The sequence below is a fragment of the Stenotrophomonas sp. 8(2023) genome (assembly GCF_030345295.1).
Taxonomy (GTDB): Bacteria; Pseudomonadota; Gammaproteobacteria; order Xanthomonadales; family Xanthomonadaceae; genus Stenotrophomonas; species Stenotrophomonas muris.
The window spans coordinates 3,431,762-3,546,401 of the sequence record NZ_CP128404.1 but is presented as its reverse complement, the minus strand read 5'-3'; the positions used below and the strand labels follow the sequence as shown (position 1 = coordinate 3,546,401).

101 protein-coding genes and 1 tRNA gene (2 of these 102 cut by a window edge) are annotated in these 114,640 nt (G+C 66.8%); 67 read left to right on the top strand and 35 right to left on the bottom strand.

Translation table 11 applies throughout. The features are described from left to right. From QP609_RS16525 to QP609_RS16475, 11 genes are all read left to right on the top strand, one after another. Positions 1-51: the final stretch of a hypothetical protein gene (locus QP609_RS16525; RefSeq protein ID WP_032957205.1), read on the top strand. Its footprint begins 168 nt before the window's first position; only the last 51 of its 219 coding nucleotides appear in the window; its start codon lies off the left edge, out of view; the stop codon is at positions 49-51. A gap of 177 nt (positions 52-228) precedes the next feature. Continuing rightward, positions 229-1,107 (top strand): 30S ribosomal protein S6--L-glutamate ligase, encoded by an 879-nt coding sequence (gene rimK, locus QP609_RS16520; protein ID WP_197621384.1) that lies wholly within the window; start codon positions 229-231, stop codon positions 1,105-1,107. 258 nt (positions 1,108-1,365) lie between these two features. Further along, positions 1,366-1,845, top strand: coding sequence for a hypothetical protein (locus QP609_RS16515; protein ID WP_049440385.1), 480 nt, complete (start codon positions 1,366-1,368; stop codon positions 1,843-1,845). Between the two features lie 95 nt (positions 1,846-1,940). Next, positions 1,941-2,411 (top strand): hypothetical protein, encoded by a 471-nt coding sequence (locus tag QP609_RS16510; protein WP_197621383.1) that lies wholly within the window; start codon positions 1,941-1,943, stop codon positions 2,409-2,411. A 115-nt stretch (positions 2,412-2,526) separates the two neighbouring features. Further along, a complete protein-coding gene (locus QP609_RS16505) occupies positions 2,527-2,988 on the top strand; it encodes a hypothetical protein (protein ID WP_014648206.1) in 462 nt (153 codons plus the stop codon). Between the two features lie 162 nt (positions 2,989-3,150). Next, positions 3,151-3,828: a response regulator transcription factor gene (locus QP609_RS16500; protein ID WP_005410804.1), complete on the top strand. Its 678-nt coding sequence runs from the start codon at positions 3,151-3,153 to the stop codon at positions 3,826-3,828. After that, positions 3,791-5,161: a HAMP domain-containing sensor histidine kinase gene (locus QP609_RS16495; RefSeq protein ID WP_032957212.1), complete on the top strand. Its 1,371-nt coding sequence runs from the start codon at positions 3,791-3,793 to the stop codon at positions 5,159-5,161. Before QP609_RS16500 ends, QP609_RS16495 begins: the two co-directional genes overlap by 38 nt. A gap of 531 nt (positions 5,162-5,692) precedes the next feature. Then, positions 5,693-6,079: a hypothetical protein gene (locus tag QP609_RS16490; protein WP_197621382.1), complete on the top strand. Its 387-nt coding sequence runs from the start codon at positions 5,693-5,695 to the stop codon at positions 6,077-6,079. A 711-nt stretch (positions 6,080-6,790) separates the two neighbouring features. Further along, positions 6,791-7,180 carry a hypothetical protein gene (locus tag QP609_RS16485; protein WP_180835123.1) on the top strand — a complete coding sequence of 130 codons (390 nt, stop codon included), beginning with the start codon at positions 6,791-6,793 and terminating at the stop codon, positions 7,178-7,180. Positions 7,181-8,200: 1,020 nt separating this feature from the next. Further along, positions 8,201-8,845 carry a hypothetical protein gene (locus QP609_RS16480; RefSeq protein ID WP_134967364.1) on the top strand — a complete coding sequence of 215 codons (645 nt, stop codon included), beginning with the start codon at positions 8,201-8,203 and terminating at the stop codon, positions 8,843-8,845. A gap of 564 nt (positions 8,846-9,409) precedes the next feature. Continuing rightward, on the top strand, positions 9,410-9,724 hold the full coding sequence (locus tag QP609_RS16475) for a hypothetical protein (RefSeq protein ID WP_258014725.1): 315 nt from the start codon (positions 9,410-9,412) through the stop codon (positions 9,722-9,724). Between the two features lie 975 nt (positions 9,725-10,699). Here the strand turns inward: QP609_RS16475 and coaE are convergent. The 3 genes from coaE to QP609_RS16460 are packed head-to-tail and all read right to left on the bottom strand — an operon-like array spanning position 10,700 to position 13,454. Then, complete coding sequence (gene coaE / locus QP609_RS16470) at positions 10,700-11,311, bottom strand: dephospho-CoA kinase (RefSeq protein WP_053495120.1); 612 nt, start codon at positions 11,309-11,311, stop codon at positions 10,700-10,702. Between the two features lie 11 nt (positions 11,312-11,322). Further along, a complete protein-coding gene (locus QP609_RS16465; protein WP_005418626.1) occupies positions 11,323-12,186 on the bottom strand; it encodes an A24 family peptidase in 864 nt (287 codons plus the stop codon). An 8-nt stretch (positions 12,187-12,194) separates the two neighbouring features. Continuing rightward, complete coding sequence (locus QP609_RS16460; protein ID WP_053495121.1) at positions 12,195-13,454, bottom strand: type II secretion system F family protein; 1,260 nt, start codon at positions 13,452-13,454, stop codon at positions 12,195-12,197. Positions 13,455-13,808: 354 nt separating this feature from the next. Between QP609_RS16460 and QP609_RS16455 the strand changes: the two genes are divergently transcribed. The 3 genes from QP609_RS16455 to pilB all read left to right on the top strand — a co-directional run bounded on the left by QP609_RS16455 (position 13,809) and on the right by pilB (position 16,692). Continuing rightward, complete coding sequence (locus QP609_RS16455) at positions 13,809-14,237, top strand: pilin (RefSeq protein ID WP_053495122.1); 429 nt, start codon at positions 13,809-13,811, stop codon at positions 14,235-14,237. 128 nt (positions 14,238-14,365) lie between these two features. Beyond that, on the top strand, positions 14,366-14,737 hold the full coding sequence (locus tag QP609_RS16450; protein WP_229767364.1) for a pilin: 372 nt from the start codon (positions 14,366-14,368) through the stop codon (positions 14,735-14,737). Between the two features lie 224 nt (positions 14,738-14,961). Further along, entirely contained in the window at positions 14,962-16,692 is a 1,731-nt protein-coding gene (gene pilB / locus QP609_RS16445) for a type IV-A pilus assembly ATPase PilB (RefSeq protein ID WP_014648200.1), read from the top strand. Positions 16,693-16,804: 112 nt separating this feature from the next. On the opposite strand, the gene QP609_RS16440 is transcribed toward pilB, so the two are convergent. Continuing rightward, the gene (locus QP609_RS16440; protein WP_014648199.1) at positions 16,805-18,178 is read right to left on the bottom strand and encodes a sigma-54 dependent transcriptional regulator; all 1,374 of its coding nucleotides are present in this window, start codon (positions 18,176-18,178) and stop codon (positions 16,805-16,807) included. A 60-nt stretch (positions 18,179-18,238) separates the two neighbouring features. After that, entirely contained in the window at positions 18,239-19,852 is a 1,614-nt protein-coding gene (locus QP609_RS16435; RefSeq protein ID WP_014648198.1) for an ATP-binding protein, read from the bottom strand. A 405-nt stretch (positions 19,853-20,257) separates the two neighbouring features. On the opposite strand from QP609_RS16435, the gene sucC reads away from it, so the two are divergent. The 3 genes from sucC (at position 20,258) to QP609_RS16420 (ending at position 24,139) form a co-directional block, all read left to right on the top strand. Continuing rightward, positions 20,258-21,427: an ADP-forming succinate--CoA ligase subunit beta gene (gene sucC, locus QP609_RS16430; RefSeq protein ID WP_004154430.1), complete on the top strand. Its 1,170-nt coding sequence runs from the start codon at positions 20,258-20,260 to the stop codon at positions 21,425-21,427. Positions 21,428-21,447: 20 nt separating this feature from the next. Then, positions 21,448-22,323: a succinate--CoA ligase subunit alpha gene (sucD, locus tag QP609_RS16425; protein WP_005410793.1), complete on the top strand. Its 876-nt coding sequence runs from the start codon at positions 21,448-21,450 to the stop codon at positions 22,321-22,323. A 181-nt stretch (positions 22,324-22,504) separates the two neighbouring features. Next, the gene (locus QP609_RS16420) at positions 22,505-24,139 is read left to right on the top strand and encodes an NAD+ synthase (protein WP_289213813.1); all 1,635 of its coding nucleotides are present in this window, start codon (positions 22,505-22,507) and stop codon (positions 24,137-24,139) included. Positions 24,140-24,280: 141 nt separating this feature from the next. Here QP609_RS16420 and QP609_RS16415 read toward each other — a convergent pair whose 3' ends face one another. Both QP609_RS16415 and QP609_RS16410 read right to left on the bottom strand, forming a co-directional pair. After that, positions 24,281-25,483, bottom strand: a complete 1,203-nt coding sequence (locus tag QP609_RS16415; RefSeq protein WP_197621381.1) for a lipase family protein — start codon at positions 25,481-25,483, stop codon at positions 24,281-24,283. A gap of 211 nt (positions 25,484-25,694) precedes the next feature. Further along, positions 25,695-26,582, bottom strand: coding sequence for an outer membrane protein assembly factor BamD (locus QP609_RS16410; RefSeq protein ID WP_032960726.1), 888 nt, complete (start codon positions 26,580-26,582; stop codon positions 25,695-25,697). A 113-nt stretch (positions 26,583-26,695) separates the two neighbouring features. Between QP609_RS16410 and rluD the strand changes: the two genes are divergently transcribed. From rluD to QP609_RS16390, 4 genes are read left to right on the top strand one after another with little or no spacing between them, the layout of a single operon-like run. Beyond that, complete coding sequence (rluD, locus tag QP609_RS16405; protein ID WP_180835127.1) at positions 26,696-27,685, top strand: 23S rRNA pseudouridine(1911/1915/1917) synthase RluD; 990 nt, start codon at positions 26,696-26,698, stop codon at positions 27,683-27,685. Continuing rightward, positions 27,685-28,455 (top strand): peptidoglycan editing factor PgeF, encoded by a 771-nt coding sequence (gene pgeF, locus QP609_RS16400; RefSeq protein WP_197621380.1) that lies wholly within the window; start codon positions 27,685-27,687, stop codon positions 28,453-28,455. The genes rluD and pgeF overlap by 1 nt, the downstream gene beginning before the upstream one ends. Before the next feature lie 20 nt (positions 28,456-28,475). Beyond that, positions 28,476-28,982: a DUF4166 domain-containing protein gene (locus QP609_RS16395; RefSeq protein ID WP_014648193.1), complete on the top strand. Its 507-nt coding sequence runs from the start codon at positions 28,476-28,478 to the stop codon at positions 28,980-28,982. Continuing rightward, positions 28,957-29,394: a thiol-disulfide oxidoreductase DCC family protein gene (locus tag QP609_RS16390; protein ID WP_041863755.1), complete on the top strand. Its 438-nt coding sequence runs from the start codon at positions 28,957-28,959 to the stop codon at positions 29,392-29,394. Before QP609_RS16395 ends, QP609_RS16390 begins: the two co-directional genes overlap by 26 nt. Positions 29,395-29,464: 70 nt before the next feature. Here the strand turns inward: QP609_RS16390 and otsA are convergent, their stop codons facing one another. The 4 genes from otsA to QP609_RS16370 form a co-directional block, all read right to left on the bottom strand. Continuing rightward, complete coding sequence (otsA, locus tag QP609_RS16385; RefSeq protein ID WP_014648191.1) at positions 29,465-30,829, bottom strand: alpha,alpha-trehalose-phosphate synthase (UDP-forming); 1,365 nt, start codon at positions 30,827-30,829, stop codon at positions 29,465-29,467. Then, positions 30,826-32,607: a glycoside hydrolase family 15 protein gene (locus QP609_RS16380; protein ID WP_032960733.1), complete on the bottom strand. Its 1,782-nt coding sequence runs from the start codon at positions 32,605-32,607 to the stop codon at positions 30,826-30,828. The genes otsA and QP609_RS16380 overlap by 4 nt, the downstream gene beginning before the upstream one ends. Positions 32,608-32,648: 41 nt before the next feature. Next, positions 32,649-33,407 carry a trehalose-phosphatase gene (gene otsB / locus QP609_RS16375; protein ID WP_014648189.1) on the bottom strand — a complete coding sequence of 253 codons (759 nt, stop codon included), beginning with the start codon at positions 33,405-33,407 and terminating at the stop codon, positions 32,649-32,651. Between the two features lie 236 nt (positions 33,408-33,643). Continuing rightward, a complete protein-coding gene (locus QP609_RS16370; protein WP_197621708.1) occupies positions 33,644-36,079 on the bottom strand; it encodes a TonB-dependent receptor in 2,436 nt (811 codons plus the stop codon). Between the two features lie 216 nt (positions 36,080-36,295). On the opposite strand from QP609_RS16370, the gene QP609_RS16365 reads away from it, so the two are divergent. The 4 genes from QP609_RS16365 to QP609_RS16350 all read left to right on the top strand — a co-directional run bounded on the left by QP609_RS16365 (position 36,296) and on the right by QP609_RS16350 (position 41,744). After that, positions 36,296-36,778 carry a DUF3574 domain-containing protein gene (locus QP609_RS16365; RefSeq protein WP_005410781.1) on the top strand — a complete coding sequence of 161 codons (483 nt, stop codon included), beginning with the start codon at positions 36,296-36,298 and terminating at the stop codon, positions 36,776-36,778. 36 nt (positions 36,779-36,814) lie between these two features. Next, a complete protein-coding gene (locus QP609_RS16360) occupies positions 36,815-37,672 on the top strand; it encodes an SH3 domain-containing protein (protein WP_197621707.1) in 858 nt (285 codons plus the stop codon). A gap of 108 nt (positions 37,673-37,780) precedes the next feature. Beyond that, the gene (locus QP609_RS16355; protein WP_014648186.1) at positions 37,781-39,499 is read left to right on the top strand and encodes a thiamine pyrophosphate-dependent enzyme; all 1,719 of its coding nucleotides are present in this window, start codon (positions 37,781-37,783) and stop codon (positions 39,497-39,499) included. A gap of 634 nt (positions 39,500-40,133) precedes the next feature. Then, positions 40,134-41,744 (top strand): hypothetical protein, encoded by a 1,611-nt coding sequence (locus QP609_RS16350; RefSeq protein ID WP_197621706.1) that lies wholly within the window; start codon positions 40,134-40,136, stop codon positions 41,742-41,744. 165 nt (positions 41,745-41,909) lie between these two features. Here the strand turns inward: QP609_RS16350 and QP609_RS16345 are convergent, their stop codons facing one another. Then, positions 41,910-42,620, bottom strand: coding sequence for a glutathione S-transferase (locus QP609_RS16345; RefSeq protein WP_014648184.1), 711 nt, complete (start codon positions 42,618-42,620; stop codon positions 41,910-41,912). Positions 42,621-42,791: 171 nt separating this feature from the next. On the opposite strand from QP609_RS16345, the gene QP609_RS16340 reads away from it, so the two are divergent. From QP609_RS16340 to QP609_RS16330, 3 genes are all read left to right on the top strand, one after another. Next, complete coding sequence (locus tag QP609_RS16340; protein ID WP_014648183.1) at positions 42,792-43,613, top strand: DUF3014 domain-containing protein; 822 nt, start codon at positions 42,792-42,794, stop codon at positions 43,611-43,613. Between the two features lie 181 nt (positions 43,614-43,794). Continuing rightward, positions 43,795-46,380 carry an ATP-dependent chaperone ClpB gene (gene clpB / locus QP609_RS16335; protein ID WP_014648182.1) on the top strand — a complete coding sequence of 862 codons (2,586 nt, stop codon included), beginning with the start codon at positions 43,795-43,797 and terminating at the stop codon, positions 46,378-46,380. 93 nt (positions 46,381-46,473) lie between these two features. Then, entirely contained in the window at positions 46,474-47,019 is a 546-nt protein-coding gene (locus QP609_RS16330) for a hypothetical protein (RefSeq protein WP_289213812.1), read from the top strand. 39 nt (positions 47,020-47,058) lie between these two features. On the opposite strand, the gene QP609_RS16325 is transcribed toward QP609_RS16330, so the two are convergent. The 3 genes from QP609_RS16325 to QP609_RS16315 form a co-directional block, all read right to left on the bottom strand. Then, positions 47,059-47,859: a MipA/OmpV family protein gene (locus tag QP609_RS16325; protein ID WP_046432175.1), complete on the bottom strand. Its 801-nt coding sequence runs from the start codon at positions 47,857-47,859 to the stop codon at positions 47,059-47,061. Between the two features lie 140 nt (positions 47,860-47,999). Next, positions 48,000-49,289, bottom strand: a complete 1,290-nt coding sequence (locus QP609_RS16320) for an ATP-binding protein (protein ID WP_289213811.1) — start codon at positions 49,287-49,289, stop codon at positions 48,000-48,002. After that, a complete protein-coding gene (locus QP609_RS16315) occupies positions 49,286-50,023 on the bottom strand; it encodes a response regulator transcription factor (protein WP_014648178.1) in 738 nt (245 codons plus the stop codon). Before QP609_RS16315 ends, QP609_RS16320 begins: the two co-directional genes overlap by 4 nt. Before the next feature lie 179 nt (positions 50,024-50,202). Between QP609_RS16315 and QP609_RS16310 the strand changes: the two genes are divergently transcribed. Continuing rightward, positions 50,203-51,489 carry an aminotransferase class V-fold PLP-dependent enzyme gene (locus tag QP609_RS16310; protein ID WP_164111335.1) on the top strand — a complete coding sequence of 429 codons (1,287 nt, stop codon included), beginning with the start codon at positions 50,203-50,205 and terminating at the stop codon, positions 51,487-51,489. Between the two features lie 423 nt (positions 51,490-51,912). On the opposite strand, the gene ybaL is transcribed toward QP609_RS16310, so the two are convergent. The 4 genes from ybaL to QP609_RS16290 form a co-directional block, all read right to left on the bottom strand. Next, positions 51,913-53,610 (bottom strand): YbaL family putative K(+) efflux transporter, encoded by a 1,698-nt coding sequence (gene ybaL / locus QP609_RS16305; protein WP_041863753.1) that lies wholly within the window; start codon positions 53,608-53,610, stop codon positions 51,913-51,915. Positions 53,611-53,803: 193 nt separating this feature from the next. Beyond that, positions 53,804-54,685 (bottom strand): XVIPCD domain-containing protein, encoded by an 882-nt coding sequence (locus QP609_RS16300; RefSeq protein ID WP_053496367.1) that lies wholly within the window; start codon positions 54,683-54,685, stop codon positions 53,804-53,806. A 9-nt stretch (positions 54,686-54,694) separates the two neighbouring features. Continuing rightward, entirely contained in the window at positions 54,695-55,003 is a 309-nt protein-coding gene (locus QP609_RS16295; protein WP_005418535.1) for a hypothetical protein, read from the bottom strand. 279 nt (positions 55,004-55,282) lie between these two features. Next, the gene (locus QP609_RS16290) at positions 55,283-57,670 is read right to left on the bottom strand and encodes a TonB-dependent receptor (protein ID WP_197621344.1); all 2,388 of its coding nucleotides are present in this window, start codon (positions 57,668-57,670) and stop codon (positions 55,283-55,285) included. Between the two features lie 334 nt (positions 57,671-58,004). Here QP609_RS16290 and QP609_RS16285 point away from each other — a divergent pair, with 334 nt between their 5' ends. After that, entirely contained in the window at positions 58,005-59,870 is a 1,866-nt protein-coding gene (locus QP609_RS16285; RefSeq protein WP_014648175.1) for an ABC-F family ATP-binding cassette domain-containing protein, read from the top strand. 79 nt (positions 59,871-59,949) lie between these two features. Here QP609_RS16285 and ampR read toward each other — a convergent pair whose 3' ends face one another. Beyond that, positions 59,950-60,816, bottom strand: a complete 867-nt coding sequence (ampR, locus tag QP609_RS16280; protein ID WP_197621345.1) for a LysR family transcriptional regulator AmpR — start codon at positions 60,814-60,816, stop codon at positions 59,950-59,952. Positions 60,817-60,991: 175 nt separating this feature from the next. Here ampR and blaL2 point away from each other — a divergent pair, with 175 nt between their 5' ends. From blaL2 to QP609_RS16265, 3 genes are all read left to right on the top strand, one after another. Further along, positions 60,992-61,906 (top strand): L2 family extended-spectrum class A beta-lactamase, encoded by a 915-nt coding sequence (blaL2, locus tag QP609_RS16275; protein ID WP_197621346.1) that lies wholly within the window; start codon positions 60,992-60,994, stop codon positions 61,904-61,906. Positions 61,907-61,991: 85 nt separating this feature from the next. Then, positions 61,992-63,206 carry a cation:proton antiporter gene (locus tag QP609_RS16270; protein ID WP_014648172.1) on the top strand — a complete coding sequence of 405 codons (1,215 nt, stop codon included), beginning with the start codon at positions 61,992-61,994 and terminating at the stop codon, positions 63,204-63,206. Positions 63,207-63,259: 53 nt separating this feature from the next. Then, positions 63,260-63,901 carry a hypothetical protein gene (locus tag QP609_RS16265; protein ID WP_289213810.1) on the top strand — a complete coding sequence of 214 codons (642 nt, stop codon included), beginning with the start codon at positions 63,260-63,262 and terminating at the stop codon, positions 63,899-63,901. Between the two features lie 99 nt (positions 63,902-64,000). On the opposite strand, the gene QP609_RS16260 is transcribed toward QP609_RS16265, so the two are convergent. After that, positions 64,001-64,735 carry a DUF3011 domain-containing protein gene (locus tag QP609_RS16260; protein ID WP_014648170.1) on the bottom strand — a complete coding sequence of 245 codons (735 nt, stop codon included), beginning with the start codon at positions 64,733-64,735 and terminating at the stop codon, positions 64,001-64,003. Between the two features lie 158 nt (positions 64,736-64,893). Here QP609_RS16260 and aspS point away from each other — a divergent pair, with 158 nt between their 5' ends. The 18 genes from aspS (at position 64,894) to queC (ending at position 80,905) form a co-directional block, all read left to right on the top strand. Continuing rightward, positions 64,894-66,645 (top strand): aspartate--tRNA ligase, encoded by a 1,752-nt coding sequence (gene aspS / locus QP609_RS16255; protein WP_014648169.1) that lies wholly within the window; start codon positions 64,894-64,896, stop codon positions 66,643-66,645. 16 nt (positions 66,646-66,661) lie between these two features. Beyond that, complete coding sequence (locus QP609_RS16250; protein WP_014648168.1) at positions 66,662-66,985, top strand: hypothetical protein; 324 nt, start codon at positions 66,662-66,664, stop codon at positions 66,983-66,985. Between the two features lie 31 nt (positions 66,986-67,016). After that, a complete protein-coding gene (locus tag QP609_RS16245) occupies positions 67,017-67,538 on the top strand; it encodes a GNAT family N-acetyltransferase (protein WP_014648167.1) in 522 nt (173 codons plus the stop codon). 75 nt (positions 67,539-67,613) lie between these two features. Then, on the top strand, positions 67,614-68,246 hold the full coding sequence (locus QP609_RS16240) for an alpha/beta fold hydrolase (protein WP_032958946.1): 633 nt from the start codon (positions 67,614-67,616) through the stop codon (positions 68,244-68,246). 176 nt (positions 68,247-68,422) lie between these two features. Then, positions 68,423-69,154: a YebC/PmpR family DNA-binding transcriptional regulator gene (locus QP609_RS16235; RefSeq protein ID WP_014648165.1), complete on the top strand. Its 732-nt coding sequence runs from the start codon at positions 68,423-68,425 to the stop codon at positions 69,152-69,154. Positions 69,155-69,259: 105 nt separating this feature from the next. After that, a complete protein-coding gene (gene ruvC / locus QP609_RS16230; RefSeq protein ID WP_014648164.1) occupies positions 69,260-69,781 on the top strand; it encodes a crossover junction endodeoxyribonuclease RuvC in 522 nt (173 codons plus the stop codon). Positions 69,782-69,794: 13 nt separating this feature from the next. Next, positions 69,795-70,388, top strand: coding sequence for a Holliday junction branch migration protein RuvA (gene ruvA, locus QP609_RS16225; protein ID WP_014648163.1), 594 nt, complete (start codon positions 69,795-69,797; stop codon positions 70,386-70,388). 49 nt (positions 70,389-70,437) lie between these two features. After that, complete coding sequence (locus QP609_RS16220; protein ID WP_014648162.1) at positions 70,438-72,357, top strand: potassium transporter Kup; 1,920 nt, start codon at positions 70,438-70,440, stop codon at positions 72,355-72,357. A gap of 136 nt (positions 72,358-72,493) precedes the next feature. Next, positions 72,494-73,534 (top strand): Holliday junction branch migration DNA helicase RuvB, encoded by a 1,041-nt coding sequence (gene ruvB / locus QP609_RS16215; protein ID WP_014648161.1) that lies wholly within the window; start codon positions 72,494-72,496, stop codon positions 73,532-73,534. After that, positions 73,524-73,955: a tol-pal system-associated acyl-CoA thioesterase gene (gene ybgC / locus QP609_RS16210; RefSeq protein ID WP_014648160.1), complete on the top strand. Its 432-nt coding sequence runs from the start codon at positions 73,524-73,526 to the stop codon at positions 73,953-73,955. Before ruvB ends, ybgC begins: the two co-directional genes overlap by 11 nt. Before the next feature lie 10 nt (positions 73,956-73,965). Next, positions 73,966-74,745 carry a protein TolQ gene (gene tolQ / locus QP609_RS16205; protein ID WP_005410752.1) on the top strand — a complete coding sequence of 260 codons (780 nt, stop codon included), beginning with the start codon at positions 73,966-73,968 and terminating at the stop codon, positions 74,743-74,745. 24 nt (positions 74,746-74,769) lie between these two features. Next, complete coding sequence (gene tolR / locus QP609_RS16200; RefSeq protein WP_006438804.1) at positions 74,770-75,198, top strand: protein TolR; 429 nt, start codon at positions 74,770-74,772, stop codon at positions 75,196-75,198. Then, positions 75,188-76,243: a cell envelope integrity protein TolA gene (gene tolA, locus QP609_RS16195; RefSeq protein ID WP_014648159.1), complete on the top strand. Its 1,056-nt coding sequence runs from the start codon at positions 75,188-75,190 to the stop codon at positions 76,241-76,243. Before tolR ends, tolA begins: the two co-directional genes overlap by 11 nt. A 285-nt stretch (positions 76,244-76,528) precedes the next feature. Beyond that, positions 76,529-77,848, top strand: coding sequence for a Tol-Pal system beta propeller repeat protein TolB (gene tolB / locus QP609_RS16190; RefSeq protein ID WP_014038220.1), 1,320 nt, complete (start codon positions 76,529-76,531; stop codon positions 77,846-77,848). A 64-nt stretch (positions 77,849-77,912) separates the two neighbouring features. Beyond that, positions 77,913-78,431: a peptidoglycan-associated lipoprotein Pal gene (gene pal / locus QP609_RS16185; RefSeq protein WP_014648158.1), complete on the top strand. Its 519-nt coding sequence runs from the start codon at positions 77,913-77,915 to the stop codon at positions 78,429-78,431. Positions 78,432-78,434: 3 nt separating this feature from the next. Beyond that, positions 78,435-79,253: a tol-pal system protein YbgF gene (ybgF, locus tag QP609_RS16180; protein ID WP_049406165.1), complete on the top strand. Its 819-nt coding sequence runs from the start codon at positions 78,435-78,437 to the stop codon at positions 79,251-79,253. A 206-nt stretch (positions 79,254-79,459) separates the two neighbouring features. Further along, positions 79,460-80,161, top strand: a complete 702-nt coding sequence (gene queE / locus QP609_RS16175; protein WP_046432157.1) for a 7-carboxy-7-deazaguanine synthase QueE — start codon at positions 79,460-79,462, stop codon at positions 80,159-80,161. A gap of 78 nt (positions 80,162-80,239) precedes the next feature. Beyond that, on the top strand, positions 80,240-80,905 hold the full coding sequence (gene queC, locus QP609_RS16170) for a 7-cyano-7-deazaguanine synthase QueC (RefSeq protein WP_032958954.1): 666 nt from the start codon (positions 80,240-80,242) through the stop codon (positions 80,903-80,905). A 142-nt stretch (positions 80,906-81,047) separates the two neighbouring features. On the opposite strand, the gene QP609_RS16165 is transcribed toward queC, so the two are convergent. Further along, entirely contained in the window at positions 81,048-82,004 is a 957-nt protein-coding gene (locus QP609_RS16165) for a DUF2268 domain-containing putative Zn-dependent protease (protein WP_197621348.1), read from the bottom strand. Between the two features lie 177 nt (positions 82,005-82,181). On the opposite strand from QP609_RS16165, the gene QP609_RS16160 reads away from it, so the two are divergent. Next, positions 82,182-82,257, top strand: a tRNA-Lys gene (locus QP609_RS16160). 291 nt (positions 82,258-82,548) lie between these two features. On the opposite strand, the gene QP609_RS16155 is transcribed toward QP609_RS16160, so the two are convergent. Next, positions 82,549-82,782 carry a hypothetical protein gene (locus tag QP609_RS16155; RefSeq protein ID WP_032958956.1) on the bottom strand — a complete coding sequence of 78 codons (234 nt, stop codon included), beginning with the start codon at positions 82,780-82,782 and terminating at the stop codon, positions 82,549-82,551. Positions 82,783-82,870: 88 nt separating this feature from the next. After that, a complete protein-coding gene (locus QP609_RS16150) occupies positions 82,871-83,377 on the bottom strand; it encodes a hypothetical protein (RefSeq protein WP_041863715.1) in 507 nt (168 codons plus the stop codon). A gap of 85 nt (positions 83,378-83,462) precedes the next feature. Between QP609_RS16150 and QP609_RS16145 the strand changes: the two genes are divergently transcribed. The 7 genes from QP609_RS16145 to QP609_RS16115 all read left to right on the top strand — a co-directional run bounded on the left by QP609_RS16145 (position 83,463) and on the right by QP609_RS16115 (position 87,401). After that, complete coding sequence (locus QP609_RS16145) at positions 83,463-83,723, top strand: YdaS family helix-turn-helix protein (RefSeq protein ID WP_014648118.1); 261 nt, start codon at positions 83,463-83,465, stop codon at positions 83,721-83,723. Next, positions 83,713-84,141, top strand: coding sequence for a hypothetical protein (locus QP609_RS16140; RefSeq protein WP_014038211.1), 429 nt, complete (start codon positions 83,713-83,715; stop codon positions 84,139-84,141). The genes QP609_RS16145 and QP609_RS16140 overlap by 11 nt, the downstream gene beginning before the upstream one ends. Positions 84,142-84,266: 125 nt before the next feature. Continuing rightward, on the top strand, positions 84,267-84,464 hold the full coding sequence (locus QP609_RS16135; protein WP_014038210.1) for a hypothetical protein: 198 nt from the start codon (positions 84,267-84,269) through the stop codon (positions 84,462-84,464). Next, positions 84,461-84,997, top strand: a complete 537-nt coding sequence (locus QP609_RS16130) for a glycoside hydrolase family protein (protein ID WP_014648117.1) — start codon at positions 84,461-84,463, stop codon at positions 84,995-84,997. Before QP609_RS16135 ends, QP609_RS16130 begins: the two co-directional genes overlap by 4 nt. 3 nt (positions 84,998-85,000) lie before the next feature. Further along, on the top strand, positions 85,001-85,465 hold the full coding sequence (locus QP609_RS16125; RefSeq protein WP_014648116.1) for a lysis system i-spanin subunit Rz: 465 nt from the start codon (positions 85,001-85,003) through the stop codon (positions 85,463-85,465). A gap of 49 nt (positions 85,466-85,514) precedes the next feature. Next, a complete protein-coding gene (locus QP609_RS16120) occupies positions 85,515-86,378 on the top strand; it encodes an alpha/beta hydrolase-fold protein (RefSeq protein WP_014648115.1) in 864 nt (287 codons plus the stop codon). A gap of 84 nt (positions 86,379-86,462) precedes the next feature. Continuing rightward, positions 86,463-87,401, top strand: coding sequence for an alpha/beta hydrolase-fold protein (locus tag QP609_RS16115; RefSeq protein ID WP_046432083.1), 939 nt, complete (start codon positions 86,463-86,465; stop codon positions 87,399-87,401). Between the two features lie 8 nt (positions 87,402-87,409). On the opposite strand, the gene QP609_RS16110 is transcribed toward QP609_RS16115, so the two are convergent. Both QP609_RS16110 and QP609_RS16105 read right to left on the bottom strand, forming a co-directional pair. Then, positions 87,410-87,832, bottom strand: coding sequence for a response regulator (locus QP609_RS16110; RefSeq protein WP_014648113.1), 423 nt, complete (start codon positions 87,830-87,832; stop codon positions 87,410-87,412). Between the two features lie 92 nt (positions 87,833-87,924). After that, positions 87,925-88,692, bottom strand: a complete 768-nt coding sequence (locus QP609_RS16105) for a CPBP family glutamic-type intramembrane protease (protein WP_014648112.1) — start codon at positions 88,690-88,692, stop codon at positions 87,925-87,927. A 149-nt stretch (positions 88,693-88,841) separates the two neighbouring features. On the opposite strand from QP609_RS16105, the gene QP609_RS16100 reads away from it, so the two are divergent. Continuing rightward, positions 88,842-89,147 (top strand): zf-TFIIB domain-containing protein, encoded by a 306-nt coding sequence (locus QP609_RS16100; RefSeq protein WP_046432080.1) that lies wholly within the window; start codon positions 88,842-88,844, stop codon positions 89,145-89,147. A 78-nt stretch (positions 89,148-89,225) separates the two neighbouring features. Here QP609_RS16100 and QP609_RS16095 read toward each other — a convergent pair whose 3' ends face one another. From QP609_RS16095 to QP609_RS16070, 6 genes are all read right to left on the bottom strand, one after another. Continuing rightward, the gene (locus QP609_RS16095; RefSeq protein WP_032958968.1) at positions 89,226-89,738 is read right to left on the bottom strand and encodes a GNAT family N-acetyltransferase; all 513 of its coding nucleotides are present in this window, start codon (positions 89,736-89,738) and stop codon (positions 89,226-89,228) included. A gap of 81 nt (positions 89,739-89,819) precedes the next feature. After that, positions 89,820-90,830 carry a copper resistance protein B gene (locus QP609_RS16090; RefSeq protein WP_197621349.1) on the bottom strand — a complete coding sequence of 337 codons (1,011 nt, stop codon included), beginning with the start codon at positions 90,828-90,830 and terminating at the stop codon, positions 89,820-89,822. Continuing rightward, positions 90,827-92,638 (bottom strand): copper resistance system multicopper oxidase, encoded by a 1,812-nt coding sequence (locus tag QP609_RS16085; protein ID WP_197621350.1) that lies wholly within the window; start codon positions 92,636-92,638, stop codon positions 90,827-90,829. The genes QP609_RS16090 and QP609_RS16085 overlap by 4 nt, the downstream gene beginning before the upstream one ends. A 75-nt stretch (positions 92,639-92,713) precedes the next feature. Beyond that, the gene (locus QP609_RS16080) at positions 92,714-93,094 is read right to left on the bottom strand and encodes a CopL family metal-binding regulatory protein (protein ID WP_014648107.1); all 381 of its coding nucleotides are present in this window, start codon (positions 93,092-93,094) and stop codon (positions 92,714-92,716) included. Positions 93,095-93,298: 204 nt separating this feature from the next. Continuing rightward, complete coding sequence (gene recQ, locus QP609_RS16075) at positions 93,299-95,104, bottom strand: DNA helicase RecQ (protein ID WP_032958973.1); 1,806 nt, start codon at positions 95,102-95,104, stop codon at positions 93,299-93,301. A 572-nt stretch (positions 95,105-95,676) separates the two neighbouring features. Beyond that, positions 95,677-96,225 (bottom strand): Dps family protein, encoded by a 549-nt coding sequence (locus QP609_RS16070; RefSeq protein ID WP_005410730.1) that lies wholly within the window; start codon positions 96,223-96,225, stop codon positions 95,677-95,679. A gap of 86 nt (positions 96,226-96,311) precedes the next feature. Between QP609_RS16070 and hrpA the strand changes: the two genes are divergently transcribed. Beyond that, complete coding sequence (gene hrpA / locus QP609_RS16065; RefSeq protein ID WP_289213809.1) at positions 96,312-100,394, top strand: ATP-dependent RNA helicase HrpA; 4,083 nt, start codon at positions 96,312-96,314, stop codon at positions 100,392-100,394. Between the two features lie 75 nt (positions 100,395-100,469). On the opposite strand, the gene QP609_RS16060 is transcribed toward hrpA, so the two are convergent. After that, complete coding sequence (locus QP609_RS16060; RefSeq protein ID WP_014648104.1) at positions 100,470-100,994, bottom strand: hypothetical protein; 525 nt, start codon at positions 100,992-100,994, stop codon at positions 100,470-100,472. Positions 100,995-101,124: 130 nt separating this feature from the next. Here QP609_RS16060 and QP609_RS16055 point away from each other — a divergent pair, with 130 nt between their 5' ends. Further along, on the top strand, positions 101,125-103,281 hold the full coding sequence (locus QP609_RS16055) for a bifunctional (p)ppGpp synthetase/guanosine-3',5'-bis(diphosphate) 3'-pyrophosphohydrolase (RefSeq protein WP_041863711.1): 2,157 nt from the start codon (positions 101,125-101,127) through the stop codon (positions 103,279-103,281). A 30-nt stretch (positions 103,282-103,311) separates the two neighbouring features. Further along, entirely contained in the window at positions 103,312-104,877 is a 1,566-nt protein-coding gene (locus tag QP609_RS16050) for a hypothetical protein (protein WP_197621740.1), read from the top strand. Here QP609_RS16050 and QP609_RS16045 read toward each other — a convergent pair. Continuing rightward, positions 104,874-106,973, bottom strand: a complete 2,100-nt coding sequence (locus QP609_RS16045; protein WP_014648101.1) for a glycosyltransferase — start codon at positions 106,971-106,973, stop codon at positions 104,874-104,876. The two genes, QP609_RS16050 and QP609_RS16045, sit on opposite strands and share 4 nt — an antisense overlap. A 96-nt stretch (positions 106,974-107,069) precedes the next feature. Here QP609_RS16045 and mrcB point away from each other — a divergent pair, with 96 nt between their 5' ends. The 4 genes from mrcB to tsaB all read left to right on the top strand — a co-directional run bounded on the left by mrcB (position 107,070) and on the right by tsaB (position 113,418). After that, the gene (gene mrcB, locus QP609_RS16040) at positions 107,070-109,508 is read left to right on the top strand and encodes a penicillin-binding protein 1B (protein ID WP_032958979.1); all 2,439 of its coding nucleotides are present in this window, start codon (positions 107,070-107,072) and stop codon (positions 109,506-109,508) included. Beyond that, the gene (locus tag QP609_RS16035; protein ID WP_169410635.1) at positions 109,505-110,041 is read left to right on the top strand and encodes a hypothetical protein; all 537 of its coding nucleotides are present in this window, start codon (positions 109,505-109,507) and stop codon (positions 110,039-110,041) included. The genes mrcB and QP609_RS16035 overlap by 4 nt, the downstream gene beginning before the upstream one ends. 605 nt (positions 110,042-110,646) lie before the next feature. Then, positions 110,647-112,695, top strand: coding sequence for an ATP-dependent DNA helicase (locus QP609_RS16030; RefSeq protein WP_197621713.1), 2,049 nt, complete (start codon positions 110,647-110,649; stop codon positions 112,693-112,695). A gap of 9 nt (positions 112,696-112,704) precedes the next feature. Beyond that, entirely contained in the window at positions 112,705-113,418 is a 714-nt protein-coding gene (gene tsaB / locus QP609_RS16025; RefSeq protein WP_197621714.1) for a tRNA (adenosine(37)-N6)-threonylcarbamoyltransferase complex dimerization subunit type 1 TsaB, read from the top strand. A gap of 657 nt (positions 113,419-114,075) precedes the next feature. Here tsaB and QP609_RS16020 read toward each other — a convergent pair. Next, on the bottom strand, positions 114,076-114,640 hold the 3' portion of the coding sequence (locus tag QP609_RS16020) for an energy transducer TonB (RefSeq protein WP_014648095.1). Its footprint extends 320 nt past the window's final position; only the last 565 of its 885 coding nucleotides appear in the window; its start codon lies off the right edge, out of view — the gene reads right to left on this strand; it ends in the stop codon at positions 114,076-114,078.

Here is a 114,640-nt window from a genome sequence, read left to right as displayed (position 1 = left end):
ACGCAGATGGCCTGCATCGCAGCGCTGGGTGAATCCGCGCGCGGGTTCTGAAGCGGACCCAGCCCGCATGGTGATGCGGGCCTGTGGTGTATCCGGCGACGGTTACTCTTTCGCCGGAATCGTCGCCGCAGGAGCCGGCCACTACCGGCGCAGGCGGCACGGGCCAGGCATCATCCACCCGCCACACGCCCGCGCTATGCTTCGCGCCTGCCGACCGATCCCACCGCGATGAAGCTCGCCATCCTGTCCCGCAACAGCTCCCTGTATTCCACCCGTCGGCTGGTCGAGGCGGCGCGCGCGCGCGGCCACACCGTGCGCATCCTGGACCCGTTGCGCTGCTACATGCGCATCGCCGCCGATGGCTTTTCCATGCACTACAAGGGCCGGCCAATGACCGGCGTGGACATGGTCATTCCGCGCATCGGTGCCTCGATCACCCGCTACGGCACCGCGGTGCTGCGCCAGTTCGAGCTGATGGGCGCGCGCACGCCCAATCCGTCCGACGCCATCCTGCGTTCGCGCGACAAGCTGCGCGCGCACCAGCTGCTGGCGGCCAAGGGCATCGACATGCCGGTCACCGTGTTCGGCGACAACCCCGACGACACCGTCGACCTGCTGTCCATGCTGGGCCCGCCGCCGCACGTGGTGAAGCTCAATGAAGGCACCCAGGGGCGCGGCGTGATCCTGACCGAGAAGGCCAGTGCCTCGCGCGGCATCGTCGAAGCGCTGCGCGGCCTGTACGCCAACTTCCTGATGCAGGAATTCATCGGCGAGGCCAAGGGGGCCGACCTGCGCTGCTTCGTGGTGGGCGACCAGGTGGTGGCGTCGATGCAGCGGCAGGCACCGGAGGGCGACTTCCGCTCCAACCTGCACGCCGGGGGTACCGCCGTGGCGGCCAAGGCCAGCCGTGCCGAGCAGCAGGTGGCGGCGCGTTCGGCCAAGGCGCTGGGCCTGTCGGTCTGCGGCGTGGACCTGATCCGTTCCGCGCGCGGCCCGCTGGTGCTGGAGGTCAACTCCACGCCCGGGCTGGAAGGCATCGAAGCGGCCTGCGGGGTCGACGTGGCGACACGCATCATCGAGCACGTAGAGAAGATCAAAAAAACCTGATTATCCATGGGGTTATGATTCTCACCGGCAAATGATCCGGGCCTTTAACGAGGCTTTAATCGGATCGGGCGTAGGCTTCAGCGAACCGCAGCTCTGCCTCTCAGCAGGATCGGTATCGGGATACGACTTCAGGCCCAGGCGGGTGCACCGTCTGGGCCTTTTTTATGCCTGTCGGCCCCATGCCCAAGGTCTCTTGTGGAGGCCGCGTGACGGTCGTAGAGTTGGCCCTTCGTTCCGGGATGGATCGGGAGGTTGGCGATGTACCGCATCATGATGATCGCGTTGCTGCTGGGCCTGTCTGGCGCTGTTGCCGCCAAGCCGGAGAAAGTGGCTGTACAGATGGACCGGCAGGGCTCGGTCGCCGAGCAGATGCGCCAGGTGGAGACCGCCCTGGCCGCCCCCGACTATGCCGAACTGTCCGCCGAGGATCGCGGCCAGGTGCAGCAGTCGCTGTCGCGTATCCGCCAGCACATGGGCGAACGCCAGACCGTGCAGGAGCTGCCGCCGCAGTTGCAGGCCGAGGTCTTCAACGAGCAGGAACGCATCAACACCGTGTTGGCGCGTGGCCATGAAGACAGTCGCCAGATCTGCAGGTACGAACGCACCACCGGCAGCAACATGCCCAAGAGCCGCTGCCTGACCGTGGCCGAACGGCGCCGGATCGAAGAGAAAGGCAAGGCGCTGATCAACGACCAGCGCAGCTACAACACGCTCAGCCCACCGCCCGCCGGGCGTTGACCGCACCGCCCTTCGGCCCATCGAGCGTGCTGTGACGGCGCATCGGTGGCACCGCAGGATCGATGTTCCACTCATGGAAGAACCTGGAGGTAACGATGCAGCGCATGACCCCCTTCGCCCTGATGCTGGGCCTGGCCCTGGCCACCACCGCCAACGCCAAGCCCGAGAAAGGGCAGGTGAAGTTCGACGCCAACGCGCCGGTGGCCGAACAGATCCGCAACGTTGAGACGGCGATCAACAGCGAGGACTACAGCGAGATCGGGCTGGAAGACAAAAGCCGCGTGCAGCAGGCGCTGGGCCGCATCAAGATCAAGATGGGCGACCACGAACGCGTGGAGCAGGTCAGTCCGCAGGACCGCACCGAGATCTTCAACGACCAGGAAGTGATCAACACGATCATGACCCGCGCCCACGCCGACAGCCGCATGGTCTGCCGTCGTGAACGCACCACCGGCAGCAACATGCCGCAGAGTGTCTGCCTGACCGTGGCCCAGCGCCGCAAGGCGCAGGAAGACAGCCGCAAGGCGCTCAACGACAACCAGCGCTTCAACAACTACAAGCCCTGATCGCTGCCGGACCGGTCGCATGCCGCCATCGGTCACCCTGCCGTGCGTCCCTTGTGGGCGCATCGGCGGAATCGTAAAGTCGAGACCCTATTCATGGACGAACATGGAGCTCGTCATGTACCGCAACACGACACTTGCCCTGATGCTGTCGCTCGGCCTGGTAGCCACCGTGCAGGCCAAGGCGCAGAAGGACACCGTGCAGATGGATGCCTTCACCCCGGTGTCCGAGCAGATCCGCCGCGTTGAAACGGCCATGGGCAGCGAGGACTACAGCGAGATCGGGCTGGAGGACAAGAGTCGCGTGCAGCAGGCTCTGAACCGGATCCGGATCAAGATGAATGGCCGGGAGAAGGTGGATGAGCTGGCCCCGCAGGAGCGCAACGACCTGTTCAACGAGCAGGAGATCGTCAACACCATCATGACCCGCGCCCAGGCCGACAGCCGCATGATCTGCCGCCGCGAGCGCCTTACCGGCAGCAACATGCCGACCAGCGTCTGCCTGACCGTGGCCCAGCGTCGCAAGGCCCAGGAAGACAGCCGCCGGGCGTTGACCGACCAGCAGCGCATCAGCCGCTGACCGGCTGACGCGGGGGCTTTTGCCGGTGTCGGCGCTTCGGTACGAAATGTTAAGAATGGAACCTGTATCGTTCAGCAGGTAGACGTCGCGTCCACCCACGCAGGGGCATCCTGAGCGGGTGGGCCTGGCCCCCCGACGACCCTTCAAGAACCAGAGGTCCCAGTGCGCATTCTCGTAATCGAAGACAACAGCGACATCGCCGCCAACCTTGGCGACTACCTTGAGGATCGTGGCCACACCGTGGACTTCGCCGCCGACGGCGTGACCGGCCTGCACCTGGCCGTGGTCCACGAGTTCGACGCCATCGTTCTGGACCTGAACCTGCCGGGCATGGATGGCATCGAAGTGTGCCGCAAGCTGCGCAACGAAGCGCGCAAGCAGACCCCGGTGCTGATGCTGACCGCCCGCGACTCGCTGGACAACAAGCTGGCCGGTTTCGATTCCGGCGCCGATGACTACCTGATCAAGCCGTTCGCGCTGCAGGAAGTGGAAGTGCGCTTGAACGCGCTGTCGCGCCGCGGCAAGGGTGTGCAGACCCGCGTGCTGGAAACCGGCGACCTGGAATACAACCTGGACACGCTGGAAGTGCGCCGCCAGGGCAAGCTGCTGCAACTCAACCCGACCGCGCTGAAGATCCTGCAGGCCCTGATGGAGGCCGCGCCGGCCGTGGTCACCCGCCAGGAGCTGGAAACCCGCGTGTGGGGCGAGGAGCTGCCCGACTCGGATTCGCTGCGTGTCCACATCCACGGCCTGCGTGCGGTGGTCGACAAGCCGTTTGAAGTGCCGCTGATCCAGACCCGCCATGGCATCGGATACCGCATCGCCACCCCGGAAGCCTGATTCCGTGGCAACCAAGGGGGAGCGCCGGCGTTCGCCGTACCGCCGGCGCCTGCGCAGCCGCATCATCGTCTCGTTCGTGTTGTTGGGCTTCTGCCTGACGACACTGTTCGCGTTTGCCACCAACTGGGCCCGCATGCGCGTGGAAAACCAGCTGGTGGAAGACGTGATGAACCGCAACATCAACGAGTACGTGCGGCGGTTCTACGAGAGCCCGGATCGCAACCCCGACCTGCCCGTGCAGCAGATGCGTGCGCGCCTGATCAAGCCTGACAAGTTTGACGCGCTGCGCGAGGAAGAGCCGGACTGGTATGAGTTCAAGGATGGCCTGTACAACATGGGCGGCGTGGACGAGCGCGGCCAGCGCTATTCCTACAAGCTGGCCGTGCGCAAGACGCCCGACGCCTGGGCGTTCCTGGCCTACGACATGACCGACAGCGTGCGCGGTGGGCAGCAGCTCAACCGCGCGCTGGTGCTGTCGGTGCTGGTGTTCAGCCTGTTGTCGCTGGTGCTGGGCTGGTGGTCGGCATCGAAGGTGATGAAGCCGGTTTCGGACCTGGCCGCGCGGCTGCGTGCCTATCGCGGCGGCACCAGTGATCCCGAGCCGCTGGCGCCGCGGTTCCCCGACGACGAAGTGGGGCAGCTGGCGCAGGCGCTGGATGATTATTCGTCGCGACTGACCGAAGTGGTGCAGCGCGACCGCGAGTTCAATGCCGACGTCAGCCACGAACTGCGCACGCCGCTGGCGGTGATCCGTGGCGCCACCGAGCTGCTGCTGACCCGGCCCGGCCTGGATGAGAAGGTGCTGCAGCGGCTACAGCGCATCCAACGCGCCGAACAGCAGTGCAGCGACCTGATCGGCGCGCTGCTGCTGCTGTCGCGCAACGAGCGCGGGCAGGGCACCAGCAACGTCGCGCGCGTGGCCGAACAGCTGCTGGACGCCCACCGCGCCCAGCTGGGTGGCAAGCCGCTGGAGCTGGCGCTGGAAGGCGAGCGCAACCTGGTGATCGATGCGCCGGAGGCGGCCTTGTCGGTGGCGCTGGGCAACCTGATCGGCAACGCGGTGAAGTACTCGCAGGACGGCGAAGTGCGCGTCTTTGTCGGCAGCAATTCAGTGTCGGTGACTGACAGCGGCCCGGGCCTGAGCGAAGAAGACGCCGCCAAGCTGTTCCAGCGCGGCTATCGCGGCACCCATGCCGGCCATTCGCAGGGCGGTGGCATCGGCCTGTCGATCGTCAGCCGCCTGTGCGATCTGTACGGCTGGCAGGTCAGCGTGCGCCCCGGCGGCGAGCGCGGCGTGATCGCCACGCTGACGTTCTCGCCGAAGCCGTTGTAAGGGCCCCTGCCGGGGTGGGTGCTCCACTTGTAGAGCCGAGCCTGTGCTCGGCTGCCGTGGCTTCCCGGAGCCGAGCATAGGCTCGGCTCTACAGCGGGTTCGTGTCGCGCCCTCTGTCGCTTGTGCCACCGAATTCCCCTCGCAGGAAGGATGGGCCAGAAGCCCAACACGACATCACCGTGACCGTTGCCACGTAGCGCGCGTGTCCGCATGCACGCATTCGTACACCCAACAGCGGCTTGAGAATTTCCTTACAGATCACAGCGCTGCGTGATGGCCAGATGGGGCGGCCGGGGCAGGTGCCCTGGCCGGGATTGGCGTCCTGAAAAAAACCAACATTCAGCTTTCTTCGACGGCCCCTCGGCCAGTCGTTGAAAATGCACCGCGTGCCTTGCTTCGGCGGGCGGTGCGTGGGGATTCATCAGAATCCGCTGGAGTATTTTTGCTGAATGTCGGATCTCCGGTACGCCAACCCGCACCGTCCGCCACCTCGCATCCGCAGGTGGCTCGTCGTCTGCGAGGAGATTCACCATGTCCGCACGCCCCGTGTTCCCTCAACTGCACGCCCTGATCGGCGAAGCCGCTGACCTGCTGCCGGCCGACGTCGCCGCGCGCATCGAAACCCTGCTCGATGATCCGAAAGATCTGCTGCCTGCGTTGCTTGCCCGCATGGACGGCCGCGATGCCGCCGACGGCCGGCGACTGGAAGCGCAGGGCCTCAGCCCTGCCCAGGCGGCCACCATGGCCGGTCTCAGCCGCACCGTGGCCGGCTTGAATGCACTCATGCAGGTGCTGCACGCCGCCGAAGCCGCCCGCGAACAGGGCGGTGCCCACCAGCAGCTGAGCCCGGATGTCGTCGACGGCCTGCTGCTCGGCGCACGAGAACTGGCCCGTTATGCCCGCCTGCAGCTGGAGTAGGTCCACGCAATGCGTGGATGCGCGAGCTGCTGCCGCAACTGCCTTGGGTCGCGCGTACGCTTTCTGTGGTCCGCTTGTGGCGCGCTTCGCGCGCTGCTTGGGGGGGCACAAACTGCTGTTATGTCGTGCTACCCCCAACGATGGGCAGATGCGATGAACTCGCTTGCCACGATGAGGCGGGAGGGGATTGCAGGTCAATTGCCACAATCCGATACTCCGTGCCTGGACGCGCCACGAAGGTTTCACAGGAAGCTTCTCCTGTGTAGAGTCAGAAGGAAGCTGTGTACAGGCCTTCGGAAGGCTAATGCTTGGACTTGCGCGCGCTCTTACAGCGTTGCTTTCTTTCGCTTTTTTCCACAGGGAGGTGGTTGTGGCTGTTCTGTGTTTAGATACGGCCGGATGCGCGCTAGCCGCAACGACGCGAGACCACCGCGGGCGCCTCATTGAAAGATCGGGTTGCGCATCTGTGCCGGACTGCAACGGCTTTCGGATTTCCTGACTTGATCCGGATGCTAGGTGGGATCTTCTCACTCAATGCAAACGCTCAGGAGCGGGTAACGAGAGACTGCTACGAAAGGCATTTCTCAAGACTTTATGAGGCGGATGCCGAGCTTCGGCGGGGGCTCTCCCATTCAGCTATGAAAATTGGTGCGGTCTCGTCAGTGGGAATCGTTGGCCAAAGGCGGTGGAATGCCACGGCGAGTTACGTCATTGCGCAAAGCAGTCTCTTGGGTGCTGGTGTCAGATGGAGTAGCTGCGAATGCCCTTAGAATCCATATTCGAATTGCTTTGTGTATTGGCAGCCGTGATGCTAATGATCGCGATCGCTTCAAGGCTTATTCTTGTTTGGGAGTTAAAAAGAAATTCCCCGGAGCTGTGGATCTCACTTGGGAGGCCTGCGATTCTGGAGCGGGATCACTTGATGCGGAAGTATCCATTTTGTGGCTGGCGGCAGGTGTTCTGGGTGGCTTCTGGTGCCCGAAGGATGCTTCTTTCGATATTCTGGTTGTCATTCTCTACCTATCTCGTCGTGTTGATTCCGTTGGTCTGGATTTGGGTCATTCGGTGAGGGGGCTTGTCTCTAGCTGGAGTTTGAATTGAATCTTGATTCAGGCCCGAGCTGTTGAACGCCGAGCTAAAGGCCAACATCGACCAAGGGTTCATGTGAATCGGCACCTTGCGCACGTTACGGCCGGTAACCGTGGCTTGCTGGGCGCTTGGGAAGACCCCGTTGGCTATGCTGACCCGTAGTGGGCGGTGAAGTGCGCAACCATATTGCGGCGAGTGAATGCTCCGTCGTTGAATCCTGGGCTGGAGATTGCCTGAAATGCTGGCAGGTGGATCCGAAAGCGCGGTAGGGCGCTCTCCAGGTGCGCGCCCGGTAGTTGGAGCTCTTTATGCCAATGGCGGAATCTTTGACGCGAATTAAGGAATGAAGATGCTCGCCTTGCGTATTTTCGGATGTCTCGTGGGTGTACTGATGGTCGTGTATGGCGTTGCAGTCATGGACGATGCATTGATTGGGACGGGTCCTTGCCGAGCGAACTGTGGTCTGTATAGCGCCTTGATTCGTTTATTCGGACAGTCGGCCTATAACAGATTGATGGGCTTTTCCTGGGTTGTTGCGGGAATGATGTTCATTTTTGTTTCTGTTGTGGTTTGGCACGGAAAGGGCTCCGCGGAAAGGCGTAGGCAAAAAAAGGGACGCCGACGTCGATAGGGATGAGCGGATGAAATATCTCAGAAGATCCAAGTCATGCGTAAAAGCGCTTCCGCGCATTGCGAGCACCTCAGTCCCTAGCGAGCCTCGGATGGCGTCCATGTAGAGGTTCGAGCTGCGCCTGCAGGCCTTCCCATTGGACATCGTTGATCACCGCATCGTCGGCCGATGCCGAGCGCCGCACGCGACTGACCTGGGCGAAAGTGATCTAATAGGCGTAGAGCTGGGAGAGTGCATCTGAAGGCGCGAGAATTTCGTTGCTTGCAAGGAGGTCGTCGCTATATGAAGTTGAACTGGTAAAGGTGCGTTGATTGCAATGCGCGCATGCCCGATTGCATCATTCTGGTGTTCGTATAATCCGCTGCTCTATTCGTGGAAGTTGCCAATCATCGGTGGAAGTGATGCATCCTGAGATTGAAGTGAAATTGACGGCTTCGGTAGCTGGCTGTGCTAGCTGTGACTTGATGGCGCAGCTGTCGCTCGAAGTGAATGAGCTGGATGCTGCGGATGTTCTGATCAGGAAAGTCATTGATTGTCGCGGGGCGGCAAGCCTGTCCGAGTCGACCCATCAGACTCTTGAGGTCGATGTGCGAGTTCGGGCAGGCGAGGGAGATAGGGCGTGTCTGAATCTCTCTTCCGCAACCCTTGAAAAGATGGCATCTATATCTGCTTCATTGAATTTTGATCCCGAGTTGACTGGAGACGGAGGCGCAGATGGATTGGAATTGGGGGAGGACAGTGCTCCATCGCCGCGCCCTGAGCTGGTTGTCGTTCTCGTTGGTGACTCTCCTGTGAGTGGTGAAGAAGTCATCCTTTCCAGAGTCGAGCGCCAGCAATACAGAACTGGCGACATCCAGGAGGGAGTTCATGAAGCGTTGCAGCGCGGCCTCGAGAAGGTGGGAGGAGAGGCGAAGGTGTGGGCGCTGGAGGTGGGAGTACGCCTATCGAGTCAGCGCGGGGTGTGGCCGGGTTTCAATCTTTCTTGTGACGTGATCAGACTGATGGCGTCTAGTGGAGTCTCATTGGATTTCGATCCGTATGTCTAGCTCGGTCCTGTTGGTGGCCAGCAGTTGGAAATCCGAATCGACCATCCCGTATGGCGCTATCCGAAGGCATGCTTGAGCTCGAAGCCCGCTCTGATCTCGTCGACATTCATGGACTTCCCTGAGTGCTTCCTATGAACTACCCGGATGGGGAAAAGGTACTGCTTGGCGACACCGTTGATCTAGGTGGCGGAACGCGCGGGATCGTGGTTGCCGTGATCGATGATGAGTCCTATGCAGTTGGCGTTTCCGCGGAAGAGTGGCGGTACCTCGGACGAGGTGCGTTGTTGCGTGCGCCTGGATTCGGTCTACTGCATTGTCCAGATACAGAGCACGACTTCACTTTGATCGAGCGCGGTCGATCAGGAAGTCCTGCGTCGTAGAGCTGGGGGGCTTGATTCAATTGTATGGCTTGATAAGCAACGTCCTTTGCAGGTGGGAAGTACATGATCAAGTTGATCCCGTGCAAATGGTTGGTGCATGATCGTTTGCAGATGAGTGTCGATCATGTCCGGTGTCATGTGGGGGCTTATCGAGGGCGTTGGTCTGCCTTATTGGTGATGATTCATGGATAGAAGTGCGTATCTGGAAATGATGGAATTCCCGACCAAGTGGTGGGAGTACGACTTGTTGCCAGCGGAGTTGATCGATCAGCTCATGGCTACATATCAGCCTGGGATGGAGAACGCCTCAGAACATGATAGGAACAGTGTCTTCCATTGGTGGTTGAGAAAGTCGCCAAGTAAGGATCTGCTGATGAAGTTGGTTGAGCTTTCTTTCTTGGACCCTGATCAGGCAATGGCGGGTGATGTCAGAACGTACATCGCCCAAAGCGTCTTCTTTGATCGAGACGTGGCTCTGTTTATTCGTGGCGGCCGCTGATTTCCTGATTGATTAGTGATGTGGGTCAGAGCTGCAATGACCCACTGGATCAGCTGAAATTTGTAGGTACATCCGAGCCACGGCCAATAGTGTTGAGCGCATTTCCCCGTGGCTTATTGGAGGCTGAGTTGGTGGTTCGAAATCCATTGGAGGCGACGGGACTTCATGACTCGTCTCTCGATTCAGTGCAGGTGTCGATCCTGGATAGATCCTGCCTGATACGGACTGTTGGCGTATGTGGTGACCTTGCGGAAGGAGCATTGGCTGACATTGGTTGCCATAACCTAGAATCGTTCTTCCTGCTGTCCGACAGTCAGGAGCTGTCGGACAACGCTTGGCCCGGGAACATTCAGGATGGCCATTTTGATGGGTTAGGCTGCACTGGCGTGCTTCGGCTTTATCTGGCCGGAGGCATGCTGGAGGCGGGGGGCAGTCTACTCAGGTCGGAGCTCCCTGCGCTGTCTGGACATTCTCCACGACCCAGCGTGTCCGCGGCCTCTGGAACACGACTCGATGGAGTTGCTGCCGGGCGGCTGAGTTTCGCTGTCTTGACGGGGTTGAGCCATTCCGTAGGCAGCAAGCAGTTCTCAGCTCAGCTGTTGGTGCTGAGGGATACAGATGTCATCTGCTTGCCAGACGTGCCTGAGCGCATTCCCGTGTCTGTCTGCTTCGAGGGCGTCAAGTCGTGCGCGGTGAGGTTTGATGAAACCGCAATGGAGTGGAGCGAACGTCTTGGAAATGTTGCGAGCTGCATCGTCGACGAAAAGCGAGGAGTCTGCTGGTTATACCTGCGAAACGGGATAGTCATGATCGAGGCCCGCGCCGCAGTGATGATGTCCGATTGGATTGAGTCGAAGAAAACGCAAGAAAGTTCGGCTGCGATCATCAAGCCGAGCATAGGCTCGGCTCTACAGTGGATCCACGCCATGGGGCGATGCGCTTCGGTAGTGCCGGTCGCTGGCCGGCAGCCAGGCCTCAGCCCCCAGCCAACCCCAGATACCGCGCATGCAACTGTTCCACCTGCGCCTGCAGGTCTTCCGGGTGACCATCGTTGACCACCACATCATCGGCCAGTGCCAACCGCTGCGCGCGGCTGGCCTGGGCGGCGATCATCTTGTCGGCCAGCGCGGCGTCGATGCCGTCGCGCTGCATCAGCCGGGCGTGCTGCACGGCTTCGGGCGCATCCACCAGCAATACCCGGTCCAGCCACGGGTAGGCCTGCCGCCCACCGACCTCGGTCAGCAACGGAATGGCGGCAATCGCATAGGGGCTGGCGGCCTGCTCGCACTGCTGTTGCATCAGCAGACGGATGGCCGGGTGGGTGATCGCTTCCAGCGCCGCCCGTTCGGTCGGGTCGGCGAACACGTGGGCCCGCAGGCGTGCCCGGTCCAAGCTACCGTCCGCCTGCAGCATGCCGGCGCCGAAGCGCTCGGCGATACGGTCCAGGGCCGGGCTGCCGGCGGCAACCACCGCGCGGGCGGCCAGGTCGGCGTCGGCCACCACGATGCCCAGCGCCTCGAAGCGCCGGGTCGCCTCGCTCTTGCCGGCGGCAATGCCGCCGGTCAGGCCAACCACATAGCGGCTCATGGGGATTCCCCTCAGCGCAGTCCGCTCAACACCAGGTACTGCTCCACCACGGGCGCGCCCCACATGAAGTACAGCCAGCCCGCGATGGCCAGGTAGGGGCCGAACGGGATCGGCGTGGCGCGGTCACGGCCCCGGGTGTACAGCCAGATCGAGCCGATGATGGCGCCCAGCACCGACGACAGCAGGATGATGGGCAGGATGCCCTTCAACCCGCACCAGGCGCCGAGCGCGGCCAGCAGCTTGAAATCGCCGTGGCCCATGCCTTCCTTGCCGGTCAGCTGCTTGAACAGCCACCAGACCATCCATAGCGACAGATAGCCCACCGCCGCGCCGACCAAGGCAGGCTTGGCCGGCATGTACAGGTTGTCGATGTTGCCTATCAGGCCCAGCCACATCAGTGGCAGGGTCAACTGGTCAGGCAGCAGCTGGGTGCGCAGGTCGATGCCGGACAAGGCGATCAGGAAGCAGGTCAGCACGATGGCGCCGAAGCCCTGCCAGCCGAAGCCGAACTGCCAGACGCAGGCCAGCACCAATACCGAGGTCAGGGCCTCGACCAGCGGGTACTGCAGCGAGATCGGCGCCTTGCAGTGGCGGCACTTGCCGCCCTGGATGATCCAGCTGAACAGCGGGATGTTCTCGTACCAGCTCAGCTTGTGCTTGCAGTGCGGGCAGTGCGAGGGCTCGACCACGATCCCCGGTGGCGGGGGCTCGTAGAAGTCCGGTTCTTCCAGGACCTCGCGCGCATCGCGCTTCCACTGCCACTCCAGCCGCTTGGGCAGGCGCAGGATGACGACGTTGAGGAAACTGCCCAGCAGCAGCCCCAAGGCGGCCGCGGCGGGGTAGCCGAGGCCGGGATGCTGGTCGAGAAATGCCATTGATACCTTTAGCCGACGACGGCGCCAAGTTTGAAGATGGGCAGGTACATGCCGACAACAATACCGCCGACGATGGTGCCAATGAATACCATGATCATCGGTTCCAGCAGGCTGCTCAAGGCATCGACCGCATTGCTGACCTCCTGTTCATAATACTCCGCAACCTTGAACAGCATCGCGTCCAGTGCACCGGCCTCTTCACCGATACCGGTCATCTGGATGACCATGTGCGGGAACAGCGCGGTCTGTTTCATAGCCATGTTGACTGGATAGCCTACTGAGACATCGTCGCGCATACGGAGCACGGATTCCTCATAGACCTTGTTACCTGTGGCACCTGCAACGATTCCAAGCGCTTCGACCAAGGGCACACCAGCTTTGAATGTCACTGCGGTCGTCCGGGCGAAGCGCGCAATGGAGCTGTTATGCATGATCTGGCCGATCACTGGCACCTTGAGGATGAGCCTATCCATGGTGTGCCGCATGTTAGGCGAGCGTTTGTAGGCAGCAATGAAGCCAGCAACCGCGCCCGCCAGCACTAGCAACATCAACCACCACCAGGACACCATGAACCGCGACAGGTTCACGATCATCTGGGTGAACGCCGGTAGTTCTGCACCGAACCCTTTGAAAACGTCCTCGAACTGTGGGACCACCCAGACCAGCAGGATGCCACTGACGACGAGTGCCACCGCCATTACCATGACTGGGTAGAACAAGGCCTTCTTGATCTTGCCCTTAAGGGACTCGATGTTCTCTTTATAGGTTGCGACAGTGTCCAGCACTGTTTCCAGCACGCCTGCGCCTTCGCCAGCGCGGACCAGGTTCCGGTAGAGGTCATCGAACTGCACAGGATGTTTGCTGACCGCTTCATATAGAGAAGAGCCGCCCTCAATGTCCGTACGGACCGAATCCACCATCTTCTTCATGCGTGGGTTCTTGTGGCCGCTGGCGATGATGTCCAACGCACCCACGATAGGTACGCCCGACTTCATCATGGTGGCCATCTGCCGACTGAAGAAGGCAATATCCTTTGATGAAATCTTGCTGCCGGCATTGCCGAACAGAGGTTTGGGCTTGGGCTTCACTGTGCCAGGATTGATGCCCTGACGTCGCAGTTCGGCCCTCAGCAGATTGGCATTCTTTGCCGCCTGCTCCCCTTTCATCTTTACGCCCCGCTTGTCGGTCCCCTCCCAGACAAACGGCTGCAGCTCCGTAGTGCCACGCGCCACGGGCTGCTTCTTGATCGTACTGCGACTGACAGACATATCGGCTCCCCAAGACCCACCATCCCCAGGCGGGCGTCTAGCGGCTGATGGTAGCGGGTTCACGCCCGTCTGGGCAGTTGGTAAGGGGGGCGGAATGCAATTTCGTGCCCGGCGCCGGCCAAAGGTGACGCACTGCGTCACATTGCCGCGTCCATCGCAGATTCGCATCCGGGGGGTTCCCATCCGTGAAATAGCTGCCATCATGGGCGCGGGGAAATCCAGGGGGAGGCGTGCCGGGGTTGGCACGCAACCTGCGTTGATCCACCCGCAGGGGGCAGGACCCGCTCAGCTGGCCGCCGGCCAGACCGATCCTGCGCTCTGAAATCAACCACCACTATCTTGGGGATGTACCAAATGAAGAACCAGAAGGGCTTCACCCTTATCGAACTGATGATCGTCGTTGCGATCATTGCAATCCTGGCTGCCATCGCCCTGCCGCAGTACCAGAACTACGTAGCCAAGTCGCAGTTCACGGCAGGCCTCGCCGAAGTTTCGGCCGGCAAGACTGCCTACGAAACCAAGGTGAATGACGGTGTCACTGACGGCACGCAGTACACCACTGTATCGAACCTGGGCCTGAAGGATAGCGATCGTTGCGCGCTCACCGCGACCGCTCCGGATAACACCGGCGCTGGTTCGATTGTGTGCACCTTGAAGGGTAACCCGAAGGTTGCCACCAAGAAGATCACCTTGGAGCGTGACGCCAACGGCAACTGGAGCTGCAAGTCCGATCTGGCTGCTGCCGACAAGCCGAAGTATGCTCCGGCTACCTGCCAGGGCTGATACTTAGCAGTGATCGAAGGAGGGCCCCGCGTTGTCGGGGCCTTCTTCGTTTGGAGGCTATCCAACTAATTCGAGCCTGATGGGGAGGCGCGATGTTAAGGCATGCCGGTTTTACTCTGATTGAGCTCATGATCGCGGTCGCGATCATCGCGATCCTATCGGCGATCGCGATTCCTGTGTACCAAACTTTTGTCGCGAGATCGCAATTGACCGCTGCGTTGGCGGATATCAGGCCCGGCAAGACTACGGTTGAGTCTGTAGCCCAAGACAGCCGCAACGCGAGTCTGGTGAATGCGGAGTTCGTCGGTCTTTATCCGACGTCTCGTTGCACTGCTGTATCCGCTGTCTTGGATGAAGCCGGGGTGGGCAGTATCAGCTGCGTAGTCGATGGGGCACCGTCGATAAAGGGTAAAATCCTGTACCTAAAGCGCGCAGCCGACGGCACCTGGACCTGCGACGGCAGCGCCTTCGAAGCGCGCTATCGCCCAACCGGCTGTTGATCACACTTCGGCCTGCCAATGGGATGTTGGCGGGCCGTTGACGGGGCTATCATCCCCGGGGGAGTCAGGATCGTGCCTGCCGGGCTGGGAGTGCCGGGCGAGGCAGTCATGCTGAAGGATTGGCGTCGTCGTCGGCCATCGGGTCGCGGCAGGTTCTGCTGCCCTGTGCGGTGCCTCTGGAAGGCGCGCCGCACTGCCTGACCCATGATGAGCCAAGGATCCATATGAACGCCGTAACCACCGCCAATCTCGTCGGCATCACCGGCCTGGCCCGTCGCCTGGTCCAGGATGGTGCGCTGGACGAGGCTTCCGCCCGCGACGCCATGGCCAAGGCCGCTGCGGCCCGGCAGCCGCTGCCGACCTGGTTCGCGCAGAACAAGGTGGTCGGGGCGGCCCAGTTGGCGGCGGCCAACGCGGTCGAGTTCGGCATGCCGCTGTTCGACGTGTCCACGTTCGACGCCAGCCAGAACGCGATGAGCCTGGTCAGCGAGGAGCTGCTGCGCAAGCACAACGTGCTGCCGCTGTTCAAGCGCGGCGGCAAGCTGTTCGTGGGTACCAGCAATCCGACCCATTCGCTGGACGAGATCAAGTTCCACACCAATCTGGTGGTGGAGCCGATCCTGGTGGATGAAGACCAGATCCGCCGCACGCTCGAGCAGTGGCATGCCAGCCATGACACGCTGGGCGACGCGCTGGGCGGTGACGACGATGGCATGGGCAACCTGGATGTTGCGGCCGGAGACGAGGATCTCGGCGCCGGTGGCGACTCCGGCATCGATGCCAAGGGTGATGACACCCCGGTGGTGAAGTTCGTCAACAAGGTACTGGTGGACGCAATCCGCAAGGGCGCCTCGGACATCCACTTCGAGCCCTATGAAGACGACTATCGCGTGCGCCTGCGCATCGATGGCCTGCTGAAGATGGTCGCGCGCGCGCCGGTGAAGCTGAACCAACGCATCGCCGCGCGCCTGAAGGTGATGGCGCAGCTGGACATCGCCGAGAAGCGCGTGCCGCAGGACGGACGCATCAAGCTCAACCTGTCCAAGACCAAGCAGATCGACTTCCGCGTGAGCACGCTGCCGACCCTGTTCGGCGAGAAGGTGGTGCTGCGTATCCTGGACGGCAGCGCGGCCAAGCTGGGCATCGACAAGCTGGGTTACGAGCCGGACCAGCAGAAGCTGTTCCTGGACGCCATCCACAAGCCCTACGGCATGGTGCTGGTGACCGGCCCGACCGGTTCGGGCAAGACGGTGTCGCTGTATACCGCGCTGGGCATCCTCAACGACGAGACGCGCAACATCTCCACCGCCGAAGACCCGGTGGAAATCCGCCTGCCCGGCGTCAACCAGGTGCAGCAGAACAACAAGCGCGGCATGACCTTCGCCGCGGCACTGCGCTCGTTCCTGCGACAGGATCCGGACATCATCATGGTCGGCGAAATCCGCGACCTGGAGACGGCCGAGATCGCGATCAAGGCGGCGCAGACCGGCCACATGGTGCTGTCCACGCTGCACACCAACGATGCACCGCAGACCATCGCGCGCCTGATGAACATGGGCATCGCGCCGTACAACATCACCAGCTCGGTGACGCTGGTGATCGCCCAGCGCCTGGCGCGCCGGTTGTGCAACAACTGCAAGCGCCCGGCCAACCTGCCCGAACATGCGTTGCTGGCCGAGGGCTTTACCCAGGCGCAGCTGGATGCGGGTATCGAGCTGTACGAGGCGGTCGGCTGTGACGAGTGCACCGAGGGGTACAAGGGCCGCACCGGTATCTACCAGGTGATGCCGATGACCGACGAGATCGCCACGATCGTGCTGGCCGGTGGCAATGCGTTGCAGATTGCCGAGGCCGCACAGCAGATCGGGGTGAACGATCTGCGCCAGTCGGCGTTGAAGAAGGCGGCGGCGGGTGTCACCAGCCTGGCCGAGATCAACCGCGTTACCAAGGATTGAGGTAGAGCCGAGCCTATGCTCGGCTGATGGTTCGAAGAGCAGCCGAGCGTGGGCTCGGCTCTACAGTAGATCTGCGTCGTGCGTGGATGGGGTGGCCCGCGTCGGGCCCTCCTTACTCCATCCCCAGCTTCTTCAGCTTGTAGCGCAGCGCGCGGAAGGTGATGCCCAGCTGCGCGGCGGTGCGGGTCTTGTTCCAGCGGTTCTCTTCCAGCGCGCGCTGGATGGCGCTGCGCTCGAGCTGTTCGATGTACGAGGGCAGGGCGGCGCTGCCGGGCTGCAGGTCCACCACGGCCTCGGCGTGTGCTGCGCTGCCGGGCGTGCGCGGGGCATGCTGCGGCAGGCGCAGGTCGTCGGCGCCGATGCGGTCTTCTTCGGCCAGGGCCAGCGCGCGTTCCAGGATGTTCTCCAATTCGCGCACGTTGCCAGGGAAGGCGTACTGGGCCAGTGCGTCCAGCGCCGACGGCGCCAGCAACGGCGTCGGGCGGCCATGGCTGCGGGCCAGCCGTGCCAGTACCGATGCGGCCAGTTCCGGCAGGTCCTGGCGACGCTCGCGCAGCGGCGGCACCCTCAGTTCGATCACGTTGATGCGGTAGTAGAGGTCGTGGCGGAAGCGCCCGTCCTCGACCAGCTCGGCCAGGTCCTTGTGGGTGGCCGAGAGGATGCGCACGTCCACCGGCTCCTCGGTAGCCGCGCCCACCGCGCGCACTGATTTTTCCTGGATCGCGCGCAGCAGCTTCACCTGCATCTGCAGCGGCAGCTCGGCCACTTCGTCGAGGAACAGGGTGCCGCCATGCGCGGCCTGGAACAGCCCGGGCTTGTCGGCGTGGGCGCCGCTGAAGCTGCCCTTGCGGTGGCCGAAGAATTCGCTTTCCATCAGCTCGCCGGGAATGGCGCCACAGTTGACCGGCACGAACGGGCCGGCCGCGCGGGCGCCCTGGGCGTGGATGGTGCGTGCGACCAGCTCCTTGCCCACGCCGGATTCGCCGAGGATGTAGACCGGCGCCTGGCTGCGCGCGACCTTGCCGATGGTGGTGCGCAGCACGTCCATGGCCGGCGAATCGCCCAGCAGGCGTGCGCCCTGTTCGGCGGCGGGGCCGGGTGCAGGGCGCTCAGTGTTGTTCAGTTCCAGCGCGTGCTTGACCAGGCCGCGCAGCACGGCGATATCCACCGGCTTGCTGACGAAGTCGAAGGCGCCGGCCTTCAGCGCTTCCACGGCCAGGTCCATGCTGCCGAAGGCGGTGATCATCGCCACTGGCGTGCGCGGGTAGTGCTGCGCGATCTCGCTGACCAGCTCGATGCCATTGCCGTCCGGCAGGCGCATGTCGGTGATGCACAGGTCGTACGGATTGCTGGCCAGCAGTTCGCGCGCTTCGGCAAGGTTGGCTGCCGTACTGATGCGCAGCCCCATGCGGCCGAGCGTCAGTACCAGCAGTTCGCGGATGTCGCGTTCGTCGTCGACGACGAGGGCGCTGCGGGTTTCGTTCATGGGCGTGAAAGATAAACGAGGGGGCTGGAAGCGACAAATGTTTGACGCACAGAATCGAGATCAGGTGGGTAACAGCGTATGCGGGCCGGGCAGCACCAGGCGGAAGCAGGAGCCTCCAGCGGGAACCGGGATGTAGTCCAGCCGCGCCTGGTTGGCCCGGCACAGCTCGCGGGCGATATACAGGCCCAGCCCGGTGCCATGCTCGGACGTGGTGAAGAACGGCCGGAACAACTGTGCGGCCACACTCTCGGGAATACCGGGGCCACGGTCCATCACGTCGATGACCGCACTGCGCTCGTGCTGCGCCACGCGCAGGCGCACCCGCGCCGGCTGCTGGCCGATGCGCCCGTACTTGAGCGCGTTGTGCACCAGCACGGTCAGCACCTGGTAGAGGTGCTTGGTGTCGACCTGGGCCAGCACCGAGGTGTCGTTGATGATCGGCTCGATGCTGTCGGTCTCCAGCGTCTGGCCCTGCTTGTACTCCAGCACGAAGCGGCGCACGAAGGCGGCCAGGTCGACGTTCTCCGGCGTGGCGCGCTCGCGCCGGGCCAGGCCCAGCACGCTTTCGACGATGCCGTTGGTGCGCTGGCACTGCTGGCGGATGATCTGCAGCAGGCGGCGGTCGCTTTCGTTGAAGCCGGTGCCTTCTTCCAGCAGCTGCACCGCGTAGTTGATCGCGGCCAGTGGGTTGCGGATCTCGTGGGCGAGGCTGGCCGAGAAGCGGCCCATCGCCGACAGGGTGAGCGATTCGGCGCGGCGCGAGACCACGCTGGAGTCGTCCAGGAACACCAGGGCCAGGTCGCTGCCGGCCAGCAGGCGGGCAAAGCGCGGCTGCACTTCGGGCTGGTCAGGGTTGAGCTGCAGCGGTAGTTCGTCCTGCGCCCAGCCATTGCGCCAGCGCTGCAGGCGACGGGCGAGTTCCGGGGCGGCGCTGGCCAGGTCCAGGCGGCCGCTTTCGCCGCTGCCATCACTGTCACCGAGCAGCATCGAGGCGGCCTCGTTGGCCAGGGTGACGCGGTTGTCGGCGTCGACCACCAGCACGCCGGTACGCATGCGGCGGATGATCAGCTCGTTGATCTGGAACAGGTTGGCCACTTCATCGCCGCGCTGGTTGGCCAGCTGCTGGTTGCGGCGCGCGCGGCTGCCGACCTGGTAACTGATGAAGGCCAGCGCCAGGTAGCTGGTGGCGAACATGGCCAGTTCGGCCAGGGTACGGGTGGGATCGCCGCCTTCCAGCAGCTTCCAGGTGTACTCCACGCCGGTGGCGAGGCTGGCGGCCAGGGCCAGGCCCAGCCCCAGGCTGAGCGGGAGCAGGGTGGCGGCGGCGGCGATGTTGAACAGCAGCGACATCGAGATGCCGGCGCTGGCACCGGGCAGGGCATGCGACAACAGGGTGGCGGCGACGATATCCACCAGCACGCCGCTGACCACGATCGGGCGCAGCCAGCGTTCGTTGCGGCCGATCACCAGGGCCAGCAGGGACAGCACCAGATAGATGGCGGCGACGGTGTCGGCCAGCCGCGGGTGGTGCGCTTCGCCGACCATGGCCGACAGCGGGCTGTAGAGCAGCGCGGCGATGACCGAGGCGATCAGCACCCGGTACAGCGCGAAGAAATACAGCTCACGCCGCGGAATCGATTCGATGCGGTCGATCAATGAAGCACTGGGTGACACGCCGGAACTCCCCTTCTGGCTGCCTGGGTCTGGAATCTGCGGCGGGCCTGCCCGGCGTCCCCTGAGGCCGGGCGGGCACGTCGCTTCGATGTGGCCTGCGGTGGAAGCAGCAGGGCAAGCCCGACTCTACACACCTTGGTCGGCCAGTATAGGGCCCCGGGCAGGGCGCCGCCGGAGCCGCCCGGATCGCGCATTTGGCCCGGGATGGATACCGGTGGCCAGTGGGCCGCCGGGCGCAACTGCCTGAATGACGGCGGAAATCTGGCCGGGTCTGGCGTTTTGTACAGACTTCTTTGCGCCCCGGCGCCGGCTCGGCCACAATAGTGGGCCCGCCGCGGTCCATGCCGGCGCCCCGCCGGGGCCCTGAGGAATTGCGTGCGGTCGTTCCTATTCCCACGGTGACGCATGAATTTCCACGAATACCAGTCAAAACAACTGCTTGCCGAGTACGGCATCCCGGTCCCGGCCGGCAAGGTCGCTGCGACCCCGGACGAAGCGGTTGCCGCTGCCAACTCCCTGGGCCAGGGCCCCTGGATGGTCAAGGCGCAGATCCACGCTGGCGGCCGCGGCAAGGCTGGCGGCGTCAAGTTCTGCAAGACCACCGACGACGTGAAGGCCGCTGCGGCCAAGATGCTCGGCACCAAGATGGCCACCTACCAGACCGCAGGCGTTGAACTGCCGGTCAACCTGGTGCTGGTGACCACCGCCGGCGAGATCGTCAAGGAACTGTACCTGTCGGTGCTGGTCGACCGTGGCACCAAGACCATCACCTACATCGCCTCTTCGGAAGGCGGCGTGGAAATCGAGCAGGTTGCTGCTGAAACCCCGGAGCTGATCCACTCGCTGAACGTCGATTTCGTCGAAGGCGTGCAGGGTTACCACGGCCGTGATTTCGGCTTCAAGCTGGGCCTGACTGCCAAGCAGGCCGGCCAGTTCGCCAGCATCATGGTGAACCTGTACCGCCTGTTCAACGAAAAGGACCTGGCCCTGGTTGAAATCAACCCGCTGGCCATCCTGGACGACGGCAACCTGTACGCGCTGGACGGCAAGTTCGACAGCGACGACAACGCCGCGTTCCGCCAGAAGGCCCTGGTCGCCATGCGCGACAAGACCCAGGAAGATCCGACCGAAGTGATCGCTTCGGAGCTGGACATCAACTACGTCACCATGGACGGCAACATCGGCTGCATGGTGAACGGCGCCGGCCTGGCCATGGCCACCATGGACGTCATCAAGCTCAACGGCGGCGAGCCGGCGAACTTCCTGGACGTGGGCGGCGGTGCCAACAAGCAGCGCGTCATCGAAGCGTTCAAGCTGATCCTGTCCTCGGACAAGGTTGAAGGCATCTTCGTCAACATCTTCGGCGGCATCGTCCGCTGCGACATGATTGCCGAAGGCATCATCGCCGCCGTGAAGGAAGTGGGCGTCAAGGTTCCGGTCGTGGTGCGCCTGGAAGGCACCAACGTGGAAGAAGGCAAGCAGCTGCTGCGCGACAGCGGCATGGCCATCATCCCGGCTGACAACATCAACGATGGCGCCAAGAAGATCGTTGAAGCTGTCAAGAACGCTGCCTGATTCGACACCAAGGAATTCCCATGTCTGTTTTGATTAACAAGAACACCAAGGTGATCGTGCAGGGCTTCACCGGCCAGCAGGGCACCTTCCACGCCACTCAGATGATCGAGTACGGCACCCAGGTTGTTGGCGGCGTGACCCCGGGCAAGGGTGGCACCACCCACATCGACCTGCCGGTCTTCAACACCGTTGCCGACGCCGTGCAGAGCACCGGCGCCAACGCTTCGGTCATCTACGTGCCGCCGCCGTACGCGGCCGACGCGATCCTGGAAGCCGCTGCTGCCGGCATCAAGGTCATCGTCTGCATCACCGAAGGCATCCCGGTGCTGGACATGCTGCGCGTCAAGAACGTGCTGACCCGTTCGCATCCGGACACCGTGCTGATCGGGCCGAACTGCCCGGGCGTCATCACCCCGGGTGAGTGCAAGATCGGCATCATGCCGGGCCACATCCACCAGCCGGGCAAGATCGGTATCGTGTCGCGTTCGGGCACCCTGACCTATGAAGCGGTCAAGCAGACCACCGAAGTCGGCCTGGGCCAGTCCACCTGCATCGGCATCGGTGGTGACCCGATCAACGGCCTGAACTTCGTCGACTGCCTGAAGCTGTTCAACGAAGACCCGCAGACTGAAGGCATCATCATGGTTGGCGAAATCGGCGGCGACGCCGAGGAAGCCGGCGCCGAGTACATCAAGAACCACGTGAAGAAGCCGGTCGTCGGTTTCATCGCCGGTGCGTCGGCTCCGGCCGGCAAGCGCATGGGCCACGCCGGTGCGATCGCCTCGGGCGGCAAGGGCACTGCCGAAGGCAAGTTCGCCGCCATGGAAGCTGCCGGTGTTGTCACCGTCCGCTCGCCGGGCGACCTGGGCGCTGCCATCGCCAAGCTGGTGAAATAAGATCGACTGCCTCCGGCAGACGATGCTGTAGAGCCGGCCGCTGGCCGGCTGCTTGAACACAGAAAGGCCGCCTCCGGGCGGCCTTTCTGCGTCTGGCGTGGGGCCAGATCCCTTTTGCTGCGCAAAACGGATCTGACCCCGGCGTTACAATGGCGGCATTGCAACCACAGGCTGGAATCCCATGGCTTCGATCCGCATCGCGATGGCGCAGTTCGACTTCCCGGTCGGCGATGTCGCCGGCAACACCGAGCGCATCATCGAGATGATCGGCCAGGCGCGCGACGAGTACGGCGCCGAGCTGGTGATGTTCCCCGAGCTGGCGGTGAGCGGCTACCCGCCGGAAGACCTGCTGCTGCGCCCGGGCTTCCTGTACGAGTGCGAGCAGGCGATGGCCCGCATCGCTGCCGCCTGCCGCGGCATCACCGCCGTGGTCGGCTGGCCGCAGGCGGCTGGCGCGGTGGTCTACAACGCCGCCAGCGTGCTGCGTGATGGCCTGGCCGAGCAGACCTACCGCAAGCGTGAGCTGCCCAACTACGCCGTGTTCGACGAGCGCCGCTACTTCGATGTCGATCCGGATGGCGGCAGCTGCGTGTTCGAGGTCAACGGTATTCCGGTTGGCCTGCTGATCTGCGAGGACCTGTGGTTTGCCGAGCCGCTGGCCGACACCATGCGCGCCGGTGCGCAGCTGGTGGTGGTGCCGAATGCTTCGCCGTACGAGCGTGGCAAGCATGCCCAGCGCGACGCCGTGCTGGCTGCACGTACCCGCGAGAGCGGGGCGGCGATCGCTTACCTCAACGTGGTTGGCGGCCAGGACGCGCTGGTGTTCGATGGCGCCTCGGTGGTGGCCGACGGTGATGGCACGGTGCACCCGGCCGCTGCTGCCTTCGTCGACCAGTGGCTGGTGGTGGAGTACGACGGCGCCAGCCGCCGCTTCATGCCGCACGTGTGGATGGACGACGGCGACGAGAGCATGGACGCGCTGGCCTGGCGCGCGGTGACCCGTGGCATCCAGGACTACTGCCGCAAGAACGGCTTCAAGAAAGTGTGGCTGGGCCTGTCCGGCGGCATCGACTCGGCGATCGTGCTGGCCATGGCGGTGGACGCGATGGGCGCGGAGAACGTAACCGCCGTGCGCCTGCCGTCGCGCTACACCGCGGGCCTGTCCAACGACCTGGCGGCCGAGCAGTGCCAGGCGCTGGGCGTGAAGCTGGAGGCGGTGTCGATCGAGCCGGCGTTCAAGGGCCTGATGGAAGCGTTGGCGCCGATGTTCGAGGGCACCGCGCCGGACGTGACCGAAGAGAACCTGCAGTCGCGCAGCCGCGGGGTGATCCTGATGGCGCTGGCCAACAAGTTCGGCGGCTTGCTGCTGACCACCGGCAACAAGAGCGAGTACGCGGTCGGCTACGCCACCATCTACGGCGACATGTGCGGTGGCTATGCGCCGCTGAAGGACCTGTACAAGACCGAAGTGTTCGGCCTGTCCAAGTGGCGCAATACCGTGGGCGGCGCGCCGGTGATCCCGCCGGCGGTGATCAGCCGCCCGCCGTCGGCCGAGCTGCGCGAGAACCAGCTGGACCAGGATTCATTGCCGGCTTATGACGTGCTGGACGGCATCCTGTACCGCTACATCGACCAGGAACAGTCGCGCACGGAGATCGTGGCGGCCGGCTATGACGCGGCCGTGGTCGACCGGGTGCTGCGGCTGGTGCGCATCAGCGAGTGGAAGCGGCACCAAGCCGCACCGGGGCCGAAGGTCTCGCGCCGGGCGTTCGGCCGCGAGCGTCGTTACCCGATCAGCAACGGCTACAAGGGCTGAGGCAGCGGTTGGCAGGTAGTGCCGGCCGCTGGCCGGCAACCCGTATCCCGCGCATCCACGCATGGCGCGGATCTACCGTGTTCGTTAGTGCCGGCCGCTGGCCGGCAACTTCCTGGATCGCGTATCCGGCATGGCGTGGATCTACCGGGCTTCGTCGAGCCGTTGTTCGAGGCCTGCGATCTCCGCAGCGTCGTTGAAGTGGTCGTCCTCCAGCCGCGCACGCACGAACGCCAGGCCATCGGCCGCCGCTGCGTCCAGCGTACCGCGGTGATCGACCGGGTAGCGCCGGAACGCGACCGGCTCGCCTCGCACGGCCAGGCCTGCGGCGTACAGCAGGGTGGTCAGATAGGGCACATCGCGGTCCTCGCTGCCATGGGCCAGCATCAGCGGCTGGCTGAAGCCGCGGCGCGGTACGCCCAGGTAGTCATGCAGCACCGCCCAGATGCCCGGCACGCGGGTCAGCGGTGCAGTGAACATGCTGCCGGTATCCATGCCGTCCAGCGTGGTGGCCAGATCACCCAGGCACTGCTCGCGTGCCAGAGCAATGCGGGCGCGCCCGGCCTCGCTCAGCACGCCGTCGACCTGCGGCGCAACCTGCAGCAGGCCGTCGAGCAGGTACGCGTGATATGCGTTGAGCGCGCCGGGATTGGCGGTGCGGTTGTCGGGCTTCATCACCAGCGCGGTCAGTTCGACTGCGGTGGGCGTTCCGGCGGTGAAACTGCCGCGGTACTGCAGGGATGGGCCGCCATGGGAGGCGGCCAGATGGCCTGCTGTCAATGCGGCCGCGCCCCCCTGCGAATATCCGACCGAGACCCAGCGCGGCGACAATGTTGCCGTACCCAGGTACTGGCGGCTGGCCTTGACCATGTCGATGGCGTTGCGCGCCGCGGTACGCACGTGCAGGTAGGCATGATTGCCTGGGCTGCCCAGGCCCTGGTAGTCGGCGGCGGCGACGGCATAGCCCTGGGCCAGGAACACGTCCAGGAAGCGTCCGTCGCGTTCGGCATGGGTGGGGCCGGAGACCGAGGGCGCACAGCGATCCGCAATGCCCTGAGTGCCATGTGCCCAGGACACCACCGGCCACCCGCCCGCAGGCGCCGCGCCGGCGGGCAGGTACAGCAGGCCGGTGCCTTCGGCCAGCTGGCCGCGGTGGTCCGGGGTGCGGTAGTGCAGCTTGTAGGCCTGCGCGGCCCTGGACGGCACCCATGACGCGCGATAGGGGGCAGCAGACAGCAGATCGCCCGGCGCGTCCCGCGCGGCGGCCGCGGGCGCCAGGGTCAGCGCCAGCAGGGCGCTGGCGAGAAGGCAGGACAGGAAACGGAAACTACAGGGCCGTGTCGGCATGGGGCGCTCCGTGATGGCCGGTGTGGCCGCAGCGCCGCAGTGTGGAGCGCCTCACCCAGGCGGGCTGCGACCGGCGTCGCATCCGCGCTGGATTCGTAGCATTCCTAGGTTCGGGCCTAGGTGCCGGCCCCGGCGCGGGGAGGCGGATGAGGAAAGCAGTCGAGCGTGGCTCGACTCCACAAAGAAGAAGGGCCCCTTTCGGGGCCCTCTCTTATTTCTTTTCCAGTCGCGCGTTGCGCTGGCCGGTGCTGGCGGACTTCTCGCCGGCGAACGGGTTCAGCTTGCGGATCATCCACGGGTACTTCGGCCACTTGCCTTCCAGCCACGGGTGATCCGGCTGGTTCAGCTGCAGGACGCGACGGGCGTCGTCGGCCAGGGTCTTGTTGCCCAGGTGGGTGTAGGAATCGGCCAGCACGGCCACGGCGTCGTACTGGAAGGCGCTCTGCGGGTAGGTTTCCAGCAGGTAGTTGGCGCGGCCCACGGCCGAGACCCAGGCGCCGCGGCGCATGTAGTACAGGGCGTTGTCCAGCTCGTGCTGGGCGAACACGTCACGCAGCTCCAGCATGCGCTGGCGCGCATCGGCGGCGTAGCGGCTGTTCGGGTAACGATCAACCACGATGTTGAAGTCCGAGTACGCCTGGTGCGGCGTGGACAGGTCGCGGCGGCTGGCATCCAGCGACCATACGCGGCGCAGGAAAACCGTACTGCGGTTGGAGTTGGCCAGGCCACGCAGGTAGTACAGGTACGCAATGTTGCGGTGGGTCGGGTAGGTGCGGATGAAGCGGTCGATGCTGGACACCGCGTCATCGTGCTTGCCGGCCTTGTACTGGGCGTAGGCGGTTTCGATCATCGCCTGCTCGGTGTACGGGCCGTACGGATACTGGGCCACCAGGCGGCGGAAGCTGGCTTCGGCGCCGCTCCAGTTGCCGCCCTGCATCAGCTTGTGGCTTTTCTCGTACAGCTGTTCGACCGGCACGCCTTCGTCGGGGCGATCACCCTTCTTGGCGCCGCGGTGGCAGCCGGTTGCGGCGATGACCAGCACCAGCAGCAGGGCGGTGAGGCGGACGGGCGCGGAGAGCATGGCGGAGCGTCGGATCATGGGGTCGAGGCGGGACGCGGCTGGAATACGAAGGGTCGATGATAGCCTAGTGTCCTGTCCAGCGACTGAAACCGGCCGCCGGGACCCCAAAATTTCAAAGAATGCCCCCTGCCATGTCTGAACAACCCTCTGAATCGGCCCGCCAGGCCATCGTCCCCGACACCGCCGCCGGCCGTCGTTTCGATGCCGTCGTGGCCGAACTGTTCCCCGAATATTCGCGTTCGCGCCTGACCGAGTGGATCAAGTCCGGTGACGTCCTGCTGGACGGCGCCCAGGTGCGCCCGCGCGATCCGCTGCGCGGCGGCGAGGTGGTGACCCTCCATGTGGTGCTGGAAACCCAGACCGACGCCCAGCCGGAGGACATCCCGCTGGACGTGCTGTTCGAGGACGAGCATGTGCTGGTGATCAACAAGCCGGTCGGCCTGGTGGTCCACCCCGGCGCCGGCAACCACAGCGGCACCCTGGTCAACGCGCTGCTGTTCCGCGACCCGTCGGTGGCGGTGCTGGCGCGCGCGGGCATCGTGCACCGCCTGGACAAGGACACCAGCGGCGTGATGGTGGTGGCCAAGACCCTGGAAGCGCAGACTGCATTGGTCGAGCAACTGGCGGCCCGTGACGTGCACCGCCAGTACCTGGCCATCGTGATGGGCGCGCTGGTGGCAGGCGGTACCGCCGATGCCCCGATCGACCGCCACCCGCGCGACCGGCTGAAGATGGCGGTGCGCGAAGACGGCAAGGAAGCGGTGACCCACTACCGCCTGCGCGAGCGCTTCCGTGCGCACACCGCGCTGGAGTGCCGCCTGGAAACCGGCCGTACCCACCAGATCCGCGTGCACATGGCACACGTGCGCCATCCGATCATCGGCGACCCGCTGTACGGCGGTGCGCTGAAGCTGCCCAAGGGTGCCAGCGACGAGCTGGTGGCCGCGCTGCGCGGCTTCAAGCGCCAAGCCTTGCACGCCGAGACCCTGGAGTTCATGCATCCGATCACCGGTGAGCCGGTGCGCAATACCGCGCCGGTGCCGGAGGACATGCTGCACCTGATGAAGGTGCTGCGCGAAGACAGCGAAGCCTTCGCCGCCCGCGAGCGGGATCGCTGGTGATGGCCGCCGCGCTGCCGTTGCTGCAGGCGGACTGGCCGGCGCCGGCAGGCGTCCATGCGCTGACCACGCGCCGGCATGGCGCGGGCATTTCGCCGGCGCCGTTCGCGCAGTTCAACCTCGGCAACCGGCACGCGGCCGATGGTGATACCCCGGCCAACGTGGAGCACAACCGCCAGCTGCTGCAGGAGGGGCTGGCACTGCCCTCGGCACCGCACTGGCTGCGCCAGGTGCACAGCAGCACCGTGCTGCGCTTCACCGCGCCGCCGGTGCCCGGCGCCAGCGAACCGGTGGCCGACGCCGCAGTGACCTCGGTGCCGGGCGTGGTGCTGGCGATCCTGACCGCCGACTGCCTGCCGGTGGTGTTTGCCGCGGCCGATGGCAGCGAGGTGGGTGCGGCCCATGCCGGCTGGCGTGGGCTGGCTGACGGCATGCTGGAGGCCACGGTGGCCGCCCTGCAGACGCCGCCGGCGCAGTTGCGGGCCTGGCTGGGCCCGGCTGCCGGGCCGGCCGACTACGAGATCGGCGAGGAGGTCTACCACGCCTTCGTCGGCCATGATCCGGCCGCCGGGGCGGCGTTCGTGGCCACCCGCGCAGGCCACTGGAAAGTGGACCTGTTCGCGCTGGCGCGGCAGCGGTTGCAGGCGGCGGGGATGGACCCGGCGCAGGTGTATGGCGGCACGGTGTCGACCATGGCCGATCCTGACCTGTATTCGCACCGGCGCGACCGTCGTACCGGGCGCATGGCGACCCTGGCCTGGATCGCGCCCTGACCACGCCGCTGTTCGCGCGCGTGCTGGGGCCGGCCTTCGCCACCCTGGCAGCGCCGGTGCAGGCGCTGCATGCCGCGCCGTTGCCCTGCCGCTACATGGGGCAGGCGCGCATCGTGAGGGGGCGGCACTGGCTGGTGCCGCTGCTGGCCGCGTTGGCGCGGCTGCCGAAGGACGGCGACGCGCTGCCCACCGAAGTGGCGTTCAGTGCACGCGGGCAGGGCGAGCAGTGGGCGCGACGGTTCGACCGCTGGCCGATGGTGTCGCGGCTGTGGGCGCACGAAGGGCTTCTGCGCGAGCAGCTGGGCGCGGTGCGCTTCGAGTTCGCGTTGCAGGCCCGCGAGGGTGGCATCGACTGGTCGGTGCGGCGGGTCTGGGCGTTCGGGCTGCTGCCGCTGCCGACGCGTTGGTTCGGCGGTGTGCGCTGCCGTGAAGCCTGGCGCGGCGAGCGTTACACTTTCCGGGTTGATGTGAGGTTGCCTTGGGTGGGAGCCCTGATCCGCTATGAAGGCTGGCTCGAACCACAGTGACGGCGCCGCCGGGACTGGCAGCGCGGTGATCGTGTTCGACGGCGTATGCGCTCTGTGCAATCGCTGGGTGCGCTTCCTGCTGCATTTCGACCGCAAGGAACGTTATCGCTTTGCAGCGATGCAGGGCGAGCGGGGCAGTGCGCTGCTGCGCGCACACGGGCTGGACCCGCAGGACCCGGCGTCGTTCCTGCTGCTGGACGCGCAGGGCACCTGGACCGATACCGATGCCATCCTGCGTGTACTGGCCGGGCTGGGCGGTGGATGGCGCCTGAGCGGCGTACTGAAGGTGCTGCCGCGCGGCTGGCGGGATGCCGCGTATCGCGCGCTGGCCCGCAACCGCTACCGCTGGTTCGGGCGGCATGATGCCTGTCATCTGCCCGCACCGGAGCAGGCAGCGCGATTCCTGGATTGAAGAAAAAGGGGACGGAGGGGATTAAGTCGTTTGTGCACAAACGACTTAATCCCCTCCGTCCCCTTTTTCCTCAGCCTTCCAGTGCGTCCAGGTAGCTGCGCCGCCAGTGGTTGATGTCGTAGGTGCGCAGGTGCTCCATCATGGCGTGCCAGCGCTCCTTGCGCTTGCGCAGCGACATCGTCGCCGCGGTGGCGATGGCGTCGGCAACGCCATCCAGGTCGTGCGGGTTCACCAGCAGTGCCTGCTTGAGTTCGTCGGCGGCGCCGGCCAGCAGCGACAGCACCAGCACGCCCGGGTCCTCCGGGTCCTGCGAGGCCACGTATTCCTTGGCCACCAGGTTCATGCCATCACGCAGCGGCGTGACCAGCCCCACCGCCGCTGCACGGTAGAAACCGGTGAGGGTGGCATGGGTGAAGTTCTGGTTGACGTAGCGCAGCGGCGTCCAGTCCGGCTCGGCGTGGCCACCGTTGATGTGGCCGGCGATCTGCTCCAGCTGGCTGCGCAGCTGCCGGTACTCGGTGACATCGCCGCGCGAGACGGGGGCGATCTGCAGGTAGGTCAGCGACCCGCGCTGGTCGGGATGGCGCTCAAGATAGCGTTCGAAGCCGAGGAAGCGCTCGGGCAGGCCCTTGGAATAATCCAGGCGATCAACGCCGATCGCCAGTTGGCGATCACGCAGGCTGGCGCGCAGGTTCTTTACGGCGGCCTTGGTGGCGGCGGTACCGGCCTGGCGCGCGATCAGCTCGGTGTCGATGCCGATCGGGAACGCCGCCGCGCGGAAACGACGCCCGCCCGGTGCCTCCAGCTCGCCGTTGGCGAGTACCCGACCGCCGCCGAACAGGCGCAGGTAGGTCTGGAAGCGATCGGCATCGCGCTGGGTCTGGAAGCCCACCAGGTCATACGCGTAGAGCGCGGAGAACAGCCGCAGGTGGTCGGGCATCGCCTGCAGCAGGTCGGCCGAGGGCATCGGGATGTGCAGGAAGAAGCCGATGCGGCAGCCGATGCCACGCTCGCGCAGCAGTGCGCCAAGCGGGATCAGGTGATAGTCGTGGATCCAGACGATGTCATCCTCGCGCAGCAAGGGCGCGAGCTTGTCGGCGAACAGTGCGTTGACCTTGTGGTAGGTCTCGCGGGTGGCACGGTCGTAGTCGACCAGATCCAGGCGGAAGTGCAGCAGCGGCCACAGCGTGCGGTTGGCAAAGCCGTTGTAGTAGCCGTCCACCTCGCGCTTGCTCAGGTCCATGGTGACGTAGTCGATGTCACCGTCTTTCTGCCGGTGCAGCGTGCCGCTGCCGTCCTTTACCGTCTTGCCGCTCCAGCCGAACCACAGGCCGCCGCGTTCCTTCAGGGCGGCCAGCAGGCCGACAGCCAGGCCGCCGGCGCGGTTCTCGCCGGGTACGGCCACACGATTTGAAACCACCACCAGACGACTCACGATGCCTCCTGCCAGGACCGCGACAGGCGCATCGCGGCAGTGATCAGGCCGACGTGCGAATAGGTCTGCGGGAAATTGCCCCAGGCCTCGCCGCTGTCGAAGGCCAGATCCTCCGACAGCAGGCCCAGGTGGTTGCGCTGCTTCAGCAGCAGCTCGAACATCTCGCGCGCCTCGTCCATGCGCCCGATCGCCGCCAGCGCATCGATGTACCAGAACGTGCAGATGGTGAAGCTGGTTTCCGGCTCACCGAAGTCATCCGGCGCGACATAGCGGTACAGCGAATTGCCATGCTTGAGGTCGCGGCCGATCGCATCGACGGTGGCGATGAAGCGGGCGTCCATCGCATCGATGAAGCCGATGTCGGCCAGCAGCAGGAGCGAGGCGTCCAGGCGATGGCCGCCGAAGGTATCGGTGAAGTGGCCCAGTTCCTCATTCCAGGACTCGGCCATGATGCGCGCATGGATGGTGTCGGCGCGCTCGCGCCAGTAGTGTGCACGGTCATCGCGCTTCAGGCGCACGGCGATCTTGCACAGGCGGTCGCAGGCGGCCCAGCACATCGCGCTGGTGTAGGTGTGTACCTCGGTGCGGCCACGGAACTCCCACAGGCCCGCATCGGGCACGTCATGCAGGGCGAAGGCCTGTTCGCCCAGCGGTTCGAGGCGGGCGAATGTGTGCGCGTCGCCGGGATCCTGCAGGCGGCGGTCGAAGAACAGCTGCGTGGAGGCCAGCACCACGCTGCCGTAGACATCGTGCTGGCGCTGCACCCAGGCCAGGTTGCCACGGCGCACCGGGCCCATGCCGCGGTAGCCGGACAGGCTGGGCACTTCGTCTTCGTCCAGCTTGGCTTCAAAGCCGATGCCATACAGCGGCTGCAGCGTGCCGTCGGTGGTGGCCAGGTTGAAGATGTAGCCGAGGAACTGTTCCATCGTGCGCGTTGCGCCGAGACGGTTCAGCGCCCGCACCACGAAAGCTGCGTCACGCAGCCAGCAGTAGCGGTAGTCCCAGTTGCGCACGCTGCCGGGTGCTTCCGGAATGGAGGTGGTCATCGCCGCGATGATCGCGCCGCTGTCCTCGTACTGGCACAGCTTCAACGTGATCGCACTGCGGATGACCGCGTCCTGCCACTCCAGTGGAATGGACAGGTAGCGCACCCATTCGCGCCAGTAGTCGCGGGTGCGCTGGAAGGCTTCCTGCACGTAGCCGCTGATCGACCGGTTGAGCGACTCATCCACGCCCAGGATCAGGTGGATGGGATGGTTGAGCACGAACGGCAGGCCATCGCGCACGAAGCGCACCGGCACATCGGTGGTCAGCCGCAGCACGTGCTCCGGCAGGATCCAGCGCACATGGTTGCTGCCCCAGGTCGACTCTGGCACGCGTGCGCCCCAGTCGGCCAGCGGGCGCGCACGCACGGTGATGCGCGGGCTGCCAGCCAGCGGACGCACCTGGCGGATCAGGCTGACCGGCCGGTAGAAGCGGTCGTTCTGCCGCCAGCGGGGGGCGAAATCCAGGATTTCCAGTTCGCCGCCGTGCGCGTCGCGGAGCACCGTGCGCAGGATCGCCGTGTTGGTGAGGTATTCCTGCTCGCTGCTGGCGAAGTCTTCCAGCTCGATGGCGAAGTCGCCACCGGTCTGCTGGTTGGGGCCGAGCAGCGCACAGAAGGTAGGGTCGCCGTCGAAGGTGGGCAGGCAGCTCCAGACAACGCGGGCACGTTTGTCGACCAGGGCGCCGAAGCTGCCGTTGCCGACCACGCCCAGATCAAGATCGGGTTGGGTCATCACGCGGTACATCTCGGTTGCGGCCGTGAGGGTTGGCCGGGTCAATAGGCATTCTCACGCAGCCAGGCGTGCACGCTGCGTATGTCGGGCAGCGCGAACACCGCCGCGCTGGGTTCACGTTCACCCACCAGCACGCTCCAGCCATGCTGGCTGTTGGCGGCGTCGAAGCCGAATTCATCGGTGAGGTCGTCACCGAGAAACACCGGCAGGCGGCCGCGGAAGGGCAGGTACTGCATCATCCGGCGCACGGCACGGCCCTTGTCGGTGCCGACGGGCACGAACTCGACCACATGGTCGCCGGGTTGCAGGCGGTAACTGGCGCGGCCCCGCACGTGGCGATCGGCGAAGGCGCGCACATCACTTGCCGCGTGCGGCGCACCGCGCCAATGCAGGGCCAGGCCGACGCCCTTGTCTTCCACCAGCACGCCGGGATGGCCGTGGGCAAAGCGCATCGCCTGCTGGTGCAGCGCGTGCAGCCACTCGGCGGTGTCGTCGTCGTGTTCGTCGCGCAGCACACGACCATCCTCGCCGCGCAGTTCGTGCCCATGCAGGCCGGCGGCAGGCAGCTGGAGGGGAGCGAACAGCTGGTCCAGCTGTTCAAGCGGTCGGCCACTGACCAGTGCCACGGCGCCTTCCAGGCGGTCACTGATGCGGCCGATGGCTTCGCGCACATCCGGCAGGAGCTGCACGGCATCCGGTCGTGCAGCGAATTCGATGAGGGTGCCATCGACATCGAGGAACAACGCACAGGCGTCGTCCAGCAATGGCGGTGGCGGACGCAGGGGGAGCGGTTCAGCCATGACGACCAGCCTGCCAGCCTGGGCGTGTACGTGGGGTCGAGGGCAGGCTGCGGATCAGCTTCGGTGGGTGCCGACCGGTGGTCGGCACGGCAGGTCAGCCTGCATCCAGCCCAAACAGCGCGGACCAACGGTCCGCCCCCACCCAAAGCAGATCCGCACCCGGATCACGAAGTTGCCGGCCAGCGGCCGGCACTACCGTGTTGTGCGGACCAACGGTCCGCACCCACCCAATGCGATCAGAACGTATAGCGGACGCGGCCGTAGTAGTACGCGCCGTTGCTGCCGATCGGCGACAGCACGTCGTACGGCAGGTTGCCGAAGTAGTGGATATCGCTGTTGGATCGATCCGGGTAGTTGTCGGTCAGGTTCTGGCCACCGATCGCCACGCTCCATTGCGGGGTGATGCGGTACTCGACTTCGGCATCCAGCTGCCATTCGGCCTGGTAGGTCTGGCGCGGGATGTAGCCATCACCGAAGTTGAACACCCGGGTGGCGCTGCCGTAACGGTTCACGCGGGTGCTCAGCGACCAGTGGTCGTTGCTCCAGGCGGCCGAGAAGCTGCCACGCGTGCGCGGGGTGGCATCGGTCAGGGTGTTGGTCTCCTCGATGCCGAACAGTACGTAGTCCGGGTTCAGCGCGCGCAGCTGCGCCGGCGTGGCCAGCACATTCTTCAGCGTGGTCTTGGTGTAGGCGTAGGTGCCGGTCAGCAGCAGCTGGCCATCGCCCAGCGACTGCCGCCAGTTGCTTACCAGCTCGGCGCCACGGGTGCGGGTATCGGCGGCATTGACGAAGAAGCTGGCGCTCTGCAGGCCACTGACGCCGTAGCTGGCGGCCACGTAATCGGTCAGCGCATCGCCGGTGATGCTCTCCGACAGCGCGATGCGGTCGTCGATATCGATCTGGAAGAAGTCCAGCGACAGGTCGAAATGCTCGCCGATGCGGCTGGTGAAGCCCAGCGAGGTGTTGATCGACTTCTCCGGCTTCAGGTTCTGCGCACCCAGGCCACGCGCGATCGGATTGTTGACCGACAGCAGCCGGCCCTGCACCAGCTGGCCGCCGGCGTTGTAGCCGGTGGAGGTGGATTCGTAGCCGATCTGCGCCAGCGACGGAGCGCGGAAATTGTTGGAGATGGCACCGCGCAGTGCGAACGCCGGGGTGAATTCGTAGCGCAGGCCGAGCTTGCCGGTCAGTTCGCCGCCAAAGTCGTCGTTGTGCTCGTAGCGCGCGGCCAGGTCGGTGGAGAACTTCTCGCCGAACTGGCTGGACAGGCTGGCATAGGCGCTGGCCACGTCGCGCGACAGGGTGGCGGCGTCCTGTGGGGTCAGGCCGCCACCGGCCTGCGAGCCGGTCGGGCGGTCGGTGTACGGGCCCGCCGCATAGCTGGCCGGGTCGCCGGGGCGGGTCTGGTAGCGCTCATGGCGCGCTTCCACGCCCAGGCCCAGCGTGTGGCTGATGCTGTCGCTCTGGGTGAACACGCGGCTCAGATCGAGGTTGCCCACGGTCTGCGCGTACTCGTAGTCGGCGGTCTTGAAGCGGGTCGGGCTGGTCGGGCCCAGCGATGCGTTGAGCGAATCACGCAGGCGGTAGGTGAAGTCGTTCTGGCCGTAATCCAGGCTGCTGTCGTAGCTCCACTCGCCCCACTGGCCGCGCACGCCGGCCACGGCCTGTACGTCGCGGTTCTCGCCTTCGGAGATCGGTCGGTAGCCGTTCGGATAGACCTGCTTCCAGTTGGCATCGCCATCGGGATAGCGGAAGTAGTTGGCGCCTTCGGTATCGCGCTGGTTGAAGGTGCCGAACGCGTAGAACGTCGAGGTCTGGCCCACCGGAATCTCGGTGTTCAGCCACAGGTTGATGTCCTTGCTCTTGCCATCGCCCAGCACATAGTTGCGCTTGCCCTGCAGCGCCAGGTTGTCCGGCGTCTGGTCCCACGGTGGAATCTGGTCAAAGCCAGCGCGGTTGGTGCCGTTGCGGTGCTTGTATTCCAGGCCGACGCGCAGGAAGCCGCCGTCTTCGCCCAGCGAAGTGCCGACCTTGGCGCTGATGTTGCCGGTCTGGCCATCGGTGAGGGTGCGGCCGATCGGCTTGAGGTCGGTGTGGTTGGCACCGTAGCTGGCCTCGATCTCGCCGCCGTCGCCGCCGTTGTCGAGGATCACGTTGATCACGCCGGCCACGGCGTCCGAGCCGTAAAGCGCACCGGCACCATCGCGCAGCACTTCGATGCGCTTGATCGCGCTGACCGGGATCGCATTGAAATCGACCGGGGTGGTGCCCTTGCCGATCTTGCTGTCGGTGTTGACCAGCGCGGTGTGGTGGCGGCGCTTGCCGTTGACCAGCACCAGCACCTGGTCGGGGGACAGGCCACGCAACTGTGCGGCGCGCACGTGGTCGGCGCCACCGGAGTTGGATTGGCGCGGGAAGTTGAACGACGGCAGCAGCGCCTGCAGCGCGCTGCCCAGTTCACCGTTGACCACGCCGGCCTTGCGGATGTCCTCGGCGGTGAGCACATCCACCGGCGAGGTGGATTCGAGCACGGTGCGGTCTGCGGCACGGGTGCCGGTGACGATCACGGTGTCCAGGTTGGTGGCGTCCTGGGCCAGGGCCGGGACGGCAGCGGAGGAAAGCGCGAGGGCGATGGCGAGGCCGAGCGGCGACGCGGGCAGGCGGGCGGACATGGAGGGCTCCAGCAACAACGACGACGGGGAAGGGGGGAGATAGTTTCACTTACATCCATCCGGATGAAGCGATATATTATCTTCGCGTGATGGCCGGTGCCGATGCAAGTCCCTGCCGGTCCGGCATGAGCTGATGCCCGGTTGGCATCAGCACGCCGGGCCGGTGGCGCTGTACGCTGCCGGCTTGCCCTGTCCCCCTTCCCCGGAGCTGTACCGATGAAACACCTTGGCCTCGTCTTCGCCGTGCTGCTGGCCACCAGTGGCTGCGCCAGCCTGTCTTCGCAGGCGCCCAGCGCCTATGCCACGGCCACCACCGCCGAACTGAAGGGCGATGCCGCGCGTCCGTCCGCCGGCCACGGCTGGGTGCGCAGCGAGCTGTACTTCGGCGTAGGCGAAGAGCAGGGCGCCGGCAACCGCCCGCAGGCCGACACCATCAGCGAGGCGCAGTGGCGCACCTTCCTGGACAAGGAAGTGACCCCGCGCTTTCCGGATGGCCTGACCGTGTTCGATGCCTACGGCCAGTGGCTGTTCCGCGGTGATGCCTCGCCCAACCGTCTGCGCACCAAGGTGCTGGTGGTGCTGCACGAAGACACCCCGCAGCGCCGTGCCGATATCGAGGCGATCCGCCTGGCGTGGAAGCAGCAGACCAAGCACCAGTCGGTGCTGTGGTCGCGGCAGCCGGTCGAGGTATCGTTCTGAGTGGAAGGTGCCGCCGAGGTGCCGCAGGGAGCAATGATGAACTACAGGGAATGCATGCTCGGCCTGGTACTGGCAGGCGTGCTGGCACCGACGGCGCAGGCGGGTGGGGACGGCGGCGAAACGCTGCGCTTCCAAGTGGCCGCGCACGTGCAGGCGCACGCCGATCCCCAGCAGGACGGCAGCATCGCGGTGCAGCTGTCACCGTCAGGCAAGCGCCAGACGCTTGAGGGCGCGGCCGATGCCGACGGCAATTCGCGATGGTCGCTCGAAGATGTCGATTTCGATGGCTACCCGGAACTGGTCGCGCGCGCCTCGGTGGGCATGGTCAACGAAGCGGTGACGGTGTACCGCTTCGATCCGGCCAGTGCCGGGTTCCGCGCGCTGCAGGCCGACACCCACGGCAAGGACAGTTGCGGTGACCTCATGGGGCTGGCGGTCGACCGTCCGAGCCGCACGCTGACCAGCAGCTGCCGCAGCGGCCCGATGTGGTACACCGACCAGTACCGGTTTGCAGGCGCGAAGCTCTATCTGTACCGCGCCGAGAGCGTGCTGATGCTGGGCGATACGTTGAACGCCGCGCTGCGGTGGGAACAGACCGGCGAGCAGGGCCCGCTGGCGGTCTGGCGCACCTATGATGCCGCCGGCCGGGTGCTGGAAAGTGCCATCGCCGATGGCCTGGGTGCACCGCCGGATGGACCGTTGCGTGGCCAGCAGGCCACCGTGGTACCCGCGCGGCTGTTCCTGTTCGATCGACCCGGCGCATCCAGCACCAGGCGTTACCTGGTGCAGGGAGACCGCGTGGAGATGCTGGATGAACAGGATGGCTGGGTGAAGCTGCGCTACCGCAACCCGAAGCAGGGCGCGGTGGAGGGCTGGATCAACGTCAACGATTGACTCGATCTCCGCCGGTAGTTTGCCTATCGAGGTGATGTGCGCCTTGCCCACGGAGGCATCACTTCTTCGGGTCTAGCCTCGGATGCTCTCCCCTCGAGGATGTATCCGATGAGCAAGCGCGTTGCCGAGATCGTTGTCGATACCCTGCAGCAGGCGGGCGTCCGCCGCTGTTACGGCATCGTTGGCGATACCTTGAATCACGTCACCGATGCCCTGCACCGCAGTGAAATCGACTGGGTACATGTACGCCACGAAGAAGTGGCCGCCTTCGCTGCCGGCGCCGATTCGCTGGTGAGCGGCGAGTTGACCGCCTGTGCGGGTTCTTGTGGTCCCGGTGGCCTGCACTTCATCAACGGCGTCTTCGAGAGCAATCGCAACCGTGCACCGATGGTACTGATCGCCAGCCAGGTGGTGACCAGTGAGCTGGGCATGGAATTTCCGCAGGAAGTGGACTTCAAGGCGGTGTATGCCAGTTGTTCGGTGTTCTGCGAGCAGGTGCACAGCCCGGAGCAGGCGCGGCGCGTCGTGGCCCTGGCCTGCCAGGCCGCGATCAGCCGCCGTGGCGTGGCGGTGGTGATCCTGCCGGCCGACATCAGCCAGGCCGAGGTGAAGCACGATGTGCCGTTCTCGGTGCACTACACCCAGCCGGTGCTGCGCCCGTCCGATGCCGAGCTGCAGCGCATCACCGAACTGCTGGGGCAGGGCAAGCGCATCGGCATCTATGCCGGTGCCGGTTGCCAGGGCGCACACGCGCAGCTGCTGGAGCTGGCCCGGCGCCTGCAGGCGCCCATCGCGCATACCTCGCGCGCCAAGGATTTCGTCGAGCCGGACAACCCGTACAACATGGGCATGACCGGCATCTTCGGCATCGAATCCGGCTTCCACACGCTGATGGAGTGCGACACGCTGCTGCTGCTCGGCGCCGATTTCGCCTGGGGCCAGTTCTACCCGGACAAGGCCACGATCATCCAGGTCGACCGCGATGGCAGTCACCTCGGCCGCCGCCACCCGGTGAGCCTTGGCGTGGTCGGTGACATCGCACCGACGCTGGACGCGCTGCTGCCGATGCTGCCGCCGCGCGAGGACAGCAGTTTCCTGGACGAGTGCATCGGGCGTCGCGACAAGGCGCTGAAGAAGCGCGAACAGGAAGAACAGCCGGGCGAGGGTGAACTGATCCACCCGCAGCATCTGACGGCATTGCTGTCGAGGCATGCCAGCGACGATGCGCTGTTCACCGCCGACGGGGGTTCGCCGATGGTGTGGGTGCTGCGCCATATCCGCGTCAACGGCCGCCGCCGCACGCTGACCAGCCTGCTGCACGGCACGATGGCCAACGCGATGCCGCAGGCGCTGGGCCTGCAGAAGGCCTTCCCCGGCCGGCAGGTGATCTCGCTGTCCGGTGATGGTGGCCTGGCGATGCTGCTGGGTGACCTGCTCACGGCAGTGCAGGAGAACCTGCCGATCAAGGTGGTGGTGTTCAACAATGGTTCGCTGAACTTCGTCGAGCTGGAGCAGAAGGTGGAGGGCCTGCTGGACAACTACACCGACCTGAAGAACCCGGACTTCGGCCGCCTGGCCGAGGTCATCGGCTTCCACGGCCGCACGGTGACCCGCAGCGAGGATCTGGAAGAGGCGGTGCTGGATTTGCTGTCCCAGCGCGGCCCGGCGCTGCTGGACGTGCATACCAGCCGCGCGGAGCTGGTGATGCCGCCGCAGATCGAGGCCAAGCAGGTGGCCGGTACGGCGTTGTACGCGGCCAAGGCAGTGTTGAACGGCCGCTTCGACGACGTGAAGCATCTGCTGGTGGACAACTTCCTGAAGAAGTAGAGGGTTGGTCGATGCAGGGCTGCGCCCTGCACCCGCGGTAGTGCCGGCCGCTGGCCGGCCACTCGGAAGCAACGGCGGCCATCCGTGTGGTAGGTGTCGACCTTGGTCGACACGGTAGATCCACGCCATGCGTGGATGAACGAACGAATGATCGAAATAATCTTCTGTAGAGCCGAGCCATGCTCGGCTCAGAGCCTTCGCGTACAGCGGGCGAGCATGGGCTCGGCACTGCAGCGAGAGCCTGCCTTGGCTTTGGATCTTTTGATCTTCTTCCGTGGCTGCCGCGCGCAGGAAACTGTCAGGGGTCGGTCGGGTGGGCTGCGCAGGACCGTTGGCGCCATGGATGGCGCCATCGAGCCCCCGTGGGTGAGGGCGCTTTGCTTGCGAAGCACTGCTTCGCAAGGCCCGAACGCACAGCCGCCAGCGGCTGGGCCGGTCTGGGGATTTACGGCGTGTCCTGCGCAGCCCCCCCGACCGGCCGAACTCGCAATGCCAGTCGACTAACAGTCGACTCTACCCGCGACCAGCCACGAGGGGCCCCGCCGTTGGCTGGAACCCATCATTCCACGACGGAATTGGCGCGCCGGCCCCGCTGGGCCTACCATCGGCGCTCCCCACCCCCACCGCCCCTTCCATGTCCGCTCCCGCTTCCGCCGTACCGCGTCGCTGGTTCGTCGCCGGCGACTTCAACGGCTTCTTCGGCCTGGTCGTCGACAACCTCTCCATCCTCGGCTTCATCGCCATGGCCCTGGTCGGGATCTTCCAGTTCCCCGCCGGCGTGGTGTTCGGCCGAATGTTCCCCGGCACCGCCTTTGGCGTGCTGGTCGGCAACCTGCTGTACACCCTGATGGCGCGCCGGCTGGCGGCACGTACCGGCCGCGACGATGTCACCGCCATGCCGCTCGGCCTGGATGCCCCCACCAGCATCGGCATGGCCCTGCTGGTGCTCGGCCCGGCCTTCCTCGCGTTCAAGCAGCAGGGCATGGACCCGCACGCTGCGGGCATCGCCACCTGGCAGCTGGGCATGGCCGCGCTGGTCATCATGGGCGTGCTCAAGTTCGTGCTGTCGTTCTTCGGTGAAGCGGTCACCCGCGCACTGCCGCGAGCTGCGCTGCTGGGTTCCATCGCGGGCATCGCGCTGGTGCTGATGGGCCTGCTGCCGCTGCTGGAAACGCTGCGCTCGCCGCTGGTCGGCTTCACCACGCTGGGCCTGCTGCTGTATGTGCTGATCGCCAAGGGCAAGCTGCCGGTGCGTGGCCCGGGCGTGCTGCTGGCCTTCGTGTTCGGCACCGTGCTGTATTACGGACTTGGCCTGGCCGGGCTGGGCGCGCCCGGCTTCCATGTGCCGGAATGGGTGCCGCCGCAGGTGGTGCTGCCGCTGCCGACGCTGGGCTTCCTCGATGGCCTGCCCACCGCGATGACCTACCTGCCGCTGCTGCTGCCGTTCGGCCTGCTGATGGTGGTGGGCGGCATCAATGTGTCTGAAAGCGCACGCGCGGCTGGCGATGACTACCGCACCCGCGACATCCTGCTGGTGGAAGCGGTGGCCACGCTGGTGGCGGGTGTCTGTGGCGGTGTCGCGCAGACCACGCCCTACATCGGCCAGCCTGCCTACAAGCACATGGGCGCGCGCAGCGGCTACACGCTGCTGACCGGCCTGTTCGTCGGCATTGGCGGCATGCTCGGCATCATCTCCGGGTTGGTGCAATGGCTGCCGCTGGCGGTGCTGGCACCGATCATCGTGTACGTGGCCATCGACATCACCACCCAGGCCTTCCAGGCCACGCCGCGCCACCATACCGGCGCGATGGTGTTCGGTTTCCTGCCGTCGGTGGCTTACCTGCTGGCGATCAAGGCGCCGGGCTGGATCGCACCGGACCAGCTGCCGCAGCTGCTGACCAAGCTCGACGGCCACGGCCTGCCGGAGCTGGCGGTGATCTTCACCCTGGGCAATGGCTTCATCATCACCTCGATGCTGTGGATCTCGGCCGTGGCGGCGATGGTCGATGGCCGCCTGCGCCGTGCCTGTTGCGTCCTGCTGGTGGCCGCCGGGCTGACCCTGTTCGGCCTGATCCACTCGGTGGACCCGCGCGGTGGCATCTACCTGCCGTGGGACCTGGAAGGATTGGCGCGCATCATCAGTTTGCAGTTTGCCGGCGCCTACGTGGCCCTGGCGGTGCTGCTGGGCCTGCTGTCGCTGCAGAAGCAGCCGGTGCAACCGCTGGGTGATCGCACCGATCATTGACCGGTGACGCCGGGCATGGCCCGGCGTTACCGCTCCTTCCACTTCTGGTGCTCTGTAGAGCCGAGCCTGCGCTCGGCTGCTCTGAGCCGAGCATGGCTCGGCTCTACAGGGGCGTGTTGCAGGTGGCGAATGATCACAGCGCGCTCTGCCGGTCAGCGGCCGGCACTACCGTTCGGCGTCCAGTTCCGGGTAATGGCGGAAGATGCCGTTGGTGTTGAACGGCAACCGCCGCTCAGACGCCAGATAGGCGGCGATGTTGGGTCGTTTCGCCACTCGTTCCTGCAGCGCGCGCAGCCGGGGCAGGGTGGGGCCGAGCGCCTGCATGCGGCGCGGAAACATGTAGTCCAGCCCGCTCAGCAGCTGGAACAGTGACAGATCCACATAGGAGTGCTCGCGCAGTGCATGGCGGCCACCGTTGGCGGCCATCACCTGCTCGAAATAGCCGAGGAACTTGGGCAGGCGCTCGCTGCGCAGTGACGCGGCTCGTGCCTTGGCCTCGGTCTTCTGCTGTTCGTAGTACTTCGATGCGGCGATCGGATGGTGGGTGTCGTGCACCTCGGCTACCAGGTCGGCGATGGTTAACTGCAGTTGCAGCGCCTGCATCCGCCGCGATGCGGCCTGCGGCACCAGGTCCAGCGTCGGGCCGAGGAAATCCAGGATCGCCGCGACCTGCGCGATGACCTGGCGGCCGGCCTTCAGGAACGGCGGCGCAAAGGGCTGTGCCCCTTCGTTGCGACCCTCCAGAAACGGCTGCATCACCGCATCGCCGTGCACCCGCGCCATGTCGATGTAGTCGGCGCCGGCATCTTCCAGCGCCAGGCGCACGAACTCGCCACGGCCCTGGATGCCGGTCCAGTAGTACAGCGCGTACTGCATGGCAGAGTCTCCACGGGACAGGACTCCTAGCCTCGCGCGGGTGGCGCAAAGCAGACGTGAGCGCGGCCTTGCTGCAGGTCTCAACCCGAACGGCAGCGGAACAGGCGGGGAACCGGCTGCACTCGATGGGGTCACACCTTCTCCATTGCGTGTGAAACGAGGTGCTGCATCATGCAGAGTGGAAAGGCGGTCTGGCCCTGGGTGTTGGGTGTGGTGGTGATCGGTGGCGCGGGCGGCTGGTTGTTCCGCGATCAGCTGAAGAGCCTGGCCGACGGTGTCCCGGTGCCGGTGCAATCAACCCCTGCCAGTACCAGTGCACCGGCACAACCGCAGGCGGCCGCAGAGCCCGCGCCAGCACCACCATCGATCAGGCATCCGCTGGATACCGAGGCCGCCGCCGACCCGGCGCTGCCGAAACTGGCTGACAGCGACGCCGCGGCCTGGGGCGCACTGAGCCAGCTGTTCCAAGGCGAGGGGCCGCTGACCCTGCTGCTGCGTGATCACCTGATCCAGCGCCTGGTCACCCAGGTCGACAACCTGGACAAGCCCAGCGTGCCGCCGACCGCGCTGGCCGCGCGGCCGCTGCCGGGCAACCTGCAGGTCGATACGGGCGAAGGCGGCGAACGCATCGCCGCCAGCAATGCGGCACGCTATGCGCCTTACGTACAGGCGTTCACTGCGCTGGACCCGGCGGCAACGGCTACCGCTTACAAGCGCTTCTATCCGCTGATCCAGCAGGCCTATGCCGACCTTGGCCGGCCCGAGGGCTATTTCAACGACCGCCTGGTCATGGTGATCGACCACCTGCTGGACACCCCGGAACTGGCCCAGTCGCCGCTGGTGCAGCGCGATGAGCGCGGCCGCTATCGCTTCGTCGATCCCACCCTGCAGTCACGCTCGATCGGGCAGAAGGCCCTGCTACGCATGGATCCTGCACAGGCGCGGGCGATCAAGCAGCAGCTGCGGGCGATCCGCAGCGCGATCACCCGCTGAGCCCGTCCACCGTGCGGAACTGATCGGGATCAACGCGCCGACCACACGCGCTCCGGCATGCTGGCCGCAGGCTGACTGGCCCCGGGGTGCAGTCGCAGCCACCCTTGAAACCGGGTGGGGCAACCGCATCTTTCCAGCATTGCCGGCCCAGGCCGGCCCTGAAGACCGATGAGGATTCGCAATGCGGATGGACAAGCTCACCTCGCGTTTCCAGCAGGCGCTGGCAGACGCACAGTCGTTGGCCGTGGGCCGCGACAACAGCATCATCGAACCGGTTCACCTGTTCAGCGCGCTGCTGGACCAGCAGGGTGGCAGCACGCGCCCGCTGCTGGCCCAGGCCGGGGTGAACGTGCCGGTGCTGCGCGAGCGCCTGACCGAGGCGCTGGACGCACTGCCCAAGGTATCCGGCCAGGCCGGCAACGTCTCGATGGGCAACGATCTGGGGCGCCTGCTGAACCAGACCGACAAGCTGGCGCAGCAGCACGGGGACGCCTTCATTGCGAGCGAGTGGTTCGTGCTGGCGGCGCTGGACGATGGCGGCACGCTGGGCATGGCGCTGCGCGCCGCTGGTGCCGACAAGACGCGCCTGCAGGCGGCGATCGACAAGCTGCGTGGCGGCGAGAACGTGCAGTCGGAGAATGCCGAGGAGCAGCGGCAGGCGCTGGAGAAGTACACCATCGACCTGACCGCGCGGGCCGAGAGCGGCAAGCTCGACCCGGTGATCGGCCGTGACGAGGAAATCCGCCGCACCATCCAGGTGCTGCAGCGCCGGACCAAGAACAACCCGGTGCTGATCGGCGAACCCGGCGTGGGCAAGACCGCGATCGTGGAAGGGCTGGCCCAGCGCATCATCAACGACGAAGTACCCGAGGGCCTGCGCGGCAAGCGCGTGCTGTCGCTGGACATGGGCGCGCTGATCGCCGGGGCCAAGTTCCGCGGCGAATTCGAGGAGCGACTGAAGGGTGTACTCAACGACCTGGCCAAGAACGAAGGCCAGATCATCCTGTTCATCGATGAACTGCACACCATGGTCGGCGCGGGCAAGGCCGACGGCGCGATGGATGCCGGCAACATGCTGAAGCCTGCGCTGGCACGCGGCGAGCTGCACTGCATCGGTGCGACCACGCTGGACGAATACCGCAAGTACATCGAGAAGGACGCTGCGCTGGAGCGCCGCTTCCAGAAAGTCTTCGTCGGTGAGCCGTCGGTGGAGGACACTATCGCGATCCTGCGCGGGCTGAAGGAAAAGTACGCCGTGCACCACGGGGTGGAGATCACCGACCCGGCCATCGTGGCCGCCGCCACGCTGTCCAACCGCTACATCACCGATCGCCAGCTGCCGGACAAGGCCATCGACCTGATGGACGAGGCTGCCTCGCGCCTGCGCATGGAGATCGACTCCAAGCCGGAGGAGCTGGATCGCCTGGAACGCCGGGTGATCCAGCTGAAGATCCAGCGCGAGATGCTGAAGAAGGAAAAGGACGAAGCCTCGCGGCAGCGGCTGGCCGACCTGGAGAACGACATCGACGGGCTGGAGCGCGAGTTCTCCGACCTCAATGAAATCTGGAAGTCGGAGAAGGCTGCGCTGCAGGGCGCCACCAAGATCAAGGAGCAGGTCGAGCAGGCCAAGCTGGAACTGGAAGCCGCGCAGCGCCGCCAGGATTTCGCCAAGATGAGCGAGATCCAGTACGGCCTGTTGCCGCAGCTGGAAAAGCAGCTGGCCGCGGCCCAGGAAGCCGAGCACAAGGACTTCAAGCTGGTGCAGGACCGGGTCACCGACGAGGAGATCGCCGAGGTCGTGTCGCGCTGGACCGGCATTCCGGTCAACAAGATGCTCGAAGGCGAGCGCGACAAGCTGCTGCGCATGGAAGAAGTGCTGCACAACCGTGTGGTCGGCCAGGAGGAAGCGATCAAGGTCGTCTCCGATGCCGTGCGCCGTTCGCGTGCAGGCCTGTCCGATCCGAACCGTCCGGCCGGCTCGTTCCTGTTCCTCGGCCCGACCGGCGTCGGCAAGACCGAGCTGTGCAAGTCGCTGGCCGAATTCCTGTTCGACAGCGCCGACGCGATGATCCGCATCGACATGAGCGAATTCATGGAGAAGCACAGCGTCGCCCGCCTGATCGGCGCCCCCCCGGGTTACGTGGGCTACGAGGAAGGCGGCTACCTGACCGAGGCGGTGCGCCGTCGCCCGTATTCGCTGATCCTGCTGGACGAAGTGGAGAAGGCGCATCCGGATGTGTTCAACATCCTGCTGCAGGTGCTGGACGATGGCCGCCTGACCGATGGCCAAGGCCGTACCGTGGACTTCCGCAACACCGTCATCGTGATGACCTCGAACCTGGGCTCGCACCAGATCCAGGACATGAGTGCCGACGACAGCCCGGAGGCCTACACGCAGATGAAGGCAGCGGTGATGGGCGTGGTGCAGGCGCACTTCCGTCCGGAGTTCATCAACCGCCTGGACGACATCGTGGTGTTCCACCCGCTGGACAAGCAGCAGATCAAGCAGATCGCGCGCATCCAGATGCGCGGGCTGGAGAAGCGCCTGGCCGAGCGCGGGCTGAAGCTGGCGGTCTCCGATGCGGCCTTCGACCTGCTCGGCAACGTCGGCTTCGATCCGGTGTACGGCGCGCGCCCGTTGAAGCGCGCAATCCAGGCACAGCTGGAGAACCCGTTGGCGCAGCAGATCCTGTCCGGCGCCTTCGTCAACGGCGATACCATCGAAGTCGGCAACGACGGTGGTCGCCTGGTGTTCGCCAAGGCTTGAACCGGTGGCGCCCCGGCCATGGCTGGGGCGCCATCCGAGCCTTGGCAGCGCACGATGGTCCTGTTTCACTTTCGCAAGGATGAGGAGAACCGCATGGACGTTGCCCGCAGGGCTTCACTCTGCATGATGCTGGCGTTGGCTGCTGTTTGTGGACACGCCGCGGCCGCCGAACAGGTCCAGCTGCCGCCGATGAAGGGCTACCAGCAGGCCCACCAGAGCACCGACGCGCAAGGCAACCGCATCACCGAGTACGTGCCACAGGGCCAGACCGTGCACGACTGGACCGACATGGTCACCGTCAACGATGCGCCGAACAGTGGCCATGTGAGTCCGCGTGAGTTCCTCGGCATCATCGAGGCGGGGTGGCGCATCGCCTGTCCGGCGGCGCAGAGCCACTGGATCCGCGAAGGTGAAGAAGGGGGACGGCCCTTCGCCCTGCTGATGCTCAGCTGCCCGCGGAATCCGGGGACAGGCAAGCCGGAGTTCACCTGGATCAAGGGCGTGCAGGGCAGGCAGGGCTTCCACACCGTGCAGAAGTCGTTCCGCTCCGAGCCGGAGAAGGAGGACGTCGTGCAGTGGATCGGCTGGCTGCGCGAGGTCGGGTTGTGCGGCAACGGCGACGCACCGGCCTGCCGCTGACCGCAGAGGGAAAGGGCGCCCAGCGGCGCCCTTCATGCATCAGAAGCGGTGGGTGTAACCGCTCATCAGCCCGAACTGGTTTGCCTTCTGCACGATCGGGCTGTTGGCCGCATCGCCGAGCAGGCGCGTGCCTTCGGCCGAGATGTACCAGTTGCCGTTGCGGCCCACGCGGTGGCTCCACTTCAGGCCGACACCGGCACTGACCAGGCCGGCCTTCGGCCTGTGCTCGGCGAAGCCCGTGCGTTTGGCCTGTTCCGGGCTGACGCCGTACCAGGTCTGCATGTAGCCGCGGTTGCCGTAGTCGGTGGAAACACTGCCGCTGACCACGCCACCGGCCAAGTCGAACAGCGGCATGCTCAGGTTCAGATGGATCTGCTGGGTGGCCAGGCCGTTCTCGGCCTTGTCCTCGTCCTTGCGGGTGAACTGCCAGGAGCCGCTCAGCACGGCTTCGCCCAGCGTATAACCAGCCGAGACGCCGACCAGGGGACGGGTATCGATATCACCCATGCCGCGCAGGAAGTCCGAACCGCCCAGCAGCGAGTCCTTGTCCTTGCGGATGCCGCTGGCGCCGACATAGGCACGCACGCGCGTGTGCTCGCCGAGGGAGGTGCCCCAGCCGATGCCACTGGTGCCCAGAAACCATCCCCCCGGCGAGGTGACATCAAAGGACAGCGACGGCGTCGCACGATACTCCTCGCTGCCGCTGTAGCGCGGTGCCACGCCGCCACCGGCGGCGAGCTCGAAGGTCCAGTGGTCATCCTTGGCGTGGGCGATCGGGGCGGCGAACAGCGGCAACACGGCCAGGCAGAGCAGGGCGGGGGAACGGCGAAGCTGGGACATGGAAACTCTCGGCAATGGGAGGAAAGCAGCGCGCGCATCCGGCGAGTGCTGCAGGGTTGCCAGCGTGGCGATATGCCGGCGACCGATCCGTCCGCAGTTGTGCGGGAGTTGTAATCAACTGTAATCGCGCCCTTGGGCGTTCAGCTGGCAGCCAGCGGCCAGTGCATTTCCAGGCGCGCGCCGCCCAGCGTGGCGCGACTGATGCGCAGCTCGCCGCCGTGGCGGGCTGCAATGCGGCCGACAATGGCCAGGCCCAGGCCGAAGCCGCCGGTATCGCGGCTGCGGCTGTCGTCCAGGCGGGTGAACGGGCGCATCACCTTCTCCCGATCGGCTTCGGCGATGCCCGGGCCGTCATCGTCCACGCGCAGGCAGGCGCGGCCGCTGATACCGACCAGCGAGACCTCCACCTGCGAACGCGCGTGGCGCAGCGCATTGCCGACCAGGTTGCTCAGCGCCAGCTGCAACAGGCGTGGCTCGGCATCCACTCGCGGCAACGCGCTGGGCTGCACCCGCAGGACAATGCCGGCACGTTCAGCATCGCGGCGGGCATCGGCCAGGCAGGCCTGCAGCCAGTCGTTGGCTTCGATGCGCTGCATCGGTTCGCCCTCGCTGGGATGCTCCAGCCGTTCGTAGGCCAGCAGTTCGCTGACCAGCCGGTTGAGCTCGGCCAGGTCGCCGTGCAGGCCCTGCGCCAGCCGTTCGCGGCGTTCGCGGTCATCGCTGTCCTGCATCAGGTCCAGGCCGAAGGCCACCCGCGCGATGGGCGTGCGCAGTTCGTGCGAAATGGCATGGGTCAGGTCGCGCTGGCGCTGCACCAGTTCGGCCACGCGTGCCGCCATGCGGTTGGAGTGTTCGACGATGACCCGGATCTGCGAGCGGGGCGAAACCTGCGCGCGTGCCTGCAGGTCGCCGGAACCGATGCGGTCGGCGTGCCGGCGCAGTGCTTCCAGGTCGCGCCAGAGCAGGCGCACCCAGGCATACAGGCTGGCGCCCACCAGCAGCAGGATGCTGAGGTAGGCGGCGATGGTCATGTACGTCGTCATCTGCACCGCGCCGGGCAGGCGCAGGTGCAGCCAGCGGCCGCCGATGCCGTCGATGGGCAGCAGCACCTGCTGGTACTGATCGCGCACGATGAAGCCATCGGCCTTCACGACCTCCTGTTCCTGCGCGTCGAGCGCGGGAGGTTTGTCGAGCAGGGTCAGGGCGATGCCGTAGTGTGGCTGCCACTGTTGCAGGCGCTCACGCTGCTGGACGGCGTCCAGGCCGGCCAGGCCACTGCGCAGGGCGTACACCTGCCCGCGCACCTGCTGCACGAACACGCGATCCTGCACGGGCGTGTAGATGCCATCCAGGATGTGGTTGAGAAAGAACACCGACACCAGGAAGCAGGCGCCGGTGATGAACCACAGCCACAGGAACAGCCGCTTCATTCCGACCAGGCCGCAGGATTGAACTGGTAGCCGCGCCCCCACACGGTCTTGATCCGCCGCGGTTCGCGCGCATCGTCGCCGAGCTTGCGGCGCAGCTTGCCGATGCAGACGTCGACGCTGCGGTCCAGACCGTCGAAGCCGATGCCGCGCACCGCCTGCAGGATCTGGTCGCGCGACAGGATCTGCCCCGGCTGGCTGGCCAGCAGCCACAGGATCTCGAATTCCGTGGTGCCCAGCTCGACCGGCTGGCCGTGCAGGTGCACCTCGCGCTGCATGCGATCGATCAGCAGCTCACCATGCATCAGCCGGCTGGGCGTGCCGGTATTGCTGCTGCCGTGGCGGCGGCGCAGCAGGGCGCGCAGGCGGGCCAGCAGCAGGCGTGGCTCGATCGGCTTGTGCACATAGTCATCGGCACCCGATTCCAGGCCCAGCACCTGCTCGATGTCGTCCTCACAGGCGGTCAACATCAGGATCGGCACATCGGAGAAGCTGCGGATCTGCCGGCACACATCGATGCCCCCCAGGCCGGGCAGCATCAGGTCCAGCACCACCAGTTCCGGTGCATGCTGGCGGCAGGCGGCGCTGGCGAGGTCGCCGCGTGCCACGTGCTGCACGGCGAAGCCATGTTCGTGGAGATAGTCGCTGACCAGTTCGGCCAGGCGACGGTCGTCCTCCACCAGCAGGACCGACGTGGGCGAACTGCTGGCAGGGGGAGTCCAGGGGGATGGCTGCATGCGTGGGGCCTCCGTTCCCAGGCAGGAGCGCCCGGCGGCGCAGCCTAGCAACGCCCCATGACGACTGCCTGAATCGCGGCCAACCTGATAACCGCGGGTACGGACGTCATCGCCAGCGGCTTTCAGCGGGCGGCCCCGGCTGGCCTATGGTGGCGGTTTCCCGGATGGAGCCTGGTGCAATGAGCGACCCGCAGTGGCAACTGGAAACCCTGGCCGTGCACGGCGGTTACCGTCCCGACCCGACCACCCGCGCGGTGGCGGTGCCGATCTACCAGACCGTGGCGTATGCCTTCGATGACACCCAGCACGGCGCCGACCTGTTCGACCTGAAGGTTCCGGGCAACATCTACACGCGCATCATGAACCCCACCACCGACGTGCTGGAGCAGCGCCTGGCCGCGCTGGAAGGCGGCATCGGCGCGCTGGCGCTGGCCTCGGGGCAGGCCGCGATCACCTATGCCATCCAGACCATCGCCGAGGCCGGCGACAACATCGTCGCCTCCAGTGCGCTCTACGGTGGCAGCCTCAACCTGCTGGCGCACACGCTGCCGCAGTACGGCATCCAGGCGCGCTTCGCCGACCCGGCCGACCCGGCCGCGTTCGCCGCGCTGATCGACGAACGCACCAAGGCGGTGTTCGTCGAATCCATCGGCAACCCGCGCGGCAATGTCACCGACATCGCCGCCATCGCCGAGGTCGCGCATGCCGCCGGGGTGCCGCTGATCGTCGACAACACCGTGGCCACGCCCTTCCTGCTGCGCCCGTTCGAGCACGGCGCCGACATCGTGGTGCATTCGCTGACCAAATACCTCGGGGGACACGGCAACAGCCTGGGCGGCGCGATCATCGATTCCGGCCACTTCGACTGGACCGCACAGCCCCAACGCTTCGCACGGCTCAACCAGCCCGACCCCAGTTACCACGGCGTGGTCTATACCGAAGCCCTGGGGCCAGCGGCCTACATCGGCCGCGCGCGGGTGGTGCCGCTGCGCAATACCGGCGCTGCGTTGTCGCCGTTCAACGCGTTCCTGATCCTGCAGGGCATCGAGACCCTGGCCCTGCGCATGGAACGCATCAATGCCAATGCGCTGGCCGTTGCGCAGTTCCTGAAGGCGCATGCCAAGGTCGCCTGGGTGCGCTACGCCGGACTGGCCGACGACCCCGAGCATGCCGCCGCGCAGCGCTATCTGGGTGGACACGGCTCGGGCGTACTGACCTTCGGTCTGCCCGGTGGGCGCGAGGCCGGCGCCCGCTTCCTCGATGCGCTGAAGCTGTTCACCCGCCTGGTCAACCTGGGGGATGCGAAGTCACTGGCCACCCATCCGGCTTCGACCACGCATCGCCAGCTGGATGCAGCGGAGCTTGCCAAGGCCGGTGTCAGCGAGGACACCGTGCGGCTGTCGATCGGCATCGAGCACATCGGCGACCTGCGCGCGGACCTGGAACAGGCCCTGGCCGGCGCCTGATAGCTGCGCGCTTGGTCGTCATCGCCACAGGCGATCACCGCCGGCACCGCGATGGGTTACGGTGGAACTGCCTCTCCAAGGCATGGCAACGTGGCGATCCAGATCCCCGGTCGATGCGGGTCGACCGGGGATTTTTTGTTTCCGGGGTCAGATCCGTTTTCCTGTGGAAAACGGATCTGACCCCGCGCGCCGCCGTGTCGACCAAGGTCGACATCCACCAACAGCAGCAGGGAACTGTCGAAGGCGGGGTGGGTCCGGTTGCGGGAGTGTCCGCGGCATGGATGCCGCGGCCAAGCCCCCATGGAAGGGTTTACGGCGTCTCCCGCAATCGGACCCACCCCGCCATCCCACGCTATGCCCGCTTTTGCCGTTGCCGTTGTTTCGGCAGGTGCAGGGCTGCAAGCCCTGCCGCACGCATACCCCTCACACCACCGGAATGCTGTGCTGCCCCAGATTCCGGTACGGCGGCGTGGACATGATCATCTCCGCCAGCGAATACGCCAGCTCGCGCTCGGCCATCACCGTGCCATCGGCGCCGTGCTCCAGCAGATGCTTCACCTCGGCATCGCTGTGTGCGCGCGCCAGCAGGGTCAGGTCCGGATTGATCGCCCGCAGCTTGGCCAGCGCCTCACCGGCTTCCAGCGGCTGCGGAATCGCCAGCACCGCGATCTTGGCGCGCTCCGGATGGGCCTCGGCCAGCACCCGGTCGGCGGCGGCACTGCCGCGGATCGCCGCCAGGCCCTTGGCATGTGCCTGCTCGACGTGTTCCTTGTTGTCATCGATCACCAGCACCGGCACGCCACGGTCCCGCAGCACCTGCGCCAGTTCGCTGCCGACGCGGCCGTAACCGATCACGATGGCGTGGTCATGCAGGTCGCGCGACGGGCCGATCGCTTCGGGCGGCTCGGGTACCTGCGGAGACTGCTCCTGCTTGGCCTGCCAACGGTCCAGCAGGCCGAACACCAGCGGGTTGAGCATGATCGACACCAGCGCGCCGGCCAGCACCAGCGACTGGCCTTCCTTCGGCAGGATCTGCAGCGCCACGCCGAGGCCGGCGATGATGAAGGCGAACTCGCCGATCTGCGCCAGGCTGGCCGAGATGGTCAGCGCGGTGCTGGTCGGGTGGCCGAACGCACGCACGATGAAGAACGCCGCCGCCGACTTGCCGAACATGATGATGGCGACGGTGGCCAGCACCTGCCACGGATGCTGGACGAGGATGTTGGGGTCGAACAGCATGCCGACCGACACAAAGAACAGCACTGCGAACGCATCGCGCAGCGGCAACGAATCATGCGCGGCCTTGTGGCTCAGCTCCGATTCGTTGAGCAGCATGCCGGCGAAGAACGCGCCCAGCGCGAACGAGACGCCGAACAGCATCGCCGAGCCGAACGCCACGCCCAGCGCGATCGCCAGCACCGACAGGGTGAACAGCTCACGCGAACCGGTACCGGCGATGCGCTCGAGGATCCACGGGATGACCCGCCGACCGACCACCAGCATCACCGCCACGAACAGGCCCAGCTGCACGAAGGTCCAGCCGATGTCGGCCAGCACGCTGCCGAGCGAGTGCGATTCCTTGGCCGCGTCAGGACCGAACACACCGGCCATCACCGGCATCATCACCAGCGCCAGCACACAGGCCAGGTCTTCCACGATCAGCCAGCCGACCGCGATCTTGCCACGCATCGTTTCCAGCAGGCGGCGTTCCTCCATCGCCCGCAGCAGCACCACGGTACTGGCGGTGGCCAGCGAGAAACCGAAGATGACGCCATGGATGGCCGGCCAGCCCATCAGCGAGGCCACGCCCCAGCCGAGCAGGGTGGCCACCGCGATCTGGCCGATGGCGCCGGGGATGGCGATCGCCTTGACCGCCATCAGGTCCTTCAGCGAGAAGTGCAGGCCGACACCGAACATCAGCAGCATCACGCCCAGTTCGGCCAGCTGGTTGGCCAGCGCCTGGTCGGCGACGAAGCCGGGAGTGAACGGGCCTACGCAGATGCCAGCAACCAGGTAACCGACCAGGGGAGACAAGCGGAGCTTGTTGGCCAGCGCGCCGAAGATGAAGGCGAGCCCCAGGCCAACGGCAACGATGTTGATCAGGTCGGTGTCATGGTGCATCGGCACTCGCAGGCAATCGGGGGATGCCCCGATTTTCACCGATGCGGTCACATACGGCAAACCTGGCCAGCGTATCGGATCGTTGCGTGGGCGGCTTGTACGGGCGAGATATCAAGCCTTGTTGAGAGATGGCAGGCCCTGACGGGCCGAATGGTGCCTACCTATGGGGGGCTCCAGGCGTAGCCGTCGATGATCACACCATCTGCCGGCGCTGGGTCTCTTCCAGGGCAGGCTCGGCCTGCTGCGGCGAGGCGGCCAGCTGCTTGTCCAACTGATGAATCTGCCGCAGCGACTCCGCAACGGGTGGCTGAAGGGCCGTTTCAATGTTGATGTGGGCACGCAGATGGCCCGGGTCATCCAAGGCTCCTTGAATGACGAAGATGTTCTCCGGCCTTGGGGGCTGACCAGCCGGCAAGCCCAATACCACATGGTCGATCCGTTCCAGACCTTGTGCCCGGGCAAGTTGGGTGAGGCTGGCCGCCATGCGTTGGCTGGCTTCATCAGATGCGCGACCCAGCGATGCGTCCAGCGCGTGGACGCCGGCGAGTGCCTGCTGGTGAAGTGATGCCGAGGCATCGCTCAGCGATGGGATGCTGGTTTCCGGCCGTTCGGTTGCCGGTTGCGGCTGCGAAGGACTGGTGGGCCGCACGCGCTCTGCCTTGCGAATGGACTCGATCAGCTCCCGCGGTGTATCGGTGAACAGCAGTTCGCCTGCATCCAGGGACTGCCCGGTAACCTTGTTCACGGTACTGGTCGCCCACGATGCGCAGGTATTGCCATATGACCAGGTGACATTTTCGCCCAAGGCCTGGTCAAGTCGCTTGACCTGCTCGGGAGTCAATTCGTAATAGCGTGAGGCCGAAGGTGTGGCCCGGGCTTCCATGCCTTCGCGGATGTCCGAACCTGGGCCATTGTCCTCAACGAGTGGATGGTTGTCTGGCCACAGGCCATGGAACGTCGTATGGCCGTTTCGCGTCACCGAGATCCAGGCGTGGCCGTCCACGAACTGATTGAACGACCCCTGTGTATTGGGGTCTACGTGACTATGGATGCCGAGGACGACCTTGTCGCTCATGGGATGCCCTTACGGAAAAATCTGTGTTTCGCCATCGGCGTACAGCATCACCACGCGCGGCGCCATCAAGGGAATTTCCTGACGGGCCGGGCCAGCAGGTCCGGGCTTCACGTCGCGCCGCAGCATGGTTGTGCATTGGCCGGATATGGGGCAGCGATCAACAACGACTTTCATGGTGTCCCCTTCCACGACATAGCTCATCCCTGCCGCGTAATACATGCTTTCCATCGGTTCATTGAACTGGACCTGGAGCTTCGACGCGGAGAGCTGGGTGACGACGACCGGCTCAAGGCTCGATTTGGAATAGCTGGGTTTCACGTGATCTCCTGAACACCCTGACAGGGGGGCCGCCAGCGCAACCCACGCGAGCGCAGCGTACACATGGCGGCGAGTGATGCAGGCTCTCGTCACGGAGCGGCTCCTTCGTTGGTCCGCTGATTATGCACGGGACGACCTATGAGGCGCGTGCAACAGCGCACAGCCTGGAAACCGGGTGCAGGAGCTGGCAACGGTATACGGTCAGGGCCGCGCCTGCCCCGAGGCCGCGGGCGGGTGTGTGGAGCAGCGCCGGGCAGGGCCCGGCGCACCCATTACCCCTTACCAGGTGTACTTGATCCGCCCGTACACATACGCGCCGTTGAAGCCGAACGGCGAGTAGTTGCTGTACGGCAGCATGCCGAAGGTGGAGTTCTGCAGGTCTTCGGTGCGGTCCGGGTACTTGTCCAGCAGGTTGTCGGCACCCACGGTCAGGGTCCAGTTGCTGCTGGGCTTGTAGCTGGCCGAGGCATCCACCACCCAGGCGTCGCCGTAGGTCTGGTCACGCAGCGCGGTGGCCGAGTTGCGCACGGTGAATTTGCCGTAGCGGGTGGCGGCCAGGCCCAGCTCCCAGTGGTCCGAACGCCAGGTGCCGCTCAGGATCGCCTTGTCGCGCGGGTAGCTGTCCTCGATGCGACCGATCTCATCACGGCCGATCAGCGACTGGGTCAGGCCCAGCGTGCCGAACACCGGCGGGGTGCCGCCAACGCGGCGCACTTCGGTGTCGTTGTAGCTGTATGCCGCGGTCAGCTCCAGGCTGCTGGCGCTGAACGGTACCGTGTAGCTGGAGACGAAGTCGACACCGCGGGTGCGCGTATCCAGGCCGTTGGTGAAGTAGGAGAACGCGGTCACCTGCGGCAGGCCCAGGGTGCCCAGCAGCGCGCTGGTCGCGGCATTGGTGGTGATGCTCGACGACAGCGCGATGCGGTCATCGATGTCGATCTGGTAGGCATCGACGGTGATGTACAGGCGGTCGACCGGCTGCAGCACCAGGCCCAGGCTGTAGGAGGTGGAGGTCTCGGCCTTCAGCGGCGAGGCGCCCAGCGCCTGCGCGGCCTGGCTGGTGGTCGGGAAGGTGCCGCGCTCGACGAATACGCCATTGAGGAACTGGCTGGTCACCGCCTGGTAGCCCTGCTGCGCCAGCGAGGGCGCGCGGAAACCACTGGAGGCGGTGGCCCGCAGCGCCACCTTGTCGGTGAACGCGTAGCGCGCCGACAGCTTGCCCGAGAAGCGGTCGCCGAAGTCCGAATAGTCTTCGTAGCGGCCGGTGATGCCGGCCGAGAACTTGTCGGTCAGGTCCGCTTCCAGGCCGGCATAGACCGCGTAGTTGTGGCGGTCGGCATGCACTTCATTGGTCGGGGTGAAGCCGCCGAAGCCCTGCGCGCCACTGCCCGTGTACGAGTTCAGTTCGCCCGGGTTCTGGTCCCACTTCTCCTTGCGGTACTCACCGCCGAAGGACAGCGTGACCGGGTAGGCCAGGCCCCAGTCCAGCGACTTGGTCAGATCGGCATTGAAGATGTCCTGCTGGTACTTCAGCGTGCCGTCGTAGAACGAGCGCGGGCTGGTCGCACCCAGGCTGTAGTTGATGCTGTTGCGGGTGTGGAAGTCCAGGGTGTTCTCGCCGTGATTCAGGCTCAGGTCCCAGGTCCAGCCGTTGTCGGTGTTGCCCTTGACCCCAGCCACCAGCGAGCGGTCCTTGGAATACTGGTTGATCTCCGGCACGTAGCCGTCCGGGTAGGTCTGCGCCAGCAGCGCGCTCTGCCCGCTGTGGTTGCGCGAACGGTAGAACGCGAACGAGGTGATGTCGCGGTTGCTGAGCAGCGCGCTGGCGTAGCCGGTCACGTGGTCGCTGAAGTCGAAGCTGGCGTTGGCCGAGGCCGCGGTGGCATCCACGCGCGGGTCGCCGACGATGAAGGTCTTCTGGCCGATGCTGGGGAAGTTGCCGGTGTTCGGCGTGGTGCCGCGGTACGGGCCGGCGCGGTTGCTCTCGTCCTGCTGGCTGATCTGGCCGGCCACGTGCACGCGGCCGCGGCCGTTGCCGAACTCGACGCCGGTGTCGCCGGACAGCTGGTACTTGTTGCCGTCGCCGGCCGAGTACTGGCCGTAGTCCACTGCCAGGCTGCCGCCACTGCCGCTGCCCTTGAGCACGATGTTGATGACGCCGGCGATGGCGTCCGAGCCGTACTGCGCCGAGGCACCGTCGCGCAGCACTTCCACGCGCTCGATGGCGGCGATCGGGATCGCGTTGATGTCCACCGCCGACGAACCACGGCCGATGCTGCCGTTGACGTTGATCAGCGCCGAGGTGTGGCGGCGCTTGCCGTTGACCAGCACCAGCACCTGGTCCGGCGACAGGCCGCGCAGCTGCGCCGGGCGCACGCCGCTGGTGCCGTCGGTCAGCGCCGGGCGCGGGAAGTTCAGCGAGGGCAGGGCGCGCGACAGTGCGGTGGCCAGTTCACTGGTACCGGTGGACTGCAGCACTTCGGGGGTGATGATGTCGATCGGCGACTGCGATTCGGCGACCGTGCGGTCGGCCACGCGGGTGCCGGTGACGATCACCGTGTCCAGGGTGTTGGCGGCGGTGCCGGCCTGCTGTGCAGCGGCGACGAACGGAGAGCCACCGAGTGCGACAGCGACGGCGGCGGCGATCAGGTGGGTCTTGCGGGTCATCGGGATGGGCTCCGGTTGGCGGGGGCGGCACCGGAATCGACATCACGAGCGTGAGGCGGACGGCGGTTGTTGCGGTGCGCAATACAGCAATTAACGGGATATTCAGTGCCTGTCAAATGCCAGGCGTCAGAAAAAACGTTGCAGCAGCAACCATTTAGCCCGGATCAGCGCTGGCAGGAAGGGACCCCGGGACGCGCGCGGCGGGGACGTGGGAGAGAGGAACGTCGGCCACTGCGCATCCCGGGACGCGTCAAGTATTCGTTAACGCTAGAATTGCGTCGCAGGAACAGTGCTCACCAGCACATTCCATCCGGTTATATGGACCCCTCCCCCGATGATCTCCCTTCGTAATTTCGCCTTGCGCCGCGGCGAGCGGCTGCTGTTGTCCAATGTCGACCTGACCCTGCACGCCGGTTACCGGGTAGGTGTGGTCGGCCGCAACGGTGCTGGCAAGTCCAGCCTGTTCGCGGCGGTGAAGGGCGAGCTGGAGGCCGACAAGGGTGACGTCGACCTGCCCGGCAAGGTGCGCATCGCCAGCGTGGCCCAGGAAACCCCGTCGCTGCCGGATCCGGCGCTGAGCTTCGTGCTGGGCGGCGATACCGAGGTGGCCGCGGTGCTGGCCGAAGAGGCCGAGGCGACCGCGCGCGAAGACTGGGAGGCGGTGGCCAACGCGCACACCAAGATGGCCGAGATGGGGGCCTACGACGCCGAAGCGCGTGCCGGCAAGCTGCTGCACGGCCTCGGCTTCCCTGCCGAGACGCACCACCGTGCGGTGTCCTCGTTCTCCGGCGGCTGGCGCGTGCGCCTGAATCTGGCCCGCGCGCTGATGATGCCCAGCGACCTGCTGCTGCTCGACGAACCGACCAACCACCTGGATCTGGACGCGGTGTACTGGCTGGAACAGTGGCTGCTGAAGTACCCCGGCACCCTGCTGCTGATCTCGCATGACCGCGAGTTCCTCGACAACGTGGCCACCCACACCCTGCACCTGCATGGCGGCGGCGCCAAGCTCTACCCGGGCGGCTACACCGATTTCGAGCGCCAGCGCGCCGAACAGCTGCGCCAGCAGCAGATCGCGCACGAGAAGGAACAGGCCGAGCGCGCCCACCTGCAGAGCTTCATCGACCGCTTCAAGGCGCAGGCCAGCAAGGCCGCGCAGGCGCAGAGCCGCATGAAGCGCCTGGCCAAGCTGGCCGGCACCGAAGCGGTGCGCGCCGAGCGCGAGTTCCGCATCGAGTTCGCGCCGCCGGCCAAGCTGCCGTTCTCGCTGATCCGCCTGAACCACGTCGAGGCCGGTTACGGCAAGGACGCGGTGATCCTGCACAACGTCGGCTTCGGCCTGGAAGCGGGACAGCGCATCGGCCTGCTCGGCCCGAACGGTGCGGGCAAGACCACCCTGGTGAAGACCCTGGTGGGCGAACTTGCACCGATCGTCGGCGAGCGCATGGCGCACCCGGACCTGAAGATCGGCTACTTCGCCCAGCACACCGTGGAATCGCTGCACGAAGGCCAATCGCCGATGGAGCACTTCCGCGAGATCGCCCCGGACGCACCGAACCAGTCCTTCCGCGATTTTCTCGGCAAGTGGAACTTCCCGGGCGATCGTGCATTCGAGCCGGTCGATGGGTTCTCCGGTGGCGAGCGCGCGCGCCTGGCGCTGGCGCTGATCGCCTGGCAGCAGCCGAACGTGCTGCTGCTGGACGAACCGACCAACCACCTTGACCTGGAAATGCGTGAAGCGCTGGCCGAAGCGCTGGCCACCTTCGAAGGCGCGATCGTGATGGTCTCGCATGACCGCCACCTGATCGGCCTGGTCTGCGATACCTACTGGCGCGTGGCCGATGGCGTGGTCGAGCCGTTCGATGGCGACCTGGATGCCTACGCCGCGTGGCTGCGCACCCGCCCGCAGGCGCAGGGCACCAAGGCACGCATGGAGCAGGTGGAAGAACCGGTGGTGGTCAAGACCGCGCCGGTGGCGCAGGTGGTGCAGAAGAAGCCGGTGAACCCGCACAAGCTGGCGGCTGCCGAGGCCAAGGTGGCCGAACTGGAGGGCGCGCTGGCCGAGCTCGACCGCCAGCTGGCCGACCCGGCCAACTATGCCGATGCCACCCGCATGGCGGTGATCGGCCGCGACCGCGAAACCACCGCCGCGCAGCTGGAGAAGGCCGAAGCGGCGTGGATGGAGCTGCTGGAGTCCTGATCACGCAAAAAAAAAGGGGACGGAGGGGATTAAGTCGTTTGTGCCACAAACGACTTAATCCCCTCCGTCCCCTTTTTTGTTACGTGCCCTGCGCCTGCAGCCATTCGCGGAAGCGCTTGGCTGGTTCGCGCTCGGCGCGCGAGCGCAGCCGCGTCAACCAGTAGCGGCCCAGCTCCAAGGTGGTGCCGAAGGGCTGCAGCAGGCGGCCTTCGGCCAGTTCCTGCTCGAACATGCGCAAGGGCAGCAAGGCCACGCCGGCGCCCCCGGCGGCGGCCATCGCCACCGTCAGTGAGGAATCGAACACCGGCCCGCGGGCTTCCACGCCGCTCACCCCGGCCGCCTGCAACCAGCGCGGCCATTCGTCGCTGCGGTAGGAACGCAACAACGGCAGTGTGGCGAGGTCGCGCGGTTGCTTCAGCCGCCGCGCCAATGCGGGGGCGCACAGCGGTGCGAAGGGCGCATCGAGGATTGCCGTGCAGGCCTGGCCCTGCCAGTCGCCATCGCCGAAGCGGATCGCCAGATCCAGCCCTTCGCCGGCCAGGTCGATGCGGTTGTTGTGGGTCTGCAGGCGCAGCTCGATGTCCGGGTGCGCCGCCTCGAACGCCGCCAGCCGTGGCAGCAGCCAGCCGGTGGCGAAGGTACCGACCACGCCCAGCGTCAGTACTTCCCGGGCCGGCCCGCCGGTGTAGCGCGCAATGCTGGCGGAGATGCGTTCAAGCGATTCGTTGAGCACCGGATACAGCGCCGCGCCCTCGTCGGTGAGCGCCACGCCGCGCGGCAGACGATGGAACAGGCGGATGCCGAGCCGGTCTTCCAGGCCCCGGATCTGATGGCTCAGTGCGGCCTGGCTGACACACAGCTCGAGCGCGGCACGGGTGAAGTTCTGGTGGCGGGCGGCGGCTTCAAAAGCGCGCAGCGCGTTCAGCGGCAGGGTGGGGTGCAGCATCGGAGAGCCGTGAGCCAGGGTGATGGCTGATCCTACCCGTTCAATGAGGAATTTCGTAAATCTCAAACATTTGATCGCGTCAGGCATGAGTTCAACTTATGGCTTGCCCTGATTTTTCGCGCTGGTCGGTTGCAGGGGAGGCGCCAATAATCGAGCGGTCACCAGGAGAACCCCTATGCTCGCCCGTCGCCGATTCCTGCAGTTCAGTGGTGCTGCCGTTGCGTCCTCGCTGCTTGCCCCGGCGCTGGCGCAACCGGTTTCCGCCTCGTCTGGCATACCCGCCGCGAACGCCGCCATTGCCGGCGCCGCCGATTTCGCCGCGCTGGAGAAAGCCAGCGGTGGCCGCCTGGGCGTCACCGTGCTGAACACCGGCAACGGCCGTCGCATCGGCGGGCATCGGCAGGATGAGCGCTTCCCGATGTGCAGCACGTTCAAGTCGATGCTGGTCGCCCATGTGCTGGGCCTTGCCGATGCAGGCCGCGTTTCGCTCGACACCCGTGTGCCCATCGCCGGGAAGGATCTGCTGTCCTACGCTCCGGTGGCGCGCCGCCACGTGGGCAAGGATCTGACCGTGCGCGACCTGTGCCGGGGCACGCTGACCACCAGCGACAACACGGCGGCCAACCTGCTGCTGGAGGTGGTGGGCGGGCCATCGGCGCTGACGGCATTCCTGCGCGGGCAGGGCGACAGCATTACCCGCAATGACCGCAACGAGCCGGACGTGAATCTGTTCGCGAAGGGAGACCCGCGCGATACCACCAGCCCGGCCGCGATGGCCACCAGCCTGGCCCGCTTCGCGGTGGGCAATGGCCTGCAGCCTGCATCGCGCCGGCAGTTCGCCGATTGGCTCATCGACAACCAGACCGGCGATGCCTGCCTGCGCGCCGGGCTGGGCAAGCGCTGGCGGGTGGGGGACAAGACCGGCAGCAACGGTGATGACACGCGCAACGACATCGCCGTGCTGTGGCCGCATGCGGGCGGCACCGCGTGGGTGGTCACCGCCTATCTGCAGGGCGCATCGGTCGATGACGACCAGCGCGCAGCAGTGCTTGCACGGGTGGGGGCGCTGGCCGATGCGATGATCGGATGAGGTAACCGGGGTCATTGGGAAATGGCTTGCCGGATCGGTCGGGCACGCGCATCCTGCGCGCGTTCGAACCCCACGGAAGACCCCGATGAGCCATGAGTTGATCTACCTGCTGCTGATCTTCGCGCTGCTGGTGATCCCGCGCGCACTGCAGCGCTTCAGCCTGCCGGCGCCGTTGACCTGCCTGCTGTTCGGCATCATCGGCATGCTCTGGCTGGGCGACCAGGCACACGACGCGGTGATCGGCCTGCTGGCCACGCTGGGCATTTCCTCGCTGTTCCTGTTCGCGGGCCTGGAAGTGGATCTGCAGGCGCTGCGGCGTGGCATGTGGCCGCTGCTGGCGCACCTGGTGATCCGTACCGGCACGCTGTTCGGCGTGGGCTGGCTGGCCTGGCGCTATGCGGGGCTGCCATGGCAGGCCGCTGGGCTGCTGGCGCTGGCGCTGCTGACGCCCTCCACCGGCTTCATCATGGATTCGCTGTCGCGGCTGGGCCTGAGCGAGGACGAGCGGTTCTGGGTCACCAGCAAGGCCATCGCCGGCGAACTGCTGGCGCTGGCGGCGTTGTTCATCGTGCTGCAGGCCGGCGACCCGGGCCACATGGCGCTGTCCAGCCTGGCCCTGCTGGCGATGATGATCGGCCTGCCGCTGCTGTTCATCGCGCTGGGCCGCTGGGTGGCGCCGCACGCGCCGGGCTCGGAGTTCTCGCTGCTGGTGATGGTCGGCATGGTGGCGGCGTACATCACCTATCTGCTGGGCGTGTATTACCTCGTGGGCGCGTTCATCGCCGGCCTGGTCGCGCGCCTGCTGCACCAGCGCATGCCGCTGCTGGCCTCGCACGAGAACCTGCACGCGCTGCGCCTGTTCGCCTCGTTCTTCGTGCCATTCTATTTCTTCAATGCCGGCACCAAGGTGCCCAGCGAAGCCCTCAGTTTCGAGGCGCTGGGGCTGGGCATCGTGATCACCCTGGTGGTGCTGCCGCTGCGCATCGGCGTGGTCTGGCTGCAGCGCCGGGTGATGTTCGGCGAGAGCTTCCGCAGCAGCCTGCGCGTCTCGCTGGCGCTGGCCCCGACCCTGATCTTCACCCTGGTGCTGGCGGCGATCATGCGCGAGCGTTTCCAGATTCCGGCGGTGCTGTTCGGCGCGCTGCTGCTGTACGCCGCACTGACCACACTGTTGCCGTCGCTGGTATTCCGCACACCCTTCGACGTCGATCCGGTGGAGCAGGAGCCGGCGGGCAAGGGCGAGTCCGCGCCGGTAGCGGCCACCGAGACGCGGCCGGAACCTCACATCGCCGAACGCTGACCGGTTGCCGCGCGCGGTTTGCGCCCGTCGGCCATGGCCGTTAGGGTTGGGGCATGAAACTGCCTGCCGTTGTCACCGCTTCCGCCCTCCTGCTCAGCCTCGCTGCCTGCTCGCAGCGTTCCGATACGGTCGCGCATGATCTGGCGACCGCACCGGCCGATGCCTTCATGGCTGCCATCGCCGCGCATTGCGGCCAGGCCTATGAGGGCCTGGTGGTGGAGGACACGCCGGCACCGACCGGCAAGGACCCGTTCGCCGGCCAGCGCCTGGTCATGCATGTGCGCGGCTGTGCCGACCCCGCCCATGAACTGCGGAGTCCCTTCCATGTGGGGGATGACCATTCGCGCACCTGGGTGCTGACCCGCACCGAAAACGGCCTGCGCCTGAAACACGATCATCGCCACGAAGACGGTAGCCCCGACGCGATCACCCTCTATGGCGGCGACAGCACGCCACCGGGCACCGCCGAGCGCCAGCGGTTCCCAGCCGACTCCGATTCGGTGGCGATGTTCCGTCGTGCCGACATGCTGGCCTCCACGCACAACACCTGGGCGATGGAGATCGACCCCGACCAGACTTTCGTCTACGAACTGACGCGCCCGGAAGGCCGCCGTTTCCGCGTGAAGTTCGACCTGAGCAAGCCGGTCGAGCTGCCGCCCGCACCGTGGGGCGACGAGAAGGCGCCGGCACCCTGATCTTCGGGTCGGATCCCTCCTGCGGAGGGTCCGACCCGGTCACTGCATGAACCCACGGGTCAGAGCCCTGGCCGTCGGCCAGGGATCCGACTCCGGGGCTCAGCGCGCGCTGAAGCGTGCACGGCAGCCGTTGCTCACCCACACCTGGCCGCGTGCATAGCCCCAGCTGCGGCCTTCCTGGCAGGCACTGCCGGACAGCTGCTGCTGCAGCACCGGCCGGCCCTGGCGCTCATCCCAGTCGCAGTTCTGCGTGCGGTTGTTGTTGCTGCTGCAGGTGATCGAATAATTGCTGTTGCCGCCGCCCCAGCCACCGCCGCCGCCCCAGCCGCGGGCCTCGGCGAACTCGGCGCGGCAGCCGTTGCTGACCCAGACCGCGCCGTTGCGCACGCCCCAGGTGCGTCCTTCGTCGCAGGGGCTGCCGGACAGCTGGCGGACCAGGCGGGCGTTGCGCCAGCCGACCGGGCAGCTGCGCTCACGGTTGCTCTGGCTCTCGCAGCGGATGGTTTCGCCGGGACGGCCGTTGTTGCCGCCCCAGCCACCGCCATTGCCACCGCCCCAGCCGCCGCGGGCTTCAACGAACTCGGCGCGGCAGCCATTGCTGACCCAGATGCTGCCGTTGCGGCTGCCCCAGGTGCGGCCCTCGTCGCAGGCGCTGCCGGACAGCTGGCGGACCAGCTGCGCATTGCGCCAGCCGGTGCTGCAGACACGTTCACGGTTGTTCTGGCTTTCGCAGCGGATCACCCCGTCCTGCGCAGCGGCCGGAGCAGGGGGCAGGGCGAGCACGGCCAGAGTGCTCAGGGTCACGGCCAGGCTGGCCAGGGACAACGATTTCATGGCGGCATCCCATACGGTGGCAGGTGCCCGACTATAGGGACCGGGGCGATCAAGCCGGCGTGACTGCCCGGATTTGCCCCGGCCGGGGCCTCGGCCGCAGAATACGAGGCTTTCCGGCCCCCATCCGGTGCCGGCGTTCTCCAGCGGAGCTTCCCCCCATGCGTACCCACTTCTGCGGCCTGGTCGACGAGACCCTGATTGGCCAGACTGTCACCCTCGCCGGCTGGACCGACGTGGCCCGTAACCAGGGCGGCGTCTGCTTCATCGATCTCCGCGATCATGAAGGCATCGTGCAGGTGACCGTGGAGGTCGACAACGCCGACGTGTTCGCCGTGGCCGCGTCGCTGGGCTATGAGGACGTGCTGCAGGTGGAGGGCGTCGTGCGCGCCCGCCACGCGGTGAACGACAAGATGCGCACCGGCAAGGTGGAAGTGATCGCCACCGCCATCACCGTGCTGAACAAGGCCGCCCCGCTGCCGTTCCACGCCCACGAGAACCCGGGCGAGGAAACCCGCCTGAAGTACCGCTACCTGGACCTGCGCCGCCCCGAAATGCAGCGCATGCAGCGCACCCGCATCAAGCTGGTGCAGGCGCTGCGCCGCCACCTGGACGAAAAGGGCTTCCAGGACATCGAGACCCCGATCCTGACCAAGGCCACTCCGGAAGGCGCGCGCGACTTCCTGGTGCCGGCGCGCATGCATCCGGGCGAGTTCTACGCCCTGCCGCAGAGCCCGCAGCTGTTCAAGCAGATCCTGATGGTGGCCGGGTTCGACCGCTACTACCAGATCGCGCGCTGCTTTCGCGACGAGGCCCTGCGTGCCGACCGCCAGCTGGAATTCACCCAGCTGGACATGGAGTTCGCCTTCGTCCGCGAACGCGATGTGCAGGACTTCGTCGAGGACATGATCCGCGCCATCTTCAAGGAAGTGGTCGATGTCGAGCTGGATGCCAGCTTCCCGCGCATGACCTGGGCCGAGGCGATGCGTCGCTATGGTTCGGACAAGCCGGATCTGCGCATCGCGCTGGAACTGGTCGACGTGGCTGAACTGGTCAGGGACAGCGAGTTCCCCGTGTTCACCGGCCCGGCCAACGATGCCGAAGGCCGCGTCGCCGCGCTGCGCATCCCGGGCGGCGCGGCGCTGAGCCGCAAGCAGATCGACGAGTACGCCGCGCATGCCGCCAAGTACGGCGCCAAGGGCCTGGCCTACATCAAGATCGCCGACAACGGCGAAGTCAGCTCGCCGATCCAGAAGTTCTTCAGCGAAGAGCGCTTCGCGGCGCTGGTGGCCCATGTCGGTGCCGGCAACGGCGATATCGTGTTCTTCGGTGCCGGTGGCTACAACAAGGTCTCCGACTTCATGGGCGCGCTGCGCCTGAAGGCCGGCAAGGACTTTGGCCTGGTCGCCGACGGCTGGGCACCGCTGTGGGTCACCGACTTCCCGATGTTCGAGTGGGACGAGGAAGAACAGCGCTACGTCGCCCTGCATCACCCCTTCACCGCACCGGCCGTGGACGACATCGCCGACCTGCGCGCCAATGCCCGTACCGCCGTCTCGCGCGGTTACGACATGGTGCTCAACGGCAATGAAATCGGCGGCGGTTCGATCCGTATCCACCGTCCGGACATGCAGAGCGCGGTGTTCGAGCTGCTGGGCATCGGCGCCGAAGAGGCCCGCGCCAAGTTCGGCTTCCTGCTCGACGCGCTGAACTACGGCGCGCCGCCGCACGGTGGCATCGCCTTCGGCATCGACCGCATCGCCGCGCTGATGGCCGGAACCGAGTCGATCCGCGACGTCATCCCGTTCCCGAAGACCACCGGTGCACAGGATCTGATGACCGACGCGCCGTCGCCGATCGTCGACGCGCAGCTGGCCGAAGTGCACATCCAGGTTCGCCCCAAGACCAACTGATCAGGAGATCCAGGCAATGACCGAGTTTGCGTTTTCGCTGGAGTGGGAAAAGCTGGGCAATGAAGGCTCCGAGGCCACCCTGGTCACCGAGCGTGCACGCGTGTTCGGGGGTTGGCTGGTCCGCGTCGGTACCAATCCGGCCGCGATGGCCCTGACCTTCGTCGCCGACGGCGAAGGTCGTTGGGACGGTGAAGACTTCGGCGTCGAGGACTACGAGGACGACGAAGAGGAAGAAGAGTACGACGAGGACGAGGAAGGCGAGGAAGAAGAGGACGAGGACGAAGAGGAATACGAGGAAGAGGACGAGGAAGAAGAAGCGGAATCGCCTGGAAAGGCTTGACCCGCGCTTCGCCCTGACGTCAACTTCCTGCATGTATTCGATCCGCCGCGCCACTGTGGACGACGCGCCGACCCTGTCGGCGCTGGCCGCACGCACGTTCACTGAAACCTTCGGCCATCTGTACCCGCCGCAGGACCTGCAGGCCTTCCTCGAGGAGGCCTACACGGTCGAGCGCCAGCGCGTGATCCTGTCCCACCCCGATTACGCGGTGTGGCTGCTGGAACTGGATGGGGAGGCGGTCGGCCATGCCGCCGCCGGCCCCTGTGGCCTGCCGCATCCGGATGTGAAACCTGGTGACGGCGAACTCAAGCGCCTGTACCTGGTCAAGACGCAGCAGAGCTGCGGCTGGGGCAGCCGCCTGCTGGAAACCGCGCTGGCCTGGCTGGAACACGAAGGCCCGCGCACGTTGTGGCTGGGCGTGTGGTCGGAGAACTTCGGCGCGCAGCGCTTCTACGCCCGCTACGGCTTCGAGAAGGCCGGCGAGTACCTGTTCCCTGTCGGCGACACCCAGGACCTCGAATTCATCCTGCGCCGCGCGCCGCGCGCGGCCTGACGTTCACCGCCGCTTGCCGCGCGCGCGTGTTCAATCACCTCACGTTCCTGCCCCGCTGACCGCCAGGCTGTTTGCATGACTCCCCCCGTATTGCTGCTGCATGGCATCTGGAATGCCCGCGCCTGGGTCGGGCCACTGGCCTGGCGCCTGCGCGCGCGTGGTTTCCAGGTACACGCGTTCGGCTATCCCTCGGTGTTCGGTGGCCCCGATGTGGCAGTGCCGCAGTTGCTGGAACGTCTGGCCGACGCCGGGCCGTTGTCGCTGGTCGGTCACAGCCTGGGCGGACTGCTGGCACTGGAGGCGCTGCGCCGCGATCCGCAGCTGCCAGTGCAGCGCGTGGTCTGCCTGGGCTCGCCGCTGCGCGGCAGTGGTACCGCGCGCTCGTTGTCCGATCATGGCTGGGGGCTGGCGCTGGGGCGCAGCAGCGAGCTGCTGCTGGACGGCCTGCCGGACTGGCAGGGCAAGGCCGAGGTTGGCCTGATCGCCGGTTCGGTACCGCACGGGCTGGGCAGCCTGCTGGGCGCGATCGACGATGCGTCCGACGGCACCGTGGCACTGGCCGAGACCCGCCTGCCGGGCCTGGCCGACCATTGCGTGGTGCGTACCAGCCACAGCGGCCTGGTGGTGTCGCCCGACGCCGCGCGGCAGACCGCGCATTTCCTGCGCCACGGCCACTTCGACCACAGCCGCGACGCGGCGGCGGCATAGGGGCAGGGGAGGCGGGGCCGCCTTGTAGCGCCGAGCCCATGCTCGGCTGCATTCCGTCGGGCCCATTGAGCCGAGCATTGGCCCGGCGCTACAACAATACGGGCCTAGACACGGTTGCAGCGCCCGATCAGGTAGAATCCGCGCCTTGATCCTGAAGCAGCCAGACGGTAGCACCCATGGGTAGAGGCCCCTCCATCGAAGCCCGCAAGAACGCGTCCGACGCGAAGCGCGGCAAGATTTTCACCAAGATCATCCGCGAGATCGGCGTTGCCGCGCGCGGCGGTGGAGGCGACCCCAACAACAACCCGCGCCTGCGCGTGGCGGTGGACAAGGGCCTGGCCGTGAACATGTCCAAGGACGTGATCGAGCGCGCCATCAAGAAGGCCACCGGTGAACTGGAAGGCGTCGATTACGAGGAAATCCGCTACGAAGGCTATGCCCCGGGTGGCGTGGCCGTGATCGTCGACTGCCTGACCGACAACCGCGTGCGCACCGTGGCCGACGTCCGCCATGCGTTCAGCAAGTGCGGCGGCAACATGGGCACCGAAGGCTCGGTGGCCTTCATGTTCAAGCGCCTGGGCGTGCTCAGCTTCGCCCCGGGTGCCGACGAGGAAGCCATCACCGAAGCAGCCATCGAGGCCGGCGCCGACGACATCGTGGTCTACCCCGATGACGGCTCGATCGACGTGGTCACCAGCCCTGACGCGTTCAACGCAGTCAAGGACGCAATGGTCGCCGCCGGGCATGTCGCCGACCACGCCGAGATCACCTTCCGCGCCGACAACGACATCAAGGTCGAAGGCGAGGTCGCCCTGCAGGTCAAGAAGCTGCTGGACATGCTCGAAGACCTGGACGACGTGCAGGACGTGTATTCCAACGCCGAACTCGGCGCCGACGCCTACGCCTGAGCCGTCCTCGACGGCCTGGGCGCGGGCCGTTGAACGGTCACCGCGGACAGTCATGAGCCCATACGCCTGCCAGCGCCCCCCGTTCCGCCCCGCCAGGAGCGCGGCATGACCCGCATCCTCGGCATCGACCCCGGTTCGCAGCGGACCGGGGTCGGCATCATCGATGTCGACGCCGCCGGCCGCGTCAGTTACGTGCACCACCAGCCGCTGGTGCTGCTGGGCGCCGACGACTTCCCGCAGCGCATGAAACTGCTGGTGCTGGGCCTGGCCGATCTGTGCCGCGAGTACCAGCCCAATGAAGTGGCCATCGAAAAGGTGTTCATGGCGCGCAATCCCGATTCGGCGCTGAAGCTGGGCCAAGCCCGCGGCGCGGCGATCTCGGCCGTGGTGCTGCGCGACCTGCCGGTGCACGAATACGCCGCCAGCGAGATCAAGCTCGCGGTGGTCGGGCGCGGTGGCGCCGAAAAGCAACAGGTTCAACACATGGTCGGGCTCATGCTCAACCTGAAAACCAAGCTGCAGGCCGACGCGGCCGACGCGTTGGCGGTGGCGATCACCCATGCCCACGTAAGGGCGACGGCCAACCGCCTGGGGCTCAGTGCCCGCCAGGCGTGGGGCCGCAAATGAGGAGCTGCACGCAATGATCGGTCGACTGCGCGGCATCGTCGCCTACAAGGCGCCGCCGTGGCTGGTGGTGGACGTGAACGGAGTGGGCTACGAACTGGAGGCGCCGATGAGCACCTTCTACGACCTGCCCGAGCTCGGCCGCGAGGTCACCCTGTACACCCATTACTCGCAGAAGGAAGACAGCGTCTCGCTGTACGGCTTCCTGCGCGAGGGCGAGCGGCGCCTGTTCCGCGACGTGCAGAAGGTCAGCGGCATCGGCGCGAAGATCGCGCTGGCCGTGCTGTCCGGTGTCAGCGTCGAAGAATTCGCGCGCATGGTCCAGGCCGGCGACATCACCGCGCTGACCCGCATCCCGGGTATCGGCAAGAAGACCGCCGAACGCATGGTGCTGGAACTGCGTGACCGCGCGGCCCAGTTCGGTGCCGGCGGCGCGCTGCCCACCGGCAGTGGTCCGGCCCCGGCCGATCCGCTGTCCGATGCCACCGTGGCCCTGCAGCAGCTGGGCTACAAGCCGGCCGAAGCGGCCCGCATGGCCCGCGATGCCTTCAATGAAGGCGACGAAGTGGCCACCGTGATCCGCAAGGCGCTGCAGTCCGCGCTGCGCTGAACCGCGTCCCTTTCCCCCAACCTACCGCCTGAGCTTCGCCAGGAGTCCCATGTCCAGCAGTCAAACCCCGCACGCAGCCGCCCCCGGCGGCCATGGCCACGCCCCCTCCGCTGGAGGACTGGCGCTGGTCATCGGTGCGATCGGCGTGGTGTTCGGCGATATCGGTACCAGCCCGCTGTACACCCTGAAGGAAGCGTTCTCGCCACACTACGGGCTCAACAGCGACCACGACACCGTGCTGGGCGTGCTGTCGCTGGCGTTCTGGGCGCTGAACCTGGTGGTGACCCTGAAGTACGTCACCATCATCATGCGCGCCGACAACGATGGCGAAGGCGGCATCATGGCGCTGATGGCGTTGACCCAACGCACGCTGCGCAACGGCTCGCGCTCGGCTTATGTGGTGGGCATCCTCGGCATCTTCGGCGCCTCGCTGTTCTTCGGCGACGGCGTGATCACCCCGGCCATGTCCGTGCTCAGTGCGGTCGAAGGCCTGGAGGTGGCCGCGCCCGGACTTCATGTCTTCATCGTGCCGGTCACCCTGGTGGTGCTGCTGGCGGTGTTCGCCGCGCAACGCTTCGGTACCGAGAAGATCGGCAAGGCGTTCGGCCCGATCATGGCAATCTGGTTCGTGTCGCTGGCGGCAATCGGCATCTACAACATCGTCGATGCGCCCGAGGTGCTGAAGGCCTTCAACCCCTGGTGGGGCATCCGCTTCTTCATGGAGCACGGCTGGCACGGCATCTTCATTCTCGGTGCAGTGGTGCTGGCGGTGACCGGCGGCGAAGCGCTGTATGCGGACATGGGCCACTTCGGGCTGCGCCCGATCCGCCACGCTTGGTACTTCTTCGTGCTGCCGTGCCTGGTGCTGAACTACCTGGGGCAGGGCGCACTGGTGCTCAACCACCCCGAGGCCCTGAAGAATCCGTTCTTCGAGGCAGTGCCGTCGTGGGCGCTGTACCCGATGATCATCCTGGCCACCATGGCGGCGGTGATCGCCTCGCAGTCGGTCATCACCGGCGCATTCTCGGTCTCGCGCCAGGCCATGCAGCTGGGCTACATCCCGCGCATGCGCATCAAGCACACCTCGCACGACACCATCGGCCAGATCTACATCCCGGGCATCAACTGGGGCATTGCGGTGATGGTGTTCGGGCTGGTGCTGGCGTTCCGCAGTTCGTCCAACCTGGCCGTGGCGTACGGCATTTCGGTGTCGGCCACGATGCTGATCGACACCCTGCTGCTGGCCGTGGTGGCGCGGACGTTGTGGCCGAAGTCGCGTGGCTGGCTGCTGCCGCTGTGCGTGGTGTTCTTCATCATCGACCTCGGCTTCGTCATCGCCAACGGCGCCAAGCTGCTGCAGGGCGCCTGGTTCCCGGTGGTGCTGGGCATCTTCCTGTTCACCATGATGCGCACCTGGCGCCGTGGCCGCGAGCTGCTGCGCGACGAGATCCGCAAGGACGGCATCCGCCTGGATACCTTCCTGCCGGGCCTGATGCTGGCCCCGCCGGTGCGCGTGCCGGGCACCGCGGTGTTCCTCACCGCCGACCCGACCGTGGCGCCGCATGCGCTGATGCACAACCTCAAGCACAACAAGGTGCTGCACGAGCGCAACGTGTTCCTGCACGTGGAAACCCTGCCGATCCCGTATGCGATGGAAGGGCAGCGGCTGAAGATCGAATCGGTGGGTGACGAGTTCTACCGCGTCTACGTGCGCTTCGGCTTCATGGAGACCCCGGACGTGCCGCTGGCGCTGATGCGCTCGTGCGACCACGGTGGCATCTATTTTGATCCGATGGACACCACCTTCTTCGCCAGTCGCGAGACCATCGTCGCCACCGCCAACCGCGGCATGCCGATCTGGCGTGACAAGCTGTTCGCGCTGATGCACCGGAATGCCGCTCCTGCGACCGGCTTCTTCCGGATTCCGGGCAACCGCCTGGTCGAACTCGGGGCCCAGGTCGAGATCTGACGCGCGCGGGGTCGGATCCCTTTTCCGCAGGAAAAGGGCTCTGACCCCGTGTTCCCGGTGTTCCGGTTCGGGGTCAGAGCCGTTTTCCTCTGGAAAACGGATCCGACCCCATACGCTTTTGCCGCATAATCAGCACATGACCGACGACCGCATCATCGGCGCCGGCGCCACCCGCGAGGATGACGCCGCCGACGCCAGCATCCGCCCCAGGCGCTTGGCCGACTACCTCGGCCAGGCCCCGGTGCGCGAGCAGCTGGAGATCTACATCGAAGCGGCCAAGGCCCGTGGCGACGCGCTCGACCATGTGCTGATCTTCGGCCCGCCCGGCCTGGGCAAGACCACCCTCAGCCACGTCATCGCCAACGAACTGGGCGTGGCCCTGCGCGTGACCTCCGGCCCGGTGATCGAGAAGGCCGGCGACCTCGCTGCGCTGCTGACCAACCTGCAGCCGCATGACGTGCTGTTCGTGGATGAGATCCACCGCCTGTCGCCGGTGGTCGAGGAAGTGCTGTACCCGGCGATGGAAGACTTCCAGATCGACATCATGATCGGCGAGGGCCCGGCGGCCCGCTCGATCAAGATCGACCTGCCGCCGTTCACCCTGATCGGCGCCACCACCCGCGCCGGCCTGCTGACCGCGCCGCTGCGCGACCGCTTCGGCATCGTCCAGCGCCTGGAGTTCTACAGCGTCGAGGAGCTGACCCGGATCGTGCGCCGCTCGGCCACCATCCTCGGCATCGACTGCACCGCCGACGGCGCCGGCGAGATCGCGCGGCGCGCGCGTGGCACCCCGCGCATCGCCAACCGGCTGCTGCGCCGCGTGCGCGACTACGCGCAGGTGAAGGCCGGCGGCCACATCGACGAGGCCGTGGCACAGGCCGCGATGAAGATGCTCAAGGTCGATCCGGAGGGCTTCGACGAGCTCGACCGGCGCCTGCTCAAGACCCTGGTCGACTACTTCGACGGCGGCCCGGTCGGCATCGAATCGCTGGCCGCGGCGCTGTCCGAAGAGCGCGGCACGCTGGAAGACGTGGTCGAGCCGTACCTGATCCAGCAGGGCTTCCTGGTGCGTACCGCGCGCGGCCGCATGGCCACCCACAAGGCTTACCGGCACATGGGCCTGAAGCCGAAGAACCCGCCGCAGGACCTGTTCGCGGAGGTTCCCGATGTCGGTTGAGCCCCGATTCAGTTGGCCGACACGCATTTACTGGGAAGATACCGACGCAGGTGGCGTGGTCTACCACGCCCGCTACGTGGCCTTCATGGAACGGGCCCGGACCGAATGGATGCGTGCGCTCGGCTACGGCCAGGAGCGCATGCGCGCCGAGCACGGGATGGTCTTCGCGGTGCGCTCGATGCAGATGGATTTCATCAGGCCGGCACGGCTGGATGACACCCTGCAGGTGACTGCCCGCCTGGTCCAGCTGAAGAAGGCCAGCATGGTCTTCGACCAGCAGATCCTGCGCGACGGCGAGCTGCTGCTGTCCGCGCAGGTCCGCATCGCCGCACTGGAAGCGGCCAGTTTCCGCCCGCGTGGCATGGACGATGCCGTCCTTGCCGTGCTGCAACCCCACCTCCACCCCGAATCCGAACATTGAGGAACAACGGATGATCGCAACGCTCCTGGCCCTGCAGGCCACGGTCACCGAGGCACTGCCGGCCGACGTCAGCAACGCCGCGACACAGACCCTTGCCCAGGCCACCACCGGCGGCGGCATCAACTACCTCGAACTGATGGCCAAGGCCAGCCTGCCGGTGAAGATCATCGTGCTGCTGCTGCTGGTCGGCTCGTTCGTCAGCTGGGTGATCATTTTCCGCAAGGCCCGCGTGTTCAAGCAGGCCACCCGCGAAGCCGACGAGTTCGAGAACCGTTTCTGGTCCGGCGCCGACCTGGGCAAGCTGTACAGCGCAGCCACCGACCGCAGCCGCAGCGTGACCGGCCTGGAAGCCATCTTCGAAGCCGGTTTCCGCGAGTACACCCGCCTGCGCGACAAGCGCCGGCTGGATGGCCGTGCGCAGCTTGAAGGCGCGCAGCGCGCGATGCGCACCACCTATACCCGCGAAGTGGACCAGCTCGAGCGCAACCTGGAGCTGCTGGCCAACATCGGCTCGACTGCCCCGTACGTGGGCCTGGTCGGTACCGTGTTCGGCATCATGGTGACCATGCACGACATGATCAGCAGCGGTGCCCAGGCCGGTATCGCCGCCGTCGCGCCGGGCATCTCCGAGGCACTGTTCGCCACCGCCATCGGCCTGTTCGTGGCGATCCCGGCGGTGTGGGCCTACAACCGCTTCACCACCCGCGTGGAGCGCATGTCGGTGCGGTTCGAGACCTTCGCCGAAGAGTTCAGCTCCATCCTGCAGCGCCAGAGCGCTGGCGACGAGTAAGCGCCTGACCCGGGAGTCCAAGCCATGTCCGCTGCCATCGGTCGCCGCAAGCGCCGCAAGCTGAAATCGGAAATCAACGTCGTTCCCTACATCGACGTCATGCTGGTGCTGCTGATCATCTTCATGGTCACCGCACCGCTGCTCACCCTGAGCTTCGACGTCGACCTGCCGCAGTCCAACGCCAAGGCGCTGGAGAGCAAGCAGGACCCTGTGATCGTCTCGGTGCGCCAGGACGGCCAGCTCAGCCTGAAGCTGCCCGACGCCAAGGAGCCGGCCGCCGTGTCGGCCGAGGAACTGGAAGGCCGCCTGGCCGGCATCGCCGCCCAGGACAAGGGCGTGCGCGTGATCGTCGCCGCCGACCGCGCCGTGGCCTATGAGAAGGTCATTGCCGCGATGGACGTGATCAAGCGCGCCAAGGTAGACAAGGTAGGCCTGGCCACCGATGCACGCTGACGCCCTGCCACCCCCGCATCAGCGCGAACCCGGCTGGGGTCTGCCCCTGGCGCTGGCGTTGCTGGTGCACCTGCTGGTCGCGCTGGTCTTCATCGTGGCCTGGCTGTGGTCGCCCCAGCGCAACACCGATGCCGCCGCTGGCGACCCCTCGGTCGAGGCCAGCCTGGCGCTGTCCGCCTCCGAGGCGTCCGCCGCACGCCAGGCGCTGCGCCAGTCGGAGAAGCTGGAGGACCTGCCGCCGCCGGTCGCCGAGCCGATCCCGGTGCCGGAAGACACCATTCCGCCACCGCAGCCGATTCCCGAGCCGCGCCCGCAGGACGCGCCCACGCCCCAGCAGCAACAGGCGCAGGAGCGTGTTGCGCAGCCGGACACCAAGGACCAGGAAGCGGTGAGCGCACTGGCCATCTCGCAGGAGAAGGCCAAGCAGGAACAGGAAGCCAAGCGCCGCCAGGAGCAGATCGACCTGACCGAACGCAAGCGCCAGGAAGAAGCGGAGCAGAAGCTGCGCCTGGCCAAGCAGCAGGAAGCGGACGAGAAGAAGAAGCAGGCCGAGCAGGAGCGTGTCGCGGCTGACAAGGCCGAGGCCGAGAAGCAGAAGAAGATCGCCGAGATCCGTGCCCGCCGCGAGCAGGCCGAGAAGGAAGCCAAGCTGGCCGAGCGGAAGCTGCGCGAGGTCGCCGCCGCGCGCAATGCTGCCGGCAGTGCCGCTGCCGGCTCCAGCGGCGCTTCCCAGCCGGCGGCCGGTGGTGGTGGCAACAGCGACGATCTTTCAGCCAAGTACGCCGCAGCGATCCAGGCCAAGGTGCTGTCGCAGTGGGTGCGCCCGGATACGGTGCCGCTGGGCCAGCGTTGCCAGATCACCATCACCCAGATTCCGGGCGGCACGGTGATGCAGGCCAAGGTCAGCCCGAACTGCCCCTATGACGAGGCCGGCAAGCGTTCGATCGAGGCCGCGGTGCTCAATGCGCAGCCACTGCCGTACCGCGGCTTCGAGTCGGTGTTCGCGCGTACGCTCAACTTCACCTTTACCGCCCAGGATCGCTGAGGCGGGCAGGGCAGGGGTGGCCTCGGGCCACTCCTGCCCACGGATGTCGCGCTTGCCTCTGGCGTGCTCGGTTTCGGCCGGGCAGGCTGCAGGCTGCTGTCGAACACCGCCCCGAGGGGCGGCGTGACCGGGGCAGGCAGGTGCGATGTTAGCCACGACGTTAACGGTGCGTGAGAGGACGGGCTGGAACTGACCCGGAATTCACGTACCCTTGGTTCATGATTGCGAAGCGGTTCACTCCCGCTTTGTTATCCCTCGTTCCGGTTTCCCCCTATTGAGCGCTCCATGAAAAAGATGCCTCGCTGGCTTGCCGTGTTTGCGGCCCTGTTGCTGCCCTTTGCTGCCGTCGCGCAGCAGAAGGGGCTGGATATCGACATCATCGGCGGCAATGCCTCCGCCCTGCCGATCACCATCGTGCCGATGCCCTACCAGGGTTCGTCGGCCGCTCCGCAGACCGACGTCGCCGGCGTGGTCCGCGCCGACCTGGAGCGTTCGGGCCAGTTCCGCACGCTGCCGGAAGCGCAGATCGTCGAGAAGCCCGTGCGTGGCGGTGACATCCAGTTCGCCACCTGGCGCGCGCTGAAGCAGAACTACATCGTGGTCGGCCGCGTGCTCGATGCCGGTGCTGGTGCCTACCGCGTCGAGTACGAACTGTTCGACGTGCCCAAGGGCGAGCGCCTGCTGGGCCTGGCGATGACCGCCCGTGGCAACGCCATGCGCGACGTCGCCCACCAGATGGCCGACGCCATCTACGAGAAGATCACCGGCGTGCGCGGCGCCTTCTGGACCCGCATCGCCTACGTGACCGCCAGCGGCAAGGGCGATGCCATGCGCTATGCCCTGATGGTGGCCGACTCCGACGGTTACAACCCGCAGACCATCGTGCGTTCGGCCGAGCCGCTGCTGTCGCCGTCGTGGAGCCCGGATGGCAGCAAGCTGGCCTACGTCAGCTTCGAGCGTGGCAATTCGGCGATCTACATCCAGAACATCGGCACCGGTGCGCGCGAACTGGTCACCAGCTTCCGCGGCATCAACAGCGCCCCGGCGTTCTCGCCGGATGGCCGCAAGCTGGCCCTGACCCTGTCGCGTTCGGGCAACCCGGAAATCTACGTGATGGACCTGGGCAGCAAGCAGCTGACCCAGCTGACCAACCACTTCGCCATCGACACCGAGCCGACCTGGGCGCCGGATGGCAGCGCGGTGTACTTCACCTCCGACCGCGGCGGCCGCCCGCAGGTCTACAAGGTCGGCGCCGGTGGCGGCAGTGCCGAGCGCGTGACCTTCCAGGGCAACTACAATGCCAAGCCCTCGGTGTCCTACGACGGCAAGAAGATCGCCGTTGCGCAGGGCTCGGGCAACAGCTACAAGATCGCGATGATGGACAGCTCGCTGGGTTCGCCCCGCTGGAGCACGCTGTCCCCGGGTTCGCTGGATGAATCTCCGAGCTTTGCGCCCAACGCAAGCATGGTGTTGTACGCCGCCCGCGAGGGTGGCCGTGGTGTGCTGTACGCCGTTTCCGCCGATGCGCGCGTGCGCCAGCGGTTGGTTCTGGCTGACGGAGATGTGCGCGAACCGGCATGGTCCCCATACCGTACCCAGCGCTAAAAGAGTGTTAATATTTTCGCTGTCTTGAACCCCTCATCGGCCTAGGAGCCACAAAGGTATCGCCATGAACAAGTCCACCCGCGTTCTGCTTGTTTCCCTGCTGTCTGTGGCCGTCCTGGCCGGTTGCTCGAAGAAGGTGAAGGAAGAGCCGGCAACCCCGGTCGACACCGGCACCTCCACCACCACCCCGACCGGTCCGTCGACCTCCGGCCTGTACGGCCCGGGCGACCTGGACACCGACGCTTGCCTGCGCCAGCGCGTTGTCTACTTCGATCTGGACAAGGAAGACGTGAAGCCGGAATTCCAGGCCATCATGGCTTGCCACGCCAAGTACCTGCGTGACCGTCCGTCCTCGCGCATCACCCTGCAGGGCCACACCGACGAACGCGGTTCGCGCGCGTACAACCAGGCCCTGGGTGAGCGTCGTGGCAACGGCGTCAACTCGGCCCTGCAGGCCAACGGTGGCTCGGCTTCGCAGCTGACCGTCGTGTCCTACGGTGAAGAGCGTCCGGTCTGCACCGAGTCGAACGAGTCCTGCTGGTCGCAGAACCGTCGCGTCGAAATCGTCTACACCGCGCAGTAATCCATGCGCATTGGCATCAAACTGATGCTGGTCGTTGCGGCAGCCCTCGTGGCTGCCGCACCGGCGCATGCACAGCGACAGAGCCTGGCCGACCGTGTCGGCGCGCTCGAGCAGCAGATGTACAACAACAGCGCCAACCAGGACCTGTTGAACCAGATCAATCAGCTGCGGCAGCAGGTCACCAGCCTGCAGGCCTCGATCGAGCAGTTGCAGCACGACAACGCCCAGCTCAAGCAGTCCGCCCAGGACCAGTACCTGGATCTGGACAGCCGCCTGAACCGGTTGGAAGGGGGCAATGCCGCCCCGGCCCTGCCGCCCGTTCCGGCGAGCGCGCCGAAGGCCGCACCGGCCCCGGCAAAACCCGCAGCGGCGGCCACTTCCGAGCGGCCGCCTTCCGTCCACGGTGATGCCGGCAGTCTTGCCGCCACCGGCGACGAGCGCACCTCCTACAACGTCGCCTTCGATTCGCTGAAGGCCGGCAAGTACGATGATTCGGCGCAGTTGTTCCTGAGCTTCCTGCAGCTGTACCCGAACGGCGTCTACGCGCCGAACGCGCTGTACTGGCTGGGCGAGAGCTACTACGCCACCCGCAACTTCCCGATGGCCGAGACCCAGTTCCGCGAACTGCTCTCGCGCTATCCGACCCACGACAAGGCCGCCGGCGGCCTGCTCAAGGTCGGTCTCTCGCAGTATGGCGAGGGCAAGGTCGACCAGGCCCAGCAGACGCTGGAGGCCGTCGTGGCGCAGTACCCCGGCTCGGACGCCGCGCGCACCGCGCAGGACCGTCTGCAGTCCATCCGCCTCGGCAAGCAGATCCGCTGATCCGCTGACCCGGCGTACAATAGATGCCCTGTAGAGCCGAGCCCACGCTCGGCTGCTTTCGTTTCCGGTTCGGCAAACCCGCCCGGATCCGGCAGCGCCGGGCCCTGTCTGCCCGGTTGTTTTCGTAGAGCCGAGCCATGCTCGGCTGCGTTCGTTACCGGCCACGGTAGCCCACCCGCCACGTGTCCCACCAAGAAGTACCCGCCATGACCGCCGTTACTCCGTCCAGCGCCGCCGCCACGCCCAGTGAGATCGTGCAGTCACCCCTGCCACGCCTGAAGATCACCGAGATCTTCACCTCGCTGCAGGGCGAAGCCGATACCGCCGGCTGGCCAACCGTGTTCGTGCGCCTGACCGGCTGCCCGCTGCGTTGCCAGTACTGCGACACCGCCTATGCCTTCCACGGCGGCACCTGGTGGGATATCGACGACATCGTGGCCGAGGTGCTGGCCCAGGGCGTGCGCCACGTGTGCGTGACCGGTGGCGAGCCGTTGGCGCAGAAGCGCTGCCTGGTGCTGTTGGAAAAGCTGTGCGATGCCGGCATGGACGTCTCGCTGGAAACCTCCGGTGCGCTGGACGTCAGCGCGGTGGACCCGCGGGTGTCGCGCGTCGTCGACATCAAGACGCCGGGTTCGGCCGAAGCGGCCCGCAACCGCCTGGAAAACCTGCCGCTGCTGACCGCCCGCGACCAGATCAAGTTCGTCATCTGCAACCGCGAGGACTACGACTGGGCCAAGGCGATGGTCGCCGAGCACGGCCTGGTGCAGCGCTGCACCGTGTTCTTCTCGCCCAGCAAGGGCGAGATCACCGCGCGGCAGCTGGCCGACTGGATTGTCGAAGACCGGCTGCCGGTGCGCTTCCAGATGCAGTTGCATAAAATCCTGTGGAACGACGAGCCGGGCCGATGAGCCGGCGTAGCGTTCCCTGATGTAACTCCGGCGCGGGACAGCGTGCTGGCTTTCCCCTCCCAACCGGATGTTTTTCCCATGAAGAAGGCAGTCGTGCTTCTCTCCGGCGGCATGGATTCAGCCGCCGTCATCGCCATGGCCCAGGAACAGGGCTTCGCCGTGCATGCCCTGAGCGTGCGCTATGGCCAGCGCCATACCTCCGAACTGGATGCTGCCGCCCGCGTGGCCAAGGCCCAGGGCGTGGTCGCGCACAAGACCGTGGACGTGGACCTGCGCAGCATCGGCGGCTCGGCACTGACCGACGACATCGACGTGCCGGAGGCCGGCGGTGCCGGCATTCCGGTCACCTATGTGCCGGCGCGCAACACCATCATGCTGTCGCTGGCCCTGGGCTGGGCCGAAGTGCTTGGCGCCAACGACATCTTCTGCGGCGTCAACGCCGTGGATTACTCCGGCTACCCGGACTGCCGCCCCGAGTTCGTGGCGGCGTTCCAGGCGCTGGCCAACCTGGCCACCAAGTCGGGCGTGGAAGGTGCGGGCATCAAGGTGCACGCACCGCTGCAGTTCCTCAGCAAGGGCCAGATCGTCAGCGAAGGCGTGCGCCTGGGCGTGGACTTCGGCCTGACCGTGTCCTGCTACAACGCCGACGCTCACGGCGCCGCCTGCGGTCATTGCGATGCCTGCCGCCTGCGCGCGCAGGGCTTTGCCGAGGCCGGCGTGCCCGACCCCACGCTGTACGCCTGACCGCGTCTGGTAGAGCCGGCCGCTGGCCGGCTTCACTGCAGGTGCGAACCGCCCCTTCTTGGTGGGTGCAAGCCGCCCCCTCTCGGTGGGTGCGCCCGCCCCCCTCTCGGTGGGTGCGAACCGTTGGTTCGCACTCCTTGACCTACCGGGCCTGCAACCATCCCGATGCCTCGATGAAGCCGCGCACCGCGTCCGGATCGGCGTAGTCCAGTTCGATCATCCGCGCGATGGCGGCCCCCTCGTCGGTCTGTTGGCGCATGTACTCCTGCGCGATGCGGTATCCGGCGTAGTAGCCCAGATCACTCACCCCGAACGGATTGCGCGCGCTGTTGTACAGCCAGTTGTCCAGGCTGTCACCGTGCATCTCGGCAAGAAAGCGCGTGCGGATTTGTGCCTCGTGCGCGGGCCCATAGGCGTACAGCGGCAGTGCCGGACGGCGACCGCTGATGCGCTCTGCCACGTATTCGGCCACGCCTTCGCGTACTGCGTACTGGGCCAGGCTGCCGGTGGTCTCGCGCTGCTGGGTATGCACGTACTCGTGCAGGTTGTTCTGCGCGTTGTTCGCACCGGGGCGGCTGTCGTAGAAGATCCGCAGGCGGCCGCGCATCGGCGCGGGCAGCTCGCTTACGTCCACGCGCTCATCGCCCAGCACCATCTCCGCCCCGATCAACACCTTGTCGCCCAACGTGGTGCCGCCGGTACGCAGCACGCCCATCGCGTAGGTGATGGTGGCCGGACGTAGTGCAGGGTAGAGCGCGCGGAACGCGTCCAGGTCCCGGTCCAGCGTGGCGCTGGCCTGCTGCGCGTTCGCAGTCAACGGCCGTACCGAAGTCCAGAAGCGTGGCCATGACTGCATGGCCTCGGCGTATTCGCGGGCCGTGTAGTTGCGGACCTGCATCAGTGCATGCAGTCCGGGGCTGCCGGGATCGATGTAGCGTTGCTGGACCAGCACCACGCGGCGTTCGGCATCAGGCTCGGCGCGCACCGCGTCATAGGTGGCCCAGAAGCGGGCGATGTCGTCAGTGACGACCTGGGACGGCGAGGCCACTGCTGTGCAGGGCAACAGCAGGATGGCGATCAGACAGCAGGTGAGGCGCATCCGTGGCTCCGGGTGGTGAACATGGATGGGATGCGTGGAAGGCCCGGAAGGTTTAAGCGGGCTGACCCGACCGGGTAGTGCCGGCCGCTGGCCGGCACACGCAACACCCCTGTACTTCGCGCGACCCGGCAAAGTAGGGTAGAATGCGGACCCCGCCGAAAGGCCGGGCGATGCATCGGGCCGTTAGCTCAGTCGGTAGAGCAGAAGACTTTTAATCTTTTGGTCGAAGGTTCGAATCCTTCACGGCCCACCATTGCATTGACGATCAAGAAGGCGCCCAAGGGGCGCCTTTTTTGTTGCTTCCTTCAAAGCACTTCCGCAATGGGGGAAGCGCCGCTGCAACGATGCGGTGTTGCAGGTGCTATCGACTCCCCGGCGCCCGCTGGCAGCGGGTGCGGGGAGGCGGCGCTCCGCGCACCCGCTTCCGTCGCTGCTGCCCCCACGTCGCTCACCTTAAAAAAATTACCTTTAAGGTAACAATAAAGGTAATTTCAGGTAATTGATCTCATCAGAACCGGCCGTTTCCGGCCGGCCAGGGACGCTGTCAGCCGTAATGCGCGCGCAACAGCCCGGCATCGTGGAAGGAAATGCCCTCGCGGATGCACTCCTCCGCGCGCTCCATGTCCTTGTGCAACTGGATCAGTGCGTCGTCGGCGAGCTGCTCGATGTTGACCACACCGCAACATGCCTGATCGATCACATGCTGCATGGGTTCGCCCCAGCGTCGGCGTACGTTGCGGATCATGCGGCAATGCCACTCGCGCATGATCGCGTCCATGCGCCTCTCCCCGCGGACCACATGTGCGTCTCCCGCCACCACCCGCAATGCCGGCGCCGGGGTGCGCTCGCCGCGCAGTTCCTGGGTCCTAGCGGCCAACCGCTGTGCGAGCTCCTCGAGTCGCGTGTGAGTCATCCTTTGCCTCCCTGATCCGTCTTGCCAGAAGCTTCGTCAGGTCGAGCACATTGTCCGGTGCAGAGGGCTGACCGAACTCGTCCACGACCATGAATGCGGTCTCCAGCAGCACGGGATCGTAGATCCATTCCGGTGGATCGCCGACCAGCTCCAGGTAGTGCGAAAGCACCTTGACCGCAGCGCTCATTTTCTCGAAATCCAGTCCCGTAGATTGAGACTGAAGCGACACGTCTCCGTCCTGATCGACGCGATCCAGCGTTCCATGTGGAAGCTGCATCACTGATTCAAGATCGCGCGCAAGCCGATGGCCGATGCTCTTCGGGTTGCTCTCGGAAATCCACTGGCTGACCTGGGGCTGGGCCCAGCGGGTGCCACCGTACAGGCGGGCCCACTCGGCCGGGCCGCCGGCGGCGGCCACGCGGAGGCGCATGTTGAGGGTGCGAGCGGTACTGGCGTCCATCTGTAGATGGTGCGCTGCATTACCAATCCAGCAAATGACCAAAACGGTATTGACTATCCATTACCGTGGCAGTAATGTGTGGCCCATGAACCTCATCGACTACGCCATCTCCCAAGGGGGCTACGGCACCCCCAGCTGTCCCGTCATGCGCCGCCTGGCCCACCAGACCGGCTGCGCGCTGCGGACCCTCTACATGATCGCCCGCGGCCACAAGCTGCCCGGCGCGCGCCTGTGCCGGCGCATCGAGCTGGCCACTGCGGGCGCCGTGCGCCGCGAATCCCTGCGCCCGGATGTGTTCGATCCGGCCCCGTCGCCCGTCAAAGGAGAAGCCACCCATGCAGCTTGATACGTTCGGTGAGTATGTCCGCAGCCGCCTGGAGCACTGGGGCGGCGAATATGCGCTGCATCGCGACTGCGAATACCTCGGCTTCCAGTCGCGCAACCTGCTGGCGGTGCTGATCGAGCATCGTGGTGACATGCCGGGGCGGGCCCAGGGCTACAAGCCTCTGGAAACCGATCAGCTGGCGCAGCAGATCGAAGACATCATCACGGCGGTCGCGCGTGACAACGTGGCGATGGCCTGTGCGCTGCGCGGCTACTACTGCGGGCGTGGCCGACGCAAGGTCGAACGATTCGAAACGGCGAATCTGCTGCTGGCCAACAGCGGGCAGCGGCCGGTATCCAACCGGCATTACCTCAACCTGGTCGAACTTGGCTTCCAGCGCGTACGTGGCTGGATGGAGGGCATCGCCCAGGCCGCATGAGCGGCGGAACCGATCTTCCGCCCGCCTCCCGACCGGAACAACCCTCGTGCCGAGCCGGCAGCGGGGCGGGCACCTCTTCGGGCCACGTCGATGCGACGCGGCCTGCATTCCCTCCAGGACCCATCATGAAAGAAGAAATCATCAGCACGGCCGGCGCGGCGGCCATCAAGTCGGCGCCGCCGGTTACCGTCGCCGGTGCGCTTGCAGCCGGCATCACCCTGGACCGCCTGGTCGTGGTCCTCACCATCATCTACCTGGCGGCGCAGATTGCCTATCTGGGCTGGCGCTGGCTGCGCGAATGGCGCCGCAGGGAGCGCGAATGAGCCGGCCCGGCAGTACATTGCCGGTACGCAGCCTGGTCGCCGCGCTTGCGCTGAGTGCTGCGGGCCTGATCGCCATCGTTGACCGCGAGGGATACACCGACGCCGCAGTGGTGCCCACGCGCAATGACCGGCCCACCTATGGCTTCGGCTCGACCGTTCGCGAGGATGGCACGCCGGTGAGGCTGGGCGACCGCACCACGCCAGTACGCGCGCTGCATGCCGTGCAGGCTCATCTGGCCAGGGAGGAAGGGCAGTTCCGCGCGTCGCTGCCCGGTGTGGCGCTCAGCCAGGGCGAGTACGACGTCTATGTCGATTTCCTCTACCAGTACGGCATCGGCAACTGGCGCGCGTCGTCGATGCGCCGGCATCTGCTGCAGGGTGAGTATCACCAGGCCTGCGATGCCTTGCTGCTGTGGAGACGGGCAGGGGGCTACGACTGTTCAACCCGCATCGACGGCCGCCCCAACACCGTGTGCTGGGGAGTGTGGGAGCGCCAGCAGCAGCGCCACGCGCGTTGCCTGGCGGAGCAGTGACCCATGCCGCGCATGCTGGTGGTGATGGCGTCGCTGCTGCTGTGGTCGTTGCTGATGTTCATGACTGGCTGGCGTTGGCGCGGTGATCGCAGCGACCTCGCGATGGCGCGTGCCGATGTGGAGCAACAGGCCGGCGCGGTGCAGTCCGAACGGCGGTTGCGCCGGGATCAGGAAGAACGGAGCGAGGCGATGGCCTCACTGGGGGAACAACATGAACAGGATCGTGAGCGCGCGGCCGAGGTGGATGCCGATGTGGTGGCTGCCCTGCGCGCTGGCACTCTCCGCCTGCGCGACGACCTCGCCGCGTGCCATACCGGCCGTCTGTCCGAAGCCGCCGCCCGCACCGGCGAACGTGATGCGGGCGCCCAGTTACGAGCAGAGGTTGCGGCAGCGCTTGTTCGAATCGGACGCGATGCCGACGACCAGCTCCGTGCCTGCCAGGCCGTGATCGAACTGGATCGCCGTTGAGGGCCCCGGCGCAGTTATGCTGGCCGTCCTCTCGAAAATGGAAGTTCGCATGCGCGTCGTCGCTCTCTCCGCCCTGATCCTGCTGGCCGCCGCAGGGCCGGGCCTCGCAGCTGTTCCCACCGTGTCGGCAGCACCGCCGGCATCGACCGCTGCGGCCGCACCACTGGTGATCGGCGAGACCTTCACCGTGCAGTCGAAGGCACTGGGCGAGACCCGCCGCATCAATGTCTATCGTCCGCAGCCCTGGGGCCTGGATCCGAAGGCGCCGCTGCCGGTGCTGTACATGGCCGATGGCGGCATCGGCGAGGATTTCCTGCATGTGGCAGGGCTGGTGCAGGTGCTGACCGGCAATGGCAGCATGCGTCCGTTCCTGCTGGTCGGCATCGAGAATACCGAGCGCCGCCGCGACATGACCGGCCCCAGCAGCGACCCGCAGGACCAGAAGATCGCGCCACGCATCGGTGGCTCGGCGGCCTACCGCAGCTTCCTGCGCGATGAACTGATGCCGCAGGTACGCCAGCGCTACCCGACCACAGACGAGCGTGCGCTGATCGGTGAGTCGCTGGCTGGCCTGTTCGTGGTCGAGACGCTGCTGCAGGAGCCGACGCTGTTCAACAGCTATATCGCGCTGGACCCCAGCCTGTGGTGGAACCGTGGTGCGATGCTGGCCGGAGCATCCCGGCAGCTGCCGGCGGTGACGCGTGCACAGCCGCACGTGTTCCTGGCCAGCAGCGGGCAACCGGAACTGGCCGCCTCCACGGCACGACTGGCCGCGCTGCTGCAGCAGGCCTCGCCGTCGCCGCTGGTGAAGTACCTGCCGCTGCCGGAGGAAACCCACGCGACCGTCTACCACCCGGCCGCATTGCAGGCGCTGCGCACACTGTTCCCGGCGCCGCCGCCGGCCTCGCCCTGACCGCGCGTGGCGCGGCGCCGCGCGACGTGTGAGGATGCGGTAGCGACGCCACCCGGGTGCGTCGCCCGCAACGGGAGAGTGTGGATGCAGCGTGTGCGTGGATGGAGTGTGGCGGCCTGCCTGGCCATGGGGGGCTGTGCGATGTCGGTGGCGCCACCGGCAACTCCGGATGAAGCGAAGGAAAGCGCGGCCACCGCCGCGCAGGGCGTGGTGCTGCCGGATACCGAGGCGCTGCGCGTGCACGACCCGGTGGGACGCGATTACCCGATCTGGGTGGCGTTGCCGGCCGACTACGCCGCACATCCGGAAAAGCACTATCCGGTGCTGTACGTGACCGATGCGCTGTACAGCTTCCCGCTGGTGCGCAGCGTGCGCAACCTGGTCGGGCAGAAGGGCGTCAACATCGAGGATTTCATCCTGGTCGGGCTGCCGCCGCAGGAAGGCCTGACCTCCAGGCAGAGCCGCTCGCGGGATTACACGCCGAGCGATCCGGCGCGCACCGATCCGCGTGACTACAGCGACGACGTCAGCTACGGCGGCGCCGCGCATTACCGCGACTTCCTCGCCGAGCGCGTACTGCCGCTGATCGATGCGCGCTACCGCACCGATCCGGCGCGGCGAGCCTATGCCGGTCATTCCTATGGCGGCCTGTTCGGCGCCTACGTGCTGACCACGCGCCCGGACATGTTCCGCAGCTACATCCTGTCCAGCCCGTCGCTGTGGTTCGACAACCATCGGGTGCCGCGCATGCTGGCCGAAGCCAAGGCGCCTGCGCAGCCGACCACGGTGGTGCTGTCGATCGGCAGCTTCGAAACGGTCAAGCCGGAGCCGCGCTATTTCACCCGCAACGACATGCTGCGCCACAACGCCGAGTTCGCCGAGCAGCTGCGCAGCAGCGGGCGATCATTGAAGGTGGAGAACATGGTGATCGACGGCGAGGACCATTTCACCGTCTACCCGGACATGATCACCCGCGCGCTGCTGAAGGTGTTCCCGGGTACCGGGCCGTACAGCAGCGGTTGATGAGTGCCTCAGGCCGCCTGTGCGTCCGGCCCGGTCAATACGCCCACATCGGCGTGCCGGAAGCACAGCCGGATGGCGTCGAGCAGCTCGCTCATGTTGTAGGGTTTGGGCAGGAAATGGATGCCGTCGCGGAGCTGCGGCAGCACCTGGTGCTGGTCCATGCCCGACGTCACCAGGATCGGCAGCTGGGGATACAGGCTGCGGACCCGGTTGGCGGCTTCAATGCCACTGATCGCACCCAGATTGACGTCGGTGAACAGCAGGTCGAAACGCTCACCGGCCGCCAGCAGGCCCAGCGCCGCTTCGGCAGAGCTCACGCCCACTACGTGGCAGGCCTGGCTTTCCAGCGCCAGTCGGCTCAGCTCGCGGGTTTCCTCGGCGTCCTCGATGAGCAGGACGCGGGGTTCAACGTGGCGCTTGGACAGCAACATGACGCGACAACTCCGGACAGCAACGGTGAAAAGGCGCGCAAGTATGCGCAAGCCGGCAGTGATCCCGACGTGCACGGCAAGCTAAGCGGGCGTTACAGCCCTCTCTGGCGCCTGAACCGCACGTGCCAGGCCAGCACCGCCACCGCGAGCAGGGCGGTGCCGATGCGCAGGCCGGTGGCCTGCCAACCCAATGCGATGGCGTCATCGAGGCTGAACACATTCCAGGCAAGGTTCATCGAAACATGCAGGATCAGGCCGCACCACAGGGTGTCGCCGTCGAGGTGGTCGAGCCAGGCGAAGATGAAGCCGCCCAGCGCGATCACCGCGCCAATGAACAGTGCGATGCCGCCGCCGTCGAACCCGCCGAAGCCGAGCCAGTGCACCATGCCGAACAGCAGTGCCTGCGGCAGCGCGAGCAACGGCCACGGACCGCGCACGATCTTCACCAGCAGCACGAAGCCGAGGCCACGGAACAGCACTTCCTCGGCCAGCGGGAACAGCGCGGCCAGCATCGTGGCATCCAGCGCAGTCAGTGCCGTGTTCGGAGTTCCGAGCAGCGCCAGTCCCAGCCAGCAGGGCAGGCTGGCCAGCAGCACCCACAACGGGCCGCCCCAGCCGTTTCCGCGCAGTCCCAAGCTGGCCATCAGGCCCATGTCACGGGGCCGCAGCAGCGCGGCCAGCAGCAGTGTCACCAGTACCGCCAGCGCGTTGTCCAACAGGCTGCCGCCATAGGGGATGGGCAGTGCGGGAACCGGTGTGCCGATGGCCGCGGCGATATCCCGCAGGTTCAGGCCAAGGCCGACACCCAGCAGCACCAGCAACAGGCGCGCGGTGGTGGGCAGGCGGGACAACACGGTCATGTACGCATTCCCTGTGGAACAAGGGCGCAGTGTGCCGCGCGGTACGCATGTGGGCACGCGCCGGAAGTCCCTGTGCCATCGGTCACGCGTTGCCGCACAGTCATCGCGGTGCAGGTACAGTCGAAACCAGACCGACAGGAGCAATACCGATGCTGTGCCCCGTGTGCAAGACCCAGACGCTGCAGATGGCCGAACGCCACGGCATCGAGATCGATTACTGCCCAAGTTGCCGCGGCGTGTGGCTGGATCGTGGCGAGCTGGACAAGATCATCGAGCGCGCAGGCGCCGGTGCGGCCGTACCGCCGCCAGCGCCCGTGCTGGCTCAGCCGGCGTCGCCGCCACCGGTGATGCACCGTGATACCCGCCACCTCGGCCAGCGCTACGAGGACAACCGGGGCCAAGGCTACAAGAAAAAGAAGAAGGACAGCTTCCTGTCGGAACTGTTCGATTTCTAGTTTGTAGCGTCGAGCCATGCTCGACTGGATATTGCGGCCCCTGGCCAAGCATGGCTCGACGCTACATGGGCTGCATGATCACGGCCGCCGCAGGATGAACTCGCGGTCGTGGGTATCACCGACGATGAAATCGTACTCGCCGACCTTGCTGCAGCCATAGCGCGCGTAGAAGCGCTGCGCGCCGAAGTTTTCTTCCCATACGCCCACCCACAGGGTGCGGCGCTGCGGCTGGTCCAGCCAGGCCATGAACGCGTCCATCAGGCGTGCACCATGGCCGCCGTTCTGGTGTGCGGCCAGGATGTAGAACCGCTTCAGTTCGATGTCGCCCTCGCGTGCATCGGCATGCGGCAGGGTGTTGGCACCGGCGGCCAGGTAGCCGACCACGGCGTCGCCGTCCATCAGCAGCCAGATGGCACTGCGTGGGTCGGACAGTTCAGTGCGCTGCGGTTCGCTGCTGTAGTGCGCCTGCAGGAAATCATGCAGCTCCTGCGCGGGGTACGAGTCGCCCCAGGTTTCGGTGTAGGTGGTGATGGCGATCGCCGACAGGGCATCGACATCGGCAAGGGTGGCGCGGCGGATCTGCAACGACATGGCGGTGCCTGCACTGGAACGTGGCGCAGTGTAGCCGGCCCCGGCGGCTGCCGGGGCTGGCCATTGCTCACGAACCGCTGCTCAGAACCACATGCGTACGCCGGCCACCCAGCGTGTGTCGCGCGCGTGGTCACCGGCATAGTCGGCGGTGTCGCCAAACGTGCGCTCGTGGCTGATGCCGATGTATGGCGCAAAACGGCGGCTGAACTCATAGCGCAGGCGTAGCCCGGCTTCGACCTTGTTCAGTCCGCGACCAATGCCGTACTCCGGTTCATCCTTGGCCGCGATGGTGGCTTCCAGCAGCGGCTGCAGGATCAGGCGGTTGGTCAGCAGCACGTCGTACTCGACCTCGGCCTTGGCCAGCACCTGGCCGCCGGAACCCATATACAGCGTGGCCGAGCTCTCGAACTTGTACGGTGCCAGCCCCTGGATGCCGATGGCCGCCCACGTGCGCGAGTCGGCCGGGCGGAAGTCCTGGCGCACGCCGACCAGCACGTCCCACCACGGCGACACGCTGCGGCCATACAGTGCTTCCAGCGACGATGACTCGGTGCGGCCGCGGCTGCGTTCGCCATCGGTGCGCAGCCACAGGCGGTTGATGTTGCCACCGATCCAGCCGGTGGCCTCCCAGGCCTGGCCATTGCTGCTCTTGCCGTCCCAATGTTCGAGGCGGTCGATCAGCAGCAGGCTGTTGATCTCCGGCGCATGCTCCATCGCACCGTGCGCGATCGGTGGGAATGCGGCAGCGCGGTCGGCATCGGTCGGCACCGGGATGGGGGCGCGCGGTTCGGTGGGCGCGGGCGTGGCATGGCCCATTGCCCCGTGGTCCATCTGCGAATGGTCCATCGCCGCCGGTTGCATCGCGCCATGGTCCACCTTCGAGTGATCCATGCCGGCATGATCTGTGGCGCCCGAATCCATCTTCGAATGGTCCATCTTCGAATGATCGGCCTGTTCGGCCGGCGCGTTGGCGGTCTTTGCGGGCGGATCCATCGCGGCCATGTCATGCCCGGCGTGCGACTGCGCGAACACCGGCAATGCGGCGGCCAGGCCCAGGGCCAGCAGGCTGGGGGAAAGCAGTGAGCGGCTCATTCTTCGATCCTCACTTCGCGCATCATGCCCGCTTCCATGTGGTACAGCAGATGGCAGTGGTAGGCCCAGCGGCCGAGCGCATCGGCGCGCACGCGGTAGCTGCGGCGGGTGCCGGGCGGCATGTCGATGGTGTGCTTGCGCACCTGGAATTCCTCCTGCGCGTTCTCCAGATCGCTCCACACGCCATGCAGGTGGATCGGGTGCTGCATCATGGTGTCGTTGACCAGCACGATGCGCATGCGCTCGCCGTAGTTCAGCCGCAGCGGTTCGGCGCTGGCGAACGGAATGCCATCGAACGACCAGGAGAATTTCTCCATGTGCCCGGTCAGGTGCAGTTCGATCTCACGGCTGGGCTCGCGGCCATCGGGGTCCTCGAACAGGCTGCGCATCGCGCCATAGGTCAGCACCTGGCGGCCGTTGTCGCGCAGGCCGATGCCGGGGTCGTCCAGCTTCGGTTCGGTCGCCGAGCTCTGCATGTCCACCAGCGGGTTGTTGCGCTCGCTGGGCGGGTGCTTTGGCGCCTTGCTGGCGGCATCACCGCCGCCATGCGCACCGTGGCCCATGCTGGCGCCGCAGCCGCCTTCCATGCCCTTCATCGCGGTCATGTCGTGCCCGCCATGACCGCCACCGCCCATGTCATGCCCCATGTCGCTCATGGTCAGCAACGGGCGCGGGTCGCGTGCAGGGATCGGCGCCTGCAGGCCATGGCGTACCGCCAGCGTGCCGGCGGCGAAGCCGGTGCGGCCCATGTCCTGGCAGAAGATGGTAAACGCGTCCTGGCCGGTGGGCTCGACCAGCACATCGTAGGTTTCGGCCGGCGCGATGCGGAACTCATCGATGCTGACCGGATGGATGTACTGGCCATCGGCGGCGACCACGGTCATCTTCAGGCCGGGAATGCGCACATCGAAGTAGGTCATCGAGGCGCCATTGATGAAACGCAGCAGCACCTTCTCGCCGCTGCGGAACAGCCCGGTCCAGTTGCCGGCCGGGGCGGTGCCGTTCATCAGGTAGGTGTAGGTGTGGGCGTTGATGTCGGAGATGTCGGTCGGCGTCATCCGCATCCGCCCCCACATGCCACGGTCGGACAGCGCGGCTGACCAGCCCCCGCGCTTCACGTCACGCAGAAAGTCGGGCAGGGTGCGCTTGTAGTAGTTGTCATGCTCGGCGAGCTTCTTCATGCGCCGGAACAGCGCACCCGGATCCATGTCGGTCCAGTCGGACAGCATGATCACGTGCTCGCGGTCGTGCCGGTACGGCGCCGGTTCGGCCGGATCGATGATCAGCGCGCCGTACAGGCCGGCCTGCTCCTGGAACATCGAGTGGCTGTGGTACCAGTAGGTACCCGACTGCTTCAGCTGGAAGTGGTAGTGGTAGGTCTCGCCGGGGCCGATGCCGTTGAAGCTCAGGCCGGGCACGCCGTCCATGTTGGCCGGCAGCAGGATGCCGTGCCAGTGGATCGAGGTCGGGTGGCGTTCCAGCGTGTTGCGCACGAACAGGTCCACGGTCTGGCCTTCGCGCCAGCGCAGGATCGGCGCCGGCAGCGATCCATTGACGGTGATCGCCGGGCGGGTGCGGCCGGTGAAGTTGGCCAGTGATTCGCCGATGGCCAGTTCGATGCGGGTGTCGCTGAGCACGGCTGGGGCGCCGGCCAGGCGCGGGGTGGCCGTGGCGGAGGCGAGCGCGCGCTGTGGTACGCCGACGGCGGCGATGCCGGCAACCACGCCGCCGGCGGCCAGGCCCTGCACGAACAGGCGGCGCGACGGCATGGGCACGGCGCCCGGACCGGGGGGAATGCGGGTATTCATGGTGGTGACTCCAGACACGTAAAGACGCCGGCAGGTGGCCGGCTACGGTGCGCAGGGCGCACGGTGCATGTGGAATCAGCCGATGGGAGGGCGTGAGATCGGCGGCAGCGGCGGCGCCGGACGGCCGGTGGCCGGCATCGGCTGTGGTGCCAGCGACAACGCCGGGCCGGCCATGAACGGCAACGGCTGCACCACCAGCAACGGGTGCTGGGCACAGCTGCGCACGCAGTCCTTGATCTGGCAGTGGGCGTCGTGGGCGGGGGCCTTGGCCTGCGGGGCCGGGTCGGCCTGCATGCCGGCGTGGTGGCAGTCGGCGTCACCGCCAGCTGCGGCGGCCGCGACGGCGTGTGCCATCCGCCCCATTTCTTCATGACCGCTGGCCATGGCCGCGTTCAGCCCGTTGAGCAACAGGCTGAGCATGAGCACGACACGAAGCAGGGTCGAAGCCAGGGACATGGCGCTAATCTAGCCGCAAGCGGGCGCGGATGCACTTCCGGCTGAATGGCCGGTTCAAGGTTGGAGCTGCACCAAGGTGGAGCCGGGCCCGCGCTCGGCTGCTGTTCGCGCAGGGGCAGCCGAGCGTGGGCTCGGCTCTACAGGGGCGCCCGCGCGCCGTTGGGACCATGCCCGGCGGCCGCGCAGCGCGGCAACGCGATACCGTCAGCCCTCTTCGCGCACGATCTCGACCAGGCGCGGGCCGTAACGGCTCAGCTTGGTGCCGCCGATGCCGCCGACCCGTGCCAGTGCATCCAGGCTGGTCGGGCGCTGTTCGGCGATGTTGCGCAGGGTGCTGTCGTGGAAGATCACGAACGCCGGCACGTTCTGTTCGCGGGCCAGTTCGGCACGCAGGCCGCGCAGGGCGTTGAACAGCGCCAGATCCTGGGGCAGTACCGACAGCCCGGTACGCTGCGCACTGCGCTCGCGCCCGCTGGTGCTGCTGGCCGGGTCGCGGCGCATGCTGATCTGGCGGCGGCCGGTCAGTACGTCGCGGCTGGCGTCGGTCAGGCGCAGGCCGCCGTGGCCCTCGCTGTCCACTTCCAGCAGGCTGGCGGCGACCAGTTGGCGGAACACGCTGCGCCAGGTGCGCGCATCCAGATCGCGACCGATCGCATAGGTGCTGAGCTTGTCGTGGCCCTGCTGCTTCACCTTCTCGTTCTCGCTGCCACGCAGGATGTCGATCAGGTGGCCGACGCCGAAGCGCTGGCCGCTGCGGTAGACGCAGCTCAGCGCCTTCTGTGCCGGAATGGTCGCGTCCCACGAGGCCGGCGGTGTCAGGCAGTTGTCGCAGTTGCCGCAGGGCTGGGGGTAGGTCTCGCCGAAACCGGCCAGCAGCACCTGGCGGCGGCACTGCATGGATTCGCAGTAGCCCAGCAGATGGTCGAGCTTGGCCCGCTCCAGCTGCTTGCGCTCTTCGCCGGCCTCGGACTGCTCGATCATCTGCTTGAGCAGCACCACGTCGCCCAGGCCGTAGCACAGCCAGGCCTCGGCGGCCTCGCCATCGCGACCGGCGCGGCCGGTTTCCTGGTAGTAGCCTTCCATCGACTTGGGCAGGTCGGTATGCGCGACAAAGCGCACGTCCGGCTTGTCGATGCCCATGCCGAAGGCGATGGTGGCGCACATCACGATGCCGTCCTCGCGCAGGAAGCGGCGCTGGTTGTTCGCGCGCACGTCCGGCGGCAGGCCGGCGTGGTAGGGCAGGGCGTTGAAGCCCTGGCCGCAGAGGAATTCAGCGGTCTCCTCGACCTTGCGCCGCGACATGCAGTAGACGATGCCGGCCTCGCCACGGTGGCTGCGCAGGAAGTCGGTCAGCTGCTTGCGGGCGTTGTCCTTCTGCACCACGGTGTAGCGGATGTTGGGGCGGTCGAAGGAGCTGACGAAGTGGCGTGCTTCCTGCAGATCCAGGCGCTCGGCGATCTCGCGCTGGGTTGGCGGATCGGCGGTGGCGGTCAGCGCGATCCTCGGGATCTGCGGCCAGCGCTCGTGCAGCACGGTCAGCTGGCGGTATTCCGGGCGGAAGTCGTGGCCCCACTGCGACACGCAGTGTGCTTCGTCGATGGCGAACAGGGCGATCTGGCTGCGCGACAGCAGCGACAGGAAGCGACCGGTCAGCAGCCGCTCGGGAGCGACATAGAGCATGTCCAGCTCACCGGCGAGCAGTTCGCGCTCGACGCGGCCGGCAGTCTCGGCATCCAGGGTGGAATTCAGGTACTCGGCGCGCACGCCGAGCTGGCGCAGGGCTTCGACCTGGTCCTGCATCAGCGCGATCAGCGGCGAGATGACGATGCCGCAACCGTCACGCAGCAGGGCCGGGACCTGGTAGCACAGCGATTTGCCGCCGCCGGTGGGCATCAGCACCAGGGCATCGTGACCGGCAGCCACATGCTCCACGATGTCCTGCTGCGGACCACGGAAATCGTCGTAACCAAAGACGCGTTGGAGCAGGTCGTGCGCGGGACGGGAAGCCATCCGGTTAGTTTACCCCGGAGGGAGGGGTAGGGGTTCGGCAGGGCTGCGCCCTGCACCTGCTGCAAGCCAGTGCAACGTCAAAGGCAACAGCCGGCTCTGGGCTGTCTGCTTATTGGGCGGGGCGGTGTGGGCTTGCAGGACACGCCGTAAACCCGTCCTTGGGGGCTCGATGGCGCCATCCATGGCGCCAACGCTCCTGCAAGCCCACACCGCCCCACCCCCGACAGTTTCCCGGTGACGGGGGGCCAGATCAATCCACGCCATGCGTGGATGAAAACTGTCAGAACTCGACAAACAAAATGGGGTCAGATCCGTTTTCCTGCGGAAAACGGATCTGACCCCAATGGCTTTGCCGGCAGATCGCGGAAAACTGCCGAAGGCGGGGTGGGTCCGGTGGCAGGGATGTCCGCGGCATGGATGCCGCGGCCAAGCCCCCAAGGACTGGTTTACGGCGTCCCCTGCCACCGGCCCCATCCCGCCTACCCACAGGAGGCCAGCTTTTGCTCTGGCTCTGGCCTTGGCTTTAAGGCCTCTGCGGGTGCAGGGCGCAGTCCTGCCGGGCCCCCCAACTCTTACTGCAGCAGCGAGCGCAGCATCCAGGCGTACTTCTCGTGGGTCTGCAGCCGCTGGGTCATCAGATCCTCGGTCGGGGCGTCGTCTCCCTTGGCCGCCACCTCCAGCACTTCACGTGCCGTACGGCAGACTGCTTCGTTGGCGACCACCAACTGGCGTACCATTTCACGCCAGTCCGCGCTGTCGGTCAGGCCCGGTTCCTCGGCGATCGAGGTCAGCGCAGCGAATTCCCGGTAGGAGCCCGGGGCATTGAAGCCCAGCGCGCGGATGCGCTCGGCCACGTCGTCCAGTGCCGCCCACTGCTCGGTGTACTGCGTCTCGAACATGGTGTGCAGCGAGTTGAACATCGACCCGGTCACGTTCCAGTGGAAGTTGTGCGTCTTCAGGTAGAGCGTGAACGCATCGGCCTGGAAGCGCGACAGACCGTCGGCGATCTTCTTGCGGTCGCCCTGGGTGATCCCGATATCGATGTTCGGCGCCGACGGTGCCGCCGCTGCAAGCTTCTGCTTGCCGGTCTTGGCCTTGGTCGTGCTCTTGGTCTTCGCCATGGGGTTCCTCCTTGTGGAATCGTTGGCCTTCACAATAAACCGGTCGTGATGACTGGTCGCTATCAAAGTTTTGAACGAACCGATTGATGAACTCTATCGATAAAAATCCATCGTCCCGCCTGCGCCAACAGCGCGCCGCCATCGACGGCGCCATGAGCCGCGACCGGGGCCGTTTGCTGGGGATGCTCTCGCGTTGCCAGGCCAAGCCACAGGATGCGGCGTTGGCCGCTACCTTCGAGCAGGCCTTGCAGGCGTCGGTGCAGCGCCGGCAGGTCCGGGCGCAGCAGCAGCCGTCCATTACTCTGGACCCGCAGCTGCCGATTGCGCGTGAAGCCGACGCCATCATCGGGCTGATCCGCGACCATCAGGTGGTGGTGATCGCTGGTGAAACCGGCTCGGGCAAGACCACCCAGCTGCCGAAACTGTGCCTGGCCGCAGGCCGTGGCCAGGCCGGCATGATCGGCTGCACCCAGCCGCGACGGATTGCCGCACGTGCGGTGGCAAGCCGCGTGGCGCAGGAACTGCAGAGCGAACTGGGCCAGTTGGTCGGCTACCAGGTGCGCTTCAACGACAAGGTCAGCGACGACAGCCGCATCAAGTTCATGACCGACGGCATCCTGCTGGCGGAGATCGCCAGTGACCGCTGGTTGTCGAACTACGACACGATCATCGTCGACGAGGCGCACGAACGCAGCCTCAACATCGATTTCCTGCTGGGCTACCTGAAGCAGCTGCTGCGCAAGCGCCCGGACCTGAAACTGATCGTCACCTCGGCCACCATCGATACCGAACGCTTCGCCCAGCATTTCGACAATGCGCCGGCGATCAGCGTCGAAGGCCGCACCTACCCGGTGGAAGTGCGCTATCGCGCGCTGGAAGGCGAGGGCGAAGACCAGGGCGAACGCACCGTCAACGACGCCATCGTGTCGGCCATCGACGAGATCACCCGCCTGGATGCGCGCGGCGACGTGCTGATCTTCCTGCCGGGCGAACGCGAGATCCGCGATGCGCACCAGTCGCTGGAGCGCCGCAAGTACCGCAACACCGAGGTGCTGCCGCTCTATGCGCGGCTGTCCAACCAGGACCAGGACCGGGTGTTCAATCCCGGGCCGAACCGGCGCATCGTGCTGGCCACCAACGTCGCGGAGACCTCGCTGACGGTGCCGCGCATCCGCTACGTGGTCGATCCGGGCTTTGCCCGCGTCAAGCGCTACAGTCCGCGCAACAAGCTGGACCGCCTGCACATCGAGCCGATCTCGCAGGCCAGCGCCAACCAGCGCAAGGGCCGCTGCGGCCGTATCGCCGAGGGCATCTGTTACCGCCTGTACGCCGAAGCCGATTTCCAGGCGCGGCCGGAGTTCACCGATCCGGAAATCCGCCGCTCCAGCCTGGCCGGGGTGATCCTGCGCATGCTGCAGCTGGGCCTGGGCCGCATCGAGGAGTTTCCGTTCCTGGAAGCGCCGGACGAGCGTGCGGTGGCCGATGGCTGGCAGCAGCTGACCGAACTGGGTGCGATCGACGCCGAGCGGCGCATGACCACCATCGGCAAGCAGATGGCACGCCTGCCGGTGGACGTGAAGCTGGCGCGCATGCTGGTCGCCGCGCAGGCCGCCGGCTGCCTGCGGCCGATGCTGGTGATCGCCTCGTTCCTGGGCATCCAGGACCCGCGCGAACGTCCGCCCGAAGCACGCGGTGCCGCCGACAGCGCGCATGCGCAGTTCGCCGATGGTCGTTCCGAGTTCGTTGGCGTGCTGCGCCTGTGGGATGCCTACCGGCAGGCCCATGAAGACCTGACCCAGTCCAAGCTGCGCGACTGGTGCGGCCGTCATTTCCTCGGCTTCCTGCGCATGCGCGAGTGGCGCGAGCTGCACCGCCAGCTGCGGCTGCTGTGCGAGGAACTGGGCTGGAAGGAAGAGGCCAACGAGGCGTCGATGGCGCCGTTGCTGGCCGGCAGCAGTGCGCCGGCGGCAGCGCGTGATGATGCCGCCGCAGTGAAGGCCACCCGTGGCCAGCTGCACCGCGCTGCACGCCTGGCCCGCGAAGGCAAGGCCGAAGCGGCGCCGACGCCGGTGGCCGTACGTGCACAGAAGGAGCAGGCACCGGCGGGCGGCGGCTTCAGCGAACGCGTGCGCGCGGCTGCCTACCAGACCCTGCACCGGGCGTTGGTGGCGGGCCTGCCGACGCAGATCGGGCACCGCACCGAGAAGGGCGATTTCCAGGCGCCACGCCAGCGCCGTTTCCTGCCGTTCCCCGGTTCGGCGCTGTCCAAGCGCCCGCCGCCGTGGTTGCTGGTGGCCAACCTGCTGGACACGCAGAAGGTCTGGGGCATGACCCTGGCCGCGATCGAGCCGGACTGGGTCATCGCCGAACTGCCGCACCTGCTGCTGCGCAAGCACTTCGACCCGCACTGGTCGCGCGCGCAGGGCCAGGTGCTGGCCTCCGAGCAGATCAGCCTGTTCGGCCTGGTGCTGGCACCGAAGAAGCCGGTGCACTACGGCCGCATCGCACCGGGCGAGGCGCACGACATCTTCGTGCGCCAGGCGCTGGTGACCGGCGAGATCAACACCCGCGCCAGCTTCGTGGCCGACAACCAGAAAGTGCTGGAGGTCGCCCGCGAGGAGGAAGCGAAGCTGCGCCGCGCCGGCATCGTGGCCGACGAGGACTGGCAGGCGCGCTGGTACCTGGACCGGGTGCCGCCGCAGATCCATTCGGCCGCAGGGCTGGATACCTGGTGGAAGGGGCTGGCGCCGGAACAGCGCAAGACCCTGCACTGGTCACTGGTCGACCTGTTGCCGGGTGAGGGCAGCGAACAGGAGCGCTACCCGAAGTACCTGCCACTGGGCCAGGCGCGCCTGCCACTGCACTACCGCTTCGAGCCGGGTGCCGATGATGACGGCGTGACCCTGGACGTGCCGCTGCACCTGCTCAACGCGCTGGACCCGGTGCAGCTGGGCTGGCTGGCGCCTGGCTTCGTCGCCGACAAGGCTTCGGCACTCATCCGCAGCCTGCCCAAGGCGATGCGCCGCAACTACGTGCCGGCGCCGGACTTCGGTCGTGCGTTCTTCGAGGCATTCCCGCAGCCCAGCGCCGATGCCATCACTGGCGAACTGGCGCGCTTTTTGTCACGTGCCACCGGCGCGACGGTGACGGCGCTCGATTTCGAACCCGCTTCGATCGAACCGCACCTGCACATGAACCTGCGCCTGCGCGACGAGCACGGCAAGGTGCTGGCGACCTCGCGGGATCTGGATGCGTTGCGCGCGAAATTCGGCGGCCGTGCCGGCGATGCCTTCGCTGCACGGGCGGGGCGCGAGATGGCGGCCGATGGCCTGCGCACGTTCCCGGCCGCGCCGATTCCGCTGCAGGTGCCCGGTGAAGCCGGCGTTCCGGCCTATCCGGCGCTGCTGGACGAGGGCGACAGCGTGGCGCTGCGCATCTTCGCCGATCGCCAGCAGGCGCAGGAGGCCCACCCGCTGGGTGTGCGCCGGCTGCTGGAGATTGCCCTGGCCGAGAAGGTCAAGCAGGCGCGCAAGCAGCTGCCGGTGGGTGCCAAGACCGGCCTGCTGTATGCCGCGATCGAATCGCAGGAACGCCTGCGTGGAGACCTGGTGGATGCGGCGATGAACGCGGTGCTGGCCGAAGGCCTGGAAGACATCCGCGATGCGGCAGCCTTCGAGCAACGCCGCGAGCATGCGGCCAAGGCCCTGTTCGGCGAGGCGATGTCGCGGCTGAAACTGGCCGAGTCCATCCTGGCGCTGGTGGCGGAACTGAAGCCGTTGCTGGAGGCGCCGTTGATGGGCTGGGCGCGTGGCAACCTGGACGACATGGAAGCGCAGCTGGCCGGGCTGATCCACCCCGGCTTCCTGCGCGACACGCCGGCCGACGCGCTGGCGCAGTACCCGCGCTACCTGAAGGCGATGATCCTGCGCACCGAGCGTGCCAAGCGTGATCCGCCGCGTGACCAGGCGCGCATGCTGGAATTGCACCCGTTCCTGGAGGCGCTGGAAGCGGGCGAGCAGCAGGGCCTGCGTGATCGCCCGCAATGGCAGGCGCTGCGTTGGGATCTGGAAGAGCTGCGGGTGTCGTTGTTCGCGCAGGAGCTGGGGGCACGCACCGGCATTTCGGCGAAGAAGCTGGCGCAGCGGGTGGCTGCACTTCGCCAGGCGTGAACGCGCGCCATGGTCGCCCCATCGGGCGACCATGGCCGCCGGGCATGGATCCGGCACGGCCGGAATGCCCGGGCGTTACTTGGTGCGACGAACCTTCGGTTGCACGTTCACCCCGTCCACCTTCATGTACCAGGCGCCCATCACGCCTGGGCGCATGCTGACGTTCGGCGCTTCCTTGCGGCCACCGGAATAGTGCGTGGCGTCTATCTGCTCCCACTCCTGGCCGTTCTGCAGCACGTAGCGGCGGCCCTGGCCGAAGCCACGGAATTCGCCCTGCAGGGTGCTTTCGATCGGTTCGCTGCTGCCGAAGTCCAGGAAGCCGCGGTTCTTCTTGATCACTTCCTGGCGGCCTTCTTCGCGCGCTGCGGCGACGGCCTGGGTGGTGGCCGCCTCGACCTTGCCCTGCAGCCAGCGGTTGAGCGTGGCCAGTTCAGCGGCGCTGAGCTTGTCCAGGCCGGCGGCCTTGAACTCGGTGGGCGACATCTGCTGCTGCAGGTCGCCCTCCACCACGCGCTGGGCCAGCGCAGGCGCGGACAGGGACAGCAACACGGCGGCACAGGCCAGCAGCCGTGGACGGACGCGCAGGGCAATCGAAGGCATGGCGGGTCTCTCCTGGATGTGTTGGCGAGTGTAGCGGCATGTCTTCATGCCGGGTGATGGTGGCCGCAGTGATTGTCCCTGAACGACGCCGGCGCTAGTGTAGGGGCCTCTGTCTTGCCTGCTCGATGCTGTGAACCGCGCTTCCGTCCCTGGCCTGGATGCCTTGTTGAACCGTCCCTCGGCAGCGGTGCTGCCTGCTCCGCTGCGCCAGGCCCTGCGCGAGCATTGGGAAGCGCCGGATTGCGACCACCAGATGCGTGCCACCTGGTCGGTGCTGGGCGATACCCTCGATGCGCTGGCGATGCTCTCGGCCGACGAAGGCGCGGTGGTGGCAGCATTGCTGTTCGACCTGCCGGGCCTGCGCGCCAGCCTGGACCAGCTGCCGCTGGGCAGCCACCAGGCGGCGGTGATCGGCCTGCTCGATGGCCAGGATGCGGCCGACCCGGTGTGGGCGCTGCACGCCGGCCGTGAGGCCGGACGCAACAGCGAGGGCCTGCGCCGGCTGCTGCTGGCGATCATCCGCGACCTGCGCGTGGTGCCGATCCTGCTGGCGCGCCAGCTCGCGAGGATGCGCGCGGCCGACAAGCTGGACGACGAGCAACGCCGCGCGCTGGCCCAGCTGACCCGCGACATCCACGCGCCCCTGGCCAACCGCCTGGGCATCTGGCAGCTGAAGTGGGAGCTGGAGGACCTGGCGTTCCGCCACCTGGAACCGGAAACCTACCGCCGCATCGCCCGCGAGGTGGACGAAACCCGCATCGCCCGCGAGCGTTACGTCGAGAACGTCAAGAAGGTGCTGTCGCGCGAGCTGGTCGCCCAGGGCATCAGGGCCGAAGTCAGCGGCCGCCCGAAGCACATCTACAGCATCTGGCGGAAGATGCAGAAGAAGCGGCTGGCCTTCGACCAGCTGTATGACATCCGTGCGGTGCGCGTGATGGTCGACGACGTCGCCGCCTGCTACGCCGCGCTGGGCGTGGTGCACGCGCTGTGGGCGCCGGTACCAAGCGAGTTCGATGATTACATCGCACGCCCGAAGGCCAACGACTATCGCTCGCTGCATACCGCCGTGGTCGGCCCGGAAGGTCGCACCATCGAAGTGCAGATCCGTACCCATGAAATGCACTCGCAGGCCGAGCTGGGCGTGGCCGCGCACTGGAAGTACAAGGAAGGCGGCAAGGGCGCGGAGAAGTCCTTCGATCGCAAGATCACCTGGATGCGCCAGCTGCTGGAGCAGGCGCAGGACGGGCAGGGCAATGAACTGGCCGGGGCGCTCGATGCCGAGCTGACCGAGGACCGGGTCTATGCGCTGAGCCCGAAGGACGAGGTGCTGGACCTGCCGCAGGGCGCTACGCCGCTCGATTTCGCCTACCAGGTGCACACCATGGTCGGGCACCGCTGCCGCGGCGCCAAGGTCAACGGCCGTATCGTGCCGCTGACCTATCGCCTGCGCAGTGGCGACCGCGTCGAGATCCTGACCGGCAAGGAGGCCGACCCGCGCCGCGACTGGCTGATGCCGGCCAATGGCTTCCTGGCCAGCAACCGCTCGCGCGAGAAGGTGCGCAGCTGGTTCCACAAGCTGGACCGCGCGCGCAACGTGCAGGCCGGTCGCGAGCTGCTCGAGCGCGAGCTGAAGCGGCTGGGCCTGCAGCACTCGGACCTGGCCGTCGCGGCCAAGAAGTTCCATGCCGACAGCGTCGATGACCTGTACATCCAGGTGGCGCTGGGCGATACCGGCCCGAACCAGGTCAGCCGGACGTTGCTGGAGGCGGAACGTGCCGCCAGCCAGCCCGCGCCCGCGCCGACCCTGCCGCGGCCGACCGCGCGCCGCGAGAACCTGGGCAAGTCCAAGTTCACCGTGCAGGGCGTGGGCAACCTGCTGGTGCAGCTGGCACGCTGCTGCCAGCCGGTGGCCGGCGAGCCGATCGTCGGCTACCTGACCCGTAGCCGTGGTGTCACTGTGCATCGTGCAGACTGCGCCGCGCTGGCCCGGCTGGCCGCCGCCAGCCCGCAGCGCATCCTGCCGGTGGAGTGGGGCCAGGCCGGTGGCGGCTACGAAGTGGACGTGGTGGTCGACGCGGTCGACCGCCGCTGGCTGCTGAAGGACATCACCAACCTGATCGCCCAGGAAGACGCTTACGTGCTCGACATCCACAGTGACAACGTGCGCAACAGTGGCCGTGCCCATCTGCGGCTGCGGCTGAAGGTCAGCGACTACGGGCAGTTGTCGACGCTGCTGGGCAAGCTTGATGCGCTGCCGGGCGTGAGCGAGGCACGTCGCCTCGGCTGAGCTTCACGCTGCCCCGGCTACCCTGCACGCATGGAACGCGAGCCCCCGCATCGCCCGCATGGCGCTGAACATCCTGCGCTGGACCGCGTCCGTCGCGAGGGTCGCTGGTGGTGGCTGCAGGCACGCCATGCGCGCCGGGTCTGGCGCTGGGCGCTGCTTGCGGCGCTGGCCGTGTTCGTGCTGCTGGTCCTGCTGCGGAAGCCGCTGGCCGACTGGTTCTGGGATGAGCCGCAGATCGAACAGCTGCTGGCCGAGGGGGATCGTGCGCTGGCCGCCGGTCGTTTGAGCGATGCCGATGGCAGTGGTGCGCGCGAGCGCTACCAGGCGGTGCTGGCGCTGGACGGTGATCGCCCGCAGGCGCGCCAGGGCCTGGCCAATACCGGCGCGGCAGCGCTGCAACAGGCGCGCGATCGCCTGCACGCCGGTGACCTGGACGGCAGCGCGCAGGCACTGGCACTGGCCCGTGAGCTGCAGGTGCCGCAGGGCGAAGCCGATGCGGTCGCCCGCCAGCTGCAGGCGCGACGCAGTGCCGGAGCCGGTATTGGTGCGTTGTTGGCCCAGGCGCGCAACGCGTTCGCGGCCGGACGCCTGGATGATGGCGACAGCAGTGCGTTGCCCTTGTTCCAGCGCATCCTTGCCCTGCAGCCGGACAACCTGCCGGCGCTGGAAGGTCGCGAAGATGCGCTGAGCGACCTGCTGCTGCAGGCGCGCACGCTGGCAGGGCGCGGAGAGCTGGCCGAGGCGGCCGCGATCCTGCGTCGTGCCCGCCAGTTCGATGCCGGTCATGCCGATCTGCCGGCCAGCGAGGAAGCCCTGGCGCGCGCGGTGGACCAGCGCCTGCGGCGGGCGCAGCGGGCACTGCAACGACAGCAGCTGGACGCCGCGGCCCAGGGTTTCCTGGCAGTGCTTGCGGTGGCGGCCGATGATCCCAATGCCCAGCGGGGGCGTGAGCAGGCGCTGCAGGCGGTGGTCGTGCGCAGCCAGACATCCGCCGACGACTTCCAGTTCGATGCGGCGCAACGCGATGCAGCCCTGGCGGCGGAGCTGGGCGCTTCGCAGGCAATCCGGCAACAACTGGCACAGCGCCTGCAGCGTGCGCGCCAGGCGCAACAGGCCCTGCAGCAGCCCGCGATCAGTACGGCGCAGCGCGAACGCCAGCTGCGCGACCACCTTCGCAAGATCGAGCGTGCCGAACGTGCAGGGCAGTGGATCAGCCCACCGGGGCACAGCGCGTTCGACGCACTGCGCGAAGCCCAGTCACTGGCCCCCCGCGACACGCGGGTCAAGGCTGCCGCAGCACGCCTGCTGCCCGCCAGTCGCCGCTGCTTCGACGACAATCTGCGGCAGAACCGGGTACAGGCGGCGGGTGCCTGCCTGCAGGCCTGGCAGACGCTGTCACCGACCGCAGCGGGCCTGCCCTCGGCGCGGCTGCGGTTGGCCCAGCGCTGGCTGGCGATCGGCAGCGAACGGCTCGGCAATGGCGACCTGGCCTTTGCCGCGCACGCTGCCGAACAGGCGCGGTTGCTGCAACCGGACCTGGCCGAACTGCCGGCGTTCGAAGACCGCCTGCGTCGCGCCGGTGGACGGGCGGACTAGGCGAAGAACACCCGCTGCACGGTCGCGCGGGCGGCATCAAGTGAGAAATGCTGGGCGACGTTGGCCAGGCCGGCATCGGACAACTGCTGCCACAGCTGTGGATCCTGGTACAGGCGGATCACCGCATCGGCGAAACCGACAGCGTCATCGGCCACCAGCACGTCCTGGCCGGGATGCAGGTGCATGCCTTCCACGGCGCAGGTGGTACCGACCACCGGCTGGCCGTGGGCCATGCTCAGGTTGATCTTGCCCTTCACGCCGGCGCCGAACCGCAGCGGCGCAATGGCGATGCGCGCGCCGTCCATGTAGGGCGTGATGTCTTCGACGAACCCGTGCATCTGCACACCGGGCTGGCGTGCGGCCAGTGCCAGCAGCGACTCCGGCGCCGCGGCGCCGATGCAGTGCAGGCGCACTTCCGGCAACCGGGCGCGGATGCGGGCAAAGACCTCGCCGATGAACCATTCCATGCCGTCAAGGTTCGGCGGATGACGGAAGCCACCGACAAACACCAGGTCGCGCCGCTGCTCGAATACGGCGCCGGCACCGGCGACCTCATGCAGGTTGGAGATCAGCTCCACCCGCACCTGCGGCGCATCGGACTGCAGCTGCTCCCGTTCGGCCGCACTGACCAGCACGGTGATGTCGCACTGCTCCATCACGGCCAGTTCGCTGCTGCGGGTACGTTCCGCTGCACGCAGCAGGGTTGCGTCGCCGGCGACTTCGGCACCGCGGCGTTCGCGCAGGTAGTGCAGGTCAACGGTGTCGAACACGGTCCGTGCCTGCGGTGCATAGCGCTTGAGCAGCGGCAGGCATTCGTGGGCGACGTGGTGACGCACCAGCATTGCCACGTCGAAACGCGATCCGTGGCTGCGCAGCCAGCCGGCTACGCCGTCCAGGAAGGGCGCGTACCAGACTTCCACGCCCATCCGTTGCAGCGCTTCGGTGGCCGCACCGGCGTGCTCGCGCCGGGTCGGTACGAACACAACGTGGGCGCCGCCCTGCAGCAGCAGGCGGATCAGATTGACCTGGCGCAGTGACCCGGAATCGCGATCCGGCTGCGGTACTTCCTCGTCCAGGATCAGCACCTGGCGCCGGCCGCGCAGCAGCAGCGCCGGAGACGGCACTTCGCCGACCGCCGGATGACGGCCCAGTTCGGTGGCCCAGCGGGCGGCGAAGATGGCCTGGTTGCGTACCTGGTAGGCCTTCACCCCGCTGCCGGTGTCGGTACCGTTGCTGGTGCCTTCGTCGTGGATCACCCGGCTGGCCGGCTGCACCAGCACGCGCAGGCCGTGTGCACGCACGCGGAAGGCCAGGTCGGTGTCCTCGTAGTAGGCCGGCTTGTAGCGGGTGTCGAAGCCGTCCAGCTGCTGCCAGAGGGCGCGTGGCAGCATCAGCGCCGCGCCCGAGCAGTAGTCGACGTCGCGCAGGCTGGCAAAGCGCGGATCATCGGCGGCCTCGAAGCGGCCGTAGCTCCAGCCACTGCCATCGGCGAAGATCACCCCGCCCGACTCCTGCAGGCGGCCATCCGGGTACAGCAGCTGGCTGCCGACCAGGCCGGCGTCGGGCACGCTGCCGAAGGTGTCCAGCAGGGCGTCGAGCCAGCCCGGCTGCGGCACCGTATCGTTGTTCAGCAGTACCACGTAGCGGCCGCGTGCGCGCGATACACCGTCATTGCAGGCTTCAATGAAGCCGCCGTTGTGCGCGCGCACTTCATAGCGCAGCCCGGCCACCTGCGGCATCCACTGCACGGTGGCATCGCTGCTGCCGTCATCCACTACCAGGATCTCGCACGCGGCGGCCGGCGGGTGCGCCGCCAGGGCGCGCAGGCAGGCCACGGTGTGGGCGACGTGGTTGTAGACCGGGATGACGATGCTCACCTCCGGCGACTCGCTGAACGGCACCGTGAAGGGGGCGAAATCCTGCGCTGGCGGCAGGAACAGTGGCGTGCGCGGGGCGGGGACGGCGCGCTGGGCATGCACGCGGATGCGTTGCCAGGTGGCACGCCAGCCACGGGTGCGCAGGCTTGCCAGGCTCCGGCGGGCCAGGCCCGACAGGCGGTTGATCAGGTATCGGATCTCGGCCAGGGACATCGCCATCCGGTTGCAACTCCAGCTTAAGCAGGGGAACCCGGGAGAATTCGCCAGCCGCAGCGGCTGGGGTAGACTCGCCAGACCCTACATTCTCGCATTCCCGTGCCCCGACGCTACGATTCCGACGACATCGACGATTCCGACGACGACCAGCAGGACAACGGTCCGCTGTGGCGGCGCCGGCTGATCACCTGGAGCATGGCTGCGGTCGCGTTGGGATTGGGTTTCCTCATTCCCTATACGCTGTACCTGAACCAACAGGTGACCCAGCGTTTCGGTGAACTGCGCTGGCAGATCCCGACGCGCGTGTACGCGCGCCCGCTGGTGCTCACCCCCGGCAAGGCGATGGATGCGTCTACGCTGAAGACCGAGCTGGCCGCCTCTGCCTACCGCGATGACGGGCAGGGCAAGGAGCCGGCCACCTATGCGGTGAACGGCGGGCGCTTCGTCATCTCCAGCCGCGGCTTCAACGACGTTGACGGCCGGGTGGCCCCGCGCCGGGTGGAGCTGTCGCTGGCCGATGGCGGCGTGGCCTCGCTGCGCGACGCCGACAACCGCAAGGCGCTGAAGGCCGCGCGGCTGGATCCGGCGCGCATCGCCACCCTGTACGGCCAGAAGCAGGAAGAGCGCCGCCTGATCCGCATGGACGAGGCGCCGGACCTGCTGGTGACTGGCCTGCAGGCGGTGGAGGACAAGGACTTCAACCGCCACCACGGCATCGACCTGTCCGGCATCGCGCGCGCGGTGTGGGTGACGATCCGTTCCGGTGGCCAGAGCCGCCAGGGCGCTTCGACGCTGACCCAGCAGCTGGCCCGCAGCGGCCTGCTCGGCATCGGCAAGGAGCAGACGGTCACCCGCAAGTTCAATGAGGTGCTGTACGCACTGATCATGGAAGCGCGTTATGACAAGCGCACCATCTTCGAGGCCTATCTCAACCAGGTGTACCTGGGCCAGCGCGGCAGCCAGGCGATCCATGGCATGTCCTCCGGCGCCGAGTTCTGGTTCGGCCGTGACCTGCAGTCGCTGGAGACCGAGCAGATCGCACTGCTGATCGGCCTGGTCAAGGGGCCGTCCTTCTACGACCCGCGGCGCAACCCGGAGCGCGCGCTGGATCGCCGCAACTTCGTGCTGGGCAAGCTGCACGAGGCCACGCTGATCGACGATGCCGAGTACCAGCGCGCGCTGAAGGCACCGCTGGGCGTGCCCAAGACGCCGGGCCTGGTGGCAGCCAACCGCTTCCCGGCCTACGTTGACCTGGTCCGCCGCCAGCTCGGCCATGACTATCCGGAATCGGCGCTGCAGGGCGCGGGCCTGAGCGTGATGACCGGCATGTCGCCGTCCGCGCAGGCCTATGCCGAAGGCGCGGTGACCCGCACCATCAAGTCGCTGGAAAGCAAGCGCCGCCCCGAGCTGCAGGCCGGCATGGTGCTGACCGACGTGCACAACGGCGACGTGCTGGCGGTGATCGGCAGCCGCGAGGTGTCCGAGGTCGGCTTCAACCGCGCGATCGAGGCGCAGCGTCCGGTCGGTTCGCTGCTCAAGCCGTTCGTCTACCTGCTGGCCCTGGCGCAGCCGGACCGTTACTCGCTGGCCAGCTGGGTGGATGATTCGCCGGTGACGGTGCAGCTCGGCCGCGGCCGCAACTGGAGTCCCGGCAACGCGGACAACCGCAGCCACGGCACGGTGCGCCTGATCGACGCACTGGCGCATTCCTACAACCAGGCCACGGTGCGCGTGGGCATGCAGGTCGGCCCGGAGCGCGTGACCCAGCTGATCCATGTCCTGGCCGGCATCAAGGCTGACGCCAACCCCGCGGTGATCCTCGGCTCGACCGACCAGAGCCCGTACGCGATGGCGCAGCTGTACCAGTTCCTGGCGTCCGGCGGCGAGATCCAGCCGCTGCACGCGGTGCGTGGCGTGCTCGATCCGCAGGGCAAGCTGCTCAAGCGGTACGACAAGACCCCGGCACCGGCGCAGGAAGGCGACTCGATTGCCGCCAACCTGATCAGTGTCGGCCTGCAGCAGGTGGTCGCCAGCGGTACCGCGCAGCGGCTCAATGCCGATGGCCTCGGCCGCCTGCAGCCCGCCGGCAAGACCGGCACCACCAACGATGGCCGTGACAGCTGGTATGCCGGCTACACCGGTGATCACCTGGCAGTGATCTGGATCGGCAACGACCAGAACGCGCAGGCCGGCCTGTATGGCGCCACCGGCGCGATGCGGGTCTGGTCGGGCATCTTCCAGCGCCTGCCGAGCGCGCCGCTGCGGGTCAGCAACAAGGGCCTGGACTGGCAGTCGGTGGCCCCCACCGGCCTCAACAGCACCGATGAAGGCTGCCCCGGCGCGCGTCGTTTCCCGTTCGTGGTGGGCTATGCGCCTGCTTATGCGCCGTGCGCGCCGGCCGCGTCGCCGGAGGGGCAGGGCGAGGCCGACGGCGAGGGCGGTGGCTGGCGCAGCTGGTTCGGCCTGGACCGCAAGCCGGAAGCGCCTGCCGAACCTGCCGCGGCACCTGCCGCCGCCACTCCTCCCCCGAGCCGATGATGCCGATGAACATGCGATCCCTGATGCAGCCCCTGGCCCTGACCGGCCTCAGCCTGGCCCTGGCCGCCTGCGTGAGCAGCGCACCACCGGTGGTCAAGCCGGTCGATACCACCACGCCGGCGCAGCGCCTGGCTGCGGTGGATGCTGCAGCGGGTCCGGACGACAAGGAATTGTCGGTACAGCCGCTGCGTGATTCGCAGGTGGAAGATCTGCGGGTAACCGCACTGGCACAACGCCAGGCGAACGACCTGGCCGGCGCGGCCAGCAGCCTGGACCACGCGCTGGAGATCGTGGCGGGTGACCCGGCAGTGCTGCAGGAACGTGCCGAACTGGCGCTGCTGCAGGGCCAGTGGGCGCAGGCGGAGACGTTCGCGCGCAAGGCGGTGGATCTGGGCTCGAAGACCGGGCCGCTGTGCCGCCGGCATTGGGCGACGATCGAGCAGTCGCGCCTGGCGCGGGGCGAGAAGGAGAATGCGGTGTCGGCGCATGCGCAGATTGAGGGCTGCACGGTGCCGGGGATCAAGCGGTACTGAATTTCCAGCCAACGGCGCAGCCCCTCGTGGCTGTGGGTTGGTCGCTGAAGCCAGAAGCAAAAGCCGCGCTTGGCCGGGCGGGGTGGGTTCGCGGGGGACGCCGTGAACCCGTCCCTGGGGGCTTGGCCGCGGCATCCATGCCGCGGACACCCCCGCGAACCCACCCCGCCCAACCTCTGACAGTTTCCGTGTGCGTCCAGCCACGGAAAAGAAAAAGAAAATCAAAAGCGGGTCGCGCGCTGCGCGCACTCGTTGTGGGGTCGTATCCGTTTTCCGTAGGAAAACGGATCCGACCCCTTCTTGTTTCCGTTCCACCCACCGCTTCTGAAAGGGCAGTCGAGCAAGCTCGACGCCACGAAGCACGTCCATCCGTCACCGGGAAACTGTCGAAGGCGGGGCGGGAGGGGCAGGCAGGACCGTTGGCGCCATGGATGGCGCCATCGAGCCCCCATGGACGGGTTTACGGCGTGTCCTGCCTGCCCCTCCCGCCCCGCCAAACACGCAGCAACCCAGAGCCATGAACCACGCTGTTGCTGTTGCCTTTGCCTGCGCTCTGGCTTGAAACGGGTGCCGGGCAGCGCCCGGCCGGGTATCCTCTCCCTCTGATGTCCGACCTTGTCCATGCCAGCCGCGAAGCCCTCAGCGAAGGCGGCGCGCTCGCCTCGCATCTGGATGCCTTTGTCCCGCGTCCGGCACAGCTGCACCTGACCGACGCCATCGCCGAAGCGCTGCAGCAGCGCGACCTGCTGCTGGCCGAGGCCGGTACAGGCACCGGCAAGACCTTCGCCTATCTGGTGCCGGTGCTGCTGTCCGGGCTGCGCACCATCATCTCCACCGGTACCCGCGCGTTGCAGGACCAGCTCTACCACCGCGATCTGCCGCGCGTGCGCCAGGCACTGGGCGTTGGCCTGCGCAGCGCGCTGCTGAAGGGGCGCGCGAATTACCTGTGCCGCTACCGCCTGCAGCAGGCGCGGGGCGAACCGCGTTTTTCCAGCCCGGAGCAGGCTGCGCAGTTCCAGCGCATCCTGGCCTGGTCCGGCCGTTCGGAGTTCGGTGACATCGCCGAACTGGAAGGCCTGGCCGATGACTCGCCGCTTCTGCCGATGGTCACTTCCACGGTCGACAACTGCCTGGGTACCGATTGCCCGTTCTGGGACGACTGCTTCGTGGTGCGCGCGCGCCAACGTGCGCAGGCTGCCGACGTGGTGGTGGTCAACCACCACCTGCTGCTGGCCGACCTGGCACTGAAACAGGACGGCTTCGGTGAGTTGCTGCCGGGGGCGCAGGCCTTTGTCATCGACGAGGCGCATCAGCTGCCCGAGTTGGCCGCGCAGTTTTTCGGCGAAGGCTTCGGCATGCGCCCGTGGCAGGAACTCGGCCGCGACTGCCTGGCCGAGGCGCGCGGCGTAGGCGGCGCGCAGTCGGCCCTGCAGGAGCCGGTCGACCAGTTGCAGCAGGCGTTGCTGGCGCTGCGCTCGGCGATGGAGGGGCTGCCGCCACGGGGTACGCAGTGGCGTGCACTGGCGATGCCACTGGTGCGCGATGGATTCGATACGGTGATGGCCGGCCTGGTGACGCTGGAGCAGGCACTGCAACCGCTGCGCGAGGCGGCGGCGGGTCTGGATGCCTGTCATGCGCGGGCACGCGAGGCGGTGTCGCGGCTGCAGCGCTGGCTGGGCGATGATGAGCCCGCCCTCGATTTCGATACCGATCCGGCGGAGACCCCCCGTGCCGCCGATGTGCTCTGGTATGAGCTCACCCCGCGTGGTTTCCGCTGCCAGCGCACGCCGATGGATGTGTCCGGCCCGCTGCGCGAGCATCGCGAGCGCAGCCGCGCGGCATGGATCTTCACCTCGGCCACGCTGACCGTGGGCGGTGGCTTCGACCACATCGCCACGCGCCTGGGCCTGGACGATCCGCACACGCTGGTCCAGCCGAGCCCGTTCAACTGGCCCGAGCAGGCGTTGTGCTACCTGCCCGAAGGCCTGCCCGATCCGGCGGCGCGCGGGTTTGGCACCGCGCTGATCCAGACCTTGCGGCCGGTGTTGCAGGCCTCGCAGGGCAGGGCGTTCCTGTTGTTCGCCTCGCACCGTGCATTGCGCGAGGCCGCCGAGGCACTGCGCGACGGGCCGTGGCCGTTGTTCGTGCAGGGCGAGGCGCCACGCGCGGCGCTGCTGCAGCGTTTCCGCGAATCGGGCAATGGCGTGCTGCTGGGCTCGGCCAGTTTCCGCGAGGGCGTGGACGTGGTCGGCGAAGCGCTGAGCGTGGTGATGATCGACAAGCTGCCGTTCGCGGCACCGGATGACCCGGTATACGAGGCGCGGCTGGAGGCGATCCGCAGCCAGGGGGGCAACCCGTTCCGCGACGAGCAGCTGCCGCAGGCGGTGATCGCCCTGAAGCAGGGCGTTGGCCGCCTGATCCGCAGCGAAAGCGACCGGGGCGTGCTGGTCCTGTGCGATCCGCGCCTGCTCAACCGTGGCTATGGCCGGGTCTTTCTTGAGTCGCTGCCGCCGTTCCGGCGCACCCGCAGCCTGGCCGATGTGCAGGCCTTCTTTAGGCCACAATGGCTGCCCGTGGCCGATGATGCGGGTGCCCCGGCCGCCGTTGCGGCGGGCCCGGAGCCTGCTCCCGGTGCCACGTTCCCCTTGTTCTGACCTGATCCAATGAAACTGCTTGCCTTTGAAACCGCCACCGAAGCCTGTTCCGTTGCCCTGCATGTCGATGGGCAGGTGCTGGAACGCTTCGAGATCGCCCCGCGCCGGCACGCCGGGTTGAGCCTGCCGTGGGCCGAGGCGCTGCTGGCCGACGCCGGCATCAGCCGTCGCCAGCTTGATGGCATCGCCCTCAGTCGCGGTCCGGGTGCGTTCACGGGCGTGCGCCTGGCGATTGCCATTGCCCAGGGCATCGCACTGGCACTGGACCGCCCGCTGCTGCCGGTCTCGACGCTGCAGGTGTTGGCGCTGCGCGCACCGGCGGAAGAAACGCAGATCCTGTCGGCGATCGATGCGCGGATGGGAGAACTCTACGTCGCCCGCTTCGAGCGCGTGGACGGCCTGCCGGTCGCGCGCGATGCCGAGCGCGTCTGCGCGCCGGCAGCGGTGGCGCTGCCGGAAGGGCTGTCGGCCTACGGTGTCGGTACCGGGTTCGCCGCAGCCGAGGGTGCGCTGGTCGAGCAGCTCGGTACAGGTTTGCGCGGATTCGACGCCACGGCATTGCCGCGTGCGTCGGACGTGCTCGCACTGGCGGTGCCGGCGTTCGCGCGCGGCGAAGCCATTGCACCGGAGAAGGTCGAGCCGGCCTACCTGCGCGACAACGTGGCACTGACCCTGGTCGAGCAGCAGGCCGCGCGCGAGGCGAAGGCGAAGGCCAACGGCTGAGCCCCTCGTGGCGGGATTGGTTGATCGCATAAACCCAAAGCCGCGCTTGGCCGGGCGGGGTGGGTTCGCGGGGGACGCCGTAAACCCCGCTCCGCGGTCCGGCCCAGCCGCTGGCGGCTGTGCGTTCGGGCGCTTGCGAAGCAGTGCTTCGCAAGCAAAGCGCCCTCACCCATGGGGGCTTGGCCGCGGCATCCATGCCGCGGACACCCCCGCGAACCCACCCCGCCCGACCTCTGACAGTTTCCGTGTGCGTCCGCCACGGAAGATCAAAAAAAGAAAAGTCAAAGTCAAAAGCGGATCGCTTCGCTCGCATCCACGCGTAGCGTGGATGTGTGTCGACCAAGGTCGACACCTACCAACAGCAATGATGCGTCGGGATCTGTCAGAGGCGGGGCGGTATGGGCTTGCAGGACCGTTGGCGCCATGGGCCCGAGGCACGCCTCGGGCGGGTTGGGCAGGACGCTCAACCCCGGTCTTGCCGCGTGCGCAGGACAGCGCACACGAGCAAGGCGCCATCGAGCCCCCAGGGACGGGTTTACGGCGTGTCCTGCAAGCCCATACCGCCCCGCCAAACCCAATATCCCGACCGCTGCTGTTGATGTTGACTTTGACTTTGCTTCCAGCGGGTCCCGGGCCGCAGGCCCGGGCAACAAACCCCTACCGGTCGTCGTGCAGGGTGCCACCCGGCAGGAACACCCAGGTGCGGGTGACCTGCAGGATGTCGATCTCGTCCTCGGTCTTCGGCAGCGGCGGGAATGGCTGCGCAAGCTGCACCACCCGCAGCGCCGCCTCATCCAGCAACGGCGTCCCGCTTGAACGCAGGATCCGGCTGCTTTCCACGCTGCCATCGCGGCGCACGCCCACGCTGATCACCACCTGGCCGCCGAGCCGGCGCTGCCGGGCCTCGTCCGGGTAATTCAGGTTGCCGACGCGCTCGGCGCGGTCGACCCAGGCGCGCAGGTAATTGGCGTAGGCATATTCGCGCGTGCTGGCCGACACGAACTTGCGGTTCGGGCGCTTGGCGTACTGCGCCGAGCGCAGATGCACCTCGGCCGCCAGCCGCGCCATCTCGGCATCACGCTGCTCGCGTGCCGTCAGCGGTGCATCCGGTTCCGGCTGCTCCGGTGTCGGGCGCGCCTGCGCCTGGGCCACTGCCTCTTCGCCGTTGCGGCTGCTGACCACCCGCGCCTGCGGCGGGGGCGCCGGCGCGGCCGATTGCTGC

Coding starts and splice junctions, on each gene's coding strand:
- QP609_RS16420 (WP_289213813.1), top strand. CDS start 22,505: ATGGCTTCGATCCGCATCGCGATGGCGCAGTTCGACTTCCCGGTCGGC.
- pal (WP_014648158.1), top strand. CDS start 77,913: ATGAACAAGTCCACCCGCGTTCTGCTTGTTTCCCTGCTGTCTGTGGCC.
- queE (WP_046432157.1), top strand. CDS start 79,460: ATGACCGCCGTTACTCCGTCCAGCGCCGCCGCCACGCCCAGTGAGATC.
- QP609_RS16095 (WP_032958968.1), bottom strand. CDS start 89,738: ATGTCGTTGCAGATCCGCCGCGCCACCCTTGCCGATGTCGATGCCCTG.
- QP609_RS16125 (WP_014648116.1), top strand. CDS start 85,001: ATGCCGCGCATGCTGGTGGTGATGGCGTCGCTGCTGCTGTGGTCGTTG.
- QP609_RS16495 (WP_032957212.1), top strand. CDS start 3,791: ATGGCATCGGATACCGCATCGCCACCCCGGAAGCCTGATTCCGTGGCA.
- tolQ (WP_005410752.1), top strand. CDS start 73,966: ATGATCGCAACGCTCCTGGCCCTGCAGGCCACGGTCACCGAGGCACTG.
- QP609_RS16220 (WP_014648162.1), top strand. CDS start 70,438: ATGTCCAGCAGTCAAACCCCGCACGCAGCCGCCCCCGGCGGCCATGGC.
- QP609_RS16235 (WP_014648165.1), top strand. CDS start 68,423: ATGGGTAGAGGCCCCTCCATCGAAGCCCGCAAGAACGCGTCCGACGCG.
- QP609_RS16390 (WP_041863755.1), top strand. CDS start 28,957: ATGAAGGCTGGCTCGAACCACAGTGACGGCGCCGCCGGGACTGGCAGC.
- QP609_RS16045 (WP_014648101.1), bottom strand. CDS start 106,973: ATGGCGATGTCCCTGGCCGAGATCCGATACCTGATCAACCGCCTGTCG.
- QP609_RS16165 (WP_197621348.1), bottom strand. CDS start 82,004: ATGCGCCTCACCTGCTGTCTGATCGCCATCCTGCTGTTGCCCTGCACA.
- QP609_RS16440 (WP_014648199.1), bottom strand. CDS start 18,178: ATGAACGAAACCCGCAGCGCCCTCGTCGTCGACGACGAACGCGACATC.
- QP609_RS16380 (WP_032960733.1), bottom strand. CDS start 32,607: ATGACCCAACCCGATCTTGATCTGGGCGTGGTCGGCAACGGCAGCTTC.
- QP609_RS16330 (WP_289213812.1), top strand. CDS start 46,474: ATGGACGTTGCCCGCAGGGCTTCACTCTGCATGATGCTGGCGTTGGCT.
- tsaB (WP_197621714.1), top strand. CDS start 112,705: ATGAAACTGCTTGCCTTTGAAACCGCCACCGAAGCCTGTTCCGTTGCC.
- rluD (WP_180835127.1), top strand. CDS start 26,696: ATGTCTGAACAACCCTCTGAATCGGCCCGCCAGGCCATCGTCCCCGAC.
- ybgF (WP_049406165.1), top strand. CDS start 78,435: ATGCGCATTGGCATCAAACTGATGCTGGTCGTTGCGGCAGCCCTCGTG.
- QP609_RS16140 (WP_014038211.1), top strand. CDS start 83,713: ATGCAGCTTGATACGTTCGGTGAGTATGTCCGCAGCCGCCTGGAGCAC.
- recQ (WP_032958973.1), bottom strand. CDS start 95,104: ATGGCTTCCCGTCCCGCGCACGACCTGCTCCAACGCGTCTTTGGTTAC.
- QP609_RS16240 (WP_032958946.1), top strand. CDS start 67,614: ATGACTCCCCCCGTATTGCTGCTGCATGGCATCTGGAATGCCCGCGCC.
- ybaL (WP_041863753.1), bottom strand. CDS start 53,610: ATGCACCATGACACCGACCTGATCAACATCGTTGCCGTTGGCCTGGGG.
- QP609_RS16315 (WP_014648178.1), bottom strand. CDS start 50,023: ATGCAGCCATCCCCCTGGACTCCCCCTGCCAGCAGTTCGCCCACGTCG.
- QP609_RS16050 (WP_197621740.1), top strand. CDS start 103,312: ATGGAACGCGAGCCCCCGCATCGCCCGCATGGCGCTGAACATCCTGCG.
- ybgC (WP_014648160.1), top strand. CDS start 73,524: ATGTCGGTTGAGCCCCGATTCAGTTGGCCGACACGCATTTACTGGGAA.
- QP609_RS16030 (WP_197621713.1), top strand. CDS start 110,647: ATGTCCGACCTTGTCCATGCCAGCCGCGAAGCCCTCAGCGAAGGCGGC.
- QP609_RS16450 (WP_229767364.1), top strand. CDS start 14,366: ATGATCGCGGTCGCGATCATCGCGATCCTATCGGCGATCGCGATTCCT.
- QP609_RS16120 (WP_014648115.1), top strand. CDS start 85,515: ATGCGCGTCGTCGCTCTCTCCGCCCTGATCCTGCTGGCCGCCGCAGGG.
- QP609_RS16090 (WP_197621349.1), bottom strand. CDS start 90,830: ATGAGCCGCTCACTGCTTTCCCCCAGCCTGCTGGCCCTGGGCCTGGCC.
- QP609_RS16455 (WP_053495122.1), top strand. CDS start 13,809: ATGAAGAACCAGAAGGGCTTCACCCTTATCGAACTGATGATCGTCGTT.
- QP609_RS16370 (WP_197621708.1), bottom strand. CDS start 36,079: ATGTCCGCCCGCCTGCCCGCGTCGCCGCTCGGCCTCGCCATCGCCCTC.
- QP609_RS16505 (WP_014648206.1), top strand. CDS start 2,527: ATGTACCGCAACACGACACTTGCCCTGATGCTGTCGCTCGGCCTGGTA.
- QP609_RS16110 (WP_014648113.1), bottom strand. CDS start 87,832: ATGTTGCTGTCCAAGCGCCACGTTGAACCCCGCGTCCTGCTCATCGAG.
- QP609_RS16070 (WP_005410730.1), bottom strand. CDS start 96,225: ATGGCGAAGACCAAGAGCACGACCAAGGCCAAGACCGGCAAGCAGAAG.
- QP609_RS16245 (WP_014648167.1), top strand. CDS start 67,017: ATGTATTCGATCCGCCGCGCCACTGTGGACGACGCGCCGACCCTGTCG.
- ruvC (WP_014648164.1), top strand. CDS start 69,260: ATGACCCGCATCCTCGGCATCGACCCCGGTTCGCAGCGGACCGGGGTC.
- tolR (WP_006438804.1), top strand. CDS start 74,770: ATGTCCGCTGCCATCGGTCGCCGCAAGCGCCGCAAGCTGAAATCGGAA.
- coaE (WP_053495120.1), bottom strand. CDS start 11,311: ATGAGCCGCTATGTGGTTGGCCTGACCGGCGGCATTGCCGCCGGCAAG.
- blaL2 (WP_197621346.1), top strand. CDS start 60,992: ATGCTCGCCCGTCGCCGATTCCTGCAGTTCAGTGGTGCTGCCGTTGCG.
- QP609_RS16410 (WP_032960726.1), bottom strand. CDS start 26,582: ATGATCCGACGCTCCGCCATGCTCTCCGCGCCCGTCCGCCTCACCGCC.
- QP609_RS16355 (WP_014648186.1), top strand. CDS start 37,781: ATGAGCAAGCGCGTTGCCGAGATCGTTGTCGATACCCTGCAGCAGGCG.
- QP609_RS16285 (WP_014648175.1), top strand. CDS start 58,005: ATGATCTCCCTTCGTAATTTCGCCTTGCGCCGCGGCGAGCGGCTGCTG.
- queC (WP_032958954.1), top strand. CDS start 80,240: ATGAAGAAGGCAGTCGTGCTTCTCTCCGGCGGCATGGATTCAGCCGCC.
- ruvB (WP_014648161.1), top strand. CDS start 72,494: ATGACCGACGACCGCATCATCGGCGCCGGCGCCACCCGCGAGGATGAC.
- QP609_RS16145 (WP_014648118.1), top strand. CDS start 83,463: ATGAACCTCATCGACTACGCCATCTCCCAAGGGGGCTACGGCACCCCC.
- QP609_RS16035 (WP_169410635.1), top strand. CDS start 109,505: ATGATGCCGATGAACATGCGATCCCTGATGCAGCCCCTGGCCCTGACC.
- QP609_RS16105 (WP_014648112.1), bottom strand. CDS start 88,692: ATGACCGTGTTGTCCCGCCTGCCCACCACCGCGCGCCTGTTGCTGGTG.
- QP609_RS16465 (WP_005418626.1), bottom strand. CDS start 12,186: ATGGCATTTCTCGACCAGCATCCCGGCCTCGGCTACCCCGCCGCGGCC.
- otsB (WP_014648189.1), bottom strand. CDS start 33,407: ATGGCTGAACCGCTCCCCCTGCGTCCGCCACCGCCATTGCTGGACGAC.
- QP609_RS16085 (WP_197621350.1), bottom strand. CDS start 92,638: ATGAATACCCGCATTCCCCCCGGTCCGGGCGCCGTGCCCATGCCGTCG.
- QP609_RS16320 (WP_289213811.1), bottom strand. CDS start 49,289: ATGAAGCGGCTGTTCCTGTGGCTGTGGTTCATCACCGGCGCCTGCTTC.
- tolB (WP_014038220.1), top strand. CDS start 76,529: ATGAAAAAGATGCCTCGCTGGCTTGCCGTGTTTGCGGCCCTGTTGCTG.
- QP609_RS16310 (WP_164111335.1), top strand. CDS start 50,203: ATGAGCGACCCGCAGTGGCAACTGGAAACCCTGGCCGTGCACGGCGGT.
- aspS (WP_014648169.1), top strand. CDS start 64,894: ATGCGTACCCACTTCTGCGGCCTGGTCGACGAGACCCTGATTGGCCAG.
- QP609_RS16490 (WP_197621382.1), top strand. CDS start 5,693: ATGTCCGCACGCCCCGTGTTCCCTCAACTGCACGCCCTGATCGGCGAA.
- QP609_RS16150 (WP_041863715.1), bottom strand. CDS start 83,377: ATGGACGCCAGTACCGCTCGCACCCTCAACATGCGCCTCCGCGTGGCC.
- QP609_RS16260 (WP_014648170.1), bottom strand. CDS start 64,735: ATGAAATCGTTGTCCCTGGCCAGCCTGGCCGTGACCCTGAGCACTCTG.
- QP609_RS16115 (WP_046432083.1), top strand. CDS start 86,463: ATGCAGCGTGTGCGTGGATGGAGTGTGGCGGCCTGCCTGGCCATGGGG.
- QP609_RS16270 (WP_014648172.1), top strand. CDS start 61,992: ATGAGCCATGAGTTGATCTACCTGCTGCTGATCTTCGCGCTGCTGGTG.
- QP609_RS16480 (WP_134967364.1), top strand. CDS start 8,201: ATGCATCCTGAGATTGAAGTGAAATTGACGGCTTCGGTAGCTGGCTGT.
- QP609_RS16515 (WP_049440385.1), top strand. CDS start 1,366: ATGTACCGCATCATGATGATCGCGTTGCTGCTGGGCCTGTCTGGCGCT.
- QP609_RS16265 (WP_289213810.1), top strand. CDS start 63,260: ATGAAACTGCCTGCCGTTGTCACCGCTTCCGCCCTCCTGCTCAGCCTC.
- QP609_RS16290 (WP_197621344.1), bottom strand. CDS start 57,670: ATGACCCGCAAGACCCACCTGATCGCCGCCGCCGTCGCTGTCGCACTC.
- QP609_RS16510 (WP_197621383.1), top strand. CDS start 1,941: ATGCAGCGCATGACCCCCTTCGCCCTGATGCTGGGCCTGGCCCTGGCC.
- pgeF (WP_197621380.1), top strand. CDS start 27,685: ATGGCCGCCGCGCTGCCGTTGCTGCAGGCGGACTGGCCGGCGCCGGCA.
- QP609_RS16365 (WP_005410781.1), top strand. CDS start 36,296: ATGAAACACCTTGGCCTCGTCTTCGCCGTGCTGCTGGCCACCAGTGGC.
- QP609_RS16475 (WP_258014725.1), top strand. CDS start 9,410: ATGGATAGAAGTGCGTATCTGGAAATGATGGAATTCCCGACCAAGTGG.
- QP609_RS16460 (WP_053495121.1), bottom strand. CDS start 13,454: ATGTCTGTCAGTCGCAGTACGATCAAGAAGCAGCCCGTGGCGCGTGGC.
- pilB (WP_014648200.1), top strand. CDS start 14,962: ATGAACGCCGTAACCACCGCCAATCTCGTCGGCATCACCGGCCTGGCC.
- ruvA (WP_014648163.1), top strand. CDS start 69,795: ATGATCGGTCGACTGCGCGGCATCGTCGCCTACAAGGCGCCGCCGTGG.
- QP609_RS16135 (WP_014038210.1), top strand. CDS start 84,267: ATGAAAGAAGAAATCATCAGCACGGCCGGCGCGGCGGCCATCAAGTCG.
- sucD (WP_005410793.1), top strand. CDS start 21,448: ATGTCTGTTTTGATTAACAAGAACACCAAGGTGATCGTGCAGGGCTTC.
- sucC (WP_004154430.1), top strand. CDS start 20,258: ATGAATTTCCACGAATACCAGTCAAAACAACTGCTTGCCGAGTACGGC.
- QP609_RS16060 (WP_014648104.1), bottom strand. CDS start 100,994: ATGCCTTCGATTGCCCTGCGCGTCCGTCCACGGCTGCTGGCCTGTGCC.
- hrpA (WP_289213809.1), top strand. CDS start 96,312: ATGAACTCTATCGATAAAAATCCATCGTCCCGCCTGCGCCAACAGCGC.
- QP609_RS16325 (WP_046432175.1), bottom strand. CDS start 47,859: ATGTCCCAGCTTCGCCGTTCCCCCGCCCTGCTCTGCCTGGCCGTGTTG.
- QP609_RS16360 (WP_197621707.1), top strand. CDS start 36,815: ATGAACTACAGGGAATGCATGCTCGGCCTGGTACTGGCAGGCGTGCTG.
- QP609_RS16415 (WP_197621381.1), bottom strand. CDS start 25,483: ATGCCGACACGGCCCTGTAGTTTCCGTTTCCTGTCCTGCCTTCTCGCC.
- clpB (WP_014648182.1), top strand. CDS start 43,795: ATGCGGATGGACAAGCTCACCTCGCGTTTCCAGCAGGCGCTGGCAGAC.
- QP609_RS16345 (WP_014648184.1), bottom strand. CDS start 42,620: ATGCAGTACGCGCTGTACTACTGGACCGGCATCCAGGGCCGTGGCGAG.
- QP609_RS16080 (WP_014648107.1), bottom strand. CDS start 93,094: ATGTCCCTGGCTTCGACCCTGCTTCGTGTCGTGCTCATGCTCAGCCTG.
- QP609_RS16350 (WP_197621706.1), top strand. CDS start 40,134: ATGTCCGCTCCCGCTTCCGCCGTACCGCGTCGCTGGTTCGTCGCCGGC.
- QP609_RS16100 (WP_046432080.1), top strand. CDS start 88,842: ATGCTGTGCCCCGTGTGCAAGACCCAGACGCTGCAGATGGCCGAACGC.
- QP609_RS16300 (WP_053496367.1), bottom strand. CDS start 54,685: ATGAGCGACAAGGTCGTCCTCGGCATCCATAGTCACGTAGACCCCAAT.
- QP609_RS16130 (WP_014648117.1), top strand. CDS start 84,461: ATGAGCCGGCCCGGCAGTACATTGCCGGTACGCAGCCTGGTCGCCGCG.
- rimK (WP_197621384.1), top strand. CDS start 229: ATGAAGCTCGCCATCCTGTCCCGCAACAGCTCCCTGTATTCCACCCGT.
- QP609_RS16155 (WP_032958956.1), bottom strand. CDS start 82,782: ATGGACGCGATCATGCGCGAGTGGCATTGCCGCATGATCCGCAACGTA.
- QP609_RS16250 (WP_014648168.1), top strand. CDS start 66,662: ATGACCGAGTTTGCGTTTTCGCTGGAGTGGGAAAAGCTGGGCAATGAA.
- tolA (WP_014648159.1), top strand. CDS start 75,188: ATGCACGCTGACGCCCTGCCACCCCCGCATCAGCGCGAACCCGGCTGG.
- QP609_RS16340 (WP_014648183.1), top strand. CDS start 42,792: ATGCAGAGTGGAAAGGCGGTCTGGCCCTGGGTGTTGGGTGTGGTGGTG.
- ampR (WP_197621345.1), bottom strand. CDS start 60,816: ATGCTGCACCCCACCCTGCCGCTGAACGCGCTGCGCGCTTTTGAAGCC.